Origin of the sequence: Mycobacterium scrofulaceum (assembly GCF_002086735.1) — a bacterium.
In the GTDB taxonomy this organism is placed as follows: Bacteria; Actinomycetota; Actinomycetes; order Mycobacteriales; family Mycobacteriaceae; genus Mycobacterium; species Mycobacterium scrofulaceum.
Genome location: NZ_MVIJ01000001.1, coordinates 230,686 through 345,506 on the forward strand (window position 1 = coordinate 230,686; position 114,821 = coordinate 345,506).

Below are 114,821 nucleotides of genomic sequence, written 5' to 3' on the forward strand. Positions count from 1 at the left end.
AGGACACCCCGCCCAGGTCTTTAAGGTCGGCCTTACCCTCGTCGCTCGTCAGGTGGCTGATGACCCCGCGCAGATCCTCCAGCGTCACCAGCGGCTTATCGTTCTCCTTGGCCCAGTGGAAGATCAGGCCTAGCGTCGACTCTTGAGTGGCGTTGAGCCCCAGCACCTTCGACAGCAGAACCGGACCGAAGCTGGCGACGGTGGCGCGCACCGGCACGCCCACTCCGCCGGTGCCGAGCGACAGGAACTCGACCGGGAATCCGGTCGCCGCCCAGTCGTCGCCCGTGTCCTTGACCCGCGCGGCCGTCTTGTCGCCGGCCTCCCCCGGGCGGGCCAGACCCGACAGGTCGCCCTTGACGTCGGCCATCATCACCGGAACGCCCGCCGCGCTGAGTTGTTCGGCGATCAGCTGCAGCGTCTTGGTTTTGCCGGTTCCGGTCGCGCCGGCCACCAGCCCGTGCCGGTTGATCGTGGCGAGCGGAATGCGAATCTGTGCCGTCGGGTCTGCGGCGCCGTCCACGACGACCGTGCCCAGTTCGAGTGCCCGCCCGTCGACGGCGTACCCGTTGGCGATCCGGCGTGCGGGTGTCTCCGCCGATTCTGTGCTCATCGTGCTGCGCCCCCCTGTTCTCCAGTGGTTCGGCGTGCGGTCCGGCAACGCTCACCCTACTTCTCCGGCCGACTTGGGGGCGACGGGCAACGTGCGCGCCACGTGGGCCTAGTCTGAGCGCTGTGCGCGACGAGTTGGTGTGGATCGATTGCGAGATGACCGGGCTGGACCTCGGCACGGACAAACTGATCGAGATCGCGGCCCTGGTCACCGACGCCGATTTGAACATTCTGGGCGACGGCGTCGACGTGGTGATCCACGCCGACGACGCGGCGCTGTCGTCGATGATTGATGTGGTCACCGAAATGCATTCGCGTTCAGGGCTGATCGACGAGGTGCGGGCCTCCACCGTCGACCTGGCGACCGCCGAGGCCATGGTGCTCGATTACGTCGGCAAGCACGTCAAGCAACCCAAGACGGCGCCGCTGGCGGGCAATTCCATCGCCACCGACCGCGCGTTCATCGCCCGCGACATGCCCGCACTCGATTCATTCCTGCACTACCGGATGATCGATGTGAGCTCGATCAAGGAGCTCTGCCGGCGCTGGTACCCGCGGATTTATTTCGGCCAGCCGGTCAAGGGGCTCGCGCACCGGGCGTTGGCCGACATCCACGAATCGATCCGCGAGCTGCGGTTTTACCGCCGCACCGCGTTCGTCCCCCCGCCGGGGCCCGCCACCAGCGAGATCGAGGCCGTGGTCGCCGACCTGGACGGCGGACCCGGCGCACCCGGGCCAATCGATTCGGTCCCCGAGCCACCGACCGGCTAGTATCGACGTCGCCGCTCGTTGGCCTCGTGGCCGGCCGGCGGCGATGGTGGCTGTAGTTCAGTTGGTAGAGCACCAGGTTGTGATCCTGGGTGTCGCGGGTTCGAGTCCCGTCAGCCACCCCAATGGGCGGGAGCGCGGCGCCGCTCCCCGACCGCCCCGGTCGGTGACGACCACGCAGCGCGATCGCTCCCGTCAACCGACGGGACGGCGGGCGCGCGGCATCAGGCCGACCGGCCGCGCGTCAGGTGTTGGCGTTGCCGGCCTTCCACTGCGCCCAGGGGATGTTCCAGTCGCCGAGCCCCTCGGTGCCGGGCAGCGTCGGCCCCACGGTGTTGATGACTTCGACGATGTCGCCGCTCTTGCTGTGGTCGTAGAACCACTCGGCGTTGCTCGGGCTGACGTTCAGGCACCCGTGGCTGGTGTTGGTGTGCCCCTGGGCACCGACCGACCACGGCGCGGAGTGCACGAAGACGCCGCTGTAGGACATCTGGGTGGCCCAGTCCACTTCGGTGCGATATCCGTTGGGCGAGTTGACCGGAACGCCGTAGGTCGACGAATCCATGATGATGTGCTTGAAGCGGCCGCCGACGATGTAGAAACCGTTGTCCGTCGGCGTGCTGTCCTTGCCCATCGACGTGGGCATCGTCTTGACCACCTCACCGTTGACGCGCACGGTCACCGTCTTGGTGGCGTCGTCGGCCGTCGAGATGACCTCGTCGCCAATGGTGAAGTGCGTCTTGACGTTGTCCTCCCCGAACATCCCGTCACCGAGGTCGACGCCGTAGGTGTTGACGGCCACATCGATGGCCGTCCCCGACTTCCAGAAATGTTCTGGGCGCCAACGCACTTCGCGGTCGTTGAGCCAGTAGAACGCGCCTTCGACGGGCGGGTTGGTGGTGATCTTGATGGCCTTCTGCGCGGCGGCGCGATCCGCGATGTTCTCGTCGAACCGGATCGCCACCGGCTCACCGATCCCGACGACCTCGCCGTCGCCGGGGGCGACGTAGGGCATGGTCAGGTGGGCGGGTGAGCTGGTCTGGAAGGTCATCTGCCGACTCGCCGCGCCGCCCATGCCCAGCGCCTTCGCGCTCAAGGTGTAGCGCCTGTTGTAGCCGAGTTGCTCGGTGGTCGACCAGCGCAGTCCGTCGGGACTGAGCTGGCCGCCGATCGACTTGCCGTTCTCGTTGACCATGGTGACCGATGCCAGAACGCCGTCGGCGACGCTGACGGTCACCGGTGCATCGACGGTGACGCCGACGGCGCCGTCGGTCACCGACGCGGTGAGCTTCGGTACGAGCAGGTCGGCAAACGGGGTGCCCTTGTCGAAAATGACCCTCGCCGGCGCCGCGGTGTGTCCGCCACCGCAGCCGACGCCCAACACAGCAACCGAAGCGATCGCGGCAGCCAGCCACGATCGTCCTCTGCGCAAAGGCGTCATCGAGTGACCTTCCAGGAAGCGTGATGTAGATGGTCACCGCTGACCAGAATCAGTGCAAGCATTGTAATGCGTGTTGTGGCGCTGGAATGCCGACCTTGACAGGACCGTAATCAGGTGTCATCCCCTTCCTCCGGGGCCGACGGAACGGCGCGTTCAGGCCGGTTGGCCGACCCTGTCGCGGTCTTCGGCCTCGACCCGATCGCGGGTCGAGGCGGCTTCGACACGCGCGAGCTTGACGATGGCCGCCGTCAGCACCAGGACGGCCACCGCCAGGGCGGCCGTCCCGGCGCGGCCCGCGTCCAGCGTCTCGTCGAGCACGACGACCCCGAGCACGGCCCCCACGACCGGCTGGGCCACCTGCAGCGTGGGCATCGACGCGGTCAGGGGTCCGGCCCGGAACGCCGCCTGGCTCCACACCACGCCCCCCACCGCGACCAGGACGGCGGCGTACAGCTCCGGGGCTTGCAGCACCGCCCATCCGCCGCCGCCGAGCCGGGCGACGACCTCCTTGGCGAGCACCGCGAACACGCCCCACAGTGAGCCGGAGACGAGGGCGAACATCACCGCGGCCGCCGGGCCGCCCCAGATTCGGCCCGCCGCCACGCAGGCAACGAGCACCGGGCCCAGCACGGCGGCCACCACGACCCAGATTCGCAGCGATGCGTAGGCACGCCCGGCCTGCGGATCGCCGACCACGACGACCACCGTCACCGCTGCGGTGAGCAGGCTGGCCCACATCCACTCGGTCCCGGTCACCTTGCGGTGGAATAACCGGGCGTTGATCGGCAGCGCGAACAGCAGCGAAGACATCAGCAGCGCCTGGACCAGCAGCACCGAGCCGTGGCCCAACGCGGCGGCCTGCAACGCGATGCTCGCCGCGAGCAGCAGCGCGCCCGCCCACCACCGTTTACTGCGCAGCAGGCCGGCGACCAGTTCCACGTTGCCGACCGACCGGTCCTCGATGCAGTGCGCCGCCCGTTGCTGCAGCACGTCGCCGATCGCAACGCAGAGCGCGGAACTCAGCGCGAGCGCAATGGCGATCTCCGTCTTGGGCATGAGCGTTCTCCGTCGATGTCAGACACCGGATTCGAGGCGGATACCGTTGGCCGGCAAGCAAAGCCGACGGTCTAGCCTCGGTACGTCGCCGTCTTGGTCGGCCACCTCCTGATCATGGGCCGCAGCGCCTTGGGCGCATCGGCCGCCCAGCGGCGCCGCCCCACCGCCGCGGCCGCGTTTTCACCGGTGACGGAACGATTCCGCAACCGCTCCAACGGTTTCGGCGCCCACCAGGTCCACCGGCCGAGCCAGTGGATGAAAGCGGGAACCAGGACCATCCGCACCAGGGTGGCGTCGGCCAGCACCGCAAGCGTCAGGCCGACGCCGAGCATCCGCATGAACGACACGTGCGCGGGGATCAACGCGGCGAATGAAATCGACATCACCAGCGCAGCCGTGGTGACCACGCGGCCGATGCCGGCGATGCCCAGGGCCGTGCTCTCGTCCGTGGCGGCGCGCGCCTCGGCGGCGGTCGGCGGGGTTTCCTCGATGGCCTGCGACGCCAGCCAGTACTCGTGGATGCGGGACACCAGGAACACCTCGTAGTCCATCGCCAGCCCGAAGGCGATGCAGAACAACAGCACCGGGATGTTGGCGTTCAGCGTGCCGTTGGGGGTGGTTCCCAGCGCGTGGAGGTGTCCGTCCTGGAAGATCCACACCATCGCGCCGAATGCGGCCGTCAGCGACAGCACATTGCACACCAGCGCCTGCAGCGGCAGCACCGCGCTGCCGGTGAGCAGGAACAGCAACGCGAACGTGACGAGGGCGATCAGCAGCAGCACCGTGGGCAGCCGCTGGGTGATCGCGTTCACGCTGTCGCGGTTGATCTGGGCCAGCCCCGTCATCTCCACCGACCGCCCCGCCGGCCCGCGGACCTCGTGCAATCGGTCGAGCTGGGCGTTCGAGGCCGATGAGTACAGAGGCGCGGTGCTGGCCACCGTGAGGAACGCGCCGCCGTTGGCGACGCCGGTGGCCGCGGCCGGCGGTCCCACCCGGTTCCCGGCGACGAAGGTCCCGGTCGGCGCGGTCACGGCGGACACCTCGGGCACGCGCGACAGGTTGGACGCGTAACGGTTTAGATCGCCCGGGGTGACGCCGCGGGCATCCGGGACGACGACGGTGACCCCCGTCCCCAGTCCGTTGGCGAAGTCGGTGTCCAACATGTCGGCGACTTGCCGCGCCGACGCCGACCGCGGCAGCACCCGCTCGTCGGGAAAGCCCCACTTCACCCCCAGGAACGGGACGCCCAGCAACAGCAGCAAGGCGACGACGCTCAGGCCGACCGGCAGGGCATGACGCAACACGTACCGGGTCGACCGGTACCAGAACTGCTCCTCGAGCGGCTTGTGCGCGTGATCGCGAAAAGACCGCTGGCCGTACAGGATCCGATGCAGGAGCGGGCGGGCGTCCAGCGCGTCCAGGCGGGGTCCCAGCAGCGCGATCGCCGCCGGCGTGATGACCACCGCGGCGACCGCGACGATGGCCGCGGTGGCCACGATGGTGTAGGCCGACGATTTCAGGAAGTACATCGGGAAGACCGCCATCACCGCCATCGACAGCCCCACGGTGGTGGCGGAGAAGAGCACCGTCCGTCCGGCGGTGGCCATGGTCCGCATCAGCGCGCGCTCGCGGTCGCCGCTGCGGGCCAGCTCCTCGCGGTATCGGCTGATGATCAGCAGGTTGTAGTCGATCGCCAGCGCGAGGCCCATCGCGATGCTCAGGTCCAGTGCATACGTCGACACGTCGGTGGCGAAACTGATCAGCCGCAACACCGACATGGTGCAGACGATGGCGAGGGTGCCGAGCACGATCGGCAGCGCCGCCGCCACCACGCCGCCCAGCACCCAGACCAGGACAGCGAAGCTCAGCGGAATCGCGATCGACTCCATCAGCAGCAGGTCGCGCTCGTTCTGGTCGTTGATCTGGGCGTACGCCACCGCCATGCCGCCGGCGCGCACCGTGACACCGTCGCGGTCGTGCACGAGTTGGTCGGTGAGGGTGCTGGCGTACTTCTGGGCGTCGTTCTCCCCGCCTTTCAGGCCGGCCACGATCATCCCGGACTTTTGGTCCTTGCTGACCAGCTGGGCGGCGGCCTGCGGGGGCGATGTCCACGCCGAGGACACATCCAAGACCCACGGCGAGGTCTTCAAATGGTCGACGATGTCGGTTCCGACGTCGCGCGCCTGCCGGCTCTGGGCGCCGGCCGGGGCGGTGACGACGATCATCATTTGCTGATCGGTCTGGTTGAACTTGTCGCGAAGCACGCTGGTCGCCCGGGCAGACTCCGAGGTCGGATCCTGAAAACCGCCGCCCGAAAGGTCGTTGATCACCGGCAACCCGAAAACCGTGGCACCGACCAGCAACAAAAACGCGGTCGCGATGATGCGCCGCGGCGCCGCGATGGCAAGACGGGTGAGCGCTTGCAGCATCTTTGGTCCCTCCATGGCTAGTCCCCGGCGATACCCCTATACCCGAACGAGGCCGCCTGACCACATCCCCGGGACGGGCCAAGGACGTTTGGCGATCTGGCACTCGGGTATCGGACGGGGAGGCGCCTTAGCACGCCATCGCTGCGCGGAGCGCCGGTTTGGCTGGGCTATCAGCGGATTGGATGGGCGATGAACTCGACGGACAACGCCATCGACATGAGGCACCCCACCGACGACGAACTGCAGGCGGTTTACCTGAATCAGGCCCGCACTTTTGGAGATCCGATCGACCCACGCGGCATCGAAGCCTGGAAACGCCGTGTCGACCTCGAAGACATCCTGGTGGCCGAGGACGTCTCGGACCCGCACAAGCCCTTCCTGGTGGGAACGTCCATCATCTACCCCACGCGGTTGACGGTGCCGGGTGCCGCCGGCCTGCGAGCCGCGTGGCTGACGATGATCGCGGTCGCGTCAACGCATCAAGGCAAAGGTGTATGGGGTCAGCTCAGCGCGAAGGGGCTGGGTATCCTCATCGACCGCGGCTACCCCATCGTCTTCGGGGTGCCGACCCAGACCGCGATGTACGACGGCTTCGGCGCGGGCGTGGCAACTTACCTCCGCAGCTACTCCATCGACCGACGCTTTGCGAAGCTGCGGTCCGGGCCGCGCGAGTTGCGTGCGCGCGAGGTCACCGCCGCCGAAGCCAAGCCGCTGTTGCCCGAAATCTACGAACGGTGGTGCGCCACAACGACTGGCGCGGTGACCCGCAACGACGCCTGGTGGGCAGACTATTTGGAAGACCGCCCCAGCCAGCGAGGCAGCGGGACCGCGCTCAATTACACGATCCACCCCGACGGGTTCCTGACCTACCGCGTCGTCGGGGAGTCGGATCACGGCTACCGGCCGCCGCTGGGCACCGTGGTGGTCGAGGACTTCTGCCCCGTTACGGACGAGGCGCACACCGAGCTCCTGCAGACGCTGTTGGCCTTGGAGATGTTCGACACCATCGAGATCGACGTGCCGGTCGACGACCCCCTGCCGCTCAAGCTCACCGACCTGCGGGCCGCCGAGACCACCGGCGTGAGCGATTTCCTCTGGGTACGGATCAACGACGTGCCCGAGGTGCTCGGCGCCCGCGCCTACGCCGCCGATATCGAGATCGCGCTGGACGTCACCGACCCACTGGGCCTCGCGGGCGGACGGTTCCTGCTACGGACCCGCGATGGCGTGGGGAAATGCACTCCGCACGACGGGAAGGTCGATGTGGAGATCGGCCTGGCCGACCTGGCCACGATCTACATGGGCGCGCACAGCGCCTCCGAACTGCAGCGGGCGGGCCGGCTCGCGGAAGAGCGACCGGGTGCGCTGGGCGGCCTCGATGCCGCCTTCGCCACCGACCGGGCACCGTACTGCGGGACGCTCTTCTGAGTCGCCTGCGCTGCAGCCCATTTCGTGAGTAGCAGCACCGATGGGAGCTGGGCGGGCCTGCCGTCCCGCCCGGTCGCTATCCTGGAGGGGATTCCGGGATTTCACTCCGCGGCAGGACGCCTGTTATTGTCGCGTACGCGGTCTCGGCCGTCGAAAGCGCCGTTAGCTCAGTTGGTAGAGCAGCTGACTCTTAATCAGCGGGTCCGGGGTTCGAAACCCTGACGGCGCACCACAGACGTCAATGTTGGCGCCCACACCGTCCCTGACCCGGGGCGACGTTTCCTTCTCGGCGCCCCTCTGGCAGGTATCGACCGCCTAGCCTCCTTCCGTCGCGGGAGGACGGCCGGCCGCGTTCGGCGCGGAGGCGGCCGGCTGAGCCCAGCTCAGCGGCAACGACTTGAGCGCAAAACTCTTCGAGGGGAACTTGATCTCCGGGACGTAATCGTGCGGCACGTCGAAGTCGGGGATCTGCTTGAGCCACTCTTCGACGATGAGCGTCAGTTCGATTCGCGCCAGGTGGGAGCCGATGCAGCGGTGAGGTCCACCGCCGAATCCCCAGTGCCGGTGCACCTTTCCGTCCATCACCAGGTCGTCGGTCGAGATCTCGTCGCTCCCGTCACGGTTGATCGCGGCCGTGCACAACCGTACCGGCGTGCCCGGCGGGAGGGTCATGCCGCCCACTTTGACGAAGTCCGTGGTGACCCGCGCCGCCAGCGGTGCGGCCGGCTCGAGCCGGACGATTTCTTCGATGAAGACCCTGATCTGCTCCGGGTCGTCGCGCAGGTCCCTGCGGAGCTGCGGCCTGCGCGCCAACTCGAACAGCGAGAACCCGATCGCCGCGGCCACGGTGTCCAGCCCGGACAACACCAGCAGGTGGCTCATGCCGAGGAGCTCGAGGTCAGTCAGATCCCCCGGCCCGGTCATCACCTCCGACAGCATGTCCGAGCCGGGGTTCTGCCGTCGTTGCAGGATCGCGTCGGTGAAATAACCCAGGAGGTCGTTGCCCTCGGGCCCGCCGTCCACCGCGGCGTCCTTCCAGGCGATCACGCGGTCGCGGTCTTCCAGCGGCAGACCGTAGAGGTCCATGAAGACCTGGTAGGGGTAAAGGCGCGCGAAGTCCGCCATCACCTCGCATGCGCCCCTACCGGCGAGGTCGGTGATCATGTCGACGGCGTGGCGCTCCATCACCGGCCGGGATTTGCTCAGGGCGTGCGGGCTGAAGTGCGGTTGCAGGATCTTGCGGTAGCGGGTGTGCTCGGGAGGGTCGAACGCCGACGGCAGCACCGGCACCGGGCTGCCCGGGGGCTGGAGCGCCAAATGCGCCGAGAAGAGATTCGGTTGGCATAGCGCCGTCAGCACGTCCTCACGACGGGTCAGGTAGTAGGCGCCGTTCATGAAGACGACCGGCCCGGCGTCCCGCAACGCCTTCCATCCGACGCCCCGGTCGGCGGCCAGCGGCAAGGTGGAATGCTCCAGGCGCGGTAGGTGAAAGTCTGCTGACCCGATCGCGCTGGAAGTACCCGCGTGAACGCGCCCTGAATTGGCGTGCTGTGTGCTCGAATTCATCGCCAAACCACCTGACACGCAAGGGCGGGATGGGCGGTACATGCAACCATGACTGTTCCTCGGGAAGGGGAGGGAGGGTGGTCTGCGCTCGCGCGTCGCAACGACCCAAGGGCGTGAGTCGCCGCTTATGGCCGCCTTTGCCGGGGCAAGGGAAGTCGGTGCACGCGTTGGCCCCACGGGTTTCGTCAGGCGAGCACGAAGGGCCGGCGGCCTCTCAGCAGCGGATTAGGCAGAGCTCCATCAAGATGTCCCGGCCGTCACAACCGGCCGGGGCCACCACCCGCCGGGCGTGGTCTGATGGATGACCTTGTGGGGCAAAGGAAGTCGGCAAAACAAGCCAGTCAGATTGCGGCGACAGGGAGGGCCAGCTGGTTGGCCGTTCCCGCGTCATCCACATGCTGTGGAATGGCTTTTTGTCCGTGGGCGTAGACCCCGGTCCCAGGCCATGACCCGGATGGCTGATGATCTGCACCGCGCCGGGGTGCTCCTGGCCGCCAGGTGTTTGCACGCTTTCCGTTTGGTGTGTCCACGCCGCCGGCTCGGGCAGTGCCCCGGCCGCGAATTGCGGGCGCAGGGAGGATCCCGCGATCAAGGCGACGAACAGGCTGAGCGCGGTGACGACAGCGACGATCGACTCCCGCGGAGTCATAGCGCTCTCACGGCCCACAATGGCAGGACTGTACAAGAAGATACTTGTGCGCTAGCCGCCAGTGAGCTGTGAAAACGATCAAAAGTGGAAGTGTGTCGCTTCTGCTTGGCCGGGCCGGTGGCCGACCCCTCTCGGGCCGAACGGCAAGCTGGTAGCCACCCTAGCCCCGGGCCCTTTGCCAGGCCTGCGCCCCCGGATGCGATAGGTTCAGCCGGGCTATCGACCGCACGATCGGAATCAGCCCGCACACTTCGGTATTCGGCCAGACCGACGTTGCCGACCGGGCTGCGCAAAAGACGTCCATGCCGTTGATACGGACTGCGCCGCAGCTTGTTTGGAAGGGCGTACGGGCCTGGGCCACGGCCCCGCTAGAGAAATCCACAACTTGTTGACGTCGTATCCGCCCGCGGTAGCTGTTCCTCCGGGTACTTTTTGCTGGCACCGGTTGGTGCCACGGGCGTCACCGGCGCCCCTGGAACGAGCTGCGTCGAAGGAGCCGCAATGGGGTTCATCCAGCCGAATCTGCCCGTCGTCGACGTGGCCGAATGGAGCAAGTTGAACCGCGCCGAACGGATCGTGCCGATGGTGCGCCACATCGCCGAGAACGGGTTCGGCACCCCGCTGGTGATGCATGTGATGTATGGCGTGAAGATCGCGCTGTACGTACTCGGCGGCTGGGTGTTCGGCTGGTGTACCACGGGCATCGGCAGCTTCACCGGCGTCGCGAGGTGGTGGTCGGAACCGATCGTGTTCGAGAAGGCCGTGCTGTACACGATGCTGTTCGAGGTCGTCGGCCTCGGTTGCTGCTTCGGACCGCTGGCCGGGCGTTACTTCCCCCCGATGGGCTCCATCCTGTACTGGCTGCGGCCCGGAACCATCCGGCTGCCGCCGTGGCCCGATCGGGTGCCGCTGACCAAGGGCAGCGTCCGCAGCCCGATCGATGCGGCGCTCTACGCCGCGCTGCTGGTGTTGCTCGCGATCGCGCTGGTGTCCGACGGCAGCGGGCCGATTCCCGCCCTCCACACCGAGATCGGTGTGCTGGCGCCCTGGCACACCGTCGCGATCCTGTCGGTTCTGGCGCTCGTCGGCCTGCGTGACAAAGTCATTTTCCTGGCTGCCCGCGGCGAGGTCTACGCGCCGCTGGCGCTGGTCTTTCTGTTCTCCGGAGCCGACTGCATCATCGGGGCCAAGGTGGTCTTCATGGTGATCTGGATCGGCGCCGCCACCTCAAAGCTGAACAGGCACTTCCCGTTCGTGATCTCCACGATGCTCGCGAACAACCCTTTCATCCCGTCGGGGGCGCTCAAAAGGTCCATGTTCAAGCGCTACCCGGATGACCTGCGGCCGAGCGCGCTGGCGGGTTTCATCGCACACTTCTCCACCGCCGTGGAAGGCCTGGTGCCGCTGGCGCTGCTGTTCTCCCACGGCGGCTGGCCGACGGCCATCGCCGCGTTCGTGATGGTCGTCTTCCACCTCAACATCCTGCTGGCCTTCCCGATGGGAGTCCCGCTGGAGTGGAACGTGTTCATGATCTTCGGGGTGCTGTCGTTGTTCGTCGCTCACGCGCCTCTCGGATTGTCCGATGTGGCCAATCCGTTGCCGGTGGCGATCCTGTTCGCCGTCATGGCCGGGGTCGTGGCCGTCGGGAATCTCTACCCGCGCAAGGTGTCCTTCCTGCCGGGCATGCGGTACTACGCGGGCAACTGGGACACCACGGTGTGGTGCGTCAAGCCGTCGGTCGACGAGAAGTTCCGCGCCGGCTCCCGCGCGCTGGGGCCGATGCAACACCTGCAGCTCGAGCGGCTCTACGGCTCCAGAGAGCAAACCTTGGTGCCGCTTCACCTCGCGATGGCGTTTCGGGGGATGAACACCCATGGCCGCGCGTTGTTCACGCTGGTGCACCGCGCGCTGGCCGGCTACGACGAGGACGACTACAACCTGTGCGAGGGCGAGGTGCTGTGCTCGATGGTGCTCGGCTGGAACTTCGGCGACGGACACATGCACAACGAATGCCTGATCGAGGCGCTGCAGCAGCGCTGCGAGTTCCAGCCCGGTGACGTGCGCGTGGTGATCCTGGACGCCCAGCCGATCCACATCCAGCGGCAGGAGTACCGGCTGGTCGACGCGGCGACCGGCGAATTCGAGCGCGGCTACGTCGACGTCGACGACATGGTCACATCGCAGCCGTGGGCCGACGACATCCCAGTGCACGTCCAGAGCGGCACGGGCGCCGGCATGACCTGAGCCCTCAGCGGTTCCTCACCCGGTGTACCACCACCACGACGACAAGCACACCAACGCCGGCCAGCGACACCGTCACAGCGGGCTTCTTGACGAACTCGATCGCCTTCGCTTTCAGGTCGTCGGCGAGGCGCCGCGGGTTGGCCCGCACGGCGAGCGAGTCGACGGTGGCCGCCAACTGGTCGCGGGCGACGTCGATGTCCCGCTTGATCGCCTCGGGGTCCCGGTCCGCCACGTGTCTGTCCTCCCAGTCGGCCTGATGCACCTGACGCACTACCCTAGATCAGCTGGTGACAACCCCAGCGCTCCGGTGAACAGAAAGGGGCCCGAAATTGGCCGAGACCACGCGGCTTGCGCCGGGCGACCAAGCCCCCGCCTTCAGCCTGCCCGACGCCGACGGCAAGAAGGTGTCGCTGGCCGACTACAAGGGGCGTCGCGTCATCGTCTACTTCTACCCGGCGGCCTCGACCCCAGGCTGCACCAAACAGGCCTGCGACTTCCGCGACAACCTGCACGAACTCGGCGACGCCGGCCTCGACGTCATCGGCGTCTCCCCCGACAAACCGGAGAAATTGGCCAAGTTCCGGGACGCCGAGAAGCTGACGTTCCCGCTGCTGTCGGACCCCGAGCGCACGGTGCTGACGGCCTGGGGCGCCTACGGCGAGAAGCAGATGTACGGCAAGACCGTGCAGGGCGTGATCCGCTCGACCTTCGTGGTCGACGAGAAGGGCAAGATCGCCCTGGCGCAGTACAACGTCAAGGCTGCACATACGGCAACAAAGATCAAGCAGATCATCGCCCAGCTAGCAACATCTGCCGAGTGAATCCACCGGCTACGGCTGGGAGCGTTTCCACCACTGCCGTGGCGACACGCAAGCGTTACTCTGACCATTCGACATTGAAGTCAGCCAACTGACCCTCCGGAGGACGTTGGTGCTCCCGCCGATGACGAAGAGGGATGACTCATGAGCATGGCGTACCTGGCGCAACCGGAGCAGCAGCAACAGCTGGAATGGCTCGACGGCGGCACACTGGCAATCCTGCTCGACGGCAAGGCCACAGATGGCCAGTTGATGATCGGGCGCTTCGATGTGAGCGAAGGCGAAGCCCCGCCGTACCACAAACACACGCGGGAAGACGAAGTGTTCATGTTGATCAAAGGTACCGCGCTAGTCTGGGTAGACGACCAGGAGACGGAGTTGGCGGAAGGCGGGATTGTGTTCTTGCCCAAGAACATTCCACACGCCTATCGCATCACGTCAAAGACGGCAGATCTACTGATGATCAACACACCGGCAGGAATTGAAGGAATGTTCCGCTACTCCGGTCGCGACAAGGCGATGCCACGTCCGGAGGGCTTTGAAATTTCGCCCTCGCGTTTGGTTGAGGGAGCGGATAAGTTCGGACAGGTCATTCTTGGCCCCCCGCGCTGACCGTACACTTATGGCGGTCGCCGTCGCTCAATACAACGTGAAGGCCACCGGCCACGTCGCCAAGCTGCGGCGCAACCTCTCGGTCTGACCGCCTCAGACGGCCAGATTCGCCAGCAGCAGCGCCTCGGCGATCGCCGCGCGTTCCAGCACACCCAGGTGCAGGCTCTCGTTGATGCTGTGCGCCTGCGTGCCGGGGTCCTCGACGCCGGTGACCAGGATCTTCGCGCGCGGGAACGCATTGGCGAACTCGGCGATGAACGGGATGGAACCGCCCATGCCCATGTCGATCGGGTCGGTGCCCCACGCCTGCCGGAAGGCCGCCCGGGCGGCGTCGTACACCGGGCCGCTGGCATCGATGGCGTAGGGCTCGCCGATGTCGCCCCGGGTGACGGTGACGTGAGCGCCCCACGGCGCATGCTGGTGCAGATGAGCGGTCAACGCGTCCAGGTGTGCCGCCGCATCACCGCCGGGCGCGACCCGCATGCTGATCTTGGCGCGGGCCCGCGGGATCAGCGTGTTCGACGCCTTGTCGATCGCCGTGGTGTCGATGCCGATCACGGTGATCGCGGGCTTGGCCCACAGTCGCTGCGGTGCCGAACCCGAACCGATCTCGGACACCCCGTCCAGCAGCCCCGAGTCGGCGCGCACCCGCTCGGGCGGGTAATCCACAGCGGCGGCGGCACTTTCGTGCAACCCGGCCACGGCCACGTTCCCCTCGTCGTCGTGCAGGCTCGCCAGCAGCCGCACCAGCACGCTCAGAGCATCCGGTACCACGCCGCCCCAGATGCCGGAGTGCAGCCCGTGGTCCAGCGTGGCGACCTCCACCACGCAGTCCACCAGGCCCCGCAGCGAAACGGTCAGCGCCGGAACGTCGGTGCTCCAGTTGTCGGAGTCGGCGATGACGATCACGTCGGCCGCCAGGGCGTCGCGGTGGGCTGCCAACAACCGGCCCAGCGACGGCGAGCCCGATTCCTCCTCGCCCTCGACGAAGACCGTCACGCCAACCGGCGGCTTGCCGCCGTGCGCCCTGAACGCCGCCAAATGCGTTGCAATACCGGCCTTGTCGTCGGCGCTGCCGCGCCCGTAGAGCCGCCCGCCGCGTTCGGTGGGCTCGAAGGGCGGCGAGGTCCACTGGTCGGCGTCGCCTTCTGGCTGCACGTCGTGGTGAGCATAGAGCAGCACGGTCGGCGCGCCCGGGGGCGCGGGATGGCGCGCGATGACCGCCGGCGCACCGCCCTCGCTAACGATCTGCACGTCACCGAAACCAACCTGCGACAACAGGTCTGACACGGCTTGGGCGCTGCGGTGCACCTGGTCGCGCCGGTCCGGGTCGGCCCACACCGATTGGATGCGCACCAGGTCCTCGAGGTCGCGGCGCACCGACGGCAACACGTCGCGGACGCGCTGAACGAGATCGCTCATGGCCTCGAGGCTAGTCGGCCAATTTTTTGGCGCGAGCAGACGCAAAGTCGCATGAACGCCCGCGCCGAGATGCGATTTTGTGTCTGCTCGCGCTCAAGGCGTCTCCAGGATCGCCACCGCGGCGGCGGTATCCCCCTCATGCGTCAGCGACACATGAATCGTCACGTCGGCCAGGTGTTTGGCGATCTCGCCGCTCAGCCGCACCCGGGGCCGCCCCCACATGTCGGTGACCACCTCGATGTCGCGGTGAATGTCTTCGGGCAGCACCGGACGTTGCGCGAACCGGGACCCCGACCAGGCCTTGATCACCGCCTCCTTCGCCGCCCACCGGGCGGCCAGGTGGCGCGCAGCCGAGGAGCTCTTGTCCGAGGCGTCGCGGCGCTCACCCGGTGTGAACGTCTCGGAGAAGACGGTTCCCGGCTGGTCGACCTGCTCGGCGAAATCAGGGATGGAGACGACGTCGATCCCCACACCGACAATTCCCATGGGTGGCCAGGCTAACGGACGGTCTCGCCCGGCGACGATGCGGTCCGCGCGGCGGAGCGAGGTGGAGCCGGGCGATGAACCGACGTCATCCGGCCGGGACCTCGTAGGCCTCGCCCTCGCCCAGCCGCGACGCCGGGTTCAGCAGCATCGCCGCCTCTTGGCGCTTCTCCGGCACGTCGTGGTCGAAGCGGCGATCCGGTGGCCGCTCGTACATCGGTGCGCCGCCGGCGATGGCCGACACCAACCGGCGCTGACCGGCCAGCAGCCGCGCCTCCGCGCGCCGTTGGTAGTCCGCGCGCTGCTCGGGGTCCAGCGCGGCAATGAACGCCTGCGGGTGCACCAGCGCCACCAGACCGGACACGTGGCCGAAACCGAGGCTGGTCAGCATGCCGGCCTTCAGCGGGAACTTCTCCCCCAGCCGCAGCGTCTCGCGCACCCACACGAAGTGCGCCGAGGAGGCCAGTTCGTCGTCGACGCAGTCGAGGCTGCGGTTGGGCGGGATGACGCCGTCGCGCAGCATCTGGCACAGGCCCATCATCTGGAAGACCGCCGCGCCGCCCTTGGCGTGCCCGGTCAGGCTCTTCTGCGACACCACGAACAGCGGGGCGCCCTCGGAGCGGCCCAAAGAGTCCGCCAGCCGCTCGTGCAGCTCGGTCTCGTTGGGATCGTTCGCCAGCGTGGAGGTGTCGTGCTTGGAGATGACCGCGATGTCGTCGGCGCCGACGCCCAGCCTGGCCAGCGAACGCGCCAACGCCGAATCCTTGCCGCCGCGGCCGGCGCCCAGCGCGCCCAGCCCGGGGGCGGGGATCGAGGAGTGCACGCCGTCGGCGAACGACTGCGCGTAGGCGACCACGGCCAGCACCGGCAGACCCATCTTGAGCGCCAGGTCGCCGCGCGCGAGCAGGATGGTGCCGCCGCCCTGTGCCTCGACGAACCCGAGTCGGCGCCGGTCGTTGGGCCGGGAGAACTTCGAGTCGTGGATGCCGCGGCCCCGCATCATGGACGTGTCGGCCGTGGCCGCCATGTCACCGAAGCCGATGATGGCTTCCAGCGTCAGGTCGTCGAACCCACCGGCCACCACGAGTTCGGCCTTGCCGAGCCGGATCTTGTCGACGCCCTCTTCGACCGACACCGCCGCGGTCGCGCACGCGCCGACCGGGTGGATCATCGCTCCGTAGCTGCCCACGTAGCTCTGAATGACGTGGGCGGCAACGACGTTCGGCAGCACTTCCTGCAGGATGTCGTTCGGCTTGCTGCGCCCGAGCAGGTTGCCGTGATACATCGTCTGCATCGACGTCATCCCGCCCATGCCGGTGCCCTGCGTGCTGGCCACCAGGCCCGGGTGCACCCACCGCATCAACTCGGTGGGGGTGAATCCCGAAGACAGGAACGCGTCGACGGTCGCGACGATGTTCCACAACGCCACCCGGTCGGTGGAGCTGGCCATGTCCTGGCTGATGCCGTACACGGTCGGATCGAATCCGGTGGGGATCTGCGCGCCGACGACCCGCGACAGCTTGGTCTTGCGCGGCACCCGGATCTCGGTGCCCGCCTTGCGCGTGACCTGCCAGTCGCCCGAATCGGGGACCGGGCGGATCACCGTGTGCTCGGGGTCGAATTCGACGAACCCGCGGGCGTCGGCCTCCGACGAGACGACGAAGGTGAAGTCCTTGTCCAGGAACACCGACACCAGCAGCGGCGACGCGTGATCGGGGTCGATGGCGCCGTCGTCGACGAACTCGCGAATGCCGACCCGCTCCACCACGGTGTCGTGGTAGCGCTCGACCAGCTCGGTCTCGTCGACGAGATCGCCGGATTTCGTGTCGTACCAACCCGGTTGGGGGTCGTCCTCCCACCGGATGAGTCCCGTGGTCCAGGCCAGCTCGAGCACACCCGCCGCCGACAGCTCGTTGTCGACCTCCATCTCGAAGCGGGTGCGCGACGAGCCGTACGGGCCGATCTCGGCGCCGCCGACGATCACCACCAGGTCGGCCGGGTCGACGTCCAAGTCGTCCCACTGCGGCGGCGGCGCCGGGGTGACGGGGCGCGGCGGCGCCGGCAGCGCGGCGATGGTGCCCTCGGCCGCGGCGTCTTCCATGGCATGCTCGCCCGAAGCGGCTTGCTCGCGCGCCTTGGCGGCCAGTTCCGCCATGTCGAGGTTGGCTTCGGCGAGGCCGCCGGTCAGGTCCGCCTTGATCGGGGTCAGAGCCGCCGCGACCTTGGACTCCACGTCGCAGAGGCCCAGCAGCATGGCCGCCATCTCGTCGGTGGAGTAGGTGGTGACACCGGCCTCCTCGACGGCGTCGACGATGGCGTCGTTGTGGCCCATCAGCCCGGTGCCGCGGGTCCAGCCGATCAGCGCGTGCGCAAGGCTGACCCGGGCGGCCCAAGAGGATTCGGCGTGCCAACGGCTCACCAACGCGTCCAGCGCCGACTTGGCCTCGCCGTACGCGCCGTCGCCACCGAACATTCCGCGGTTGGGTGAGCCGGGCAACACCACGTGCAACCGAGAGGCGATGTCGCGTTCGGCGCCGATCTTGGACAGCCCGCCGATCAACCGCTGCACCGCCCAGAGCAGAACCTTCATCTCCATCTCGGAACGTGAACCGGCCTCCGACAGGTCGCCGGCGACGCGGGGAGCCGCGAACGGGAACAGCAGCGTGGGGGTCTGCGCGTCCTTGATGTGAATGGATTGAGGCCCAAGGCTTTCGGTCTGCTCGGTACCGATCCATTCGCTCAATGCGTCGATGTCGGAGTAGGACGCCATGTTGGCGGCGACCACCCATAGCACCGCGCCGTACCGGGCGTGGTCGCGATACAGCCCGCGGTAGAACGCCAGCCGCTCGTCGTCGAGCTTCGACGTCGTGGCGATGACGGTGGCCCCGCCGTCGAGCATGCGTGCGACCACCGACGCCGCGATCGAACCCTTCGAAGCGCCCGTCACCACGGCGACCTCGTTGGTGTAGTTGCCGGGCTCGGGATTCTCGGCGCCGGCGGCGATGCGGCCGTAGAGCGACGCGTGAATCTGGCGACCCGCGGCCAGCGCCTTGCCCTGCCACCAGGTCGCCTGCGTGGCGACGACATGGCCTGCGCCCTCGAACCTTTCGGACAGGCTCGTCCACTGGGCGTCGATGTCACCCTCGTCGGTCAGCCAGAGCCTGACCAAGTCCTCCCGGGCGCTGGCCCAGCGGTCGTCGAACACGACGGCCTTCTTGGCATCGAAGACCGGCGCGACCAGGCGCGGCCAATCCGCGCCGAGTTCGGCGGTGACCAGGTCGATGAGCTCGGCGTCGGTGGCGGCCGGCGCCGAGCCGACCGGGTCGTCGTGGCCCAATTGATTCAGGATCAGGCGGGCCGCCGACGCGAGCACACCGTCGCGGCCGGTGATCTGGTCGGTGAATTCGCTGAGCGCGGCCGCGTCGACGGTCGCGCCGCCACCGCCGCCCGACGACGGCAGCGCGACCGCGATGCCGCGGCGCGCCGCGACGGACGTGACGGCGGCGTCGATGACCTTGTCGACCGAGGCGGCGTCGGCCAGCGCGCCCTCGTGCAGGTGGCCCATCGCGCCGCCGCGCACGCTGGTGCCCTCGCGGGTACCCAGCGCCACCTCGACCGTGACGTGCTTGGCCCAGCCCTCGCCCAGCTCCCACGTCTTCTTGACGCGCTCGGCGATCGCGCCGGGCCGCTTGCCCGAGGGCCCCAGCACCGTGCGCAGCTGGTCGTTGATCGCGTCGGAAAGCACTGGGCCGAAAGGCTTGTAGGTGCGCGCCAGCTTGGTCACCTGCGACCGCAGCCCGGCCAGGTCGGCCTCGGCCGCGCCGTCGATGGCGCCCAGGTTCAACTCCGAACCCAGGTCGACCAGCAGCTGGTTGCGCCGCGACGAGGCGCCATCGGTGATGGACTCGATGGAGTCCAGTTCCTCGATCTGGTCGATGCGCATCTTGGCCGACAGCGCGATCAGGGCCAGGGTGGCGTCGGCGGCGTCGAACCCGATGTCGTCGGGACGGGGGCCGGTCGACGGGGCGGCCGACGGGGCGGGCGCCGGTGCGGCCGGCAGAGCGGTGGCACCCTCCGGTGCGGCTGGCTCGTCCGCGATCTCCTCGGGCTCCGGCTCGGGATCGGTATCGGTGGCGAACAGCACCGCCGCGTCGCGCTCGGCATTGAGCACTTCGACTGTGCTGTGGGCGTATTCGGGCAGCTTCAGGGTGTTGGTGGCCAGCCCGGCGACGGTCGGCGCCGACTTCACGCCGATCTCGACGAACCGCTCCACGCCCAGACCGCCCGCGGCCTGCTCGGTGAACAGCAGGTCCTGCGTTTCGATCCAGCGCACCGGGCTGGCGAACTGCCACGCCAGCAGCTCGATCAAGACGATGCGCGCCATCTCGTTGCGGCGCTCGGTGAGCCAGGTGTCGTAGTCGGCGAGGATCGCGTCGAGCGGTTCGGCCGGCACCAGGTCACGGATCTCCTGGATGAAGTCGCGGTCCAGGGTGAACGGGCGGGGCACCAGGTTGGGGATGTAGCGCCCGATGATGACGTCGGGATCTTTGTCGCGCGGCATGACGCGCTCCAGCGAGCGGCGGAATTCCGCCACCCCCACGCGCAGCACCCTCGAGTGGAACGGCACGTCGATGCCCGGCACCAGGATGAAGGAGCGCTTGCCGCCGGTGATCTCGCGGCGGCGCTCCACCTCGGCCTCCAGCTCTTCCAGGCCGCGGACCGTGCCGGCGATCGCGTACTGCGAACCGCGCAGGTTGAAGTTCACGATCTCCAGGAATTCCCCTGTGCGCTCGGCGATTTCGGCCACAAATCCGGGTACCTCGTCGTCCGGCAGGTCGATCTGCGACGGCCTGATGGCCGCCAGCCGGTAGTTGGAGCGGCCCAGCTCGTCGCGCGGCACGATGTCGTGCATCTTGGAGCCGCGGTGGAACACCGTCTCCAGCAACGCTTCCAGCTCGTAAATCCCGGTGACGCAGGCCAGCGCGGTGTACTCCCCGACGGAGTGGCCGCAGGCGATGGCGCCTTCGACGAACGCGCCCTGCTCACGCATCTCGGCGACCTGCGCCGCCGCGACCGTCGCCATCGCGACCTGGGTGAACTGCGTCAGGTACAGCACACCCTCGGGGTGGTTGTAGTGCACGCCGCTGGCGATGATGCTGGTCGGGTTGTCGCGCACCACGTGCAGCACCGAGAAGCCCAGCGTCTCGCGGGTGAACTTGTCCGCCTTGTCCCAGACCTTGCGGGCGGCCTTGGAGCGGGCGCGGACATCCATGCCCATGCCCTTGTGCTGGATTCCCTGCCCGGGGAACGCGTACACCGTGTGTGGGGCGGCCAGGCGCGCCGTCGCCGACATCACCAGGTCGGACCCGATGCGGGCGGCCACCTCCAAAACCTCTGCGCCCTGGTCGATTCCGACGCGCTCGACGCGGAAGTCGACCTCGTCGCCGGGACGCACCATGCCCAGGAACCGGGCGGTCCAACCGACCAGCCGGGCCGGGGGCCGCGCCTGTCCGTCGGTGGCGGTCACCGCGTGCTGCGCGGCGGCCGACAACCACATGCCGTGCACGATCGGCGAGTCCAGGCCGGCCAGCAGGGCGGCGGCCCGGTCGGTGTGGATCGGGTTGTGGTCGCCGGACACCACGGCGAACGGTCGCATGTCGACCGGTGCGGTCAGCCGGACGTCGCGCCGGCGCCGGCGCGGGGTGTCGGTCGCGTTCTCCGAGACCGCACCGCCTGCGCGCACCGGATCGCCGAGCTCGGCCGTGCCGGTGCGGCCGAGGATCGCGAATCGCTCATCGAGGCTGGCGAGCGTCGCGCCGTCGGCGTCGGCGATCGTCACCGACACCCGGACGACGCGGCCCAAGTCCGTGTCGATCGCCGGCGAAGCCGTTGCCGTGACTGCCAATTCGGCCGGAACCTTCGGCAGCACGCCGACGACGTGGGCGGCGTGGTCGAGGTGCACGAGGCTCAGCAGGCCCTCGACGACCGGGACGCCGGTGTCGGTGACCGCCGAGCCGATCGCCGCGAAAACCGCGGGCCAGCAAAGGCCGACGAGGGCGTCGGGCACAGTGGTGAGCCCCGGCGCCAGCGGCTCGCCGAAGGTGGCCGTGACACCGGTGTGGTCGGCGACCCGCTCGGGATCCCAGTTCACCGTCACGTTGGCGGTCCCGTCGACCACCGCGGGCAGCGATTCCGGCCCGTCGACTCCGGCGGCGATCGCCAGCACCGCGCGCATCGCGGTGGCGGCGTCTTCGGTGGACACCACCGGCGTACCACCGTCAATGGTGTTGGGGGGCAGGGTGAACGGGATGTCGATCCAGGTTGCCGACACCGGAACGCTCAACACCACCCGGTCGCCGTCGACTTCAAGCCGCGCCCCGGTGAACGAGTGCGTGGCGCGGCGGCTTTGGGGCCCTTCAGAGCCGTCGTGCACGAGCCAGTCCGCGGGGTCGGCGATCCGGTGGACCGGGTTTTTCGCGGTGCGGCCGGCCCACTGCACGTCGGGGGCGTCGAGCACGACAGCCAGGGGTCCGGTCACGTCGGGGCGGCCGAGCCGGCGCGCCGCCACCTCCCGCGGCTGCCCGTTGGACGACAGCACCTCGTCGACGGCGGCCTGCTCGAACCGGTCCAGCAGTTCACCGACGGGTTCGTCCATCCGGGTGATGCCGGCGACGGCCGCGGTGCCCGGGATGATGCACACCTGGTCGGCGTCGTACCGGGCATCGTGCGCCTGCCACAGCGAGTCGCTGCGCCACCAGCGGCGCACGTCCTTGTCGATGACCGGGACGAAGTTGACCGGCTTGCCCAGCGTCTTGCACAGCGTGACGAAGAACGGGACGTCGGCCGGGTGCAGCTGCACGGTCTCGGCGTCCGGGTACCGCGCGAGCAGCGCCGCGATGGCCCGCTCGGGGTCCTCCAGCGGGCCGGGGTCGTCGAACAATGTCTCGATCGGACCGAAATCCTGTGGGTGCAAACGCGCTTCGGCGCGCTGCAGCATCTGCTGGAACCGATCGCGCCAGGTGTCGGCCAGCCACGGGCTGCCCGGTGCGGCGGTGTCGGCGGTCGAGTTGCCGTCGCCGATGGCGAGTTCGACGTAGCGCCGCAGCCACTGCAGGTAGGTCATGTCGGCGACATCGCCGAAGTACGGCTTGGCGGTGTTGGCCATCGCGGCGATGATCTCGTCGCGACGCTCGGCGACGGCTTCCTCGTCGCCGGCGACCTCGTCGAGGAGCCGCCCGCAGCGCGACGCGCTGTTGTCGATCTCGTGGATGTCGGCGCCGAGCTGGCTGCGGCTGGACGCCATGCCGTTCACGGCTTTCCCGGCGCCGACCCACTGGTCGGTGCCTTGCGTCTCGACCAGCATCCGCTTGACCGACGGCGAGGTGGTGGCCTCCTTGGTGGCCATCGCCGCGGTGCCGACCAGGATGCCGTCGATCGGCATCAGCGGGAAGCCGTACGCCTGCGCCCAGCGCCCGGACAGGTACTCGGCGGCCCGCTCGGGCGTGCCGATGCCACCGCCCACGCAGACGGTGATGTTGGGGCGGGAGCGCAACTCCGAATACGTTGCCAGCAGCAGGTCGTCGAGGTCTTCCCACGAGTGGTGGCCGCCGGCGCGCCCACCCTCGATGTGCATGATGACCGGCTTGGTGGGCACCTCGGTCGCGATGCGGATGACCGAACGGATCTGCTCGACCGTGCCGGGCTTGAACACGACGTGGCTGATGCCGACGTCGCCCAGCTCCTCGATCAGCTCGACGGCGTCCTCCAGGTCGGGGATGCCGGCGCTGATCACCAGGCCGTCGATCGCCGCGCCGGACTGGCGCGCCTTCTGCACCAGCCGCTTCCCGCCGACCTGCAGCTTCCACAGATAGGGGTCGAGGAACAGCGCGTTGAACTGATAGGTGCGGCCGGGTTCGAGCAGCGTGGCGAGCTCCTCGATGCGGCCGGCGAAGATCTCCTCGGTGACCTGCCCGCCGCCGGCCAGCTCGGCCCAGTGTCCCGCGTTGGCCGCGGCGGCGACGATCTTGGCGTCGACGGTGGTCGGGGTCATGCCCGCGAGCAGGATCGGCGAGCGGCCGGTCAACCGGGTGAACTTCGTCGACAGCTTGACCCTGCCGTCGGGCAGGCGCACGACGGTCGGCGCGTAGGTCGACCACGCGCGCGCCACCTCGGGGACGGCGCCGACGGTGAAGAGGTTGCGCTGCCCCCCGCGGGTCGCGGCGGGCACGATGCCGATGCCCAGGCCGCGGATCACCGGGGCGGTCAGCCGGGTCAGGATGTCGCCGGGACCCAGGTCGAGGATCCAGCGCGCACCGGACGCGTGCACACTGCTGATCTCTTCGACCCAGTCGACACGTCGCACCAGGATGGCTTCGGTCAGCTCGCGGGCCAGCGCGACGTCGAGGCCGACCTTCTCGGCCCAGCCGCCGACGATGTCGATGCCGTCGGCCAGCCGCGGCGTGTGGAAACCGACCTCCACCTGCACCGGATCGAAGACCGGCGCGAAGACGTCGCCACCGCGAAGCTTGTTCTTGCGGTCGGCCTCTTCCTTCTCCGAGATCTGCCGGCAGTAGAGCTCGAACCGGGATAGCTGTTCGGGCGTTCCGGTGATGACGACCGAACGCCGGCCGTTGCGGATCGACAGCACCGGCGGCAGCACGGTCCGGACATCCTGCGCGAACTCGTCGAGCAGCCGGCTGATGCGCTCGGGGTCGGCGTTGGTCACCGACACCATCGGCGGCCGGTCGCCGAGCACGGAGATCCCGCGCCGGCGTGCCACCAGCGTCCCGGCCGCGCCGATCAGCTGCGCCATCGCCAGCAGTTCGGCGTCGCGGGCGCCCGCGGCCTTGAGCGCCTCGACGGCCAGCACCCCCTGCGAATGACCGGCGACGGCCACGGGCGGCGTGGCGCCCAGGTCCATGCCTTGGCGCGCCAGCGCCCGCACGGCCGCGATCTGGGTGAGCAGGACGCCGGGGATGGACACCGCGGCCGAGGTCAGGTGCTTGTCCGAGGGGACCGGATCCTCGGCCGCCAGCGCGCGCACCCACGCGAGCGGCTCGAAACCGATCGGACGGACCACCACCAGCTCCCTGGCCACCGGTTCGAGCAACAGCTCGACCTCACCGGCCAGCGTCGCCAGGTCGGATTCGATGCCGGCCGACGAGACCAGTTCCTCGAGGGTTTCCAGCCAGGCACTGCCCTGCCCGCCGAACGCAACGGCGTACGGCTCGCCGGCAGTCAGACGGTCGACCAGAGCGTGGGTTTCCCCGGCTGCCGCGTGGGGACTCTTTCCATCGCGATCGGCGGACAATTCCCCTCGCTTCGCTGGGGGATTCCAGTCGTGCCTCTCGTGGATCGTCACTCTCTATGTCTCCCTGTATGCGTCTTTACGTATCGGTTCGTTCGGCCGGTCACCACCGGCGGGCGGGTTCGGCGATTCCGCGTCGAATCAAAGCCGGGAAACTGCTCGCCGGTGTGTTCTCGGCGGGCCGGGGGTTGAGCGGCGCGGCGGACTGCATCGGCTGTACTAAGAGTGTCATAAGGATCAACCCCCGTTTTGCGTGGTGATCGGTTACTGATGAGTTCTACGCATGGGTAACCGTGTCGTGGGTAACACCGCGTTTCATCGGCGGCGCGGGCACGGCGAACAAACCTGCTGCATGCAGGTGGTTACGGTCGAGTAGCTATAACTGCGCAGATCAAAGCAGTTTTGTTATGTAATCGTTATGTAAAAATTTCGAGCCGTGGGGTCGCGCCGAGCGCGTTCTGCGCGCCTCCGCCACGCGGGGTTCGCGCCCGCCTCACCAAGAAATCAGCGAACGAGTGTTTGCTGGGATCTCTAAGAGTCGCGGGTGTCCGGCCGCCGTTCACCGAGCCGCCGGTCTAGGCCCACTGCCCGAATTGCGGCTTGAGAATTTCGTTGACGTCCACGCCGACCCCGCCGACACTGCGTTTGTCGATCTCGACCTGATGCAGATGGGCCGCCGGGTGGGTGTACCCCTTGGGCGAGCCCCAGTTGTGCTGCCAGAAATAGGAGCCCAAACCGTCGTGCAACGCCCAGTCGATGGTCCTGGAGTTGGCGTACACACCTGTGCGCTGATGGCCGATCACCGACTCCCAGGACCTCAGGTACGGCGCAACCTGCTGCTTGTACTGCTCATACGAGGGATCGTCGTCGATCGAGGCGTAGATCGGGGCGCCGGCGGGTCCGCCCGCCGCGGCGTGCAGCTGCATTCCGCGCTGCGCGTGCTGCAACCCGGCGTTGGCTCCGCCGAGCCAGTCGGAGGTGTTCCCCTTGCCGTACTGGTAGCAGGAAACGATCTTCAGCCCGTTGCTGTTGAGATCACGCGCCTCGGCGATCTGGATCGGCTTGCCCAGCATCCAGTTGCCGCCCGGGCGCCGGTCGGACACATACCTGATCGAGCCCACCGCGCCCGCAGCCCTGATCTGGCTCGCGGGGATCACCCCTGCCGCGTAGTCCAGCAGCGTGCCGAGCGACGCCGACGCCGGCGCCGGGCGCAACGAGGCACCCGCGAAGCCCAGGCCTAGAAAAGCGGGGGTCGCGGCCGCCAATTTGAGCACGTCGCGTCGCGAAACCGATGACACAAGCGACAGGGTACGACAGGAACACCATTTGGCACATTGACCACACTGGTCACATCTGCATCACAGTGCCGCATCGTTCGTTTGGGCGGGCGTCAGCGCGGGCAGCACGATGACGCTCACCGCCTCGAGGCCACGGCGAGCGGTTTGGCGGGCGACCTCGTCCAGGAAATGGGGCGCGGCCGGGTTGATCGATCCCGCCCACGTCCGGAATCCCTGGACGATCACCGGGTCACGTTCCAACGACGGCTGCACGCTCCGCAGCACGCCGACCACATCGTAGGGCAACGGGTCGGCCAGCTGGCGGTCGATCCAGCTGTGCGCGAGTTCGGTTGCCGCCGCGCGATCGTCACCCAACCCGACGACGTCGCCGGCCAGGCTGCGCAACCGATCGAACAGCACCTGCCGGCCTGGGGTCTCGGCAAGCTCCCCCAGCAGCGTGCTGGCGGCCGGCGGCAGCACCATCTGCCCGAACAGGACCGGAACCGGCAGGTCCCACGCGTCGAACAGGTCGGCGTACATGGCGGCGACGGGCTCGGAGAGCGGCGCGCTGAGCCGCCCGATGACACCGATACTGTCGCGGTGCGTGGTAGCCAGCCTCCGCAGGATGTCCTCGTTGACGTCGGCGTCGGCGCCATCGGTGGCAGCGCGCGATCGGTCGATCGCCGCGATCAACTGATCCAGCCGGTCGCGCTGCCGCACCAACAAAGTCCGGTGCTCGTCGAGAACACCGGCCAACGTGGTGCGGCCACCCGCGAGCAGGCGTTGAATGTCGTTGATGCCGAGGCCGAGACTTCTCATCAGGTCAATGCGCAGCAGATCGAGCACCTGCTCCGCGTCGAAGACCCGGTAGCCGTTGGACAGATGCTCGGCCCGCAGCAGGCCGATTTTCTCGTAGTGGCGAATGCGACCGGAGGCGATCCCCGTCAGGGCCGTGACGTCGCCGATCAGCAACTGCTCAGCCACTCCTTGACCTTACAACTGTGACAAGGTCTGTACTGGGCCGATGGAACGCGACCAGCTGATCGACCTCACCCGCCGCGCGTTGAAGCTGGCACGGGACAAGACGACCGATCTCGCCCCGACAGAACACCGGGTCGAGGCGCGGACCTACACGTCGGCCGAGAGCCATGACCGGGACCGGGCCATGGTGATGGCCAGCCCCCAACTGGTCGGCTACGTCTCGGAATTGCCCGCCCCCGGCGCGTACTGCACGAAGTCGGTGATGGGCCGTTCGATCCTGTTGACCCGGACGTCCGACGGGTCGGTCAGGGCATTCAACAACGTCTGCCTGCACCGCCAGTCGCAGGTCGCGACGGGCTGCGGCAGCGCGAAGAGGTTCACCTGCCCGTATCACGCGTGGACGTACGACAACGCCGGCCGGTTGGTCGGCTTGCCCGGCCGCGAGGGTTTTGCCGGCGCGGCGATCGCTAGGGCGGCGAAGCCGGTCGAAGCGGGTCGCCGCCAAACGGACGTGACCGTAGGGGCGGACGGCCTGACCGAACTTCCGGCCACCGAGTTCGCCGGATTCCTCTGGGTCGCATTGGATCCCGGGGCCGATCTGGACGTCGCCGCGCACCTCGGCCCCCTGGCCGACGAGCTCGATTCCTGGGGCATCGGGCGGTGGTCGCCGCTGGGCGAGAAGGTGCTCGACTGCCCGATCAATTGGAAGCTCGCGGTCGACACGTTCTCCGAGAACTACCATTTCGCCACCGTGCACCGGCAGACCTTCGCCACGATCGCCCGCAGCAACTGCACGGTCTTCGACGCGTTCGGACCGCACCACCGGTTGATCTTCCCGCTCAACACCATCCTCGCGCTCGACGACGTCCCGGAAGAGCAGTGGGATCCGTTCCAGAACATGGTCGTCATCTACGCGCTGTTCCCCAACATCGTCCTGTCGGTGACCATCGCCAACGGCGAGCTGTTCCGGATCTACCCCGGCGACCGGCCGGGGAGATCGGTCACGGTGCACCAGAACTCGACACCGCTGGACGTCTCCGACAACGCGGTGGCCGCCGGCGCGCAGGCCGTGTTCGAGTACGCCCACGCCACCGTTCGCGACGAGGACTACCGGCTGGTCGAGGCCCTGCAAGCCAACCTCGAGTCGGGCGTCAGCGACCACCTGCTGTTCGGTCGCAACGAACCCGGACTGCAGCATCGCCACAATGCCTGGGCCCGGGCGCTTGCCGCGGACGCCGCCTCGCCGACACGGTGAATTCGGGGCAAAAGGTCCAGCGGATTTCGGTCTCGGCGAGCCGCTCCGCCCTCAAACGGCCGCGGACAGCACGGCGATCAGGTCCTCGAAAATGGTTGCCAGCGAATCATTTTCGATTGGCTTAACCCCGGCCAACAGCTCGACCGCCTCACGTCGTCGACCGGCGGCCAACAGCTGGGCCAGCAGATCCGTCACAGATTGCAGGTCCCGGTCGGCCGGCTCCATGTCGGTGACGGTGGTCGCCAGCACCTCGACCAACTCCCAGTCCCGGTACAGGGCCAGCGAGCGCTCATTGAAGGCGAAGCCGGTCACGGGTTTACCCCACAGCGTTCCGCTGTAGCGGTACGGACCCTCCATGTATTCGATCGGCAGGCCGTGCGCCGGGGCCGGCACCAGCGGCTCCCCGACGATGTCGAGTTGCATGGTGCGGCAGGTGATCCGGTGCCGGTCCGGCATGTAGCGGGCGGGCGCTTGCGGCCGCATTAACGGTCGCACGGCTTCCGGCCATCGCACATAGCTGCTGACCGTCACCTCGACGTCCTCGGCGCATTCCGCCGGAACGGCCGGGTCGGGATGACTCATCGTCACGCCGGTAAACGGCTGCAGCGCATTGCCGTTGGCGCGGTCGAACTGCCGCCAGATGCTGAGGTCCACCCCGTTGTCGAAGTTGATGGTGCGCCATTCGTGGGACCGGGCGCGCGGGTCTCCCCCGGTTCCCCCGCCGCCGGCGTATTTCGGGAACCACTGCCGGTCGATGTGTCCGCTGCTGCCCGAGACCTGCTGAACCAGGTCGCCCCAGCGCAACGTGCCGGTCATCGCCATGCCGGTCTGGAAATACGAATAGGTCTCGTTCTGACCGAAACAGCAGATCTTCCCGTTGTACATCGACGCACCCACCGGCGTCGGTGCGCGCGTCGGGGTTACGGCCAGGTCCAGCCGCATGGGGCGACCCGCCTGGTCCTCGCCGACCAGGCTGACACGGTAGGTGTAGGGCAGCAGTCCCCCGTCGCCGTCGCGGCACGTGGTCCACGACGCGGTGCCGACCCCGCTGGAGTAGTGGATGTCGAGATACCCCGGAGCCAGCGTCAGCTTGCGCGGCGCCCCCGGCTCCAGGTTGGCCGGCGGCATGTCGTAATCGGTATAGGTGCCGTAATCGCCGGAATCCAGATCGAACAGCGCCATCGTGTAGAAGTCGGCGACGACCGTGCCACCGGGGCGGTTCTTGTTGAAGATGGCCAGGAACGCGAACGACCGGCCGGTCTCGGCGGCGTCCAGCTGTCCGGCGATGAACCAGGTGTCCGACTCCTGATCCGGATGCTCGCCCTCGGCGGCGGGAAAATCCAGCTGGCTGTCGCCGGGCACTAACTGGAAGGGGTAACTGCGCCAATCGCTGGTCATATCGGGCCCTCGCTGCTTTTTTCGCTATGTTAGCGTCAATAGCGAAATCCCGGTCACTGGCTTTCTACGCCCAACCCTTCGAGGAAGTGCCCGATGACGGACAACACCGGCCACCGGTATTACGACGAACTCTTCATTGGCGGTCAGTGGCGCAAGCCCGCCAACCCGCAACAGCTCGCCGTCATCTCCCCGCACTCCGAAGAACCGGTCGGCCATGTCCAAGTGGCCGGGCCCGAGGACGTCGACGCCGCCGTCGCCGCCGCGCGTGAGGCCTTCGACTGCGGCCCGTGGCCGCGGATGACCCACGCCGAGCGGATGGCCAAGGTCGAACAACTCGCCGCGATCTACGCCGGTCACATCGAGGAGATGGCCGACCTGATCACCGACGAGATGGGTTCGCCGCGCAGCTTCAGCCGAATGGGGCAGGGGGCGGCCGCGGCGTCGCTCATCCATCTGGCCCTGGCCGCCGCGCGCGAGTTTCCGTGGGAGGAGCGACGCCAGGGCGTGCTCGGCGAGGTGCACCTGCGCAGGGCCCCCGTCGGGGTGGTCGGCGCTATCGTGCCGTGGAATGTTCCGCAATTCCTGATCATGCCCAAGCTGATCCCGGCATTGATCGCCGGATGCACGGTCATCATCAAACCCGCGCCCGAAACACCGTTGGACGCTTTGTGGTTGGCCGAGATGATCGATCAGCTGGATCTGCCCGACGGGGTGGTTTCGGTGTTGCCCGGCGGGCCGGAGATCGGCGAGGCGCTGGTGCGCCATCCGGGGGTGGACAAGATCGCGTTCACCGGTTCGAGCGTCGTCGGGCGCCGCATCGCCGCGCTGTGCGGCGAGCAGCTCAAGCGGGTGAGCCTGGAACTGGGCGGCAAGTCCGCGGCGATCATCCTCGACGACGCCGACATCGGCAAGACCGTCGCCGGGTTGAAGACCGCGGGCCTGATGAACAACGGCCAGGCCTGCGTCGCCCAGACTCGCATCCTGGTCAGCGACCGCCGGCACGACGAAGTCGTCGACGCTCTCGCCGACATGATGTCTTCCCTCAACGTCGGCGATCCCGCCGACGACGCGACCGACATCGGACCCCTTGTCGCGCAACGGCAACAACGCCGCGTCCAGGACTACATCAAGTCCGGTCAGGCCGAAGGCGCCCGCGTCGTCCTCGGCGGCCAGGACAGCCCGTCGACGCGGGGCTGGTACGTGCGGCCGACGCTGTTCGCCGACGCCACCAACGACATGCGCATCGCCCGTGAGGAGATCTTCGGTCCGGTGCTGACCGTGCTGCGCTACCGCGACGAGGACGACGCGATTCGCATCGCCAACGAGAGCGACTACGGTCTGGCCGGATCGGTGTGGACCTCCGACATCGCGCACGGCTTGCAGATCGCGGCGGGCGTGCGCACCGGCACCTACGGGATCAACATGTACACGTTGGACATCGGCGCCCCGTTCGGCGGTTTCAAGCAGTCGGGCATCGGACGCGAATTCGGCCCAGAGGGCCTCCACGAGTACGTCGAGCTTCAGACGCTGGTGTGCAAAGGACAGCTACCGCCGCTGTCAGCGCAGTCATAACCGGTCAAATCGGCCACCCTGACCCTGGAGCGCGCAGCCTGCGCCGTGACGCCGTTGGCCTAGTCACCCGTCGTCGCTGCGCAAGCTTTTCGGCACCTGCAGCGTGAGCTCGACCGGGCAGCACAGCACGCCGTGCTGATTCGTCACCTGAATCTCGATGTCGACGAGGCAACGCGGCGGGTCGACCGAAGTGTCCTGCCGCTTGGCCACGGCGCGTCCCCGGCCGATCATGGTGTCACCGGCATACACCGAGCCCGTCAGCCGCAACGAGCGGCGCACCACGCGACTACTCGGCCCCGCCCAATCGGTAGCGACGCGGTCGGCGAAGCCGGCGAGGTGCATCGTGTTGACATAGATCGTCGGATTACCCTGTCGCCGAGCGTATTCCGGGTCGAAATGGCCCGGAAAGTAGTCCCACGTCGCTCCGGCGTTCTCCACCACACGCTGGTAACTGATCTCGTCGACGACCTCGGGCAGGTCGACCGGGACGGCGATCTGGCCGAAGTCCAGGCCACCGCCGCTCACGCGTCCGCTCCGGGCGTGAAGCGGAACAGGGTGTTCCGGGACGTGGCGACCACCGCCCCGTCCTGGCGGCGATAGGTCTCCAGCGTCTCGACGAAGTGCCCGACCCCGAGACGCGTGCGCTTCTCTGGTGACACCGAAACCAACTCCTCGACGACGGTGAGCACGTCGCCCTCCACGATGGGCCGGAGGAACTCAACGTCGTTGGCGGCGTTGATGAATGTGGTCCCCGGCAGCGGCACCCGCAGCACCAGGGAGGCCGCCGGCGGCCCGCCCCGCGGCTCCCATGGCGGTGGGATCAGCCATCCCATCAACAGGGCGGGCGGCGCCAGCAGACCGCCCCACGTCCGGCGGGCGAACTCGGCGTCCCAATAGGAACGATTGCCGTCGTGGACCATCGCAGCGAACAACTGGATGCGCGCCCCGCTCACCGCCGTGGCCGCGGTGCGCGGCTCGCTGCTCGCGCCGACCATCCGCAGCGCGTCTTCGTAGGTGCCGAAGGCCAACCGGTAACTGAGTTCCGGGTCCACGCCGCTCACATAACGAGCGGGTGCCGACTGGGCACCGAATCCCATTGCAGCGCACGGGAGGTGAAGTACCAGCCGCCGCGCTCGTAGATCAGCGTGTCCCTGAACACCCCAGTGGCGCGCAGCGTGGTGTCGCCGTACATGGCGGCGAAGAGCACGGCGACGCAACGCTGTGTCGCGTTCACGCCGTCGATGCGGATCTCGTGGTCGACGGTGACCAGTCGTTGCCCGTCGCCGCCGTCGAAGGCCGCCCGCAGATCGTCGAACGTCTCGCCGTCACGTTGGTAGGTGGCGCCGGAGTGCCGGAACGTGGCGATCCAGCGCTCGCGGTCGCCCTCGGAGTAGGCCCGGTTGTGCCGGGCGTTCAGGTTCAGGATGGCCCCACGACCCATGGCGGCCTGCAGCATTTGCTGTTCCTGATACGACATGGTCATTTTGGTCTCCAGCCTCTCCGGGATGGCCGCCAATCTGGGAAATGGTGCAACAGTAAATTGACTATCCAAAGATTACGTAACATTAACGTAACTCACCGGCTAACGGTATAGCCCTGAGCCTCTCGATCCCACGCCTCCCGAGTCACCCCCCGCTCGCGCAACAGGTCTTTACGTATCCGCCCGATGACATTCTTCGGCAGTTCGCTGACAACCTCCACGAACCGGGGCACGCAGAAGTACGGCATCCGGGCCGCACAAAAATCGAGCAGGTCGGCGTAATCCACTGTGGCCCCGGGATGCAACGTCACGACCATCAGGATGTCGTCTTCGCCCAAGGCGCTCGGCACCCCGACCGCGGCGGCCTCGGCCACGGCGGGATGGTCCATGACCACGGCCTCCACTTCGACCGAGGAGACGTTTTCCCCGCGGCGGCGCAGCGAATCCTTGCGGCGGTCGACGTAGCTCAGGTTTCCCTCGGCATCGAGCCGACCGAGGTCACCGGTGCGAAACCATTCCCGGTGCCGGGTCACCCGCATGTCCGCACCGACATAACCTTCGCTCATGACGTGCGGATGCCGGGGGCGGCAGGCGATCTCGCCGACGGCGCCGGCGGGCAGCGCGTCGCCGCCTTCGTCGACGATGCGGACGTCGAAGTGTGGATTCGGCCTGCCCGAGGCGCCGGGAACACCCTCGTCAGCCAGGCCCTTGACCGCGATCGGAAACGCCTCGGTCATCCCGTACATCGTCACAATGCGGCAGCCGTAACGGTTTTCGATGGCGCGATAGGATTTCGCGTCGATCGGCGCCGCGGAGATGAATCGCAGCGGAAGCTGCGCGTCGCGCGGATCCGCCGGCAGGTTCTGCAGCATCGACACCATCGCGCCGGCGCCGGCGAAGCCGATCGCGTTGCGGGCGCGGATGTCGTCCCACACCTTCCCGGGGTGAAATGCCTCCGCCAGCACTGTCGTCGCGCCCAGCAGCATCGGGGCCAGCACGCTGGGAGCCGCGCTCAGGTGAAACAGCGGCATCGCCGTCCACAGCACCTCCCCAGCGCGCAGCTCCCAGGCCGATGCGACCGTCGCGGCCACCGTGAACAGGTAATGCCAGGTCGTGGCAACCGCTTTCGACGGCCCGGTGGTGCCCGACGTGTAGAAGAGGCAGCCCACCTCGCCCGCCGCGGCGGCGCCGTCCACGACGAACCCGCCGGTGTTTCGGCTCAACTCCGCGTCGAGCGAATCACCCTGGCGCACAACGGTCGGCACGACGTCCAGCGCGCCGGTGACCTCGTCGACCCGGGGCCTGCGCTCGGCGTCGGTCAGGATCACTTTGGCCTGCGACAGCCGCAGGGCCTGCAGCAGAAAGTCCCCTTTGTTGGCCGCGTTGACGGCCGCGCTCACCGCGCCGATGCGCGCCGCACCCAGCCAGAAGTAGACCCATGCCGGGCAGGTACCGGTGAACAGGGCGACACCGTCACCGCGGCCAACACCCAAGTCCGCGAGCATTTTCGCCGCGGCGCAAGACCGCCGCCTCATCTGCTCGAAGGTCACGTCGATGCCGCCGATCGACATCATCACCCGGTCGGGATGCTGCTCGGCACGCCGATCGAGGACGGCCGGCACGGTGAAAGCCTCGACGCCGAAATCGGCGGGCCCGGGCGGTCCGCTCCGGTCGGGACACATCCTGCGGCCGATCAGGCTTTCGCGGCCGCGGGGTCGGGCTCGCCGTCGGCGGTGTAGCCGAAGTCGGCCGGCGAGGGCCGCGTGTCCGGGTAGAAGCGGTGCGCCCAGCGGCGCAGGGCGGCATAGTCGTGCGCCTCTTCGGGGGCCAGGTTCGGCTTCTCCAGGTACTTCATGTTCTCCCAGGTGAAGAAGTCCTGCTTGATCACTTCTTGTTGCAGCGCCAGGAATTTGGCGGCGCGGCCGGACGGCACGTCACCCGTGTCGCCCGGCTCGCGAACGGACGCCTGCGTATAGAAGTAATCGGTGTAGTCCTCGTCGACCGGTGTCTGCCCCGTGACCTGAACCGTGGCCACCAACTCGCTGGGGAACCGGACCACACCCAGCCCCAGCGAGTAGTTGTCGTAGATGATCTTGGCGTCGACCGGCCCGTTGGGAGTCAGCCAGGTCGATGCGCGGCCGCCGCCGAAATGGGCGTTGACGGTCGCGTGCAGGTGGTAGCCGGATACCTCGAACGACGCGGTCGTGGCGGGATTGGCGGCCTTGTGCACGTATTGCACGTGGTACGGGTCGGCGGCATTCTCGATGATCATCTGCGGGTGCACCTTGACCCGGTTGAGCATCTGGGTGTGCGGGTGCAGCGGGTAATACTCGCCTGTTTCGAGTTCAGGCAGCACCGGGGGCTGCCAGTAGGGCGCCCGGCCGTGACGCTCGTGCCACGCGAGGACGAAGCCGTACCACTCCATGCTCGGGTAGGTGCGGATGCGGACGTTGTTCTTGCACCCGATTTTGCTGTAGGGGATCAGCGCATTGGTGCCGTCGCCACGCCACCGCCAGCCGTGCCAGGGGCAGACGATGTTCTCGCCTTCCACGGTGCCACCGACGGCCAAGTTGGCGCCGAGGTGCTGGCAATAGGCGTCCATCACGTGCACCTGGCCCGACTCGGTGCGAAAGATGACGAGTTCCTCGCCGAAGTAGTGGGCGCGCTTGACCTGACCGGCGGCCAGGTCGGAGCCGAAGGCAACGATGAACCAGCCCGTCGGGTACCGGTAGGTCGACAGCGCGATGCCGGCCTGCCCGAACTCGCGTTCCGAGGGGTCTCCGGCCGAATCCGACGCCGGATCAGAAATTGTATGCGTCACGAGCTCTCCATATCCCGCCCAGACCAAGGCGAGCCGAGCAACTGGGCCGCCCTTAACTCACCGCGGTTCGACGACTAAGGTCTATTTTTACTATTTTAAGCATTGAACGTCAACGCGACACCAGACACGTCCGGACAGAGCGGGGTTACAGATGACGGCTGCGGCAGTGGACCTTTCCGACTTCGCGCTGTGGCGCAACGGGTTTCCCGACGAACTGTTCACGGAGCTGCGACGCAGCCGGCCCCTTTTCCGTCACGAGCTGACCCCCGGCATAGCCAAGACGGTCCAGCGCCAGTTCTGGGTGACCACCAAGCACCGGCATGCGGTGCGGCTGCACCGTGACGTCGAATCCTTCACAGCGGTCGACGGCCCGCTCATCCAACCGGTCGGGATGTTCTCGTCGTACCCCACCATCATCAACATGGATCCGCCCGCGCTGAACAAACGCCGCAAGCTCATCTCGAACGCGTTCAACCCGCGGGCGATCGCCAAGCTCGAGGACGGCATCCGGGCCAGGGCCGCGCGCATGATCGACCGCCTGCTGGCCGAGGGTGGCGGCGATTGGATCGAGGACGTCGCCGACGCCCTGCCGATGGCGGTAATCGGCGACATCATCGGCATACCGGAGGACGACCGGCCCCGTATCTTCGACGGCCTGGACCGCATATTGAAGGCCAATTCGCCGGAGGCTCAGCTGAGCCGCCAGGACGAAACCGACCTGTACGCCAACATCTTCGGGTACGCGATGGAACTCACCGCGCAGAAACGTCGCAACCCCACCGACGACATCTGGAGCACGCTGGCGACCGCGGTGATCACCGGGGAGGACGGTGATCACTTCAGCTTGCCCCCTCACGAACTCGAGTTCTTCTTTTTCGTGCTGGCGTTCGCCGGCAGCGACACCACCAAGAATGCGCTGGCCATCGGGCTGCAGGCATTCGTGGCGAATCCGGAGCAGATCGAACGCTATCGCGCCCACGAAGCGTTGCGGCCCAGCGCCGTCGAGGAGGTGTTGCGCTGGGCGTCACCGGTCGCGTATTGGACGCGCACCGCGAAAGTCGACGTGGAGATGGACGGGCAACGCATCGCGAAGGGCGAGCGGGTGGTGTCGATGCTGCGGTCGGCGAACCGCGACGAGGAGGTCTTCTCCTCGCCGTTCGTCTTCGACATCGGGCGCGAGCCGAACCCGCAGGTGGCGTTCGGGGGCGGCGGACCGCATCACTGCCTGGGCGCCATGCTGGCGCGCGCGGAACTGCGTGCGGCGTTCGACGAACTGTTGCTGCGCTGCGACGACATCGCCCTCGGCCCGGCCAAGGTGGCTCACCCGAACCTCACCACGAACATGTCGATCTACGACGACATGGCGATCTCGCTGACCGGGCGGCGCTGAGTCGTCGCCCGACTTGCCGGGCGTGTCAGTCGACCAGCCGCAACGCGGCCTTGGGGCACTGGTCCACCGCGGCCCGGACGTCAATCTCCAGCCGCGGCGGCACGGGACCGTCCGCGATCTGCACGACATCCTCGTCCCCCAGTTCGAAGACGTCCGGCGCCAGCGATTCGCAGAACCCGTTGGCTTCACAAAGGTTTCCGTCAACTGTCACGCGCATCAGATGCCCTCCACTTCTCTAGAGGCCCTTGGGCCGGGTCCCGATCACCCCGCTGGTTGCGAGGCGCGTCAGTTCGCCGTCGGTGAGCCCGCAGCGCTCGCGCAGTACGTCTTTATTGTGCTCCCCCAGCAACGGCGGTGGCCGCAGCAGCCACTTGTCCTGTCCGGCCAGCCGGGCGAACGGTGGGCAGGGATACAGGCCCGCGCCGGTGCTCGGGTGGTGCAGTGTCTCCAGGAACCCCCGGTGGCGCAGTTGGGGATTCTCGACGACCAGCGACGGCGAGACCACCGGAGCGGCGGGGACGCCGGCGGCCGCCAACCGCTCCACCGTCGCGTCACGGGGCTGGCGGGCGAACCATTCCGCGAGCCGGCGATCGACGTCGTCGGCCCCGTGCCGCCGTCCGGCCACCGTGGACAGCTCCTCGCCGCACCACGCGGGCCGGTCCATCAGCTCGACCAGGGCATACCACTGCCCGTCGTCGCGCACGGCGACCGCAATCCAGTCGTCGTCGCCGGCGCATCGGTAGATGTTCTGGATCGAATCGCCGTGACCGCGGTTGCCCCGCCGGGTCAGCGTGGTCCCGAAGACCTCGGACTCGATCGCCTGGATTGCGGTGGCGTTGAGCACCGTTTCGAGCATCGGCAGCTCGACCAGCTGCCCGGACCCGGTCCGTTCGGCGAAGCTCAGCGCCGCCAGCACGGCGAACGCGGCGTGGACGCCGGCCAGCGGATCACACGCCCCGCGTGGGGTGACCGGAGGAGTCTCCGGCAGCCCGGTCACCCAGGCCAGGCCGGCGATCTGCTCCATGGTGGGAGCGAATCCGACCCGGTCCCGCCACGGCCCGTCCAGCCCGAACGCGGGCATCCGTGCGACGACGAGCCTGGGATTGACCTCCAGTAACACGTCGGCGGTAAGGCCGAAATGGTCCATCACCCGGGGTGAGAAGTTTTCGATCACCACGTCGGCGCCCGCGGCCAGCCCGGTGAACAGGCGGCGCCCGTCTTCGGAGCCCAAATCCAGTGTGACGGAACGCTTATTGGTGTTCATGGCGTGAAAGACCCAGCCGTACTCCCACCAATCGTCGACGTCGGTGCGCATGCCGCCCGAGTACCGGATGCCGTCGGGCCGCTGGATCGACTCCACCTTGACCACGTCGGCACCGAAGGCGGCGAGCAGGTGGGTCGCCGCGGGGCCGGCCCAGAACGCGGTCAGGTCGACGATGCGCACACCGGCCAACGGCAGCCCGGGTGCCGGTGATCCCTGCCCGGATTGGCTTCGCGGCCATGGGTTCTCACCATTCGCCTCCCCGAGAGCGGGAGTGTCGCGCGGCGGGGCGGGCGCGCACGTCGACATCAGCCAGGGCGCCCGGGGCTGGTGGAAGCCGGCGGGGTTGCGGACGAACGCCCCACGCTCGCGCACGTACTCCATGTCCCGGATCGTGGAGCCGTTGCCCAGCGCCGCGATGGGCAACCGGAACAGCTGGCCGAGCTCGACGATCTCCTCGACGGTTCGCTCCGCCAGCCACGGGCCGACCTGCTCGCGGATCAGGTCACGGTAGGCCCACCGGCCGATCTGGAAGCGCAGCTGCTCGATCTCCCCGAGCTGCGGACACTCCACCATCGCGACGAAGTCGAGCCATTGCTGGCCGGTGACCATGGTGATGCCGACGTAGCCGTCCCTGGCCGGCTCGATCGACGGCACTTCCAGGGTGCGACGGATCGGCGGAACCCGCAGCAGCTGCGAGTGCAGCCATTCGCTGCTCTGCATCGCGGTCAGCGCCTCGAGCATGGACAGGTCGAGGTGCTCACCGTGGCCACCGCGTTCGACGCGGCGGCGCACGGCCAGCGCGCCGAACGCCGCGTACACGCCGCCCATGTACTCCCCCAGGTCGCCGCCGATGGAGATGGGCGGCCCGGCGGGGTCGCCGCGAAAGCCCGGCGAGCCCGCCCAGGCTTGCAGGGTGAATTCGCTGGCCGCGCGGTCGGCGTACGGACCGGTCCAGCCGAAGTCGGAGATGGTGACGATGACCGCGCCCGGAGAGGCGGCCAGCAGTCGCCGCGGGTCGACGCCCAGCGCCGCGGCCCGCGCGCGACCGGCGGTGATCACCACCACGTCGGCGGCGGCCAGTTCCGCGGAGAGGCCCTCGGCGCCCGGCTGGTAAGTCACGCTGCGCTTGCCGGCGTTGAGGTAGGCGAAAAACGGCGAGCTCTCTTCGTCCGGCACCGGTGATTGGGTCGCGGAGTATCCGCGAAGCCAATCCCCTTGTGGAGGCTCGATTTTGCGCACCCGGGCACCGGCGTCGACCAGCAGCTTGCCGCAATAGCTGCCGGCTATCCGGTCACTGATCTCGACGACGCGCAAGTCATCCAGCGGCGTGGGCCGGCTGTCGGACCGCTCGCTCACTCTTCCCGCCCTCCCGATCGACACGCGATCGAAGAAGCTATTTATACCATTACTGCTAAAATAGCTAAGCCAGCGAGTTGCTTCGTAACGAGGATCGGATGACCGCCTTGGGAATTGGGCGCGACGCCCGTCGCCGATTATCGGCGCCGCGGATCGCAGAAATCGTAGCCGACGAGTTGCGCCGTCAGATCATCAACGGCGAGCTCGCCGACGGCGATCTCTTGCCGCGCCAAGAGGTGCTCGTCGAACAGTTCAACGTGAGCTTGGTTTCCCTGCGCGAAGCGCTGCGGATTCTGGAGACCGAGGGGCTGGTTTCGGTCCGGCGGGGCAATCGCGGGGGCGCCGTCGTGCACGCGCCGGCCAAATCCAGCGCAGCGTACATGCTCGGGCTCCTGCTGCAGAGCGAGTCGGTGGCCGTTGCCGACCTCGGCATGGCGTTGCAGGAGCTCGAGCCCGCGTGTGCCGCGCTGGCCGCGCGGCGGCCCGACCGCGCGGACACCTTGGTTCCCGAACTCAACCGCGTCAACGACGCCATGGCCGAAAACATCGAGGACGGCGGGCTGTTCACCGAAATCGGCCGGGAATTCCATGATCTGGTGGTCCGCGGCTGTGGAAACCACACCATCATCGCGGTCGTCGGCAGCCTGGAAACGCTGTGGACCAGCCACGAACAACAGTGGGCGGACGAGAGCGCGGCGCGCGGCACCTATCCCTCGTTGGCCCAACGCCGCGCGGTGCTGAGCACCCACGTCAAGCTGACCGAGACCATCGCCGAGGGGGACGTCGATCGGGCGCGCCGCATCGCCGGCCGCCATCTCGCCGACACCCAGACCTACGTGCTCTCCGGCCGGCACGATCAACGAATCCACGCGCTGTCGCCGCAAGCCTTGTCGCGGACGCGGGATTTCCGGCAACCCTGAGAGGCAGACTTGAGAACCGCGTTGGTCACCGGCGGCAGCGGCGGGATCGGAAAAGCGTGCGGTCGCAAGCTGGTCGAGTTGGGCTACGACGTGGTGCTGGCGGCGCGGCGCGAGGCTCCGTTGCGCGCGGCCGCCGACGAGATCGGTGCGCGCCATGTGGTAGCCGATGCGTCCGATCCAAACGGATTCGCGCCCGCCGCAAGCGCATTGGCGAGCATCGACCTCGTCGTCCATGCCGCCGGCACGCTGGGCGGGACGTACGCGCGCAAGCAGACGTTCGAGCAATGGCGGACCATCATCTCGGCCAACCTGGACTCGTGCTTCGTGGTGACCGCCGCGGCGCTGCCGAGGATGCACCCGGGTTCGCGCTTCGTGTTCATCTCGTCGTCAGCGGCGCACGAGCCGATGATGGCCCGGACCGCCTACTCGGCGTCGAAGGCCGGCATGAACGCGTTCGCACGGGCCTTGGCGCTGGAAGTGGACCGAGACGGCATCAGCGTCCACATCGTCACGCCGGGGCCGGTCGAAACCGACATGCTTTCCGAGGTTCCCTTCGAGATGTACGCGATCCAGGTGGCCGACGTGGCGGAGGCGGTCGCCTGGCTCGACACCGTCGACCCGTCGGTCGACCTGCCGGAGATCCGACTCAGCGCGGTGCGGCGCGGCCCGTTCGCGCGGCCGCCGGTGGTGCCTACGGAAGCCCGGCGCCGGCGGCAGCGAACGCCTTGATCACCGTCTCGCCGAATTCGTGCAGGGACTCGGGGACGGCGAAGTCGGCGAACCACACATAGAACCGCTCGACGCGCTGGGCGGCCAGGCCGGCGAAGTGTGCGATCAGTTCGTCGGCATCGCCGCAGACCAGCCCCGAACCCAGGTTGCCGAACCGCCGCGTGCTCACCTCACGCACCTTGTCAGAGTCGCCGCACGCCCGGACGAAGCCGACCATCTGCTGAACAGAGAGCCGGGCCGTGCCGGCCCCCGGGGCCAGCTTGGGCAATTTGTCGAGATGGTTCGCCGGCAGATTCCACCAATCCGCGTAGCTGCGAACGAGTTCCATCATCTTCGGACCGGTGCCACCCAGAACCAGCGGTATCGGATGAGACCTTCGCGGCGCCTGCGCGGGCCCGCCGGTTCGCCCGTCGTCGCCCCAGTACTGCCTGATCAAGTCGAGGTGGCGCCCGAGTTGCTCGACCCTGGCCACCGGATCCTGCTGACCGACATCGAATCTGGTGAACTCCGCGGGCCAGGACCCGGCACCGAGACCGAGATCGAATCGGCCCTCCGACGCATCCGACAAGGTGACGGCCTGTTTGGCCAGCACGGCGGGGTGGCGAAAGGCGTCGCACAGCACCAGGTGGCCGATCCTCAGCCGCTCCGTCTTGGCCGCCACCCAGCTGGCAATGCCCATTGCCTCCCAGATGCTTTCATCGGGCAGGCCCGGTGCCTCGAGGTGATCGATGAACGCCATGCCGTCGAAGCCGCTGGCCTCGGCATGGCGCGCCCGGTCCACGATGTCGGCCGCCGACAGCCGCACCTGCGGCAGGAACAGATACCACTCGACCATGCATCCACCTATGCGTATGTTCCCTGCGATTGCGAACGAGGCCGCTAGTTTACTATTTTTATTATGTTAGGGGTCTTATGGATGTCGCACTGAATTCGGAGCAGCTGTCGCTGCGCGACACCGTGCGTGACATCCTGCGTACCGAGTGCCCGGCGGATTCGGCTCGCCAAGCGATGACCGACCCGGAGCGGTGGCGCACGCTGTGGAAGACGGTCGTCGATCTCGGCTGGACGGAGCTGGCCGCCCCCGGGGCCGGCGACTACGGACCGGTCGAGCTCGCTGTGGTGCTGGAAGAATCCGGCCTCGCAATAGCGCCGATCCCGCTGCTGAGCAGCATAGGGCTGGCCGCGGGCGCGTTGCGGGGCACGGGCCTCGACGCGGTGCTCGACGACATCGCGGGCGGTGTCGTCGCCACTTTGGCCGTGCACGCCAGGGGATCTCGACTGCCAGGGGTGCCGATGACGCTGCGCGGGGGACGGCTGCGCGGACGAGCGGTCGCGGTCCCCAACCTGTCCCGCTCGGAGCTACTCGTGACGCTGGCGCACTCCGATGACGGCACAGTGGTGGCGGTGGCGCGCTGCGGTGACGGCGTCACCGTGGTCGCGGGCGAATCGACCGATCCCGCGCATCCGCTGGCGGACGTCGAGGTCGACGCCGAACCGTTGGCCACCGCACCCGTCGAGGTCGAGACGGCGTTGACGGTGCCGCTGGTGGCCGTGGCCGCCGACCTGGTCGGCACGGCGAGCGCCGCCTTGCACCGCGCCGTCGAGCACGCGAAGACGCGTCGCCAGTTCGGCACGCCGATCGGCGCGTTCCAGGGGATCAAGCACGCGCTCGCCGACAACTACGTCGGATTGGAGCGCGCCCGCAGCCTCACCTACGCCGCGGCCGCCCGGCTGGGCGATCCGGCCACCGCGACCCCGGATGCCTGGACCACCGCGGCGCTCGCCAAAGCGGCGGCCGGCGAGGCGGCGGCCAATTGTGCGAGGACGGCGGTCCAGGTGCACGGCGCGCTCGGGCAGACCTGGGAGCACGACGCCCACCTCTACGTCCGCCACGCCTGGCAGGCCGCTGCGATGCTGGGAGACAGCCGCGCGCTCTACCACGAGGTGGGCCGCCGTTTCGCCGGAGGCGCGGCATGACTGCGGTGGTCGACGAATTCGGCGCGTGGCTGACGGAATTTCTGCCGAGGGACTATCACGAGAATTATCGCGAGTACCGCTGGGACCTGAAGCTGCGGCGCGACTACCAGCGAGCGGCCTTCGAGGCCGGATGGATACAGCCGACCTGGCCGCGCGAGCACGGCGGCCGATCGCTGGGTCTGCGCGATGCGATGGAGGTCCGGATCGAGGCGGCGCTGCGGTCGGCGCCCAAGCTGCCCAACATCGCCGGCCCCAACGTCGCCGCGCCCGGGATCCGCCAATTCGGCACCCCGGCCCAGATCGACCGCCTCCTGGCTCCCCTGCTGCGCGGTGACGAATGGTGGGCGCTGGGAATGTCCGAGCCGGAAGCCGGATCCGATTTCGCCGGCCTGCGCACGCGCGCCGAGCGCGACGGCGACGCGTTTCGGGTCAACGGTCACAAGATCTGGACCACCCAAGCCCACGAATCGCGGTGGTGCACCCTGTACGCCCGCACCGACCCGGAGGCGCCGAAACACCGCGGCATTTCCTGCCTCATCCTCGACCTGCACTCGCCGGGGGTGCGGATCGAGCCCATCCGCATGGCGTCGATCTCCGACGAGACGTTCTGTGAGGTCTTTCTCGACGACGTCGAGGTGCCCGCGGAAAACCTGCTGGGACCATTGCACGGCGGCTGGAACGTCGCCTTGTCCTCCCTGCATCACGAACGCCAGATGATCTGGATCATGAACTGGGTCGAGATCAAGCGTGGACTTGACTCGGTACGCGGGGCGCAGCCGACGGCGGATATCTGCACCGAGCTGGGTTCCCTGCTCGCGGACGCGGAAGCGCTGCGGGCCACCGGGTACCGCTCCCTGGGCAACGAACTGGCCGGACGACCGAGCCCCGAAGCAGACACCATGAAGCTACTCGGATCGGTCACCTTGCAGCGTGTTTGGGAGCTCGCCGCTGTCGCCGAGGGAACGCAGTCGGCAACTGACCCGGACCTGCTGTTCGAACGCCAGGATGCGCTGGCCGCGACCATCTACGGCGGGACCTCGGAGGTCCAGCGCAACATCATCGCCGAGCGGCTGCTCGGGCTGCCGAAGGGATGACGACGATGGATTACGACCTCGGCGACGACGCCGCGCAGCTGCGAAACCACCTGCGCGAGCTGGTGGCCCATCACATTCCCGCCGAGTTCCTCGGGGCCTGCACCGAGAACCCCCGTGATCTCGCCACCACCGAGACGTTCTGCAAACTGCTGGCCGCCGAGGGCCTGCTGGCGCTGGCCTGGCCGAAAGAGCATGGCGGCGGCGGCGGTTCGGTGTGGCAGCAGACGGTGCTGCGGGAGGAGATGTGGGCCCAGCACGAGCCCCGCGGTCCCCAGTACATGGGGATCAACTGGGTGGGCCCCGCGCTGATGCGATACGGAACGGCCGAACAGAAGGCCAAGCACCTGGCTGCCATCGCCGCCGGCGACGTCATCTGGTGTCAGGGCTTTTCCGAGCCCGAGGCCGGCACCGACCTGGCCTCGCTGCGCACCCGCGCCGTACCGGACGGGCACGGTTGGCGCATCACCGGGCAGAAGGTGTGGACGTCGTACGCGCTGATGGCGTCCTGGTGTGTGCTGGCGGCGTGCACCGACCCCGAGGCCCCGAAACCCAAGCGACTCACCCTTTTTCTGATTCCGATGGACCGGCCCGGCTTCACCGTCCGGCCGATCGGGTCGATGCTGGGACCGCACCACCTCAACGAGATGTTCCTGGACGACGTGCAGGCGTTCCCCGGCGACGTCCTCGGGGAGGTCGGCGACGGCTGGCGCGTCATGCGCGAAGCGCTGGCGTTCGAGCGGGTGGGCATCGCCCGGTACGCGCGGTGTGAGTCGCTGCTCGAGCGGATGCGCGCCCTGCTCGGCGACGACTGGGACGCGCTGCCGGAATCGCTTCGCTCGCGGTGGGTGCGGGCGCTCGTCGATCTGCGGGTGGCCCGGCTGCTGGCCTATCGGGCGGTATCGCTGCAGGACGACCCGGCGGCCGGCGCGGCCGCGAGCGCGGCCCGCATCGCCACCACCACATGCGACCAGCAGGTCGCCGAACTGCTTTTCGACGTGCTGGGCCCGGTCGCGCTGGACAGCGGCACCGGGGCGGCACTGCACGGGGCGATCGAAGACCATTGGCGTTACGCACAGGCGGCCACCGTGGCATCGGGCACCATCGAAGTGCAGAAGATGTTGGTGGCCCGGGACGTGTTGGGAGAACACCGGTGAAAACCGATTTGCCACAAGACATCAGCGATTTCGCCTCGGTCGCCGCCAAGCGGCTGGCCCGGCTGGGCGGGCCACAGGCGGCGTTGCGCGCCGAGACCGACGACGGCGTCCGGGACGCCGCGCGCACGGCGCTGAGTGAGGTCGGCGCGTTCGAGCTCGATGTCCGGTCGGCGCCCGATGACCTGCTGGCCGCCGCCGTGCTGTGCCGGGCCGCCGGCGCAACCGTGTTGCCCTATCCCCTCGTCGAAGAGTTGTTGGCGATCGACGGCGCCCGCCTGGCCCTGGTCAACCCCGAGGCACCCCGCATCGACCACGGCGACCTGCCCGGTGATTGGGTCGCCGCCGACGTGGACGGCACCCGGTACCACCCGCGGCCGGGGTCGCGGACCGCCGCCAAACTCGGGCCGTTCCTGGTGCCCGCTGCCCTCGGCGCACCCGATGGGAGCATTCCGGCCGGCGACGTTAGCCTTCACCTCGTGCTGGGATCATGGCGGATTCTGGGATCGGTGCAGCAGGCGCTGCAGGTGGTCACCGATCACGTGCGCGCCCGCATCCAGTTCGGTAAGCCGCTGGCGGATTTCCAGGCCGTCAGGTTCGCCGTCGCCGAGGCCGCCGTCGCGGTACGCGGGCTGCACGAATTGGCCAAATTCACCGTCTGCCGTCCGGAATCCCTGCCGACGGCGATTCGTTCGGCGGACGCACTCGTGTTGCGGCTCAAGGCATCCGACACCGCGCGGCAGGTGTTGCGCACCTCGCACCAACTGCTCGGCGCCCTGGGCTTCTGCGATGAGTCCGACGTCAGCGTGCTGGATCGGCACACCCAGCCGCTCATCCGCCTGCCGCTGGGTACCGAGGCGCTCGCGTTGCGCCTGATCCCCGGCGTCCCGGACGGCTCCTTCGAGACACTGTTCAGCGGGCCGGTATCGGCATGACGCGCGCCGTCGACGATGCAGAACAAAGTGATGGGGAGGAGCGGCGCTGATGAGCACCGAACCGATCGCGGCCGAGGGGACGGCCAACCCGTTAGCCGACGGGATCCCGTTCGGGGCCAAGCTTCAAGAGCTCGCCGAGCAGCGTCCCGGTGACGTCGGGGTGACCGTCGTCGCCCTGGACGGCACCGCGCAGTCTCTGACATTCGGTGAGCTCGACGCCCGCGCCAACCAATGGGGCCGCGCGTTGGCCGCGAACGGCGCCGAGATCGGTTCCCTTGTCGCGCTGGCGATCCCCAACTCGGTGCACCTGGTGCTGGCCACGCTGGGGTGCTGGAAGATCGGCGCGGTTCCCGTCCCCATGCACTGGGACCTGCCCGAGTGGGAACGCGACAGGGTACGCGAAGTGATCGATCCCGTCGTCGTCGTCAACGAGGCGAACCGGTGGCGGCTCGAGGAACAGGCGGCGGGCGAGCCCGCCGATGCCCTGCCGGAGGCCGTCTCCCCCAACGTCAACGGCATCTGCAGCAGCGGGTCGACCGGCGTGCCGAAGGTGATCCTCAGCCTGGCGCCGTCGCTGTGGACCCCCCAGCACGGCGAGCCGTTCCTGTCGAACTGGACGCCGGTCGCTCAGCCGCAGACCATCATGGTGCCCGCGCCGATGTACCACACCAACGGCTTCGCCACGCTCTTCTTCCTGCTGGCGGGCGACCATTTGGTGATACTCGAAAAGTTCGATTCCGCATTGGCTTTGGATGTCATCGAGCGCTTCCGGGTCACCAACTTCACGGCCACGCCCACGATGCTGGCGCGAATCGCCGCCCGGCCCGACGTCCGGCGGCGCGACCTGTCCAGCATCGTGTTCATCCTGCAGGGCGCCGCCGTGATGCCGCCGTCGCTCATGCACACCTGGTTCGAACTCTTGAGCCCCGAACAGGTCGTGTCGGCATACGGCATGACGGAGAACCTTGGGCTCACCGCCCTGCGCGGCGACGAGTGGCTCGCGCATCCGGGCAGTGTCGGCCGCGGCTTCCGGGAAACGGAGGTGCGGATTCTCGACGCCGGCGCGAGACAGCTTGGCCCCGGGGAGCACGGCGAGATCTACCTGCGCGCACCGATGAGCGCGGGATCCCGCTATGTCGGCGGCGCCGCGCCGCTGCCGACGACCGACGACGGCTTTCGCTCCGCCGGCGACATCGGCTACCTGGACGAGGACGGCTACCTCTACATCGTCGACCGCCGCGTCGACATGATCGTCACCGGCGGCGCGAACGTGTTTCCGGCGGAAGTGGAATCGGCCTTGGCCGGCCATCCCGGGATCGCCGATGTCGTCGTCATCGGCTTGGCCGACCCGCAATGGGGCCGCCGGGTGCACGCGGTGGTGCAGCTGGCCGACGGCGCGGCGCTCACCGAAGACGACGTGGTCGAGTACGCGAAAAACCGGCTGGCCCACTACAAGGCGCCCAAAACCGTCGAGTTCGTCGACGCGATTCCCCGCACCGCGGCGACCAAGGTCAATCGCTCGGCGATGATCGAGGCCCGGGGCGGCTGACGGGGCCGGACTTCTCAGCCGACGGCGGTGATTCCGCTGTTGGAGATCGTGAACCCCCGACCCGATACGACGGTGCACGTCACGCCGGCGGTCTCCGACCGGCAGGTGAACGGGCCGGCGCCCTTCGCCTCGCCATAGCCGAGAGTCGGGGTGCCCTCCGGCGGGTTGGCCAGGCAGCTTTCGCCGGCGCAGCGCGACAGCGCCCCTGCGGGATCCATAGTCACCGACTGCGGCGGCACGATGCTGAAGCAGAACGCCGAGTCGGGGATGCCCCTGCGCTGGTAATCGATCTCGCAGCTGATGTTGCGCGACGGCGACAGGAAGGCCACGTAGTTGTCCGGGCCCGCGGCGGCCGGCGGCACCAACAAGACGATCCCGACACCGAGCACGATTGCTGTGGCAGGCAGCGCTTTTCTCAACACATGCCAACCGTGCCACAGCGGGGCAATCGGCGGACCGATTTACCGGATCGGTTCGTCGCCGAGCACGGTCGTGCGCAGCATCTCCCGCTGCGAGTCGGGATCGTAGGGGGCCGCGCGGTGGAGCACTCCGCGGTTGTCCCAGATGACTGTGTCCCCAACCGACCATTTGTGGCTGTACACCTTGCCCGCACCCGTGGCCCGCTCGAGAAGTTCGTCGAGGAGCGCGCGGCCCTCGTCGAGGTCCATGCCCACTACGTAGTCGGCCGACGCGCCCAGCACCAGCGACTTGCGGCCGCTGCGGTGCGTCCACACCAACGGGTGTTCATGGGTGCTCCGGGACCGCCAGCGGGCCACCTGCTCCGGACCGGCGTCGGGGTGGGCGCGCCGCTGCGATGCCTCCAGGGAGTGCACCACGCGCAGCGAGTCGAAGCGGCGCTTCTCGTCGTCGGTCAGTCCCTCATAGGCGGCGTAGGAGTTAGCGAATTCTGTCTCGCCGCCCCAGTCGGCGACGTGCACGGCGGACAGCACGGTGGCCTTCTGCGGGCACGCGTCGTCGAGCGGCGTGCAGCCATCGATGTGCCAGTCGAACGTGGCCTTCAAGATTTCCGCCGAGGAGTTCTTGGCCGGGTTCAGCGAGATCGGATAGATGCCGGCGACCGGGTGATGGCCGTCGGCGGAGTGATCGACCTCGCCCAGCAGACGACAGAAACCGACCTGGACCTCCGGGTCGAGCCGCAGACCGCGGAACACCAGAACCCCGTTGTCCTCCAACGCATCCAGGACCGCCGCACCCATCGGGTCGTCGGGGCCCAGGCGCGCCGGGTCGAGGCCGGTGACTTCCGCGCCGACGGACGCGGTGAGCTTGGTGATGGTGAGCAGACTCATGGACCTGTCCTTCCTACTCAACGCCCGGGTTCCCTCAGGGCGTCGGCTCGACGGTGCGGGTCATGACCGCGTCAGCCGCGCTGACGGGCGCCGGTTGGTGCATGATCTCCACCGCCATCGCGACCATGATCACCGAATAGATCATCTGCAGCAGGTTGAGCGCGTCGTCGGGCAGGTCGTCGAGCGGGAACTTGTCGCAGTACTCGATGGCCTCCTCGAGCCGCGGGAAGAACGCATCGTAGAACTCGTGCATCTCGGGCATCGTGCTGGCGAGCCGGGCGTTCCATCGTTCGGTTTCGGTTGCCAGACACCACTTGTGGGCATAGCTCTCGAGTTCGGCGAACGCGGTGGGCAGCATGGCATCCGTCATCGGGTCACACTCCCGCCGAGGCGCGTTCGCGCCGGTAGGCGTCGACCCAGTCGACGACGACCTTGTGCAGGTGCCGTACCAGGATTTCCTGGTCGTTGAGTGGAAACCCATCGACGATGCCGTATTCGAGGGCTGCCTGCGTGCCACCGAGCATTCCCGCGTCCTGCAAGGCAAACTCCTTGAGCACCACCGACGCCACCTCGTGCTCGATCCGTTCGCGCACGTTGCGGGCGGGGTGAAAGTACGTATACGCCTCGAAGCGATGCGTGTTGTGCGAGGTGGGCCAATACCGGTAGAGCAGATACCAGCCGCCGTAGATCAATACCTCGATGTTGGGGAAGATCTGGAAATTGCTGATGCCCCAGGGCTCGATGCCGCCCGGGTTGACACCTGCCGGTAGCGCACCGATATCCGGTGTGCGCCACGGGCCGACCAGTCCGCTCTGCGTGGCGCGCTCGATCGGGTACATGTACTCCGGCGGCAGCAGCCAGCGCCGCCGCCCGGCGGTCGACACCAGCCGGTGTGGGCCGTCGAGCTGGAAGTGCCCACAGGTGAACCCGGCGTTCGCGTCGCGCACGTCCGGCGGCACCTGTTGCGGATGCAGGGAAGGTACGTGGTAGTACTCCTGAAACGCGTCGGCGAAGATCTTCCAGTTGCTGTTGTTGTGCGCCACCCACGCGTAGCGCTCGGTCAGTTTGTCGAAGGGGTAGCCGTCGAGACCGGTGACCATGGGCCCGAGGAATTCCCGCAGGCTCTGCCGGGGTTCAGCGTCGAGGTTGATGAAGACGAACCCGTTCCAGACGTCACAGTGCACGGGCCGCAGTCCGTACTCGGACGGGGCGAGGTCGAAGAATTCCGCCTCCTGCTGCACGAATGTCAAGGTGCCCTCGAGGTCATAGCGCCACCCGTGGTACTTGCAGGTGAACTGCCGGCAGGTGCCTCGGGTCTCTTCGGCGGGAAAGTCGTTCCACACCAGCTTGTTTCCCCGGTGACGGCAGACGTTGTAGAAGGCGCGGATGCGCTCGTCTCGACCCTTCACCAGAATGACCGAACTCCCGACCACCTCGATCTCTTTGGTGAGGTAGCTGCCGACGCGCGGCAATTCCTCGACCCTGGCGACGTTGAGCCAGGCGCGCTTGAAGATCGCCTCGCGTTCGAGTTCGTAGAACACCGGCGAGGTGGAATCGCCGAATGACACCGGGGCCGTGCCCAGTTCCGGATAGTGCTCGGTCCAGGAACCCTCCGCGGGCCTGCCCGACCGCGTCATCTCAACCTCCTGCCCGGCGTCACAGCACCGCACCGCCGTTGACGCCCAAGACCTGACCGGTGATGAACCTGGCCTCCTCCGAGCACAGGAATCCCACCGCCGCGGCGACGTCCGCACCGGTGCCCAGGTAGCCCAGCGGAATGTTGGCGGCGATCTGCTCGTTGGACGGCAGATATCCGGCGGCCTGACCCCGATGCTGCATCGGCGTCTCGATCCCCGACGGCGGAATGTTGTTGACCGTGATCCCGTGCGTCGCGTACTCGCGCGCGAGCGACTTGGTCAAGGTGATCACCCCGCCTTTGGATGCGGCATAGTGGGCGGCGAAGGGCGAACCGCGCTGAGCGCTCGATGACGAGATCATCACGATCCTGCCCCATTTCGCGTCGACCATGTCCGGGAGCGCGAGTTGGCAACAATGGAAGGTGCCGGTCAGGTTGACCTCGACGATACGGGCCCAGGATTCGGCGGTGATGTCGGCGAAAGCCGCGAAATCGAAGAGCCCGGCACTGGTCACCAACACCGTCACGGCGCCCAGTTCGCTGCGGACCTTGGCGAAACTCTGCTCGAGGGCCGGCCGGTCGGTCACATCGGCACTCACGCCGATCGCCGTGACGCCCTCGGCCCGCAGGTCCTCGGTGACACGTTGCGCCGCCGGCTCGTCGACGTCGAGAACCGCGACCTTGTGCCCGCGCCGCCCCAGCTCATGGCAGGTGGCTTCGCCCATGCCCGAGGCCCCACCCGTTACCACGGCGACCCGGCTCATCGAAGCTCCATTCACTCGTAGACCACACGCACCGCGCGGCTCGTCGGCAGCGCCTGGCAGGTCAGCACCCAGCCGTCGCCGACCTCGTCCTCGTCGAGCGCGTCGTTGTTGAGCATCCGGGCGCTTCCCTGTGTCAGCCTCGCCATACAGGTTGCGCAGGAGCCGGTTTCACAGGAAGACGGTGCGGCCAGACCCGCCATGCGGGCGGTCTGCAACAACGTGTCGCCGGCGTTATAGGACACCGTGATGGTGCGCCGGTCCAGTTCGATGGTCACTTCCTCCGTCACGTCCCCAACCTGCTCAGGCGACTCCGCCCCGGTGGTCGCGGTGGGTTCTGACATCTCCCGAAGAATATCAACTACTTGTCATTAATATCAAGTACTAGAGATCCGCCGGTCAGGTCTCCACGTGATCGTTGAAAAGCTCGTGGCCCGTGCCCTTTTCCACCACGCGGCCCAGCAGTTCACGCAGCGTCCGCTGCTCCTGCACGGTGAGGACGCCGAACACCTCCTCGTGCGCGGCGATCGCATCGTTGACGACCGTTGCGGCCACGTTGCGCCCCTCCCCCGTGAGGTAGGCTCGCAGAATCCGCCCATGCTGGGGGTCTCGCTTCCTTTCCACCAGGCCGCGACGTTCCAGGGCGGTGAGCGCGAGTTGAACCCCCTGCGGGCTGATCAGCAGTCGTCGGGCGAGTTCGGCACCGGAAAGGCCTGGCTCGTTCGCAAGTTGGCGTAACACGCCGATCTGGGCGGTGCTCACGCCGTGCACGCGCATCGCGTCGTTGATGGTGGTCAGCGAGTAATAGAACGCCTGCTTGAGCAGCCACAGAAGGTTATCGGTGAGTTCCATCGCGGCCTTCCTGCTTGAAGATTTCGCCGTTCTTCATGACGAACGGCACCGTGAGGGTGGCGTCGATGTCGCGCGAGGGATCACCCGGCACGGCGATGATGTCGGCGAGGTAGCCGGGCGCCAGCCGACCCAGCTCGGCGCCGGCGTCGATGAGCTCGGCGGCCACCACCGTCGCGGCCCGGATCGCTTGCATCGGTGTCATCCCACGCCGCACCAGCGCGCCGAGCTCCTTGGCGTTGTCCCCATGCGGGATCGCCGGCGCATCGGTGCCGCAGGCGATCCGTACCCCAGCGGCAATTGCCTTCGGCAGCATGGCTTTCGCCCGGGGAAACACCTCTTCGGCCTTCTTGCGCAGCTCCGGCGCGATCCGGTCCACCGCCATCGCCTCGGTCAGGTACGTGGTGGAGACCAGGAAGGTGCCGTGGTCGACCATCATCTGGATCGTGTCGTCGCTCGCCAGGAAGCCGTGTTCGATGCAGTCGATCCCGGCGCGGATGCACGCTTGGATCGCGCTGTCACCGACGGCGTGCGCGGCCACCCGCACCCCGGCGCGGTGGGCTTCGTCGGCGATCGCGGCGAACTCGGCGTCGGAGTATTGCTGGGCGCCCGGGGCGGTGCTGTGAGACATGACCCCGCCTGAGGCCGACACCTTGATCAGCTTGGCGCCGTGGCGGATCTGGTAACGGACACAGGCGATCACGTCCGGCACGCCGTTGGCGATGCCCTCCGCGACCGTCAGCGGCATGATGCCGGGCGCCAGCCGCTGGAACACCGTGGGATCCAGGTGCCCGCCGTAGGGGGTGACGGCATGACCGGCGGGGTGGATGCGGGGTCCGGCGTGCCAGCCCTGGTCGATGGCGCGCTGCAGCGCGACGTCGAGCAGGTACCCGCCCGTCTTGACCATCAGGCCCAGGTTGCGCACGGTGGTGAAGCCCGCGTCCAGGGTGGTGCGCGCATTGACCGCCCCGCGCAGCGTGCGGTAGGCCGGGTCGTCCTGGACGCCGTGCATCGGCGACGGGAGACCCTCGGGTCCGCCGGGCCCGCCGATCAGCAGGTTGAGTTCCATATCCATCAGTCCCGGCAACAGCGTCACGTCGCCCAGATCGACGACCATGGCCGAATCCGGAATGCCCCCTTTTGAATTGATCGCGGTGATGCGCTCACCCTCGACCACCACCACGGCCGGGGAGCGGACCCGGCCGTCGACCACGTCGCCCCAGCGCGCCGCCCGCAGAACGGTGGTTGTCATGGAACGGGCTCGGACACGCAATCCAGGGTGGACGCCCCCGAGTCGGGCACCCGGGGCTGCTTCCAGCACTCCACCGGAAACGACACCATGATCATCGAATACAGCAGGTGCATGAGATTCAGCACGTCGTCCGGCAAGTCGTCGAGGGAGAACTTGTCGCAGTACGCAAGGGCCTCTTCGGCCCGGGGCGTGATCGCGTCGTAGAAGGCCTTCATCTCCGCCATGGTGCTCGCCAGCCTCTTGGCGTAACGCTCCGGTTCAGTCGGCAGACACCAGTCGGCGAACTGCTCCAAGTCGGCGAATTCCCTTGGCAGCATGGACATCGTGGTCACACCCCCGCCGTGGAGTTGCGGCGATACCGGTCGATCCAAGCCGCCGTCTCCTTGTGCAGGTGTCGCAGCAGGATCTCCTGGTCGTTGAGGACGAACCGATCGATCACCCGCGACTCGATCATGCTCTGCGTTGCCTCGAGCGTATTGGCGTCCTGCAGGCCGTATTCCTTGAACGAGACGGCCGCGAGTTCCTGGGCGACGCGCTCGCGCGGAGTGCGCGGCCGCGGGAAGTACAGCGTTCCCTCGAAGATGTGGGAGTTGTAGGAGGTCGGCCAGTAATGGTAGGTCAGATACCAGCCCTGACCCCAGAACAGCATCACGAAGTTCGGGAACAGCTGAAACGAATCCAGGCCCCATGGATCGCATTTCGCCGGGTTGAGCCCGGGCGGCAACTCCCCCAATTCCGGCTTGTCCCAGGGACCGAACAACCCGCTCTGGCAGATGTCCTCGATCGGCTTGCGCATCTCGTCCGACATCTCCCACGCCCGCACACCCGACGTGCTGACCAACCGGTGCGGGCCTTCCAACCGGTAATGCGGGGCCTCGAAACCCGCCTCCGCGGCCGCCTTGGAGTACGCCGCCGGCGACTGGTTCGCGTGCAGCACCGGCGCGTGGTAGAACTCCTGGAACGCGTCCATGTAGAGCTTCCAGTTCGCCCTGACCTCCGAGCGATAGCACCACCGCGAGGTCATCTCGTCGAACGGATATCCCTCGAGCGCGGTGATCATCGGCCCCAGGAATTCTCGCAACGACTGTTCGGGCTGCTCGGCGAAGTTGACGAAGATGAACCCCTCCCACACATCGCAGTGCACCGGCACCAACCCGTAGCGGCCCTTGTCGAGGTCGAAGAACTCCTGCTCCTGCTGCACGAACGTCAGGTTGCCGTCCAAGTCGTACCGCCAGGCGTGGTACTTGCAGGTGAATTGCCGGCACACCCCGCTGGTCTCCTCGAGCGGCATGTCGTTCCACACCAGCTTGTTCCCGCGGTGACGGCAGACGTTGTGATACGCCTTGATCTCCCCGGATTTCGTGCGCGCCAGAATGATCGAGGTGTTGACAGCCTTGAGCTCCTTGGTGAAATAGCTGCCGGCACGCGGAAGTCGGTCCACACGGCCGACATTGAGCCAGGCGCGCTTGAAGATGGCCTCACGTTCCAGCTCGTGAATTTCCGGGCTGATGGAATCCTCGTACGAGACCGGGCCGGTTCCCAGCTCCGGGTAATGCTGGGTCCAGCTACCCTCCGGCGGCTTGGGGAATCGAGCCATGATCACTCCTGTCCGGTCTCACCGGGGCCAACGGCCGGCCGGCTGCGCGGAATTGCCGGGCGGCCACCGGTTTCACCGATTTCGTGGGGCTCCGTCGGGGCCGACGGTATATGCTCGACCGCATAATCGCAAGTAGTTGATATTGACGATGGGAGTCCTCGATGGATCGAGACCTTGGGGTGCGGATCGCTCCCGGGAGGTGCGTGCTGGCGCACGCAGACGCGTTCGACGTCATCTCCCCGCACACCGAGGAGCCCATCGCCGAGGTGGCCGCCGCGGGGCCGGCGGACGTCGAAGCGGCGGTCGGCGCCGCCCGCGCGGCCCTCGACCCGGGGCCGTGGGGCCGGACCGAACCCGCCGAACGGATCTCGGCCGTCCGGCGACTCGCCGACGTCTACGACCGGAGGCGCGCGGAGATGGCCGGCGTCATCACGGCCGAGATCGGCGCTCCGATCACCTTCGCCCAGCGCGCCCAGGTCGCCTTGCCCGCGATGATGATGCGCGCATTTTGCGACCTCGCCGAACGGCACACCTGGAAGGAGACCCGCGGCGGGTTCTTCGGCGCCGACGTGCACGTCCGCAAGGAACCCGTCGGGGTCGTCGCGGCGATCGTGCCGTGGAACATGCCCCAGTTCCTCATCGCCACCAAACTGGTGCCCGCGCTGCTCGCCGGCTGCACCGTGATACTCAAGCCCGCGCCCGAATCACCCTTGGACGCTTTGCTTTTAGCGGAGATGATCGACCAGATCGACCTTCCGCCGGGCGTGGTCAACGTGCTGCCCGGCGACAGCGCCGTCGGCGAGCTCCTGGTATCCCATCCCGGAGTGGACAAAGTCTCGTTCACGGGGTCGACGGCGGCCGGGCGCACGGTGGCGACCGCGTGCGCGGCCAACCTGACGAAGGTCAGCCTCGAACTCGGCGGCAAATCGGCCGCCATCGTCCTCGACGACGCGGGGCCCGAATCGGTTGCGGCCGGCGTGCGATCGGCGAGCCTGTCGAACAGCGGCCAGATCTGCAACGCGTTGACCCGCGTGCTGGTCCCCCAGCACCGCCACGAGGAGTACGTCGACGCTCTCGCCGCCGAGATGACGTCCCTGCGAGTCGGCGATCCCAGCGATCCCGGCACCCAGCTGGGTCCGCTGGTGTCCCGCCGACAACAGCATCGCGTTCGCGATTACATCCGAATAGGCCGGGACGAAGGCGCCCGGCTTGTCACTGGGGGGACCGAGATGCCCGACGGACTCGAGCGCGGCTGGTACGTGCGGCCCACCCTGTTCGCGTCCGCGGACAACGGCATGCGCATCGCGCGCGAAGAGATCTTCGGCCCCGTGCTCACCGTCATCCCGTACCGCGACGACGACGAGGCCGTGGCGATGGCCAACGACTCCGACTACGGCCTGGCCGGATCGGTGTGGACCGCTGACACCGATCGGGCCCTGTCGATCGCGGCGCGGGTTCGCAGCGGCACCCTCGGCATCAACCAGGGCTACACGATGGACCCGTTCGCGCCGTTCGGCGGCGTCAAGGGCAGCGGCTACGGCCGCGAGCTGGGCCCCGAAGGCATCGACAGCTACCTCGAAACCAAATCGATCGCGGTTTCGTCCTAACCCGTCACCCGCTCCCGGCGGTACTCGACAACCGCATCAGAATACCCAGTAAGGGTATCAGCCTTACACCGCGACACCACGGGACGTTCGCGCTATTCCTGAAACATACCTGGCAACATATTGATTCACGAATGAAATCGTCGTTCGTACAACTCAGCGCGCCTGCGTGGCATATACCCCCCGGGGGTGATAGCATCGCCACTGCTATGCGCCTGCAGACCGCCCAGACGATCCAGTGGCTGCGCTACACCACCGCAGTCCTGGCCCTTTTCTGGGCAGTCGGGGTCGCCGCGGGGTGCCATCTGCCCCACGTGGCCACATCGACACCCGGGTTGCCGTCCCACGCGGCGGCCGCCGCCGGCCGGGATTTTGCCACGCCGGCTCACCTTGCACCGGCCGGCGGCGACTCGTGCTCGCCGCTGGACCAGGTCTGCAAGCATGTGGCGCAGGCATGCTCCACAAGCGATCTGGTGGCGCTCGACATCGTCGTCGCGGTGATCGCGTTGGCCGGTGCACTGGCCGGCCCGGTGATTCGGGCACCGCGAGCCCCGCCGCGAACCGCCGGGTTCTCGTTTCGCTCGGGTCGAAATCTCCTGACCCGCTTCTGTATCGCTCGGATCTGATCGGTCAGCGTCAAGCCGTCGCGGGTTTTCCCGTCGGCCTGTTGCCGCTGCCCACATTCATCGCCGCAGGCGAAATCGCTACGGCGTTCACATCGAGAAACGAGAGATACATGAGTCTTGTCCTAGCTGCATATCGAATTAGTTCCGGCAGTGCCACTTTCGCGAGCCGACGGGAGGCGCGGTCATGACGGCGCACATGGACCGGCCGGGCGCGCTGGTGATCGGGGCGGGTGTCAGCGGGTGGACCACCGCGCTGGTGCTGGCCCGCCGGGGCTGGCGTGTCGTCGTGGCCGCCGACCGGTTCGGCGTCGACACGGTGTCGACCGTGGCCGGCGCGCTATGGGAATGGCCACCATCAGTGTGCGGCCGCCACCATGACCAATCCGTGCTGGGCCGTTCCGCGGAGTGGGCCCGGCACTCCTACATTCGCTTCGCCCGGCTCGCCGCCGACCCGCGAACCGGGGTGAGCCTGCGCCCGGCGGTGTTCTACTTCACCCGTCCGGTCGACGAGGACCCGGCCGAGCTGGCGAAGATGACCGAGGTCGGGCGGTTCGTACCCGGGTTCGTCCACGACCCCGAACTGATCGCCGCCCACGGCATCAGTCCCGACGCCGGGGTGGTGGACGCCTATTCCTACCTGGCGCCCACCATCGACACCGACTGGTACCTGGCATGGCTGGCCCGCCAGGCCGAGACGGCCGGCATCACCGTCGTCCGGCGCACCGTGCGCGGGGCGCTCGCCGAGCAAGAGGACGAGCTGCTGGCCGAGTTCGGGGTCGAGCTGATCGTCAACTGCTCGGGTCTGGGAGCGCGTGAGCTGGCCAACGACCCGACCGTGGTGCCGCACCGGGGCGCGCTCCTGAGGGCGGTCAACGACGGCAGTCACATGGCGCGCGTGACCGCAGCCCACGCGGTGGCCAACGATGCGAGCACCGCCAACCAGGACATGGTCTTCATCGTGCCCCGCGGGGCCAACCGGCTGTTGCTGGGCGGCCTGGTGGAGCCCGGGGAGTACGGCACCGACCTCAGCCTCGACGGCTATGCGCCGCTGCGGGAGATGCTGGACCGCTGCACGCGGTTCCTGCCGAGCCTGCACGAGGCCCGCCTGGACGCGGTGGACCCGGTTCGGGTCGGGTTGCGGCCATTCCGTGAAGGCGGCGTGCGGCTGCAGCTCGAACCGGGCAGCCGGATCGTGCACAACTACGGGCACGGCGGTGCGGGCGTCACCCTGTCGTGGGGCTGCGCTGACGAGGTTGCCCAACTGGCCGACGCCGTGCACGCGCGGCAGGGCGTCGCCTGAACTGACACGCGGACGGCGAAAGTCCGAAATTCCAGCATGACAACGGGATTCAGCCTCCCGTTGAAACCGAAAGGACCAAAACAATGATGACTATGCCCGCACCCGGGTGGGTGACGCTCTTGGCGTGGATTGCGACCGGACTCGGAGTGCTGTTGGCCGCAGCCATCCTCGCGGATATCTACGCGCGTGGTTATCGGCAGCCACTGCGCGCGATGGAGGCGGTCTGGCCGATCACCGCCATCTACGCCGGTCCGCTGGCGTGGTGGGCCTACCACCGCTGGGGCAGGCCGGCGACCCCGCGCTGGCAGCAACAATTCGGACGCGCGGGGGGACTGGGCCTGGCGGCGACGGCGGCCGTGCAGACGATTCCGGGTGGCGCGGTCTCCTTCGTCGGCCACATGATCGCCATGCCGTTGGTGATGTGGACCGGGATGACGATCGCCGGTCAGGGCGTCTGGCCGATGATGTTGCTGATTGCGGGTTTTGCGCTCCCGCTGCTGATCGCCTTCGAGTATCGCTCGCTGGCGCTGACCGGCCGGGACCAGTCCGTGGGCCGGCGACTGTGGGCGGCGTCGCGGATCTCGGTTCTCGCGATCGTCGCGTTCGACGTGGGCATGGGAGCCTCCATGCTGCTCGTCGCGTTCGTGTTGGGTTACTCCCCGGCGTCCATGGCGTTCTGGCTCGTCATGTGGGGCGGCATGTGGCTCGGGTTCGCCACCGCCTACCCGATGGTGTGGTGGCTGCTTTCCAAGGAGGCGACCACGGCGGAGTCCACGCCTGCAATCACCCGCACGCCACGGGTGGAGACGGCTCACTAGCCACCGGCGACCTCGAAAGCCGTTGAGGCCGCCGTTATTCCACACTCCGAGGACAGGCACCGGCGCCCGGCATCATCGTCAACCCGCCGATGGCGCCGAGGCCTGCTCCATTCCACGAGCGTGCCTGAGCATTGCTTTGGCCGCCCGCATCGACAACGCCGGCGATAGCCGCTCGAGGTACCAAAATGCCTTCCACCACGCGGGCACCACGATGATCGCGTCGCCACGCAACACGGCACGAAGCGCGCGCTCGGCAAATTTCTCGGGCGCCATCGGGTGTAGCCGCTCCCACATCTTGAGGATGTCCTCGTCGCTGATGCCTGCCAGGTCGGTCCGTCCGTACTTGCCGCCGGTGAGGATCGGGGTCCGGATGACGCCGGGGCAGAGCACCGAGACCCGCACCCCGTGGCGCTCGCCCTCCAGACGCAACGTCCTCGAGAGCGCAACCACGGCGTGTTTGGCCGCGGTATAGCTTGCCTGGCCGGCGGTTGTCATGAGGCCTGCCATGGAGGCGGTGTTCACGATATGCCCGCAGTGTTGCCGGATCATGATCGGATACGCCGCCTGGATACCGTGCACCACGCCGCGCAGGTTCACGTCGAAGACGTCGTTCCAGTCGTCGAGCGTGTATCTGTCAACCTCGCCGGCGACTCCGATGCCGGCATTGTTGAACAGGTAGTCGATCCGCCCGGAGTGCTGCACCGCCTCGGCGATGGCGCGCTCGAACGACGGGTAGTCGCGCACGTCGAGCTCGATCGCATGCGCCTTGCCGCCTCGGGTGTTGAGGCGTTGTGCGAACTCCCGCGCGGGGCCGATCTGCCGATCGGCGATCCAGACCTCGGCGCCCCGGTTGACCAGCTCGGCGACCAGAGCCGCGCCGATGCCGGACGCGCCGCCGGTGACGAATGCGACCTTTCCGGACACGCTCGCTGCCATTGCAGCAGCCTAAGCGCGGTAACCTCATTCTCATAGCGCGCGCCGCGCGGCGGAAGGGGACGAAGCGCTGATGACCGACCTTGGCGACGACGTCGAAGTGACGCGCGGCGACCGCTTCATCAAGACGGCCGTCGGGATCCTGGGGGAAACGGGGCGCACCGACTTCACCGTCCAAGAGGTAGTCACCCGCTCCAAGACGTCACTGCGTGCCTTTTATCAGCATTTCAGCAGCAAGGACGAATTGCTGCTGGCGCTGTTCGACCGGACTATCGCCCAATCGGTGCAGACCTGGCGCTCGGAGACCGACGGACTGGACAGCACCGCGGCACTGAAGCTGGTGATCGACCGCATCGGCCGGCAACCCGAGTCGAGCACCCAGGACAGCCTCAACCGCGCGTTGACGCTCTACAACCAGCATTTGGCCGAGACGCGTCCCCGCGACTACGCCCGGGTGCTCTCGCCGTTGCACCGGCTGCTTCGCGACATCGTGGGTCAGGGCATCACGGAGGGTGTCTTCAACCCGGGGCTGGACGTCGGGGCGGCCGCCGCCATCGTCATGCAGACCGTGATGGGTGCGCAGCGATTGCATTGGCTGGGAACGGAATTGAACGGAGCGCCGGTCGACGTCGGCCAACTCTACGACTTCTGCGGCCGCGCCCTGGGCATCCGTGACAGTGACGAACAACCGAGCCCGCCGTCGCTGGGCGAGCTGTTCGCCCAGATCGGCATGCGACCGGGAATGCGCGGCGGCGAATTCGCCATGACGATGCCGGTGAGCCCGGCCGTCGTCAACACCTCCGGCGCCCTACAGGGCGGCCTGATCGCAACCCTCGTCGACGTGGCGGGCGGGCAGTTCGGACTGGATCACCTGCGGCCGGGCACCACGATGACGACGGCGGACCTCTTCATCCGCTACCTGCGCCCGATCCGGCAAGGTTCGGCGTTCGCGGTCCCCCGGATGCTGCGGTCCGGGCGACGGGCGATGGTCATGCAGGTGGACATCTACGGCGAAGCCGACGACGAACTCGTGGCGACGGCGACCGTGAATTTCGCGGTCATCGACGGGCCGACGCCGAAGCTCCCTACCTGGCCGGGCGCGTAGGCGGCGACCACGAGCGTCGCGCCGGCGTGGCGGTCGCCACCGAACGCCACGCCGGCGTGCCGTTCGAGCGTCCGACCGAGGCCGCTGCGGCGCTACACGGGACCGGCGCCTAAGTGGTAACGTCATTACCACCCACCGAGAACCCCAGATTTCTCCCGAGGAGATCGCCATGCCGTCTCGCGAACTTTCCTTCCCCGTGTTCGACGCGGACAACCACATGTACGAACCGCAGGAGGCGCTGACCAAGTTCCTGCCGGAGAACCGCAAGCGCGTCATTGATTACGTGCAGGTGCGCGGCCGCACCAAGATCGTGGTGCGCGGCCACATCAGCGAGTACATCCCCAACCCCACGTTCGAGGTGGTGGCCCGCCCCGGCGCCCAGGAGGACTACTTCCGCAACGGCGCGCAGGGCAAGAGCTACCGCGAGATCCTCGGCGAGCCGATGAAGGCCATCCCCGCCTTCCGCGAACCGGGTGCGCGGCTGGAGGTCATGGACGAGCTCGGTATCGACTACGCCCTGATGTTCCCGACCCTGGCCAGCCTGGTCGAGGAGCGCATGAAGGACGACCCCGAGATGACGCACGACGTCATCCACGCGCTCAACGAGTGGATGTACGAGCAGTGGTCGTTCAACTACTCCGACCGCATCTTCGCCACCCCGGTGATCACCCTGCCGATCGTCGATCGCGCGCTCGAAGAACTCGAGTGGGTCCTGGAGCGCGGCGCCCGCACCGTGCTGGTCCGCCCGGCGCCGGTGCCCGGCTTCAAGGGCAGCCGGTCGTTCGGCCTCGAGGAATTCGACCCGTTCTGGCAGGCCTGCATCAAGGCCGAGATCCCGGTCTCGATGCACGCCTCGGACAGCGGTTACTCCGAGTTCGCGAACGTGTGGGAGCCCGGCGACGAGTTCCTGCCGTTCAAGCCGACCGCCTTCCGCAGCTTCGCGATGGGCCACCGGCCGATCCTGGACGCGATGGGGGCGCTGGTGTGCCACGGCGCGCTGTCGCGCAACCCGGAGCTGCGGATCCTGTCGATCGAGAACGGCGCCGACTGGGTGCCCGACCTGTTCAAGGGCCTCAAAGGCGTCTACAAGAAGATGCCCCAGTCGTTCAGCGAGGACCCCATCGAGGCGTTCAAGCGCTGCGTGTACATCACCCCGTTCTGGGAGGACCGGTTCACCGAGATCGTCAAGATGGTGGGCACCGACCGGGTGCTCTTTGGCTCCGACTGGCCGCACCCCGAGGGCTTGAAGGACCCGATTTCGTTCGTCGACGAACTCACCGACTTCGACGAGGAGGACGTCGCCAAGATCATGGGCGGCAACCTGATGAAGCTGATGAAGGTTTCCGCGCCGGCCAAGAAACCCGTCTCGGCCTAGCGGGACGAGGGGCACACGTCCGGCGGCTACATAGCCTCCTTGACGCCTCGGCGGATCAGCCAGACGTTCGCCGGCCACGCCGTCGCGAATCCGATGATCATTCCCACCTGCATCAGAAACCAGTAGGCGGCCGTGTTCGGGCGCAGCGGCGAGGACGGAAAGAGAACCAAGGACATCACGGCCATCCAGCCGAAGAGCCCGACTTCGAATGCCGTCAGGGACAAGACGTCGGCCTTGGCCGCCTCCACAAGGCCCTTGCGCAAGCCCAGACCCCGCATCGGGGCGATGGCGAAATACTGAAACAAGATGCCCAGCGTCAGCGCGGCGACATAGTCGCCGATGAACTCGGGCAACAGGGCGCGACCCAGCAGCTCCAATCCCAATGCGAACACGGCGAATTCGGCAACGATGTCGCCGAGCGTGCATCCCGCGCCGCAGTGACTGACCCCGATAGCCGTGGTGGCCCAGTTCGGCTTGTCCGGTGGCCGGTCGCGCTCGTGCTCGTGTAGCCATCGCTGGCTGTTCGGACGACCGTAGCGCCAGTACATCCACAACGCCAAGGGCCCGAAGTAGAGGGCGGTGACCGGCCAGACGGCCTCCATGATGCCCATCCGTTGCCGGTAGCCGCGGCCGTAGATGTCGAGGAGGATCACCAGTGCCGTGCCGAATTCCCAACGCCAAAGCGACCCATGAGATGACCGTCAACCACATTGGCGGGGCCATCAGAACGGGCCGTATGGGTCGACGGGCCGCCACCCGTGCGTACATGCGAGCATTAGTAAGTCTTCCTGCCGTTCAGCGGTTTTCGGGTCGGACGCCAACGAACCCCTCGGATCGTGCCCTACAGCAATTATTTACTACGTCATCTGTCGGGGCAAGGGCCGGTTGCGGAGTCAGGGAAGTTGGCAGCGAAGCTGGTTGGACGACGAGCTGCGTTCGCCGTGAATTCATTGGCGGGGTAACGAATCACGACCCGCCCGGCTGTGCGCAGAAGATGGTCGGCGCGCCTAGGCGGCCGGCCCATGGGGGTTGCCGCGATTGCCGAAGACCGAGACCACACCCTTGGTCTCGAAAAGCGCGAGCTGGACGTCGGCGGGCGTCCGGTGACCGTGCTGGCGCAAGATGGCATCCATGTCCTCGCGAGTCAGCCTGCACCGCAGCATATTTCGCTCGTCGAGTTGGCCGTCGCGGATGAGCACCCGCACCGGCGGATCGACTACTCTGCGCACCCACGGAATGAACCGCAGGCGCGCAACGATGTCGTGCGCGGCGATCAGCGTGATCAGCGCGGCGGCACCAGTCAGCCACGAGGTGCCCGCCGCCGTGGCGGTGCGACCGACGATGGCCCCGACCGCGACGGCCGTGATCCAATCGAATGGTGTGAATTCGGCGATGGTTCGCCGCAGCGTCAGCCGGAAAGCCGCTGCGGCGGTGAGGAACAGAGCCAGCGCCTTGACGGCCGCATACAGCGCCGGGCGCCACCCGTTGTACAACTCGAGTAACAGGCCGTTCATCACCCGAGTTTACTCTTTACTGGTGCGCACATAGGTCGCCCAGGTCAGCACCGCGAAGCCGATGTAGCACCCCAAGAAGATCCATAACGCCGGCGTCTCGGTGCGAGCGGTCAAGTAGGACTGCCGCAACGCGATGTCGATGGCGAAGCCACCGAACGCGCCGACCGAATCGGCGAACCCGACCATCGCTCCCCCAACGTTTTTCGACCACTGCCTGCGGTCGTCGTCGCTGAGGCCGAGCGACCGGCTGCGCGTCTCGAACACCGACGGGATCATCTTGTAGATCGACCCGTTGCCGACTCCGGAGAGAAGGAACAGACAGACGAAGCCGACGGCGTAACCGACTATGGATGTGGTGGTGAGGCGGCCGCCATTGTTGTCCTCCAGCGTGCTGGCGAAGACAAGCACACCCGCGGCCAGGCTCATGCCGCCGAAGACCGCCAGAGTCACCCGGCCACCACCGACGCGGTCGGCGAGCTTGCCCCCGTAAACGCGCGCCAGCGACCCCAACAGCGGTCCCACGAAGGCAATTTCGGCCGCATGTAGCGAAGCCTGCGCGGAGCTTTGCCCCGCCTCGGTGAACTTCATGTGCAGCACCTGGCTGAGTGCGAAGGAGAATCCGATGAAGGATCCGAAGGTGCCGACATAGAGCAGGGAGAGGAGCCAGGAGTCGCGCTCCTTGATCATCTTCCGCATGGCCGCGAAATTGACTTGATACCCCTTGATGTTGTCCATGAACATGAATGCGCCGATGCCGGTCGCCGTCAACAACACCATGTAGAGCCCCGACACCCAGTACGGCTGCCGGTGGCCGGCCACCGCTATCACCAGCAGGCCGACCAACTGGACCACCGGCACACCGATGTTGCCGCCGCCCGCGTTGAGCCCCAGCGCCCACCCTTTGAGCCGCTGGGGATAGAACGCGTTGACATTGGTCATCGACGCCGAGAAATTGCCGCCGCCCAGGCCGGTCAGCGCCGCACACACCAGGTATGGCCATAGCGGCAGACCCGGGTTGGCCAGCAGCGCGATCGTGCCGGCGGTCGGTATCAGCAACACCAGGGTGGACGCCACCGTGAAGTTGCGGCCGCCGAAGATGCCGATCGCGGCCGTGTAGGGAATGCGCATCAGCGCACCCACCAGGGTGTTGACGGCGACGAGCAGAAACTTGTCGCTTGCCGAGAACCCATAGACCGATTCGGGCATGAAAAGGACCAGCACCGACCACAACGACCAAACGCCGAAGGCCACGTGGTCGGTCGCGATCGACCACGTCATGTTCCGGCGTGCGACGGCTTTGTTGCCGTCCTCCCAAGCCTTGGTGTCTTCGGGGTTCCAGTCCAGAATGTCGTGGGAGCGAACCATGCTCACCGCGTGCCCGGGCGCGCCGGCCGGAAACCCCAATCGCCGGACGATTGGCTGTGATTTACCTAGCAAGCCGTTGTGAGGGCAAGTTCATCGGGTCGATCAAGCGAGCCGGCTCGTGCAGCGGGCCGCCGGCGTGCCGAAGAGGCGGTAGCCCTTGTCGGTGTCGATCTGTGGGTCCACGCCGTCCTGGAAAAGGAGGATGATGTCCGAGCCACCGAATTGGAAGTAGCCGAACTCTTCCCCCTTCGCCATCTGCGTGCCTTCCACCGCGGTCAGCACCACCGACGACACGTGCGCCATGCCCACGGGGATGACCGCGACGACGCCGATGTCGTCGGAATCCGAAGCCGACGTGTCGATCGTGATGACCCCGCGATTCTGAAAAAACTCGTAACCGGTGGTGGCGCTATCGCTGGACTTGAACTCGTGGCCATCGATGGACACCTGCATGAAGACCTGCCCACTGATCAGGAAGGTCTCCTTCACCAGGCCGGAGACCGGCATGTGGTAGCGGTGATACGAATTGGGCTTGAGCATGTAGTGCACAAAAGTTCCGCCACCGAAGCTCTCGCTGTACGCGCTGCCCTCGATGAGCTGCTTGACGTTCCCGAATGTGTTGACGCCCTTTACGGTTACCGGAGGAATGTTGGAGTCGGCGTCGATGTCGTAGGCGTGCTGGAAGACGCAGTCGGCGGGAGAGGTCACCACCACGTTGCTGGCGGGTTCGGCGATTGGGCGCAGGCCGCCGTTCAATTCGCGACCGAAGAACTGGTTGAACGTCAACCAACCGCTGGGCATATTGGGCTTCCCGTCGATCAGCGACTCATGCACCCGGTACTCGGGCGCGTAATCGATGAAGGACTGCAAGACCTCCGAACTGAACGAGTCGGTGGTGTCCAGGAAGCTGCCCCATTGCCGCGAGAACTCGGTCATCCAGTCGCGAAACGCCTTGGAGCCCTGCGGCGCGGCGCCGTCGAGCTGCTGATCGACGAGGAAGAAGAAGTGCGCGATCCTGTCGTTGACCTCTTGGGCCTGCCGTTCGTCGGGGTCCACCTTTCGCCATGCCGGCGCATCGGACTGGCGGGGTACCCACCGGACCAAGCGCTTCAGGTACTCCCCGTACTCATGCAGGTCGGTCGGCCAGTCCAGCGCCGCGAACAAGTCCGGCCGCAGCTCGGCATCCGCCGACTCGCGGGCCTGCTTCAGCGAGCGCTCGAGCAGCTCGGCCAGTCCCTGCTCCTTTTCGACGACGTCGTGCAGCTTACGGACAATCGCATCGGGATCGCTCATTCGACTTCTCTCGCGGGTGTTCGTGAACGTGGATGTCCACGGGAAGTTACCCACAAACGACCGCGGTAAGCGCGAAGGCTGTGGATCGGGGTTTCCTGGCCGGCAGTTCGTTTGGTCAAGCCGGCGTGCGCTAACGCCGATGACCACGGCGCATGAAAAGCGGCTCAAGGGAAACCCCTGATGTGCGGAGCGTCGGGACGCCCCAAGGAAGCGAACCTCCGTGCCCCGCGAACGGGAAGGAGTTCGCCGATATGTACTACCCCGACACCACCTCAGCGCTGCCGACGCAGGCGACTCACCCAGGGGCGCCATGACGATCCGGCTCAGTAACCTCAAGGTCTCCCCTGACGCGTTCGCATCGGTGATGGCGACCGGGATCTTGTCGACCGCCGCCAAGAATCATCACTACATGTCGATCAGCAACGCGCTCGGTCTGATCGCTGTGCTGGCGTGGGCGGTGCTCATCGCTCTCACGATCGTCAGCGCCGCGACCCAACGTCGGCCTCTGCCGTGGGATTTCACCAAGCTCGAGAACACCATGCCCCTGTTCACGTTCGTTGCGGCACGCGCCGTGTTGTGTAACCGGCTTTCGTCGGACCACCCACTGGTCCTTCCGATCCTCGGTGCCATGGCCGCCGCGGCATGGCTGGATTTGATGCTGGTCAGCATGCGCAACGTCGCGCGGCGACGCCTCGCGGGCCTGCGCGACCAGGTCCACGGCGCGTGGCTGCTGTCAAGCGTGGCCACGTCCGGCCTGGCGATCGTCGCGACCAAATTGGCGGGCAGCACCGGGCACCGTCAATGGTCCGCCGTGGCGGTGGTCGTGTGGGTGGCGGCGCTGGCCCTCTACCTTTTGGTGACCGCATTGATCGTGTGGCGCGCAGTCGACGAGCGCCTGGATCGCGACGGATTCGAGCCTGACACATGGATCCTGATGGGGGCATTGGCCATCGCCGTCGTGGCAGGCCACGGGATTCACCTCCAGACCCGAAATGGGTTGGGCGGAGCCGTCAATGCGACCACGTTGACGGCGTGGGTCGTGGCGACGTCGTGGATCCCCCCGCTGATCTACTTGGGATTGCACCGTGTCGAGCAGCGCCCCAGGCTGCTGCGGTTCACCGGTGCGTGGTGGACGCTGGTGTTCCCGCTCGGCATGTATTCGGTGGCTACCTACCTGGTCGCCGGGGAGACGCAGGTGAGGTCGCTGCAAACCGTTTCGCTGATCTTTTTCTGGGACGCGCTGCTGGCCTGGTCCATCGTGGTGATCGCGGGATTATTGCGCATCCCCCGGGCCGTTGCCGGCCGGCGGCGAGCATAAACCCCTGGCGCTATCGCGCTGCGGCGGTGCCGGTTTCGCGCGCCGCTACGTGATTACGCGCTCGGCAGCGTCAGCCTGGGCTTGCCGTTCTTGACATGTACCGCATGGGTGCCGGGTTTCTTGCGCAATTCGTCCAGCAACCCATCAAGGTGGTCGGGGTCGGTATGCCAGTGCTGGACGCTGCCCGGGTTTTCCGCCATGTCGGCCACTACCCGTTGCAGGTTTTCCGGCGAGTCACTGTCTTTCAGGCTCGCCCCGTCCTTGACGGGCTGATTGCGCCCCTTGACGCCGACGCCGGGCAGGGCGCGCGGGAGGGCGGCACCGAGCGCACCCCCGGCCATGCCCGCCACCGCCAGACCGCTCAAGAAGCTTCCCTCGCTCACGGTGGCCGCCGCGACGGCGCTCTCGGACGTGCCCGACAACACCGCGGCGACCGTCCTGATCGCCGGGGTCGCGACGGCCCAACTCGGCGGAACGGCCAATCCCCCCACCAGGCCGGCCTGGCCGACGGTGGCCGACACCGCCGATCCCAATGCCGGTGCGGCTGAGCCGAGTCCGGCCGCCAGACCTGGCGTGGCAGCCTTCACCGCGACCGTCAGGTCCCCCAGATGCCGCGCCCCGATCACCAATCCCATGATGGTGCTGATCAGCACGTCGTTGGCGGGCAGGACTGCCTTAGGTATCAGCTCGACGTTCCCGGCGAGCTTCGCCAATGGCGAGGAATTCAGGCTGCTGAGCAAACTTGCCAACGACGAGGACGACGGCGGATTCACCGCGGCGGGGGCGGCAAGACTGCGCAGCGCGCTCGGTGTGGCGGACGTCAACTGGGAGAGGGCGGCCTGGCTATTCGTGCCCGCCGACGTGCCGACAACTTGGCTCACGGCAGCGGTCTGCCCGGCGGTGCCGGCCGGGTTGGTATTTTGCGCGGGCGGATCGAACGGCGGCACCGCGGCGGCCGCTGCCGATTGACCGGCATAGCCGTACATCGCCGCCGCGTCCTGGGCCCACATGCGGGCGTATCGGGCTTCGTTCGCCGCGATCGCCGCGGTGTTCTGGCCGAAAGTGTTTGTGGCGATTAGCGACTCGAGCTCGGCGCGGTTCGTTTCGATCACAGGCGGCGGTACGGTGGCCGCGAAGGCGGCCTCGTAGGCCGCCGCCGCAGCCCTGGCTTGGCTTCCACTCTGTTCGGCTTGCGCTGCGGTCGCGTTCAACCATGCCGCGTACGGCGCGGCAGCGGCGGCCATCCTCGCCGAGGACGGACCCTGCCAGGCAGTGGTCAGCCCCGAGATCACTGAGGAATAGGAAGCCGCGACCGAACGCAGTTCCGCGGCAAGCTCATCCCACGCCGTGGCGGCGGTCAACATCGATCCCGATCCGGGACCCGCGTACATGCGCGCGGAATTGATCTCCGGTGGTAACACCCCGTAGTCCATTGCTGGCCTCCTCAATTCGCCCGGAGTGAGTGGACGGCTGCGGTCGCTGACAATGACATTGCACCGGTCGTCATCATTCGGCCGCCTCGTGGATCACGAAGATGTTGGCCGTGGTGGCCTCCGCGGCGGCCGGTGCGGCGCCGCCCATGCCGGCGGAACGGGCCGCGGCCCCGCCGGTACCGCCGATCGCCCGGCCGGCCAACCCGGACAAGGCCATGTTGCCGACCAGGCTCCCCTGCCCGTCGGCCGCGAGAGCCGCCGGTGCGGCGCTGAGGCTGCTCTGGGGCAATGTCGCGGCAATCGTCCGGATCTCGGGCGCGGCCGAGGCCCACCCTTGCGGCACGGAGAGTCCGCCGATCAGACCCGAGCGGCCGACTCCAGCCGATACCGGTGCGCTGACCATGCGCGGGACGCCCGCGGCATCCGCCTTGGCCAGGGCCTTGGAGTAATTCTCCGACGCCGTGGTCAGGTTGGCCCCGGCCTGCGACACCAGATAGCTCTGCGTGCCCAGGAGATACGGAACACCGGGGACGGTGAACAGCGAGGCCGGCGACAACGGGCCGGTGATGAAGCCGTCGAGCGCCGAAAACAGTGATGGCGGAGCAGCCGCCGGTGCCGCTGCCGGCGCCGCTGCCTGCATGGGTGCGGCGAGGCTCTGCAACGCCTGCGGCGCCGCCGACATCAGCTGCGGCAGGTGGGTCGCCTGAGCGCCGGCCGCCGTCGCGGTGGCCTGGCTGACCGATGCGGCCTGTCCCGATGCGCCGGCCGGGTTGCTGGGCTGGGGCGGTGGAGCGAAAGGGGTGACCTGCGCGGCAGTCGCCGAGGAGGCGGCGTAGCCGTACATCGCCGCCGCATCCTGCGCCCACATCTCGGCGTACTCCGCCTGGGTGGCCATGATCGCCGGGGTGTTCTGACCGAAAAAATTCGTCGCGACCAACGCCAGCAGCCGAGCACGGTTCGCCGCAACCGACGCCGGCGGCACCGTCGCCGCAAACGCGGCCTCGTAGGCGGCGGCCGCGGCCCTGGCCTGGCCAGCCGTCAGCTCTGCCCGGCCGGCCGCGGTGCTCATCCACGCCGTGTAGGGGGCGGCAGCGGCCGCCATGGTCTGCGACGTCGGACCGCGCCACTCCGCCGTCAAACCCGAGACAACCGAGGATTGGCTTGCCGCCGTGGCGTGTAGCTGCGCCGCTAGCTCATCCCACGCCGCGGCCGCCGCCAGCATCGGCCCGGCCCCGGGGCCCGTGTCCATGCGAGTGGAGTTGATCTCCGGCGGAAGCATTCCGAAATCTATTGCCATGCAACACCTCCTGCCTTTGGCCGCGGGCACACGCCAATCCACCGCAAGCGGTGCATTGCGCGCCATCAACGACTTCCCGGCGTCCACCGCTCGTACGCTGGGAACGGCCGTACCAGATGCTGTCGATACCCTGTAGACAGTTACCTCAAACAACAGTTGCATGAGGCGTCTTCAAATGGATGTTGGATGTTGCAGCGATCTGCACGGGGGTACACGGATAGGGATGCCGGGGTTGCGCGAAAGGAGAGCCGCATGAGCGTGGCACCGAAAAGTCAGGTGCAAGTCAGCATCGATGACGACATCGAGTTCCTCACAGAACAACTCGAACGGCTTCGGGCACTTGGCGAAGAGAAGAAGGCGCACGACGTCTTCGGTGACGAGGACATCTACGACCTCAGCGTGCGATGGGGAACGGCGCTCGCCGGGCGCCTGCCGCGCATCGCACACTACAGCTCCATCGGAGTGCTCGACGAGGCCGACGAGCGCAGGTTTCAGTCACTCTGTGACGAACTGCGCGCGGTCTCGCCCCTCATCGAACGATTCAAGCTGGCTCGTCCCGAACTCGGGGATTGCCCCGACGCCCGCGCGGGCGGCCGGCATCGCCGGGCTGACCGTGGGACGGGATGGCGACGCCGACCGCGCGCATGACCCGGGTCAGGCGATCGAGGACCTGAGCGACATCGCCTGAGCCCGTTGGTCCTCGGACAGAAAATCGTTGCCGCTCAACCTGATCGCGGTCCTGGGCTTGGGGCATTCGGGGTTACGACACGTCAGCGCCACCAGATAGGCGTCGGCATCCTCGTCGAGAAAGAGGAAGCCCATGATCAGGGCATCGCCGATCGCGAAATCCGTCCCGCCACAGGCCTCGCAATGTCCGCCCTTCACCGCAATCAGTTCCAGCGCCCGCTGATGCGCCGCGGCATCCAGATTGATCAGCTCGGGGCGTACCCCCACGTGTTCCCCGGCACCCTGGGTCATCTCAGATCTCCACATCCTTGTCGTAGAAGACGCGGTCCTCACGCCAGCCGCCCGTACCGAAGCCGATACCGGCGAAGTCCTCGACGAACTCAATCTGGTTGATCCATTTCGTCATCTTGAAGCCCACCTGCGTCTCCACCCGCAAACGCAACGGCGCGCCGTGCTTGATCGGCAGCGGCACCCCGTTCATCTCGTATGCCAGCAACGTCTGCGGCTTGTGCGCGAATTCCAAATCGATGACCTCGTAGAACTGGCCCCCGCCGTGTGACGCCGGTTCGTCGGTGCTGTTGTCCTGCATGCTCAGAAAGCAGACATATCTCGCCTGGGGAAGGGGTCGCACCAGCTCCACAAGTCGGCCCAAGTGCACCCCCTTCCATTCGGCAATGCTGGTCCAGCCCTGCACGCAGTTGTGCATGACACACTGCGCCTCCGGTTCGGCCAGCGACCGCAGTGCGGCGAGGTCCAAGATCACCGGGTTCTCCACGAGGCCACCCACCCGCAGCCGCCAGTCGACGAAGTTGTGGACGGCCATCACCTTGAAGTCGATGCTCGTCGGGGGCTTGCCGTTGACCCGATGCTGCGCCGAGATCTTGCTTGCGGGGTAGTTCTGCCGGGAATTCAGCGGCCGCAACAACACATGCCGAACGGAGGAGACCACCGCCCCCAGGATGCGCTGCACCGACCGTGGATTGCGGCTACTCCAGAGCGTGGCCGCAACGTGGATGGCGACGACCGCCGCGACGATCAGCAACGAAAGCGCCGTCGCCCAATAGATGTTGCGGACGGAGCCGAAGATCATCAAGGCGGTTAGCCTGCCCCAGCCCCAGAAGAAAATCATCGACAGGTGAATCACGATGAAGATCAGGAACGCGATCAGCCCCAGGAAATGCAGACTGCGCGCCCACTGGCGCCCACCCCACATCTGTACGAACCAGGGGAAGCGCGCCTCGATTGCCGGGGACTGAGCGGCTCCAGTCAAGATCTGGAACGGCGCTAGGAGAAAGATGACACCCGCATAGGTCAACTTCTGGACGGCATCCAGCGGCTGACCGGGCAGTACCGACGGAAGATTGAACGACATGTAGGTGACGATGTCGTTCCACGCGTCGGGAAAAATTGACCACGAGTAAGGCCAGTACCGGTGCCATTGACCGGTCGCGAACAGCAAGATGTAGTACGCCAACCCGACCAGGATCCAACCGATGACCGAGAAAAAGTGCCAATGTCGGCCGACGCCCAATTGGGCGTGGCCCGGCAACGAAATCAGCGGGTGATAATCCTCTTCTTCGTCGAGCGTGTCGTAGATGCGGTCGCGCGGCATCACCTTCCGGGTAAAGCGCGCCCATTCGGTGCCCGGTTTGCTGTCGTCGTGCCAGTACAGCTTCGGGTGGGTGGAGAGAATCTCGATGCCGCTGCGGATTATCAACGTCACGAACAGCAGGTTTAGCCAGTGCTCGACGCGTAGCCAGGCCGGGTAATCGAGCGTTGTCATGCCTGGGCTCCCATCAGTCGGGCCATTGCCGGCGTTGCGGGTACGCCACATTGATGCCCGACAACACCGTCGTGTGAACCGCGGGAAAGGCCGCGGCAAACGCCATCGCCAAGGTCCCGGGCGCGAAGTCCCATCTGCCCGTCAGGGCCTCCAGTCCCGGGAGGCTCACCCACCGAGTGACCAGATAGACACCCAGAAAGGCCAGGCACACCAGGCTGCCGCAATACCAACCCGATTGCGGCACAGCGGGATTCGGCGCAAACACCATGGCGCCAACCGCGATCATGCAGGCGATCGCCAGCACAGCCGTGTAGACGATGAGATACAGCGGTGGGTCCGGCTCGGTCAGGACAACGTAGACATGCACCGCCACGAGACCCATCAGCAGCGATATTCCTACGGCGGTCACCGCTCGCGGCACGTTGAAGGCGACCCAGCCATTCAGAGTAAGCAACGGCGACGACATGATGCGCCGCCAAATCGAGATCAACGGCCGGGGGACGACATTGACCATGGCGGCGAGGTACCCACGCTGATCCATTGCAAACAGAGGCGGCCAGATCGCAAGCCCGACCGCCGTCGCCGCACCACCGCACGCCACGCCAGGAAAACTGATGCATTGAGCATCCGGAGCCCATTGATACTCTTTAGGTCTGCGCCTGGCGCGTGCTCAGCGCTCAATGACCAGCTTGCGGGACTCGGTCCGAGAAAGGGTCCGTAGGAGGGACGGCCAATGGCGGCCGAGAGAAACTGGGACAAGACCGTGGGTGCGGCCGACGATGTCCGCCGCGTGTTCGACAATGTCCCCGCGCTGTTGGTCGGCCTCGAGGGGCCCGACCACCGCTTCGTCGCGGTCAACGCCGCCTACCGCGCCCTGAGCCCGCCGATCGACAGCATCGGGCTCTTCGTCCGCGAGGTCTATCCAGAGCTGGAGAGTCAGCAGATCCTGCAAATGTTCGACCGCGTCTACGAGACGGGCGAACCCCAGTCCGGTACCGAGTGGCGGGTGCAGGCCGATTTCGAGGGCTCGGGGCAGGCACAGGAGCACTTTTTCGATTTCATCGTCACGGCGCGGCAAGGAGACGACGGCTCGATCGAGGGCGTGCAGCTCGCGTTCGTCGATGTCACCGAGCGGGTGCGGGCGCGGCAGGCCGCCGAGGCTCGCATGGCGGAGTTGTCCGAGCGATACCGCAACGTGCGCGATTCGGCCACCGTCATGCAACAGGCGTTGCTGGCGCCGTCGGTGCCCGTCGTTCCCGGCGCCGACGTCGCGGCCGAGTACCTCGTTGCCGCGGAGGACACCGGCGCCGGCGGCGACTGGTTCGACGCGGTCCCCCTTGGGGATCGGCTGGTTCTCATCGTCGGCGACGTCGTCGGGCACGGCGTCGAGGCGGCCGCGGTGATGTCGCAATTGCGCACCGCCCTGCGGATGCAGATCGTGGCGGGATATCCGGTGGCCGAGGCGCTTGCGGCGGTCGACCGCTTCCACGAACATGTGCCCGGCTCGAGGTCCGCCACCGTGTGCGTGGGATCCCTCGACTTCACCACGGGCGAGTTCCAGTACTGCACCGCCGGGCATCCACCGCCGCTGCTGGTCGGGGCGGAGGGCTCGCGCTACCTCGAGCCGTCCGGGGCCGGCCCGCTGGGCAGCGGCACGGGTTTCCCGGTGCGCACCGAATTCATCGACGTCGGTGACGCGGTGATGCTCTATACCGACGGTCTGATCGAGCGCCCCGGACGGCCGCTGATGGCCAGCACCGCCGAATTCGCCGATCTGGCCGCGACCATCGCCGCCGGCCAGGGTGGGTTCGTGATCGAGTCCTCGGCACGCCCGATCGACCGTATCTGTTCGGAGACACTGGAATTGCTGCTTCGCTCGACGGGCTACAGCGACGACATCACTCTGCTTGCGGCGCAACGGCGGACGCCGCCGCCACCGCTGCAGATGACACTGGACGCCACGATTCACGCCGCCCGCGCGGTGCGCGTCCGCCTGCGTCAATGGCTCTCCGACGTCGGCGCCGCGTCCGACGACATTTCCGACATCGTGCACGCCGTCTCCGAATTCGTGGAAAACGCCGTCGAACACGGTTACGCCACAGAGGTTTCCGACGGTGTCGTCGTCGAGGCGTCGCTCGCCGGAGACGGCAACCTGTACGCGTCGGTCGTCGACCATGGACAGTGGAAGGATCACCGCGAAGGCGAGCAGGGCCGCGGCCGCGGGCTCGCCATGGCCGAAGCCCTGGTGTCCAGTGCGCACGTCGCCCATGGGCCCGGCGGCACCACCGCCAGCCTGACGCACCGCCTGTCACGGCCGGCCAATTTCGTCACCGACACGCTCGTCAGCCGGGCGGATCGGCAGCGATCGATGGACTCCGAATTCACCTCCGTGGTCACTGAACCCGGCCGCATCGTCGTCAGCGGCGACGTCGACTCCAACACCGCTTCCACGCTGGATCGCCAGATCGCGGTCGAAAGCCGTTCCGGGATAGCGCCGTTGACGATCGACCTCAGCGCAGTGACGCAGCTCGGTTCGGCCGGCGTCAGCGCGCTGGCCGCCGCACGCGACCGGGCACAGCGACAGGGCAGCGAGTATGTGCTGGTGGCCCCGCCGGGAAGCCCGGCGCACCATGTCTTGTCGCTGGTGCAGCTACCCGTCGCCGGTGGTCTTGCGGAGAATCTCGTCGCCGAGGGCTAGGAACGCTCGGAGCGCTTGCCGTGCCGCACCTGTTTGAACGGCACTCCGCGGTCTGCCGCGTATTCGCGCGGGAAACCCAGCACCCGCTCGCCGATGACGTTGCGCGCCATCTCGGTGGTGCCGCCGCCCATCGCCACGGTCTGGCGGGACAGGTAGCGCAGCCCGGTTTCCAGGCCTTCGCCGGGTTCCCCGACCACGCCCGCGCTTCCGGCGATCGCCATGGCGGTGTCGACGTCGAGGGTCACAGTCTCGGCGTGGAACAGCCTGATGAGCGTGCCGGCGGCAGGCGGCAGCGCCCCGTCTCGGACGCTGCGGTACACGTGACCGATCAACTGCTCGGCCACCGCCCGCTGGACCAGCACCCGACCGGCCATCTGCCGCGCGCGTTCGTTACCGGCCTGCCCCACCTTCTCGATAAGTCTCACGTAGTCAACGGGATTGGCGTTGCCGCCCTCGCTACCGCTGCCGCTGGCAAACTCGGAGCCCTGGCCCACCGCGCGGCGCTCGTGATACAGCTGCCTCGACGCCACCGCCCAGCCCCCGTCGACCTCCCCGACGACGGCGTCGTCGCCGACGTCCACCCCGTCGAGGAACTCTTCGCAGAACTCGGTGGAACCGCTCAGCATGGTGATTCGCCGCAGGGTGATTCCCGGATGGGTGATGGGCACCAGGAACATGGTCAGGCCCTCGTGCTTGGGCACGTCCCAGTTGGTGCGGGCCAGGCAAAGTCCGTAGTCGGCGGCGAACGCGCTCGTGCTCCACGTCTTGGCCCCGTCGAGCACCCAGCGATCGCCGCGGCGTTCGGCCCGCGTGAGCACGCCGGCCAGGTCGGAACCGCCGCTGGGCTCCGACAACAACTGCACCAGGACCTCCTCGCCGCGCAGCGCCGCGGCGATGTGTCGTTTCTTTTGCTCTTCACTGCCGGTGTCCAGCAGCGTGGCGCAGCAGATGGTGAACGTGGGGGTGTTGAGGATCAGCGGCATCTCGTAGGTGAGGGATTCCGCGTCGAACGCCTTTTGATACTCGTAGTCCAGGCCGAGGCCGCCGTACTCGCGGGGGAAGCAGATCCCGGCGAATCCTCCCTCGTGCAGTCGCTTCTGCAGTTCGCGGGCGCGTATCCAGGATCGTTCGTCGTCGCGCGGCGCGGGCGGCGGGGACTCGGGATCGATCGGCGGCATGTTGTCCGCGAGCCACGCCCTGGCCCGCGCGGCGAACTCGGCGACGGATTCGGTCGGCGTCATCTGTTCGACCGACCCGCCTTCTCGTATCCGTAGACGCGCAGGTTGTGTTCCTCGGGCGTCCCGAACATCGACCGGTACAACGTGACCCGCCGCAGATAGAGATGCAGGTCGTGCTCCCAGGTGACGCCGATGCCCCCGTGCATCTGCACGCAGGCCTGGACGATCTGGCCGGCCATTTCGCCGACGTAGGATTTGGCGACGCTGGCGGACAGGCCCGCCCCGGGTGAGTTGGCGGCAACGTCGGCGACCGCCGCGGCGGTGGTTGCGCGGCAGGCTTCCAGCCACAGCTTCATGTCGGCGAACTTGTGTTTGAGGGCCTGGTAGGACGCGAGCGGGCGCCCGAAGGTGTGCCGGTCCAGCGCCCACTGGACGGTCAGGTCGAAGACGGTCTGCAGGATGCCGACCACCTCGGCGCACTGCAGGGTCTGGGAGATGTGGCCCTGCCGCTCGACCAGTGCGGCGGTCTCGGCGGCGGTGCCGACGGCCGCGGACCGCTGCACCACCACCCCGTCGAAACGCACCCGGGCGTACTGCTTGACCAGGTCGACCGACTGCTGGGGCTCGACCGTGACGCCCGGGGCGTCGGTGGGGACCAGGAACTGGCGCAGACCGTCACCGCAGCGGGCCACCACCAGCAGCACGGCGCTCTGCGCGCCGGCCTCGACGCGGTCCTTGGTGCCGTCGATGCGGTAGCCGGAATCGGCGGGGGTGGCCGTCACCGCCGGGCTCAGCGGCGCCCAGCCCCGGCCCGGCTCCGAAACCGCCCACGACGCCACGGTTTCCCCGGACATCAGCCCCTCGATGGTCGCGATGTGCGGTTGCGGATCCGCGCACTCGACGAGCGCCGCGAGCACCACGCTGACCGGATACAACGGCCCCGGCGCCACCGTCTTCCCGAGCTGTTCGGCGACCATGGCGAGATCGGCCAGCCCGCTGTCGGAGACGCTGCCGCCACCCAACTCCTCCGGTACCAGCAGGCCGGTCCAGCCGAGCTCCGCGGCTCGCCGCCACCATGCCGGATCGAACGACAGCCCCGCGGAGTGCAACTCCCGCACGCGACGCAGCGGCACTTCCTTTTCCAGGAAGGCTTGCGTTGTCGAGGTGAACAGCGTCTTTTCGGGAGAGTCGAGTGTGGTCATGCTGCCTCTCGTCCGAATTCGCCGGCGTCTTCGATGGTAGCAACGACCACTACGGTAAGAGATACCGGAGTCCCGTCGATAGTGCCGCTCACCGCTACAAGGCGAACACACGGCGCAGCGACCGCGCGTGCAGGACCCGGTTCTCCCGAGAAACCACCCAATCGGGAACCAGCGAGTCGAACCCGTTGAATGCCGCTGCGATCACGTGCAATTCGGTGTGGACATAGGCGTGCAGCAGCCTGTTCGCGTAGTCGATGGCTTCGTCGCGGCACGGGTCGATCTCCGCGCAGCTGATGAACGTGGGCGGCAGGCCCTCCAGGTTGGCGCGATGCGCGGGGACGTGTTGGCCGGTGGCGCTTGCGTGCCCCAGGTAATGGCCCCACGCCCGGCTCACCGCCGGCCCGTTGAGGCCGGGGGTGCGCTGGAACTCACGCCGCGACTGCGTGGCGTCGGAGTCGAGCATCGGCTGGTGCAGAATCTGCACCAGGATCTGCGGGCCCTCGGCGTCGAACATGCGCTGACTGAGGCCCGCCACGAGCGCCGCCCCCGCGTCGCGGCCCATCACCGCGATGCGGTTGACGTCCACGTTCAGCTCGGCGCAGTTCCGGATGGCGTAGTAGAAGCCCGCCTCGACGTCGTCCAACGCCGCCGGGCACGGATGTTCGGGCGCGAGCCGGTAGTCGACCGATACCAGCAGGCAACCGCCCTCTCTGGCCAGCTCCACGCACGGCGCGTGGTCGGTGTCCAGGTTGCCGGTCACGAAGCCACCGCCGTGGGCGTACAGGACAAGGGGCGAGCCCGGCTCGGCCGGATCGAGGTCGGGACCCCGGTACAAACGAAGCTTGAGCTGATGGCCGCCCGGGCCGGCGATGCTGCGCGTTTCCACGGTCACACCGGCAGGGTCGACTGCCGCGGCGCGCTCGGCGGCGAGCCGGTTGGCGTGTTCCCGTTCGGACGGCAGTGTCTCCACGCGGAATTCGGCCACGCCCAGCGCGGTGGCCGCCTCACGCAGCACCGGGTCGATACGGGTAAGGCCCTGCGGCCGCGTCAGATTCGTTTGTGTCATGACTTCTCGTCTTCCGGGCTCATCGTGCGGGCACGTGGCCTCCGGGAGCGGGGCGCACCGGAAACCCTCTTCAAGGTAGACCTGCGATTGCCCGCGGTGACGGACCAGGTGCTCGACGCCGGGGCGAGGACCGGATTCACCGCTCCCCGGGGAGCGCCTTGACCGTCGCCGGCAACCCGTAAAGCTCGGTCGCGTTGCCGCGCATGATCCGCTCCCGCTGGTCGGCCGGGAATCGGTTGATGGCGTAGGCCGGCGAGTCGTAGCTCCAGTGCGGGTAGTCCGTCGAGAACATCAGGTTGTCGCCCAGGTCCATCATCTCCAGGTAGTCCCGGAACTGCACGGTGTCGGTGTCTTCCAGCGGCTGGGTGGTGAACCGAACGTGTTCGCGCACATAGTCCGACGGGCGCCGGCGCACGTGCGGCAGGTCGCCGCGGCGGGCCTCCCAGATGCGGTCCATCCGCGACATCACCGGCATCGCCCACGTGAACCCGCCTTCGACGAACACCACCCGCAGGTCCGGGTGACGGTAGAACGCGCCGTCGAACACCAGGCTCATCAGGTGCGAGACGTACAGCAGGGGCCAGGAGGCGAAGAAGTCGTGCCAATGTGCCGGATTGCCAACGGGATACAGCGGGATCAGCTCGAAGGGCGTCTGCCCCATCAGGTGCGTGGCCACCGGGAATCCGTTGCGGGCCGCGGCTTCGTAGAGCGGGTCGAAATGCGGGTTACCGAAGGGAATCCCGCGTGTCTGCGGCGTCATCAGCACCTGCGCCATGTAGGGGTGTCCCGCCCACCGTTCCACCTCGCGCGCCGCCTGGTCCGGGGTCTGCGCGCTGACGCTGATCGATCCGCGCCAGCGGCCGTGCTCGTTGTTGGTGTGGAGCCAGACGTCGGCGAGCCAGTCGTTGTAGGCGGACTTGAGGGCGTGTTCAGCCTGTGGCAGCTGGGCGTCGCACATCGGCTCGAGGGTTGCGATGCTGACGCCGGCGTCGAGCAGCAGCTGCTTGGCGGCGAACTCCGGGTCGCTGCCCGCGACCCCGCCGCCCGGCGGGGCGGCGTCCAGGCGCAGCGACATGGTCTTGTACGAATCCGGCGTGTCATAGAAATGCGGCACCGGCGTCACCGCGTTGCCGGTCGGCCAGATCTTGTCCACCCATTCGGGCGCCGCGTACGACTTCAGCACGTCGGTCGATACGGGCAACGGATGGACGTCGGTGTCGACGATGGTGACCGCAATTTCGTCGTCGTGGCCCGTCGGCGACTCGACCCGTTCGATGGTGGTCATCGGATACGCTCCTTCAGCCCGTAGAGCTCGGCGGCGTTTCGCCACAGCACCTTGTCGCGTTGCGCGGCATCGAGGCCCTCGGCAATGGTCTCCGGCTCGGAGGTGGACCAATGGGGATACGCCGACCCGTACATCAGCAGGTCGGACTTGCCGGTGAAGTCCATCCATCGGTGCATGTCGCCAGTCTCGGTGGGTCCGTCGAACGCCGACGAGCAGAACCTGGCGTGGCTTGGGAGGTACTCGCTCGGGTAGCGGTCGACCCATGGCGTCTGATCGCGCATCGACACCCAGAAGGTGTCCAGCCGCCAGATCAACGGCGTGAGGATGTCGTAACCGCCGTCGGCGAAGACGAATTTCAGGTCGGGGTTCCTGCCGAACGTCCCCTCGACGATGAGGGTGGCCAGGTGCACGAAGTAGTTCAGCGGCATGAACGCCGCGTATCCGGGATAGGTGTGGGCGTGCCCGGCGAAGGTGGGCGGATAGTCGACACCGTTGCCGCCGTTGATGTGCACCGCCACCGGCAGGCCGTGGGCGGCCGCGGCCTCCCAGATCGGCTCGAACATCGGTTTGCCGTAGGGCTCGCGGGACTGCAGCGGGACGCCGACCTGCACCAGTTTCGGGTGATCGGCCAGGCGTTCGATCTCCGCGACCGCGCCCTTGGGGTCTTCGGGGTTGACCCGGATGGTGCCACGGAATCGATCGGTCGAGTCCGGCTCGAGCCAGCGGTCGAGCAGCCAGTCGTTGACCGCGGCGCAGATCCTGCTGTTGAGCAGGTAGTCGGCGATGTTGCCGCGGGTCAGTGGATTCAGGACGGCGTAATTGACGCCCATGTCATCGAACAGGTGCCGGCTCACGGTCTCCGGGTCCGACCCGGGGTAGTGCTCCCCATAGAGGTCGTGGCGGTAGTCCCCGCCGGGCGCGGAGTACCACTGCTGTTCGACGTCGGGGATCGAGCGCAGCCTGTGCGCGGCGGGCAGGTAGCCCCGGATCTCCGCATTGGAGCGGAAATGCGGCTGCACGCATGCGTCGATGATCATGCGGTCAGGAACACCTCCCCGCCGGTGACGTCGACCGGGTAAGTACGGATACGCCGCGTCGGGTCCGCGACGTTCCGCCCGGTGGTGATGTCGAATTCCCAGTTGTGCCAAGGGCATCGGACGATCTGACCGTCATGGACACGCCGCAGGCCGCCGGGTTCGCCCGGGTCGTACTCGTTGGTGCCGCCGAGCAGACCCAGGCACAGCGGCGCACCTTCGTGCGAGCAGTAGTTCACGATCGCGTAGAACTCGCCCCGCACGTTGTAGACGCCGACACCGAACTTGCCGACGTCGACCAGCTTCATCCCGCCGGGCGGCAGGTCGTCCAGTGAGCACACCAGTCGCCGTTCCGGCACCTATATCACCGCCTCCGACGCCACCGCAGGATCAATACTGTGCCCGTTACGGTAACCACGACAGCCCCGTTGGGCTTAGTTGCTATTTATACTATGATAGCGATATTCCCGCGTACCAATCCACTACCGGCTGCCCAGGAGGAGCGCTGAATGACGCTCAGCACCGACCCCGCCAACCAGCCCGTCACACTCGACCTCACCGGTGAGACCAGTCCCTACCCGTTCTTCGAGTACATGAGGCGCACGGACCCGGTGTGGCACGGTGCACTGGCGGACCACTCACAGATGCCGGAAGAGCTGCGGCCGAACGACGAGTGGGTGCTGTTCGGGTACGACCCCCTGTTCCAGGCATTCCGGGACGACCGGATTTTCAGCTCCCACAAGTACGACGAGACGATCGGTCTGGTCATGGGCCACACCATCCTGGCGATGGGCGGCAAGGAGCACCATGACCACCGCAACCTGGTGGCCAAGGCCTTCCGGGCCACCGCGCTAGAACGCTGGGAACCGTCGGTCATCGGACCGGTGTGCGATCGACTGGTCGACGAGATCAAGAACGACGGCCACGCGGACCTGGTCAAGGCGGTGACCTTCGAGTTCCCCACCCGGATCATCTCCACGTTGCTCGGCCTTCCCCCGGAGGATCTCGACTTCTTCCGCCGGCTGTCGCTCGACCTCATTTCCATCCCGACCGACATCGTCGCCGGGCTCAACGCGGCGGCGGAGTTGCACGGCTACTTCCTCGAACAGGTCGAGCAGCGGCGGCGCAAACGCACCGACGACATCATCGGCGACCTGGTGGCGGCCGAGATCGACGGCGAGAAGCTCACCGACGAGGCGATCATCGCGTTCCTACGCCTGCTGCTGCCCGCCGGGCTGGAGACCACCTACCGGTCCTCGGGCAACCTGCTGTACCTGCTGCTGACCCACCCCGAACAACTGGCGCAGGTCTGCCAGGACCGGTCGCTGATACCGATGGCCATCGAAGAGGGGCTGCGCTTCGAAACCCCGCTGACGATGGTCATGCGGACCACGACCGAAGAGGTCGAAATCGGCGGCAAGACAATCCCCCCCGACGCACAGATCGACATGTGCATGGGGTCGGCCAACCGCGACGAGAGCCGCTGGACCGACCCCAACACCTTCGACATCCGTCGGCCGCGCCAGGCGCACATCGCGTTCGCCGGCGGCATCCACATGTGCCTCGGCATGCACCTGGCCCGGCTCGAGACGCGGGTCATGCTGAACAGCCTGTTCGATCGGGTCGAGGATCTGGCCTTCGTGGCCGACGACGGAACGGGCCAGGAGTCCAAGATCATCGGGCTGACCTTCCGTTCCCCCAACAAGCTTCCGGTCACCTTCTCCCCGGCCGCATGAGGAAGCCGCTTGAAAACTAGGGGAGCGCTCCTGCACGACGTCGGCGGGCCGTGGTCCGTCGAGGAGTTCGAGCTCGATCCGCCCCGCGCCGGCGAAGTCCTGGTCGAGATGGCGGCGGCGGGGCTGTGCCACTCCGACGACCACATCCTCATGGGCGACATGTCGGCGCCCAACGACGTGATGCGCTCGCTCGGCCTGCCGACGATGTTCCCGACGATCGGCGGCCACGAGGGCTCCGGCATCGTGCGGCAAGTCGGCGACGGCGTGACGGATTTCGCCCCGGGCGACCATGTGGTGCTCTCGTTCGTCGCGGTGTGTGGACAGTGCCGCTGGTGCGCGACGGGCATGGAATACATCTGTGACGTCGGCGCGTTCACCCTCACCCCGGGGATGCCGACGGACGGCACCTTCCGCCATCACACCGCGGACGGCCGGCCGCTGGGGCACCTGGCCAAGGTGGGCGCCTTCGCAGAGCACACCGTGGTGTCGACGAATTCACTGGTCAAAATCGAGCCGAACATACCGCTGGCTCCGAGCGCGCTGCTGTCATGCGCCATCCCGACCGGCTACGGCTCGGCGGCTAACCGTGCCGGGGTGCGCGGCGGTGACACCGTCGTCGTCGTCGGCGCGGGCGGGATCGGTACGGGCGCGATCCAGGGCGCGCGAATCAGCGGCGCCGCGCAGATCGTCGCGGTGGACCCCGTGGAATTCAAGCAGAAGTCGGCCATGCAGTTCGGCGCGACGCACAGCGCCGCCACGATCGCCGAGGCGCGGGACGTGGTGCGCGACTTGACCTACGGCGTCATGGCCGATGCGGTGGTGGTCTCCCCTTCGCTGATCACCCCTGGTGACGTCCGCGACGCGCTGCAGCTGACGCGCAAGGGCGGGACGTGTGTGCTCACCGGAATGACGTCGCAGCTCACCCGCTCGGTCAAGATCGACCTGCAGGACTTCATCCTGATGAACAAGACGCTGGCCGGAACGATCTTCGGCTCGTGCAACCCGCGGGCGGACATCTCCCGGCTGGCCAGGCTCTATCGAACCGGACAGCTGCAGCTCGACGAGATGATCACCCGGCGCTACAGCCTCGACGAGATCAACGACGCCTACGACGACCTCCGCAACGGCACGATCATCCGGGGCGTCATCGACTTCGGGATCAGCTGAGGCCCGTCCGGCCCATCACCCGTCGCAGTTGGCCGTAGGCGTCGATGGGGCTGTGCAACGCCAGCCCACCGTCGGCGTGCACCACTTGGCCTGTCACCCAAGGCAACTCGAGGACACCCACGATCGCCGCGGCCACGTCGACGGCATCCCCCAGGCCGCCCAGCGCCGTCCGCTCGGACAGCGCCTCCACCCAGCCGGGAAGCTGTTCCGGCTTCGCCAGCATGGGCGTGCGCGTGACGCCCGGCCCGACGGCGTTCACCCTTATGCCGTGCACCCCCCACTCCGCCGCGGCGACCTTCACCAGCATGTCCACCCCCGCCTTCGACACGCAATAGGCGCCCATGTCCCGGTCCGCGAGGGTGCCGCTGATGCTGGACACAGCGACGATCGAGCCGCCCAACCCGGCGTCGACCATGGCTCGCGCCCCGGCGCGGATGGTCAGCCAAGTCCCGGTGAGGTTGACTCCCAACACCCGATTCCATTCCGCGGGCGACTGTTCGAGCAGCAGGCCGGACGCGCCGACTCCGGCGCAAGTGACGACGCGGGCCGGCACGCCGTGCTCACGCACGGTCTGTTCCATGGCGGCCGACACCGCGCCGGGATCGCTGACGTCGCAGGCGATGTCGCCGCCGGAGAGGTCCCACACCACGACGTCGCGGCCCGCGGCGCGCAGCCGCTCGGCAACTTCGCGCCCGATGCCGGAGGCACCGCCGGTCACCAGCGCCGTCATTGCGCCGGTCCGATCAGCTCGACCAGTACCCCATCGGGTGCGGTGATGACGGCCATCGGCACCGTCTTTCCGCCGGGAGCCGGCATGCTGATTCGACGAACACCGTCGGCGAATCCTAATCCGGTGAGCCTCGCGAGCGTTTCGTCGACCTCACGCTGCAGGGAGAGCAGAAAAAAGCCGTGTCGCGGATGCTCAGGCGGCACAACCGCCTCCTCGGCGCCGTCGAAGACGACCAGTTCGACGATGCCGGCATCGGGTGCCTGGGGATCGCCGAGGAATATCGACCGCAACCTGTCGGTCGTGGCGCCAAACAGTTCTGGCCAATCCCCGGTGAAAGTGTGGTCGAACAGTTCGGCGAGTCCGAGGCCCTCGCGCCAGAACAGCTTCGAGCGCTCTACATCGGCGGTACAGATCGCGGCATGGTGAACACCCAACATCGGCTTCCTCTCGATCGCAGAGCCTGTCCACCATCATGCAACCTCGATCGGCGCCGCGGAACATTTGCCTACATCTTGATCGCGGGGATCAGCCTGCTGAGATTCCAGAGCCGGTCTCTTCGCGCGCAGAGGCAGGAGATCACCAGTGCGACAGCCGATATCCCGACCAGCACGCTGATCGCCTGCCATAACCGGGCGTCGATGCCGCCGAGTATGAGCTGCCGGAGTCCGTTGACGCCGTAGGTCATCGGGTCGAAGCGATGCAAGATCTGGAAAGGCCGCGACGTGGTTTCCACGGGATACATGCCGCCCGCGCTGACGAGCTGCAACATGAGCAGGGCCATGATCAGTACCCGGCCCACAGCAGGACCGACAAATGCGTTGATCGCCTGCGTCGCGGCCACGAACGCGCCGGAAATCAGCATCATGAACCCCAGCATCGCCACCGGGTGAACGGCGTGCACACCGAGAGCGAACCGGACCACGCAGTAAAGAATGATGGCTTGAAACACCGCGATCGCGGCGGCAGGCAGGTAGCTGGCGAGCACCACGCGCATCGCGAGCACCTCCGCGGCGATCGCGCGACTCTGCAAGGGCCGCAGCACCATCCATAGCACCAGGGCACCGAAGAACAAGGCGAGCGTGAGGAAGAACGGAGCCATCCCGGTGCCGAAGTTTGGCGCGGCGTTCTCATGTGAAGCCTTGAGTTGTACCGGACCACCAATGGTGTCGGCGACCGCGTCCTTTTGCTGGGTGGTCCAGTTGGGCACCTGCTTGGCCCCGTCGGCGAGTTTGGTCGCCAGCTCAGCCGATCCCGTCTTGAGTTGTCGTGCGCCGTCGTCGAGTTTAGCGATGCCGCCGGCCAATTCCGCATTGCCGGTGGCGACCTGCTGCGCTCCGTCGCGCAACTGGGTGAGCTTGTTCGTCAGCTCCTGGCCCTTGCTGCCGACCTGGTCGAGCGCCGAGCCGAGTGGACTGCCCGGGGTGCGCAACCCCGATGTCAAGGAAATCGCCGCGTTCTGCGCATCGGTGAGCTGCTGGCGGATCTGGGGCGTGAACTGGTGACCCCGGAGCTGATCTTGGATGCCGCGCAGGTTGTTTGCCAGCGGATCCTGTCTTGCGGAGAGCTGGTCGATCACCGATGAAAGCGAGTTAGCGGCGGCATCCTGCGCCGCGGCGATCGCACCGATCTGGTCGTTGGCCTGTGCAAGCGCGGTTGCGCCCTGTTGCAGTTGCTGCGTGCTGCCGCCGATCTGCGACACCGCTTTGGTCACCGCCAGCAGCGGGTCGGTGGCCTGGTTGATTCCGTCCGACAGCTGCTTGGCTCCGGCGGCAAGCGTTGCCGAGCCGGAACGGGCGCTGTCCAGACCGCCCACCAGCTGACCGGCGCCGTCGTCGAGTCGAGCGGCCCCGTCGGCGGCCTGCTTGATGCCCGCCCCCGACGAAACCACCACCGACAGCACCTGATTGACGGCTTGTCCCGAGATCCGGCTGGACACGGCGTTGAGTACTTGTCCGATGGCGGTGCGACCGATGCTGGTCGAGATGTAATTGTTGGCATCGTTGTAGACGGCGATCAGGTTGGCCTTCTTGGGTTGCCCGGTCACCGGTGACGCGATCGCCGCGCTGAAATCCGGTGGCAACTCGACCATGAAGTAGTACTTGCCGTGGTCGACTCCGTGGCGTGCCTCCGGCAGGTCCACGACGTGCCAGTCCAATCCGCCGTCGGCAGTCAGACTCTTGGCGATCTCCGCGCCGGCGTTGAACTGCTGCCCGGACACGACGGCGCCACGGTCGGAGTTGACCAGCGCGACCGGCATCTTGTTGGTGTGGCCGAAGGGATCCCAGAACGCCCACAGGTACAGCGCCCCGTACACCAGGGGCAGCAGCATCAGCACGACGATGGCAACGCGCGTCAATCGGCTGCGGCCGAAACGCCTGATCTCCGAGCCGAAGGCGAGTCCAGCCAGCATCTTCAGTCCTCCCCGGTCGGGATGCGGTGATCGTGTAGTTCGTGGTCGGGCGCGTCCGCGCCGAGCGGGTTGGTCACCCCGACGACGACGGTGCGCTGCGCGGCGATCACACCGAGCCGCTCGGCCGCGATCGCTCTCCGGGAATTGTCACGAACCTGTTCGAGGTCGCCGACCACCAAGATCGGACGATTCGACAGCAGCGCAAGCGTGATGCGCAGCAAGAACAGTTCCAGGTCCGACAATTCGACGATGTAGGTGTCGTGGGACGGTGGGGGTAGTTCGCCGAAGACCTCGGTCAGCTCGGCCGGACCCGATTGCGACGGCACCGACGAATACCACGGCGCCAACCACCGGCGTTGCTCGGCGATCACGGTCCCCACGGTCACCGATTCCTCGAGGTCGTCGATGTCGTCGAAGGCCGCGATCGAGCAGTGCCGGCGGATCGCGCGCGGCGTCGTTTCGCCGAGCACGCTCAGCGAGCCGTGACTGGCCTTGAATCGTCCCGCGAGCGTCAGCAACAGCGTTGTCTGACCCGGACCCCCGGGCATCTGAATGGCGTGAAACCCCGGCGTCAGCGCCAGGTCGACCCCCGAGAACAGCGGCCCGTGCTCACCGTCGACCCCCAACCCGGCGGCGGTGATCACCGGTGCGATGTCGTCCGGTTCGTCTTTGGCATCCATGGTGTGGCTTTCCCTCATCGCCTTCAAACCGGAATCGATTCCAGCAGTGCGGTGATCAGTTGCGCGAGCAGGTCGGGGTTGATGGTTCCCGGACGCAGCACCTCTTCCATCGCGACGCCCAGGTTGAGGGTGACGACGAGCTGGGCGACGTCGGTCAGCCGCCGGTCGCCCGGCACGGTGTCGGTCGATTCGACGATGTGCAGCGCCTGGTCGGCCGCGGCGCGACGGCGCTCGATCAGGCGTTTCCGAAGCTGCGGATCGCGCTGGGCGCGCAGCCAGTACTCGACGAGCAGCACGTAGTAGTCGGAATGGTCGCGGACCGAGTCGAGTACCGACCGGCTCACCTCACGCGCGGCCGCGGCGGTGTCACCGTCGCTGCGGTCCAGTGCGATCGCGATCTGTTCGCCGCGCAGCTCGAACTCGCGGTCGAGCAGGGCCAGGAACAGCTCGTCCTTGGATTCGAAGTTGGAATAGACCGCGCCCTTAGTGAAGCCCGCGGCCTGACCGATCGCGTCGATGGTGGCGCCGGCGAATCCCTCGGCCGCGAACACCTTCGACGCCGCATCCAGGATCCGGTCGCGAACCTCACCCCGGGTGGGGCGGGTGCGAAGCGGTTTGACGGGCGACATGTGCAGCAGCATACCCTCCAGTATCGGTTGGATACCAGCGAGTATTGAAAATCACCCGGGCGGGAGGCGTCAGCAGAGCCTGGCTGCGGTGCGCTCCCACAGTTCGGCGGCCAATCGCGGGTTGTCCGCCAGGCGACTGGTCTTGGCGATCTTGCGCTTGGCGTAGTACGCGCCGGGCGTCCACTCCGAAACGGGCGTGCTCGACGCCAGCCGCACCAACTGGTCGGCGCCCCGGTCCGGGGTCGAGATGAATAGCACCGCCGGGGTGTACCGCTGCATGAACACGAGAAAACGCGAACCCGAGGCAATGCCGATGTTGGAGTTGACGTTGCCCGGATGCACGGTAGCGACGGAAAGGCCGCCGGCATGGTAGCGCCGGTGTAATTCCTTGGTGAACAACATGATTGCGAGCTTCGAGAACGCATAGGCTGCGGCGGGCCGGCGGCTGGCGGTGTTCTCCAGGTCATCGACGGTGGCACGGAAGATCAGCTTGTGCGACGAGCTGGTCGTGTTGACGATCGTGGCGCGGGATTCCAGCAGCACATCCAGCAATTGGGTGGTCAACAGGAACGGCGCCAGGTAGTTCACCTGGTAGGTGCGTTCGTAACCGTCGGGCGTCAGTTCGATCTTGCTGGCCATCCTGCCCGCATTGTTGAGCAAAACGTCGATGCGCGGATATTGCGATCGCATCTTGTCCGCCAGCGCCCGCACCTGGGACAGGTCGGCGTAATCGACGACGAAGTAGTCCGCGGCCAATTCGGCGGCCACCGCGGCGGTCTTGGTTTGGGAGCGGCCCACCACGACGATCTGATCGCCGGTGCGGCTGAGGCGACGGGCCGCAGCCACACCGATGCCGTCGCTGGCACCCGTGATGACAATCGTCCTGCGCGTCATTGCGAGACCTCCACGGGGAGTGTAGCGATCACGCGGTAAGCGGGCCGCTCAACGACGCAAGAGCCATGCGGCGCACGAGTTCACTGGTCGGCCAGGACTCGACCGCAACTCCGCTCACCGCCGCATGACGGGGCCATGACGTCGCCGCAGCCGACCTCGCCGGAGTACCGGGCTAGAACCCCTACTCAGATCAGCGTGTAGCGCACGGGCAAGTGTTTGAGGCCGCCGACGAAGGTGGTGGCCACCAGCTCCGGATCACCGGTCAGTTCGATCGATTCGAGCCTGGGCAGTAGCTCGGTGAAGAAACTGTTGACCTCCATGCGGGCCAGTGCCGCGCCCATGCAGAAGTGCACGCCGTACCCGAAGGCGAGGTGTTTGTTGGGGTCGCGTCCGACGTCGAAGCGGAACGGGTCGGTGAAGACGTCCTCGTCGCGGTTGGCCGAGACGTAGGACAGGAGAAGTGAATCCCCCGCGGCGATGGGCACCCCGCGCACGGTGGTGTCTTCGGTGGCGGTGCGCATGAATTCCTTGACCGGGGTGACCCAGCGGATCATTTCCTCGGTGGCCAGCGGCATCAGGTTGAGGTTGTCGCGCAGGCGCTCGAGTTGGTCGGGGTTTTCGATGAGCGCCTGCAGGCCACCGGAAATGGTCGCACTGGTGGTGTCGTGGCCGGCGGTGGCGACGATGAGGTAGTACGACACGGTGTCGATGTCTGACAGCGGCTCGCCGTCGACGCGGGCGTTGGCGATGGCCGACGCCAGGTCCTCGGTCGGGTGTTCGCGGCGCGAGGCGGTCACCCCGTTGAAGTACTGGAACATGTCGAACAACGCGGGCAGCTGATCCTCGTTGGTGGCGCCCCGCTTGAATTCTGAGTCGTCGCTGCCGAACAATTCCTGGGTCAACTTGAGCATCCGGGGAAAGTCGGCCTCCGGCAGGCCCAGCAACGACATGATCACGAAGAGCGGGTATTTGACCGCCACCTCCTGAACGAAGTCACATTCGGGACTTACCGCCATCATCTTGTCGACATAGATCCTGGCGAGCTGGTCCACGCGAACCTTCAACGCCCGCATTGCCTTTGGCCTGAACCAGTCGGATCCGATCGCGCGCACCACCCGATGCTGCGGGTCGTCGAGGTGGATCAGCGTGCGCACCCCCGCGGCGGCCTGCATCTCGTCGCCTTCGGCCGTGGTCAGCACGGGCCGCGGCCAGTTGGTGAACAACGTGTTCTCCCGTTCGATGTCCAGGATGTCGGCGTACCTGGTGATCGCCCAGAAGGGCCGGTAGTTCGGCACCTCGACCCACGACACCGGTGCGTTGGCGCGCAGGTGGCTGAGCGCCGCATGCAATCGTCGTTCGTCGGTGTAGGCCAAGGGATCGGCCAGCAGGTTGGCGGACTCGTCTACGGTGGTGGTGCTCACTCGCGAAACTCCTTCAGTACGGCCGTGATACAGGACGGTGAGGCGTTCATGAAGATCGGCAGCACCCGGTCCACCGCACCGCGGCAGCGGTTCTTGAGGGCGTCGGCGACGGCGCCCACCGTGCCGACGACCGCGAAGGCGGCGAGCATCTCGTCGTCGATCAGCGCGGCCATGGCGTCCCACTCACCCGCGAGCGACAGGCGGTGCAGTTCGGTCTGCAAGTCACCCCAGCCGTGCAGCTCCAAAACCCTGCGGTACGCCGGCGTCGACCCGTAGAAGGCGATCTGCTTGCGCACGGCGGCCGTGGCGGCCGCCAGTTCGTCCTCGTTCTCTCCGGTGGCGATCATCACCTCGCCGGACACCTCAAACTCGCTGCGGGACCGGCCGGCTCGCTGCATGCCGCGCAGCAGCGCCGGCACGGTGACCTCGTCGAGATAGCGTTTGGACACCATCGGGTGGCCGAGGTGGCCGTCGGCGACCTCCCCGCACAGTTCGGTCATCGCCTCGCCCACCGCCGCGAGAAACACCTTCGGCGCGGAATAGGGCTGCGGCTCCGGGGTAAACATCGGGGTCATGATCTTGTGCGTGTAGAAATCGCCCTCGAAGCGCAGTTTTCCGCCGTCTCTCCACGCGGACCAGATCGCGTGCAGGGCGGCGACGAACTCGCGCATCCGGCGCGCCGGATGGCTCCACGGCATGCTGAACCGTTTTTCGATGTGGGGCTGGATCTGGGTGCCCAGCCCGAGGATGAACCGGCCCCTCGAGAACGCCTGCAGGTCCCAACCAATGTTGGCGACGATCATCGGGTTGCGGGCGAACGCCACGGCGATGTTGGTGCCGATTTCGAGCCGTGACGTGTGCTCGGCGGCCAGCAGCAGCGGCAGGAACGGGTCGTGGCTGGTCTCCGCCGTCCAGCCGCCGTCGTACCCGTCGCGTTCCAGGGCGACAGCCGCATCGGTCACCCGGGCGAGTTGATTCGGGATGCCCCCGTCGATCTTGATGCGGGCGGCGTCGGCCATGCGGGTGACTTTACAGTAAGCAATCCAGTATGTGACCCTGCACGTGGCGATCGCAAGCGCGGCGTAGCCGGGCGAAGCGGGTCGCCACCATCGGACCCGTGGCGATCACAAGCGCGGCGTAGCCGGGCGAAGCGGGTCGCCACCATCGGGCCCCTCGCCAGACGAAACTTCCATGAGGTAGGACAGAGGCATGCCGAAAGCCCAGGACTGGGGAGAAACGCTCGACGATCTCGGGCGGCGCCGTCAGCGCGCGCGGGAAATGGGCGGGCCGGAGCGGCTCGACAAGCACCGCGGCAAGGGCAAGCTCGACGCCCGGGCGCGCATCGAGCGCCTCCTCGACCCGGGCACCTTCCGCGAAATCGGCACGCTGGTCGGCGGCGACGTCGCGGCCGACGGGCTGGTCGTCGGCTCCGGGTTGATCAACGGTTCGCCGGTGATGCTGGGCTCCGAGGACTTCACCACCATGGCCGGCAGCATCGGACCCGGCGGCAACTCCAAGCGCTACCGCATCGCCGAACTCGCGCTGCGCGACAAGGTTCCCCTGGTGATGCTGCTCGAAGGCGCCGGCTTTCGTCCTGGCGGTGGACATTACGGCCGCGCCCCCACCGACCTGCTCGCCCAGGCGCAGTGCTCGGGCCGGGTACCGACCGTCGCCGCCGTGCTCGGCCCCTCGGCCGGACACGGCGCCCTCGTCGCCCCGGTCTGCGATTTCCGGATCATGAGCGCCCAGGGCGCGATCTTCACCGCCGGACCGCCGGTCGTCAAAGAGTCCACCGGAGAAGAGATCTCGAAGGAGGACCTCGGCGGGCCCGGCACCGCCGTGGCGAGCGGCGTTATCCACAACGTCGCCGAAGACGACGAGGCCGTGATCGCCGATATCCGGCGCTACCTGTCGTATTTCCCGCCGAGCGCGTGGTCATACCCGGCGCAGCTGCCGCCCGACGAGGACAGCGAGCCGCGCGCGACGCCCGAATTGCTCGACATCGTCTCGCGCGACAACCGCCGCGTCTACGACATGCGCGCCGTGCTCGACGTGGTCTTCGACCGGCCCGACTGGTTCGAGGTGCAGCCACGGTACGGCAAGGCGGTCATCTGCGCGCTGGCCCATCTCGGTGGCCACCCGGTCGCGGTTGTCGCCAATCAACCCAACGTGCTCGCGGGCTCCATCGACGCCGACGCGGCCGACAAGGCGGCACATTTCATCATGGTGGCCGACTCGTTCCACCTGCCGATCGTGTTCCTTGCCGACAACCCCGGCATGCTGCCCGGCAGCCGGTCCGAGCGCAGCGGCGTGCTGCGCGCCGGTGCGCGGATGTTCGCCGCGCAGACCGCGGCGACGACGGTCAAGTTGCACGTCACGCTGCGCAAGGCATATGGATTCGGCTCCATGGTCATGTCGCTGCTCGGTTTCGATCACCAGAGCGCGACCTTCGCTTACCCGGGCGCGACGATGGGCGCGATGAGCGCGGCAGCGCTGGGCCGGGCGACGCACGCCGGTGAGGACATCACCGCGAAGCTGCGTGACGCCGAGTTGCAGGCCTCCTATCGCTCGGCCGAACATCTGGGATTCGACGAACTCATCGATCCCCGCGAAACCCGCGATGCCTTACTCGGTTCGCTGCTACGCGGACTGTCCAGCCGGCAGGCTCAGGCGGAGCCGGTCAGTCGGACCGTCATCATGCCCTGACCTTCTCCCGACGGCCGCGAACGTGCGTGTCCGCACGCGACACACCGTTTGTGGCCGTACAACTGCCCACGCTCGCGCGCCTCAGCCGCCGGCTCGGTACGCCGTGATCACGGGCTCGAGCTCGTCCGGCGTCGCCCCGTGCATGATCACCGCGTCGGCGCCGTAGTCGAACTCCTTGCGGACGCGATCCGCGCATTGCCGCGCGGACCCGGTGGCCGCCGGCTCCAGCCACTCGTCCGGGATCAACGTGGCGATGTGCTCGATCTGCCCGGCGGTGGCCTTGTGGTCGATGCCGCCGGCGATCGACGTCACCACCGGATCTTCCCGGAAGCGTTGCAGCACAGCCGGATCCCAGTTGTTAGTGCGCACCATCAGGTCGCCGTAGCCCTGCAGGTAGGTGGCCAGGCGGGCGACCGTCTTCTTCAGCCGCAGCTCCTCCGGCAGGTGGTCACCGACGGTCGCGAAGCACGACCACACTCGCACGCTGGCCGGGTCGCGGCCGGCCTTCTCGGCCGCGGACTTGACGGTCGCCACGCAGCGCTGCAGCGTCTCGGGGGTGAAGTAGGTGTGCAGGATGACGTCGTCGAAAACCCGGCCCCCGAGTTCGAGGGTCTTGGGACCGAAAGCCACCAGCGCCAACCGGATGTCCTCGTCGAAGTCGGGGTCCAGGAACAGGATCGGGTATCTTCCCATCGGTCCGTCGTGGTTGAAGATCAGCTCGCCGTGCCACAGGCGGCGCATGACCTGGGCCCAGTCCTCCATCTGCGCGGTGGTGACCGCCGGTATGCCGAACGCCCCGTAGATCGCCGCGATGCCCCGGCCGATCCCCAGCGTGAAGCGCCCGCCGGAGAGCCGGTGCATGGTGGTGGCCCACGACCCGGTGATCAGCGGATGACGGGTGTTGTGATTGGTTGCGGCGGTGGCGATCTGCATCCTGGTCGTCACGGCGCACGCCGCGCCGGTGAGGGACGACGCCTCCTTGACGTTCCAGCGCTCGGAGATGAAGGCGGTGCCCATGCCCAGTTCTTCGCCGCGGCGGGCCTCGTCGACGAGTGCCGCCGGCCCCTCGCCGCCGGCACCGGCCAACAGGTAGTAACCCAATTCGTCAAGGGTGCGATCGTTCAACTCCAAACTCCTTGCTTGTAGCCGCAATTCCAGACCTCGGTGATCTTGCCGTCGACGACGCGGAACACCTCGATGCTGGCGACCTTGGTCTCGGTGCCGTCCTTGGACGTCATCGACGAGTCGTAGACGATCGCGACGTGCTCGTCCCCGGCGGCGATGACGTTCAGGTCGAAGCGCAGCGTGTCGAACATCGCCCAGACGTCTGCGATCCGGCTGACCGCCTGTTCCCTGGTGAGGGTGTGCGCCTCCCCCACCTCGTGGCGGGTCACGGTCTCGGCGACCAACTCCTCGGCCAGCGCCAGGTTCTGCTCGTTCCAGACGACGAGGTTGTAGAGCTCGACCACCTCGCGGGCCGTGCGCGTCGCCGCCATCAGCCGGCCACGCCGCGCAGGAATCGGTCGGTGATTTTCTGCACCCGCCGGGAGAAGACGTGCCCGACATGGCTGCCGTCATACCAGTACAGCTCGCCGCCCCAGCGCTCCTGCAACGCGACCGCGGGCTCGCGCATCGCCATCCGGTCGTGCCAGGCGCCGACGATGAGCCGGCGTTCCGGCGGCGGCGCCGGATCCACCCGCAGCGGATCGATCACCGAGGTCAGCTGCGCCACCTGCGGGGACGACAACAGGTCCCGGAACCCGTCCCGCGACGACCCCCAGCGCCCGAGATGCCGGGCGATCATCGCGTTGAGCCCCAGGATCGGGGTGTACAGCGCGACGGCGTCGACCCGCCTCTCCAGGTGGGAAACCAGTGCGGCCACCGGAGTTCCCATCGAAATCCCTGCCACCACAACCGCGCTGGCCTGCGGCTGCGCCCAACGCACCACCGCGCGGACCTCCGACACGGCGCGCATCATGCCGGCTACGTTGCCCAACGGGTCCATGTCCGGGTAGGCGGGCCATTCCCGGCGCCGGCAACCGTGACCGGGCTGCACGGGCAGCGCGACGTTGAACCCGAGCTGGTGATGGATTCGGCCGATGCGGCTCAGCAACAGGTCTTCGGTGCCGCCCTGACCGGCGCCGTGCACCCAGATAAGCCAGGGCCTCGGACCGTCGTCATGCCGGCACAGGTGCACCACCGCCCGGGCCGGCCCGCCCAGACCCTCGGCTTCCAGCGCTCCGGGCAACGCCGGATCGTGCTCGAACGCCATCCGCTCGTACGCGAGATTGCCGATGCGTCGCCGGCGCACCGAGGTCGCGCGTAGCGGCGCCGGGTCGGCGTGCGCGCGGTCGACGCCCAGAGCCGACAGTTCTTCGGCCGCGGCCGTGCAGCCAGCAAGCGGGCGCATCGCCGCGGGGCCGCTACCGAGCAGCGAAAATCCGCTCAGCACAAGCTCGTCCAGCAGGACCTCACCGAACTGCCGAACACCGCGCGGCGACACCGGCACCCAGCCGGTCGATTGGTTGAGCCCGGCCAACGTGCGGGGCAGCAGCATCCCGAGCTCGCGGGTCGCGTCCCGGGCCAGACCGAATCCTCGCGTCACCTTCGACATGCCTCACCCACGCCGGTGGGAAACCGGTGGATCCGCCGGCCGCGATGTCGCCGTGTCAGTCATTTCACTCCTTGCCGCACGCCGGCGGGACTGCTGAAATCTATACTGTAATGGACTTAGTATCAGACGGTCGGAGGCGGCGGCGTGAAAGTGCCTTTCACCTGGAAGGTCACCGGGTGGTTCATGGTCGGGTGGTCGCCCGAATTCCCGATCGGCGAGGTGCGGCCGCTGCACTACTTCGGCGAGGACCTGGTGGCCTATCGCGACGAGTCCGGGGAGTTGCACGTCCTGGAAGCGCACTGCAAACACCTCGGCGCCCACATCGGCCACGGCGGCAAAGTGCTCGGCGATTGTGTCGAGTGCCCGTTTCATGGCTGGCGCTGGGGACCGGACGGCACCAACCGGTACATCCCCTACCAACCGGACCGGCCGAACCGCGCGCTGCGGCTGCGGGTGTATCCGGTACGCGAGCAGTACGACTGCGTATTCGTCTGGCACCAGCCGGACGGCAAGGAGCCGCAGTGGGAGATGCCGGACATCTTCCGGAAGTTCCCGCAATTCGAGACCGACCCCGCGGCCTATTACCGCGCATACCCAGAGTTCTCCCGGCGCGCCGAGCGCGCGCCGGTGCATCCGCAGATTGTGGCGGAGAACGCACCCGACAGCGCGCATTTCGAATACGTGCATCACGCCACGGTCACCCCGCGGGTGCTGGACTGGAAGATCGTCGACCACGAGTGGCAGTTCGTCGCGGGGTGGCCGGACGCGCGCAGCGACAACCCCGAGGACCTCGCGTTGCGGTTCCACAGCCACCTGTTCGGACTGGGCGGAGCGATCAGTGTCTTCGAAGGGACGCAGAACCATCGGCTGATCTTCACCTGCACACCGGTCGACGACGAGTGTTCGGACCTGTTCTACTCGATCTGGTGGCCGCGGCTTGCCGGCGACGACTCCGACGTACCACAGGGCAAGCTGCGCGACGTCATCGAAAAGCAGTTCCTGTCGACCGTTTTCGACGACCTGCAGATCTGGCGCTACCAGAGGTACGTCGAGCATCCGCCGCTGTCCAAGGTGGACGCCAAAGGGTATCTGGCGCTGCGCAAATGGGCGGCCCAGTTCTACGAAGTGCCGGCATGACGGCACTGAACGACCTCGCGGCCCCCGGCCACACCGCGATCGTCACCCAGGAATGCCAGGGGGCGGTCATCGGCCCGAACGCCGGCTTGGGGATGCTGGCCACCGAGGCGCGCCGCGTCGCCCTGCCGAACATCGTGCGGCTGCTGCCGGCGGCGCGGGCGGCCGGGGTCCGTGTCGTGCACTGCTTGGTTAAACGACGGCCCGACGGGCTCGGCTCCAACCACAACGCCAAGATCTTCAGCTTGGGTCACGGGCAGGTCGACATCACCCCCGGCACTCCCGGGGCCGCCGTGCTGCCCGAATTGGGCCCCGAGCCAGACGATCTGGTGCTGAGCCGCTGGCACGGCGTCGGGCCGATGGGGGGCACGGACCTGGACGCGGTGCTGCGAAACCTCGGGGTGTCCACCATCGTCGTCGTGGGGGTGTCCCTCAACATCGCCATCCCCAACGTCGTCATGGACGCCGTCAACGCCGCCTATCGCGTGATCGTTCCCCGGGACGCCGTTGCCGGCATACCCACCGAGTATGGAGAGGCCATCATCGCCAACACCCTGTCGCTGCTTGCGACCATCACCACCACCGATGCGCTACTCGAAGCCTGGACGCGGCAATGACCGAGACCGCGCCCGGAGTCCGCGGCGGGTTCCCCGACATCAAGCCGGCCGACCACGCGCCGCCCGGCCTGGGCCGGTTCGTGGCGGCGATGCGCCGCCTGCAGGATCTGACCGTCGCGAGCAATCCGGACAGCGCGGCGTGGAGCGCCGCGGCACGGCACGTCGAAGAGGCCTGCGCCCTGTTGGACGGCCATCAGGTGCCCGAAGGCGTGGCGCCGGCCGGCCGCGTCATCGAGCTGCCCGGGCTGGGTCACCCGCTGCTGCCGCCGTGGACCGTCACCGATTCCGGTCCGGACGGTGTCACGATGGCCGGGCATTTCAGCCGATCCCATGTGGGCGGAAACAACGCCGTACATGGCGGCATGATCCCCCTGTTCTACGACTGGTTGTTCGGGATGGTGGTGTCCACAGCCGGGACGCCACCCACCCGCACGGCGTACCTGCACGTCGACTACCGCAACATCACCCCGATCGACGAGCCGTTGACCGCCCGCGGGCATATCACCGATATCGAGGGCAGGAAGGTCCTCATCTCGGCTACGATGACGGCCGCTGACGGCACGCTGCTCACCGAAGCCAACGGCCTGATGGTCCGATTGCTCCCCCACCAGCCTTGAGAGGCCTGATGTCCGACACAGCAACAGAATTCACTGTGCCCGCCGTCGCGGCGGCCGTCGCGGCCGCCATTCCCGATCGCGAGCTGCTGATCCAGGGCGGGCGGCGCTACAGCTACGAACAAGTGATCCACCGCTCACGCCGCCTCGCCGCCTACCTGCAATCGCGGGGGTTGGGATGCCACACCGAGCGCTCCGCTCTCCCCGGCCACGAGGCCGGACAGGACCTGCTCGGGATCTACGCCTACAACGGGAACGAATTCGTCGAGGCGTTGCTCGGCTCGTTTCAGGCCCGGGTCGCCCCGTTCAACGTCAACTTCCGCTACGTCAAAAGCGAGCTGCAGTATCTGCTCGCGGATTCGGGTGCGACCGCGCTCGTCTACCACGCCGCGTTCGCGCCGCGGGTGGCCGAAATCCTGCCGGACCTTCCCCAACTGCGGGTGCTGATTCAGATCGCCGACGACTCGGGGAACGAACTGATCTACGGCGCAGTGGATTACGAGAGCATTATCGCGTCCAGCGCACCCGAGCCAGCGCCGGTGCGGCATTCGCCTGACGACCTGTACGTCCTGTACACGGGCGGCACGACCGGAATGCCGAAAGGCGTGCTGTGGCGCCAGCACGACATCTTCATGACGTCCTTCGGCGGGCGCAACCTGATGACCGGTGAGCCGTTCGGGTCCGTCGAGGAGATCGCGGCGGGGGTGGCCGCCGGTCCCGGCACCAAGCTGATGGTCCTGCCGCCGCTGATGCACGGAGCGGCCCAGTGGAGTGTGATGACCGCGATGACGACCGGACAGTCCGTCGTCTTCCCGTCGGTCGTCGACCGGCTCGACGCCGACGAGGTCGTCCGGACCATCGAGCGGGAGCGGGTGACCGTGGTGACGGTGGTCGGTGACGCCATGGCCCGGCCGCTGGTCGCCGCCATCGAGAAAGGGATCGCGGATGTCTCGTCGCTGGCCGTGGTCGCCAACGGGGGCGCGTTGCTCACCCCGTACGTCAAGCAGCGATTGATCGAAGTCCTGCCGAACGCCGTCGTCGTCGACGGTGTCGGGTCCTCCGAGACCGGCGCGCAGATGCACCACCTGTCGACACCGGGGGCGGTGTCGACAGGAACCTTCAACGCGGGACCGGACACGTTCGTGGCGTCCGAGGATCTGAACACCATCCTGGAACCAGGTCACGACGGGATGGGCTGGCTGGCTCAGCGCGGCTACGTTCCCCTGGGCTATAAGGGCGATGCGGCCAAGACCGCCAAGACTTTTCCCGTCATCGACGGAGTGCGATACGCAATTCCGGGTGACCGGGCACGCCACCGTGCCGACGGCAGCATCGAATTGCTGGGCCGCGATTCGGTGACCATCAACTCCGGCGGGGAGAAGATCTTCGTCGAGGAGGTCGAGACCGCCATCGCGTCGCACCCGGCGGTGGCCGACGTGGTGGTCGCCGGGCGGCCCAGCGAGCGGTGGGGCCAGGAGGTGGTGGCCGTCGTCGCGCTGGCCGAGGACGCCCGCGCCGACGCCGAGGAGCTGGTCGCACACGCCGGGCAGTCGCTGGCGCGCTACAAGCTTCCGAAAGCGATCGTTTTCCGCGCGGCGATCGAGCGCAGCCCGTCGGGCAAGGCCGATTACCGCTGGGCGCGCGAGCAGGCGGTGAACGGCTGATCGGCTCGATCCGCGCCGATCGCTGACGCGGTTACGGCCGAGCGACTTCCGCCGCCCGCCCATGTTGTCTACTGTAAGAATTACAGTAGGATCTCACGCAAGGGCTTGCCGTTCACGCCGAAGATGCTGGAGATCGAAGGTGACGACCAACGTTCACGCCGCCGCCGGCCAGACCGTGAGCCAGCGTGATCCCTACCCGTTCTTCGCCCGCAAGCGCCGCGAATCCGGGGTGTTCCACGGGACGGTGATGGACTATTCCACGACGCCCGAGTCGCTGATGCCCAAGCGTGAGTACTCCGCGGTGTCCTTCGAGGCGGTCAACACGGTGTTCCGCGACGGCCGGGTGTTCAGCTCCGCGCCGTACGACAAGACGATCGGCCTGTTCATGGGACCGACCATTCTCGCGATGGAGGGAAAGAAGCATCGCGACCACCGCAACCTCGTGTCCGCGGCGTTCAAGTCGAAGGCGTTGGCCCGCTGGGAGAACACCATTGTGCGGCCGATCTGCAACGCGCTGATCGACGAGTTCATCGCGACCGGCGAAGCCGACCTGGTCCGCGATTTCACCTTCGAATTCCCCACCCGCGTCATCGCCCGGCTGTTGGGGCTGCCCGCCGACGACCTTTCGACGTTTCGCAAGCGCGCCGTGCAGTTGATCAGTTATCACGTCGACTACGAGCGCGCCTTCGAGGCGTCGGCGGCGCTCAAGGACTACTTCATCGAGCAGATCGAACAGCGCAAGTCAGAGCCGACCGAGGACATCATCGGGAATCTGGTCACTGCGGAGATCGACGGCGAAAAGCTAAGCGACGAAGCCATTTACTCCTTTTTGCGGCTGCTGTTGCCCGCGGGGCTGGAGACCACGTACCGGTCGTCGGGCAACCTGTTGTACCTGCTGCTCACCCACCCGGACCAGTTCGCCGCGGTGCAGTCCGACCGTGAGCTCTTGCCGCAGGCGATCGAGGAGGGGCTGCGCTACGAGACGCCGCTGACCACCGTGCAGCGGTTCACCACCGAGGACACCGAGCTTCAGGGGGTCGAGATTCCGGCGCGTTCGGTAGTCGGCGTGTGCATCGGGTCCGCGAACCGCGACGAGCGGCGCTGGGATCGCTCGGAGGAATTCGACATTTTCCGCAAGCACCTGCCGCACATCTCCTTCGCCGCCGGTGAGCACACGTGCCTGGGTCTGCACTTGGCGCGGCTGGAAAGCCGCGTGGCGGTCGAATGCCTGCTGGATCGGGTGACCAACGTCGGGCTGTGCACCGACGACGACCCGCACATCCATGGCCAGCCTTTCCGTTCACCGACGGCGCTTCCCGTGACGTTCGACGCGAAGTAGGGTCCGAAAATGGTAAAAGTCATGTCGGGCATCCGGGTCCTGGAACTTGCCCAATTCACCTTCGTCCCGGCGGCGGGCGCCATCCTGGCCGACTGGGGCGCGGATGTCATCAAGGTCGAACACCCGCTGCGCGGCGATACCCAACGCGGCTTCATCAACATGGGTGGCATCCAACTCGATCCGGAGCGGCATCCCCTGATGGAGCACCCCAACCGGGGCAAGCGCAGCGTCGGGATCGACGTCTCCACGCCGGGCGGTCAGCAAGTGATCTACGAGCTGGCCCGGACCGCCGACGTGTTCCTCACCAATTACATGCCGGCGCAGCGGCAGAAGCACAAGTTCGACGTCGAGCACATCCGCGCGGTGAACCCGAACATCGTCTACGCGCGCGGTTCGGCGTATGGCGACAAGGGCGCCGAGCGCGACACCGGCGGCTATGACGGAACGGCGTTCTGGACGCGCAGCGGCATCGGGTACGCGCTGACGCCGGAGGAGCTGGGCGGCGCACTGGGGCAAGGCATTCCCGCGTTCGGGGACTCCATCGGCGGCATGTTCATCGCCGGCGGCATCTCGGCGGCGTTGCTGCATCGCGAGCGCACCGGCGAAGCCCTCGAACTCGACGTGTCGTTGCTGAGCACGGCCTGGTGGGCGGCGGGTGCGAGCGTGACGCAGGGCATGGAGACCGGACAGGTGATGCGCACCCCGATGCCGGGCTCCGCCACCGCGATGTCGGTGAACCCCTTCATGGGCAACTACGAAACCTCCGACGGCGGCACCATCAACCTGTGCATCATCAGCCCGACCGGGTTGATCCGCGACACGTTCGAGCATCTCGGCATCCCCGAGGCGGCCGACGATCCCCGCTTCTCCGAGGTGCTTCCGCTGATCCAGAACGCCAACGCGGCCGCCGAACTGATCGCAAAGGCTCTCGCCGCCAAGCCTTTCGACTACTGGCGGCAACACCTGAAAACGATGAAGGGGCAATGGGCACCGTTCCAGAGCCTCCTCGACCTGGTCGACGACGAGCAGGCTCTCGCCAACGACATGGTCAGCGAGGTCGAGCTCGCCGGCGGTGGCAAGCCTTTCCGCGTCGTGCGCGGCCCGGTGCAGTTCAACCACGAGCCGCTGGTGACCACACGAGCCCCTCAGGCCTCCGAGCACACAGAGATCGTGCTGATGGAACTGGGCATGGACTGGGACCGCATCGAGGAACTGAAGGACTCGGGGGCTATCGCGTGACGGACGGCATGCTGCGCCCACGAATGGCGCGGCCGTCATCGGCGTGGGGTCCGTTCACGAATGTGTTCAACGCGTGCGCGACCGCGGCGATATGACGTCGGGATCGCCGTCGGCACGGACAAGCATCCGCCGGCGCCTTCACCGGGGACCGGGCCCTGGGGGTACGGCCACGCCGGTACTGCGCCAGCATCACAAACCGCGTCGCCAACTGCGCGGCGACGCGGCCGAGCGCCAGATTCCCGGCGGGCCGCGCGTAGGCTTCGCTCCGCTGTACGGCGCGCCCTGCACCGCCGCGGCAACCATCCTGACGACCTGAGTTATCGGGCTATCGGGCAACGCTATGGCCGCAGGTGCACCGTTGCTCGGCGGGCACCCGCTTCATCACGCTTTCGGCGTGCTGACCGCATCCCGCCCAGGTGATGTTGCCGCAGCGGCGGCAGCGTACGGGGTAGCACATGGTTGCTCGCTATTGCTCGGGAATCAGTTGGGCCACTATGCCTGCACGGCAGCTTTGCGCTCGGCGATCTTGGCGCGGACCTTCTCCATGTCCAGACCCTTGATCTGGCCGATCAGGTCGTCCAGCACAGCTGGTGACATCGCGCCCGGCTGGCTGTAGACGAGAACGCCATCGCGGAACGCCATGATCGTCGGCACCGAGCGGATGCCCACGGTCGCGGCGAGTTCGCGCTCGGCGTCGGTGTCCACCTTGGCGTACACGATGTCCGGGTGGTTCTGGGCGGAGCGTTCGAAGATCGGCGCGAAGGCCCGGCATGGCCCGCACCAAGGTGCCCAGAAGTCGACCAGCACGATTGGACTGTCAAGGATGGTCGACTCGAAATCGGTCGCGGTGAGCGATTTGACGGTCATGGGTGTTCCTTTCGGGGTTTGAAGGTTACGGCCGGACGAACGCCCGGCGACGCGTTGTCATCCGGTCCCGGGCGTGGCGTCCGGGGTCTGGTCGGCGAATTCGCAGAAGGCGTCATAGGCGCGCGCGCCGTAGATGGTCGCCGGGCCGCCGTGCATGAGAATGCTGACACCGATCGCCTCTGCGGCCTCTTCCTTGGACGCGCCGGCGCGGGCCGCGCCCTGGGCATGCGAGGCGATACAGCCGTCACACCCGGCCACGACGCCGATCGCCATCGCGATCAGCTCCTTGAACTTCTTGTCCAGAGCCCCCGAGGTCAGTGCGCCGTTGCTCATCTCGGCGAAACCCCGGTAGACGTCAGGGATCATCTTGCGCAAGGCGCGGTGCTGCGGATTGAGGTCGTCCAGCACCTGGTGGTAGTGGTTTTGTTCCGTCATGACTGATACAATACCTATACGGGTAGGGGTATTCCCGCCAACGGATTAATTTTTCCTTCGGTGCACATATGCCTCGGCCAATAGAGTCCATCGGCCCTAGAGATGCGTCGTCACGGGGCGCAATCTGGCCTCGAAGCGCTAGGTATTTCCCGCGGGGAGCGCTCTTCCGGGGGGGCATGCCGGCCTGCGGAACGAAGGAGCATCAATGGCACGAGTCGTAATCCTCGGCGCCGGTATCGCCGGGCATACCGCCGCGCTGCACCTGCGCCGATGGCTGGGCCGCAGTCACGAGGTGGTAGTGATTTCACCGAACGCCGACTGGAACTGGATCCCGTCGAACATCTGGGTCGGCGTCGGACGAATGGATCCGGCCAAGGTACTCATTCCACTGAGGCCGATCTACCGGCGCAAGGGCATCACGTTCCATCAAGCACTCGCCACCGCGATCCGTCCGGAGGGCACCGAAGACGTGCCGGCGCCGTCGGTGGACTTCGTATACACCGACGAGGAGCACGAGGGACAGACCGGTTCCATCACCTATGACTACCTGATCAATGCGACCGGCCCGCTGCTGAACTTCGCGGCCACGCCCGGGCTTGGCCCCGCGGGGCATTCATATTCGGTGTGCACGGCGGCCCACGCCGTCGAGGCGGCGAATGCGCTCGACGGGGTCGTGGCCAAGCTCAAGGCCGGCGAGAAGCAGCGGCTGGTCATCGGCGTCGGGCACGGAACCTGCACGTGCGAGGGCGCGGCGTTCGAATACACCTTCAACGTTGAGCACACGCTGCGCGCTGCAGGAGTGCGAGACCTCGCCGATATCGTCTACCTCACCAACGAGTACGAACTTGGCGACTTCGGCGTCGATGGAATGAGTTTCGTCGATAAGGGCTTCGTGCAGTCCAGCCGGCTGTGGACCGAATCGCTCTTCCGTGAGCGCGGCGTCAGGGCCATCACGCAGGCGGCGGTCCATGAAGTCATGGACGGCAAGCTGCGCTACGAGCAACTCGACGGCAGAGAACACGAACTGGACTTCGACTTCGCCATGCTGCTACCCCCGTTCCGGGGGGCGGCGCTGACGGCATACGACAAGCGCGGCAACGACATTACGTCCACCCTGTTCGCACCGTCAGGCTTTTTGAAGGTCGACGCGGACTACTCGGGCAAGCCCTATGACGAGTGGTCCGCCGAGGACTGGCCGCACACCTACGAGTCCCCCGCCTACCCGAATATCTTCGCGCCGGGCATCGCCTTCGCTCCCCCGCATCCGATCTCGCGGCCGCGCACGAGTCCCACCGGGACCGTCATCACGCCCAGCCCGCCGCGGACCGGCATGCCGTCGGGCATCATGGCGAAAACGGTCGCCGAGACCATCCGGGACCGAATCACCAAGGCAACGACCGCCGTTGCGCACCGCGCCTCGATGTCGACGATGGGCGCGGCGTGCGTTGCGTCGGCGGGCACCGGTCTGCGCGAGGGCTCGGCCGCCGCGATGACGATGTTCCCCGTCGTTCCCGACCCGGTGAAGTATCCGCAGACGGGCCGCGACATCGCCGGCACCTCCGGTGAGCTCGGCCTCGCCGGTCACTGGATCAAGCTGTTGTTGCACTATCTCTTCATCTATAAGGCGAAAGCCCGCCCATTCTGGTGGCTGATCCCTGAGTGAAAGGCACTCCGATGGACGACGAGAACGGTTATTCGGACGTGAACGCGCTGACGGCCGAACGCATTGCCGACGCACCGCTGCCCACCCCGACGACGCTGCGGATGCGTCAGAGCATCTTCGTTCAGTTCGGGCGTTTCATCCGTATCAATCTGAAGATGCTGCGGATCATCTACGGGGGGCACGGCTGACCACCCGCTGACCGGTCACGAGACCTTCGTGACCGGCGGCGCGTACGCCGGTTTGCCGAGACCCAGCATGTACTGGGCGATCATGTTGCGGAACACCTCGAGCGTCCCGCCGTAGATCCCCACCAGCGGGGCGAATCGATAGGCGTATTCGGCGCTGCCGTCGTCGGCCGCGGCCTCGGTCCCGTACGGCAGCGTGGACGCGGCCCCGAGGATGTCCATCAATTCGGGCGAGATGTCGCGCATTGTCTGCGCGATGGCGACCCGGCCGAAGATGCCCGGGGTGGCCAGCGCGGTCTCCAATCGGGCCACGCAGCGGCCCAGCCGGTAGGCGACCGACCCGTCGTCGATGGGTCGGCGCCCGTCGCCGTCGGGCCGTGTCACGCTCGCCGCCGCCTTGTCCACCGCCTGGGACAGGAACCCGGCCTGGTGCATCATGATCGAGGTGTCCTGCAGCCCGTCCGGGGCGGCGGCGACGGCGCCATGCTCGACGTTGAGCGGTTCGCGCAGCACCGTCCAGCCGCCGTTCACCTCCCCCAGCCGATACTTGTCGTCCACGCGGACGTCGCTGTAGTAGACGATGTTGGTCCGATCGCCGTCCACCGTCCGGATCCCCTGGATCTCGATGCCTGGCGTGTCCAGCGGCACCAGGAACATGGTCAGGCTCTTGTGCTTCGGCGCATCGGGGGCGGTGTTGGTGATCAGGAAGACGTACTGGCAGTTGTGGGCGCCGGTCGTGAACATCTTGGAGCCGTTGATGATCCAGCTCGATCCATCCGCCTCCCGCACCGCGCGGGTCTTGCAGGTGGCGACATCGGAGCCGCCTTCGGGCTCGGTGTAGCCGAGGCACAACCGCACCTCGCCGCTGAAGACTTTCGGCAGGACCTCGTCGCGCAGCTGCGGCGACCCGAACTTGTCGACCGAACGGGCCACCATCGCGGTCGTCCCCCATGTCACCCAGGGAACGTGCGCCCGCCGCTTCTCCAGCTCCCAGATGCGCCGCCGCACCCGGCTGAAACCGCCGTCGGACTCCGGTCTCCACTCGGCTTCCAGATACCCTGCGGCGCCGAACTTCCGGTGCAGCCCCTCGTCGAAGTTGTCGCCGGTTTCCCGGTCGCGGCGCCTGACCTCTTCGGTCATGTGCGTGGCCAGGAAGCTCCGCGTTTCCTCACGGAATGCCTTGTCGTCGTCGGACAGTTCGACGCGGGAGAAATCCATGACGTTGCCCCTTCCTAAGCCGGCTGCGCCGCGTCCTCGCGGGCGGCCACGATCTCCGCGATCCGTTGGGCGGTGGTGCCCGGATCGCCGGCGGCCAGTGGCCATCCCCGGGCGCGCACCAGATACGCCGTCGCCGCGGCCTCGGCCGAAACCCCGAGGCCGCCTTGGATGTGGACCGCCATGGTCGCCGCCCTGGCGGCCTCTTCGGCCATGAAAACGAAGGCGGAGAGCGCCAATTCGGGTCGCTCGTCGGGTTCGTTGTCCAGGAACCAGGCGGCGCGTCGAGCCAGGTTGCGTCCGCCCTGGACGGTGATCGCCATGTTGGCGAGGGGGTGCGAGATCGCCTGCAGCGTGGCGATGGGTACGCCCAGCGTGTAGCGCGTCTTGGCGAATTCGGCCGCGATGGTCATGGTCTCCTCCACCAGCCCGACGAGCGCCGCCGCGGTCAACAGCCGCCACTCGTCCAGCGCCGTCCGGTAGGCCGACAGCGCGTCGGGGCCTCGGCCGACGACCGTGCGGGTGTCGGCCGCCGCGGGGTCCACCCACGCCATCGGAAGCCGGCCGATGTTGTCGACCTTCGCCGGGCGGCTGGCGAAGCCCAGCCGCACGATTTCGTCGCCGTCGGGGACGACGATGTGGTCGGCGATCGACCCCGAGGGAATCAACCGCGGGCCGCGGCCGCCGTCGATGCGCGGGTCGAGCGCGGCCAGTTGCTCGCCGCCGGCGACCCCGGCGGCGCCCTCGCCCAGCGCGCCGAGCCGGCCCAGCAGTCGTGCGGTACATACGTGGTCGACCCACGGAACCGGCGCCAGCGACCGGCCGACCTCCTCGGCCACCAGGGTGAGGTCGACGAGTGTCGCGCCGTCACCGCCGCACGACTCCGGCAGCGCCATCGTGCTCGCTCCCATCCCGCACAACCGCTCCCAGAGGTTCTTGTCGAAACCCGATTGTTCCGCGGCGCGGACGGTTTCGATCGGGCAGTGCGTCTTGAAGAACTGCTTGTAGGCGTTCTGCAGCGCGACATGGTCATCGCCGAGGCTGTAGTCGAGCCTGCGTAACTCGAAGCGGTCCATCGTCACTCGTCCTTCCCGAAGAAGAAGTCCCGCGCGTTCTTGTAGAGATAGTTGTCCAGCACCTCGGCGGGCAGATCGAGGGCACGGGCTTCGGGGACGACCCGGCGCATGGGCAACACCGGCCAGTCCGACGCGTAGATCACCTTGTCGGGACCACGCGTGCGCATGTAGTGCAGCAGGGTCTCCGGCAGGCGCTTGGGTGACCACGCCGAGGTCATCAGCCGCAGGTTGGCGTACTTCAACAGCAGCCGGATCGCGACGTCCCACCACGGGTCGGCGCCGTGAATCATGCACAGCCGAAGCTCGGGAAATCGCACGCACACTCGGTCCAGGTGCATCGGGTGCTGGACCTCGCCGGGTATGGGCGGTCCCGGGATACCGGTGTTGACGCACAGCGGAAGGTCCAGTTCGGCGCACTTGGCGTAGAGCGGGTAGTACAGGGCATCGCTCGGCGGATACTGGCCGTCGCCCCAAAAGCTCGGGCCCACGACCGCATACGCGACGGGTAGCTCGGCCGCGACGGCGGCCAATTCGCGCAGCGACCGCACCGGGCGCAGCAGGTTGACCCCGCCCATGGCGAGCGCGAACCGGTCGGGCCTGGCTTCGACGAATTTGCGCGCGGTCGTGGAGGGATTGGCAAGCGAGTCCATCAGGATCGCCTTTCGCACGCCCTGCTCGTCCATCTCGGCGAGCAGTTCGGCGAGGTCGACCGGGGCGAACATCGACTCGGGGCCCTTGAAGTAGTCGTCCCGGACCTTGAGCATCCACGTCGGCTGCGATTCCGCTTCCCCGAAGTGGACGTTCACCAGGCAATCAATCGCTTCGGTGGTCATGGCTTCCTTGCGGGTCGGACGGGACCAGCCCGATCACCGGAACCTGTTGGCCGGCCTGCTCCCTGGCCCACCGGTAGTTGGGCTTGCCGTTGCCGAGGCGTTCGATCTGCTCGACGAAGAGGAAGGCCTTGGGCGCCTTGAAATGCGCCAGCTGTGTCGTGCACGCGTTGTGGAGGGTGTCGCGGCTGACGTGCGCGTCGGGGTGGGTCGCGACGAGCGCGACGACTTCCTGACCCCACCGCTCGCTTGCCCGCCCGACGACCAGGGCGTCGACGACGCCCGGCTGTGCGCGCACCACCTCCTCGACCTCTTCGACGAAAACCTTTTCGCCACCGGTGTTCACGACCAGCGAATCGCGGCCCAGCAGACGGATCGTGCCGTCCCGTTCCAGCGACGCCCGGTCGCCGGGGATCACCACCCGTCGCCCCTCGATCTCCGGGAAGGTTCGCTCGGTGGCTTCCGCGTCGCCGAAGTAGCCGAGCGGAATCCGGCCCGTGCGGGCGGCCCAGCCGACCTCCGGCTCGCCGAGCCGCAGGAACCGGCTCCGGTCGGCCGACACCACGGTGGCCCCGTCCCTGGGTTGAAAGGTGTCGCTGGCCTTCCCCTCGCGGCTGTGCCCGAACGCCATGTTGCCGCTCTCCGAAGACCCGTAGCCTTCGATGATGGTGACGTGGGGCAGGCATTCCATCAGTGCGCGTTTGTGTTTCGCGCTCGTCGCGGCCCCACCCGTGCCGATCGCGTGCAGCGACGAGAGGTCGTAGGAACGCGTCCGCAGCTCGGCGATCAACGGCCCGGCGTACGCGTCACCCACCATGGTCATCATTCCCACCTTCTCGCGCTCGGCGGTTTCCCACACCGACCGTACGTCCAGCCTGTTGCGGTCGTCGTAAAGCACCACGGGCAGCCCGGCGCACAGCGCGGAGAACGCCGTCCACATCCCGGCGGCGTGCATGAGCGGAGAGACGGCGAACCACGGCTGCCCGCCCCGGGCGACCTTGTCGTGGATCTCGGAGACGCCGGCGTGGTCGGCGCCCACCATGGACGACACGTACATGTCGCTCTGTCGCCACAGCACGCCCTTCGGACGTCCCGTCGTGCCGCCGGTGCACATCATGATGAGGTCGTCCGGCGACCCCGCGTCCTCGCGGTCCGGGCCGGAAGCCGCCAGGATAGCGTCGAGCGAGACGGCTTTCGGCAGTTCGGGAACCGCGCTGCCGTCGTCGATGGAGATCAGCAATTCGGTGCCGGCCGGGGGCAGCACGTCGGCGAAGCGGGCCCCGAGCGAGCGGTGATAGATGATTCCCCGGGGCCGGACGTAGTCGAGCAGGTCGCGGATCTCGCGGGGCGAGTAGTGGTGGTTCACGTTCACCGGCACGGTGCGCGCCTTGAGGCATCCGATCACCATGTCGGGATACAGGTCGTTGTACATCAACAGCGCGATGCGGTCCTGGCCGCACTCCCAGCGCCGCAATGCCTCGCGTGCCGCGTAGACGCCGAAACCCAAGCTGTCGAGGTAGTTAGCCAAGCGGTTGGTGCGGCGGGCGGACTCGGCGAAGGTGCTCTTGCGATCCGCACACACGGTCATCAGGCGGTCGGGCACGACATCGGCGATGGCGTCGAGGACCGCGCCCACTGTCCATTCACTCATGGCGCGCGGCTAGACAGCCGAGGCGACCGGAACGCCGAGGAGATCGAGGGCGTTGTCGCGCATGACCTTTCGGATGTCGGATGCGCTGAATCCGTCGAGCTCCCCGACAAACGACACGGGTGACTCGAGGCCCTCGCCGTGCGGCCAATCGGAACCGAACAGGATCTTGTCGATGCCGATGACGGCGGCCAGCTCGGCCAGATCGTCCTCGTAGTAGGGGGCGATCCACACGTGGTTGCGCAACTGCTCCACCGGGTCCTCGGGGAAATGTCGCGGGTAATTGTTGGCCACCTTCTTGAGTCGCTTGATCAACCGATGCACGAAGTATGACCCGTTTTCGATGCTCACCGCCCGAAGTTGGGGATGACGGGTGAACACGCCGTGCACGATCATCGAGGCCATCGTGTCGTGAATGGCGCGGTCGTCGAGGAGGACCTGATCGAGCGGGTCCTTCTCGCCGAACCCCTCGAAAGTGGCCTTGCCGCCCCACTGCGCCGCGATGTGCAGGTAGCCGCTGTCGCTGAGGTGAAAGCCCACCGGAACGCCCGCCTCGGCGAGCCGGGCCCACACCGGGTCATGGCTGGGATCGCCCAGCGATCTCGGCTTGACGACCCCGGGCACCGGCGCCGGTCGCACCAGTACCAGCCTGGCCCCCCGGGCCAGCACGAAGTCCACCTCTTCGCGGGCCTTGACCGGATCGGCCAGCGAAATGATCGGCGCCGCAATGATTCTGTGGTCCGACCGGTGAAACCCCCAGTCCTCGTCGAGCCACAGGTTGAATGCGTGCAGCGACGCCATCGTCGCCTCGATATCGTGTTTGAGCGCCTCCTCGACGCCGCACGCGAAGGTCGGCAGCATGAACACCGTCTCGATGTCCTGGGTGTCCATCACCGCGATCCGCGCATCCCGGTTCTGGTACTCGGGGTGGCTGGCCAGCCGCTCGACTTTCATCAGCGACGCCGGGTCGACGCCTTCGGGAATCTCACCGCGAAATAGCAGGTCGAGGCAGCCCGGGACGATGATCGGGTCGAACGTCGGATTCGGGATGAAGTGGTTGACGCGGTCGCCGATCACCGCCCAGGTGCGCTTGCCGTCGCTGAGCATCTGCACGCCACGGCGCTTGAACCTCTTGTCCAGGTGCCGAGTGAAGGCGTCCAGCGGCTCGTAATAGTGGTTGTCGACGTCGATCGCCCGGTAACCCAAATTGGCCATGATCATCCTTTCCGGCCTCGCCGGCGAACACTAAGCGTCGGTCGAATTGAGCGAGGGAAACTGCGGGGGGCGCTTCTCCAGGAAGCTGGTAATGCCTTCGATGACGTCCGGCCTTGGCATCGCCTCGTGCAGCAGGGCCTCCGCGCGCGACGTGGCGTCCACGACGTCACGGGTGGCGTCGCCGTACACCTGCCTCTTGATCACTTCCATGGACGCCGGTGAACAGTTGCGGGCGATGTCCTCCGCGTAGTCGAGCGCACGGGTCATCAGATCCCCGGGCGCGACCACTTCCTTGACGAGGCCGAGCTCGGCCGCCTCTTCGGCGAGAAAGGTGCGGCCGCTCAACAGCAGATCGAGGGCGACGCCCCACGTGGTGAGGCGGGGCAGTATCCAGGAGATGCCGAATTCCGCGATCAGTCCGCGGCGGGCGAATACCGCCGCGAACTTGGCGCCCGCGGCGGCGAACCGGACGTCGCACATGAGCGCCTGGGTCAGGCCGATGCCGACGCAGGCTCCGTTGATGGCCGCCACGACGGGCTTGCGCAGCCCGGTCACGAAATGTGGCGGGCGTTCCCCGACCAGGTCGGCAAGGTTGGTCTGACTCGCCTTCTCCATGGTGTCGCCGTAGGTGCGCGCGGAACCGGGCGCGCCGAGGTAGGCACCGGCGCAGAAACCCTTACCGCGGCCGGTCAGCACGACCACCCGGACGGCCGGGTCTTGTTCGGCGCGGTCGATCGCGGAGTAGAACCCGGCGGCGATGTCCGGGCCCCAGGCGTTGAGGCGGTCCGGGCGGTTGAAGGTCAGAATCGCGACCCCGCTGCCGGTGGCCTCGTAGAGCACCGCGTCTTCGGAAGTGCCGTCGCTGCCGGACATCTCCCCCGGACCCTCCTCACGATCGTCCACCGTTTCCGCGGTGTTTGTACGCATACTGTATACCTATCGGTACCGTTTTCCACAACCGCCGCCAGGCCCGCGCGGACCCCCGCCGAACAGCGAATTTCGCCGCGACGATTCGCACGGTCGGCTCCGCCCCGGGAGCCGGTTGGCCGGTGTCGTTTTGCGAGTGTGGCGAGCAACACGTCCGATCAGGTTTCTCACCACGGCCGAATAGGGAAAACGAACACAGATACCCACGAACAAGGAGGGGAAACGCGATGGTTGACATCAAGAGCGGACCGATCCAGGCGGTCCAGGGCGTCGTCGAGGCCGTCTTCGGCAAGGCCAAGGAGATCCTCGGCACGATCATCGGGCGCAACGATCTGGTCAACGAGGGCCAGGCGCAGCAGGACAAGGCCGACGCGCAGCGCAGCGCGGCGAAGAAGGAAGCCGCGGCCGAAAAGGCCCGGGGGAAGGCCAAAGCCGCGGAAGCGCGCGAAAAGGCCGAGCAGTAATTCGGCCACAGCTTGCGGCCCGGTCACTTCAGGTGACCGGGCCCTTGCTTCTGAGCGTGGCTGCAGCGCAGTCGGTTAGGGTCCGCTATGCGTCGATGAGTCCCAGGCGGAGGTACGCCTCTTTGATCTGCGACTTCGCCTCGGGCGGGAGCTCGGCTTGCGGAGGCCGGGAATGCGGATAGGCGCCGATCGGCAACCCCAGAAGCGACGCGGCGTATTTGAACGCCCCGCCCCAGTGGGTGAAGTAGTCCGGCCGGCCCGGGTAGCAGGTCCACCAGGACCCCACGTCGAGGTCGAACTGGTCCAGGCCCGAGTCCCGGCCGAAGTCCATCGCCTCGAGCAGCTTGTCGTTTTGCACCAAATCCCAGTATTGGGAGAACAATCGCCGTTTCGGCGTCTCGAACA

The 114,821-nt window shown here is 67.4% G+C and carries 100 protein-coding genes, 2 tRNA genes and 7 pseudogenes (2 of these 109 only partly in view); 41 read left to right on the top strand and 68 right to left on the bottom strand.

The window, feature by feature from the left end:
- Positions 1–610: the beginning of a helicase HerA-like domain-containing protein gene (locus tag BST44_RS00920; protein ID WP_083174412.1), read on the bottom strand. 956 nt of this gene lie to the left of the window's left edge; 610 of the gene's 1,566 nt are visible here — the first part of the coding sequence; it begins with the start codon at positions 608–610; its stop codon lies beyond the left edge, outside the window.
- 122 nt (positions 611–732) lie between these two features.
- On the opposite strand from BST44_RS00920, the gene orn reads away from it, so the two are divergent.
- Complete coding sequence (gene orn, locus BST44_RS00925; RefSeq protein ID WP_083174413.1) at positions 733–1,380, top strand: oligoribonuclease; 648 nt, start codon at positions 733–735, stop codon at positions 1,378–1,380.
- A gap of 46 nt (positions 1,381–1,426) precedes the next feature.
- Positions 1,427–1,502: transfer RNA gene (locus tag BST44_RS00930), tRNA-His, on the top strand.
- 119 nt (positions 1,503–1,621) lie between these two features.
- Here BST44_RS00930 and BST44_RS00935 read toward each other — a convergent pair.
- The 3 genes from BST44_RS00935 to BST44_RS00945 all read right to left on the bottom strand — a co-directional run bounded on the left by BST44_RS00935 (position 1,622) and on the right by BST44_RS00945 (position 6,303).
- On the bottom strand, positions 1,622–2,818 hold the full coding sequence (locus BST44_RS00935) for a L,D-transpeptidase (RefSeq protein WP_083174415.1): 1,197 nt from the start codon (positions 2,816–2,818) through the stop codon (positions 1,622–1,624).
- 153 nt (positions 2,819–2,971) lie between these two features.
- Positions 2,972–3,874 (bottom strand): DMT family transporter, encoded by a 903-nt coding sequence (locus BST44_RS00940; protein WP_083174416.1) that lies wholly within the window; start codon positions 3,872–3,874, stop codon positions 2,972–2,974.
- A 71-nt stretch (positions 3,875–3,945) separates the two neighbouring features.
- A complete protein-coding gene (locus tag BST44_RS00945) occupies positions 3,946–6,303 on the bottom strand; it encodes an MMPL family transporter (RefSeq protein ID WP_083174418.1) in 2,358 nt (785 codons plus the stop codon).
- A 189-nt stretch (positions 6,304–6,492) separates the two neighbouring features.
- Here BST44_RS00945 and BST44_RS00950 point away from each other — a divergent pair, with 189 nt between their 5' ends.
- A complete protein-coding gene (locus BST44_RS00950; RefSeq protein WP_083174420.1) occupies positions 6,493–7,731 on the top strand; it encodes a GNAT family N-acetyltransferase in 1,239 nt (412 codons plus the stop codon).
- 156 nt (positions 7,732–7,887) lie between these two features.
- A tRNA-Lys gene (locus BST44_RS00955) sits at positions 7,888–7,963 on the top strand.
- An 83-nt stretch (positions 7,964–8,046) separates the two neighbouring features.
- On the opposite strand, the gene BST44_RS00960 is transcribed toward BST44_RS00955, so the two are convergent.
- Entirely contained in the window at positions 8,047–9,297 is a 1,251-nt protein-coding gene (locus tag BST44_RS00960) for a cytochrome P450 (RefSeq protein ID WP_439330686.1), read from the bottom strand.
- 1,150 nt (positions 9,298–10,447) lie between these two features.
- Here BST44_RS00960 and BST44_RS00965 point away from each other — a divergent pair.
- Complete coding sequence (locus BST44_RS00965) at positions 10,448–12,190, top strand: DUF3556 domain-containing protein (RefSeq protein ID WP_083174421.1); 1,743 nt, start codon at positions 10,448–10,450, stop codon at positions 12,188–12,190.
- Positions 12,191–12,194: 4 nt separating this feature from the next.
- Here BST44_RS00965 and BST44_RS00970 read toward each other — a convergent pair whose 3' ends face one another.
- The gene (locus BST44_RS00970; RefSeq protein ID WP_040622880.1) at positions 12,195–12,422 is read right to left on the bottom strand and encodes a DUF3618 domain-containing protein; all 228 of its coding nucleotides are present in this window, start codon (positions 12,420–12,422) and stop codon (positions 12,195–12,197) included.
- Between the two features lie 97 nt (positions 12,423–12,519).
- On the opposite strand from BST44_RS00970, the gene bcp reads away from it, so the two are divergent.
- From bcp to BST44_RS29345, 3 genes and pseudogenes are all read left to right on the top strand, one after another.
- Complete coding sequence (bcp, locus tag BST44_RS00975) at positions 12,520–13,011, top strand: thioredoxin-dependent thiol peroxidase (RefSeq protein ID WP_083174423.1); 492 nt, start codon at positions 12,520–12,522, stop codon at positions 13,009–13,011.
- A 141-nt stretch (positions 13,012–13,152) separates the two neighbouring features.
- Positions 13,153–13,620 (top strand): cupin domain-containing protein, encoded by a 468-nt coding sequence (locus tag BST44_RS00980; protein ID WP_083174424.1) that lies wholly within the window; start codon positions 13,153–13,155, stop codon positions 13,618–13,620.
- A gap of 16 nt (positions 13,621–13,636) precedes the next feature.
- A pseudogene (locus tag BST44_RS29345) lies at positions 13,637–13,708 on the top strand (peroxiredoxin); the annotation flags it as partial.
- A gap of 5 nt (positions 13,709–13,713) precedes the next feature.
- Here BST44_RS29345 and BST44_RS00985 read toward each other — a convergent pair.
- From BST44_RS00985 to BST44_RS01010, 5 genes and pseudogenes are all read right to left on the bottom strand, one after another.
- Positions 13,714–15,139: pseudogene (locus BST44_RS00985) on the bottom strand (dipeptidase).
- Positions 15,136–15,528, bottom strand: a complete 393-nt coding sequence (gene acpS / locus BST44_RS00990; RefSeq protein ID WP_083174427.1) for a holo-ACP synthase AcpS — start codon at positions 15,526–15,528, stop codon at positions 15,136–15,138. Before acpS ends, BST44_RS00985 begins: the two are co-directional and overlap by 4 nt.
- Before the next feature lie 85 nt (positions 15,529–15,613).
- A complete protein-coding gene (locus BST44_RS00995) occupies positions 15,614–24,886 on the bottom strand; it encodes a type I polyketide synthase (protein ID WP_083174429.1) in 9,273 nt (3,090 codons plus the stop codon).
- 521 nt (positions 24,887–25,407) lie between these two features.
- Positions 25,408–26,130, bottom strand: coding sequence for a DUF1906 domain-containing protein (locus BST44_RS01005; RefSeq protein ID WP_083174430.1), 723 nt, complete (start codon positions 26,128–26,130; stop codon positions 25,408–25,410).
- Positions 26,131–26,190: 60 nt separating this feature from the next.
- Entirely contained in the window at positions 26,191–27,093 is a 903-nt protein-coding gene (locus BST44_RS01010) for a MerR family transcriptional regulator (RefSeq protein ID WP_083174432.1), read from the bottom strand.
- A gap of 40 nt (positions 27,094–27,133) precedes the next feature.
- On the opposite strand from BST44_RS01010, the gene BST44_RS01015 reads away from it, so the two are divergent.
- Positions 27,134–28,345: an aromatic ring-hydroxylating oxygenase subunit alpha gene (locus BST44_RS01015; RefSeq protein WP_083174433.1), complete on the top strand. Its 1,212-nt coding sequence runs from the start codon at positions 27,134–27,136 to the stop codon at positions 28,343–28,345.
- 51 nt (positions 28,346–28,396) lie between these two features.
- Here the strand turns inward: BST44_RS01015 and BST44_RS01020 are convergent, their stop codons facing one another.
- Positions 28,397–29,743 carry a lipocalin-like domain-containing protein gene (locus BST44_RS01020; protein ID WP_083174435.1) on the bottom strand — a complete coding sequence of 449 codons (1,347 nt, stop codon included), beginning with the start codon at positions 29,741–29,743 and terminating at the stop codon, positions 28,397–28,399.
- Positions 29,744–29,836: 93 nt separating this feature from the next.
- On the opposite strand from BST44_RS01020, the gene BST44_RS01025 reads away from it, so the two are divergent.
- Positions 29,837–31,315 (top strand): aldehyde dehydrogenase, encoded by a 1,479-nt coding sequence (locus BST44_RS01025; RefSeq protein ID WP_083174436.1) that lies wholly within the window; start codon positions 29,837–29,839, stop codon positions 31,313–31,315.
- 63 nt (positions 31,316–31,378) lie between these two features.
- On the opposite strand, the gene BST44_RS01030 is transcribed toward BST44_RS01025, so the two are convergent.
- The 5 genes from BST44_RS01030 to BST44_RS01050 form a co-directional block, all read right to left on the bottom strand.
- The gene (locus tag BST44_RS01030) at positions 31,379–31,840 is read right to left on the bottom strand and encodes a MaoC family dehydratase (protein WP_083174438.1); all 462 of its coding nucleotides are present in this window, start codon (positions 31,838–31,840) and stop codon (positions 31,379–31,381) included.
- Positions 31,837–32,310 carry an FAS1-like dehydratase domain-containing protein gene (locus BST44_RS01035; protein ID WP_208619710.1) on the bottom strand — a complete coding sequence of 158 codons (474 nt, stop codon included), beginning with the start codon at positions 32,308–32,310 and terminating at the stop codon, positions 31,837–31,839. Before BST44_RS01035 ends, BST44_RS01030 begins: the two co-directional genes overlap by 4 nt.
- 62 nt (positions 32,311–32,372) lie before the next feature.
- Positions 32,373–32,798, bottom strand: a complete 426-nt coding sequence (locus BST44_RS01040; RefSeq protein ID WP_083174439.1) for a nuclear transport factor 2 family protein — start codon at positions 32,796–32,798, stop codon at positions 32,373–32,375.
- A gap of 92 nt (positions 32,799–32,890) precedes the next feature.
- Positions 32,891–34,477: an AMP-binding protein gene (locus BST44_RS01045; RefSeq protein ID WP_083174441.1), complete on the bottom strand. Its 1,587-nt coding sequence runs from the start codon at positions 34,475–34,477 to the stop codon at positions 32,891–32,893.
- An 11-nt stretch (positions 34,478–34,488) separates the two neighbouring features.
- Positions 34,489–35,616, bottom strand: coding sequence for an aromatic ring-hydroxylating oxygenase subunit alpha (locus tag BST44_RS01050; protein ID WP_142274313.1), 1,128 nt, complete (start codon positions 35,614–35,616; stop codon positions 34,489–34,491).
- A 151-nt stretch (positions 35,617–35,767) separates the two neighbouring features.
- Between BST44_RS01050 and BST44_RS01055 the strand changes: the two genes are divergently transcribed.
- Positions 35,768–37,006: a cytochrome P450 gene (locus BST44_RS01055; RefSeq protein ID WP_083174444.1), complete on the top strand. Its 1,239-nt coding sequence runs from the start codon at positions 35,768–35,770 to the stop codon at positions 37,004–37,006.
- Between the two features lie 25 nt (positions 37,007–37,031).
- On the opposite strand, the gene BST44_RS01060 is transcribed toward BST44_RS01055, so the two are convergent.
- Positions 37,032–37,223, bottom strand: a complete 192-nt coding sequence (locus tag BST44_RS01060; RefSeq protein ID WP_083174446.1) for a ferredoxin — start codon at positions 37,221–37,223, stop codon at positions 37,032–37,034.
- 18 nt (positions 37,224–37,241) lie between these two features.
- Complete coding sequence (locus BST44_RS01065) at positions 37,242–39,626, bottom strand: CaiB/BaiF CoA-transferase family protein (protein ID WP_244184697.1); 2,385 nt, start codon at positions 39,624–39,626, stop codon at positions 37,242–37,244.
- 98 nt (positions 39,627–39,724) lie between these two features.
- Between BST44_RS01065 and BST44_RS01070 the strand changes: the two genes are divergently transcribed.
- A complete protein-coding gene (locus tag BST44_RS01070; RefSeq protein ID WP_083174447.1) occupies positions 39,725–40,546 on the top strand; it encodes a FadR/GntR family transcriptional regulator in 822 nt (273 codons plus the stop codon).
- Positions 40,547–40,555: 9 nt separating this feature from the next.
- On the top strand, positions 40,556–41,275 hold the full coding sequence (locus BST44_RS01075) for an SDR family oxidoreductase (protein ID WP_083174449.1): 720 nt from the start codon (positions 40,556–40,558) through the stop codon (positions 41,273–41,275).
- Here BST44_RS01075 and BST44_RS01080 read toward each other — a convergent pair.
- Positions 41,238–42,110 (bottom strand): LLM class flavin-dependent oxidoreductase, encoded by an 873-nt coding sequence (locus BST44_RS01080; RefSeq protein ID WP_083174451.1) that lies wholly within the window; start codon positions 42,108–42,110, stop codon positions 41,238–41,240. The genes BST44_RS01075 and BST44_RS01080 overlap by 38 nt on opposite strands.
- A 77-nt stretch (positions 42,111–42,187) precedes the next feature.
- On the opposite strand from BST44_RS01080, the gene BST44_RS01085 reads away from it, so the two are divergent.
- The 6 genes and pseudogenes from BST44_RS01085 (at position 42,188) to BST44_RS01105 (ending at position 47,981) form a co-directional block, all read left to right on the top strand.
- Positions 42,188–43,252 carry an acyl-CoA dehydrogenase family protein gene (locus tag BST44_RS01085; protein WP_083174452.1) on the top strand — a complete coding sequence of 355 codons (1,065 nt, stop codon included), beginning with the start codon at positions 42,188–42,190 and terminating at the stop codon, positions 43,250–43,252.
- Positions 43,249–43,872 (top strand): annotated as a pseudogene (locus BST44_RS31610) (acyl-CoA dehydrogenase family protein); the annotation flags it as partial. The gene BST44_RS01085 and the pseudogene BST44_RS31610, both read left to right, overlap by 4 nt.
- A 60-nt stretch (positions 43,873–43,932) precedes the next feature.
- Positions 43,933–44,346 (top strand): annotated as a pseudogene (locus tag BST44_RS31615) (acyl-CoA dehydrogenase family protein); the annotation flags it as partial.
- On the top strand, positions 44,343–45,500 hold the full coding sequence (locus tag BST44_RS01095; RefSeq protein WP_208619705.1) for an acyl-CoA dehydrogenase family protein: 1,158 nt from the start codon (positions 44,343–44,345) through the stop codon (positions 45,498–45,500). The pseudogene BST44_RS31615 and the gene BST44_RS01095, both read left to right, overlap by 4 nt.
- Positions 45,497–46,432 carry an acyl-CoA dehydrogenase family protein gene (locus BST44_RS01100; RefSeq protein ID WP_083174455.1) on the top strand — a complete coding sequence of 312 codons (936 nt, stop codon included), beginning with the start codon at positions 45,497–45,499 and terminating at the stop codon, positions 46,430–46,432. The genes BST44_RS01095 and BST44_RS01100 overlap by 4 nt, the downstream gene beginning before the upstream one ends.
- A 49-nt stretch (positions 46,433–46,481) precedes the next feature.
- A complete protein-coding gene (locus BST44_RS01105; RefSeq protein WP_083174457.1) occupies positions 46,482–47,981 on the top strand; it encodes a class I adenylate-forming enzyme family protein in 1,500 nt (499 codons plus the stop codon).
- Positions 47,982–47,995: 14 nt separating this feature from the next.
- Here BST44_RS01105 and BST44_RS01110 read toward each other — a convergent pair whose 3' ends face one another.
- The 10 genes and pseudogenes from BST44_RS01110 to BST44_RS01155 all read right to left on the bottom strand — a co-directional run bounded on the left by BST44_RS01110 (position 47,996) and on the right by BST44_RS01155 (position 55,383).
- Positions 47,996–48,403, bottom strand: coding sequence for a hypothetical protein (locus BST44_RS01110; protein ID WP_244184698.1), 408 nt, complete (start codon positions 48,401–48,403; stop codon positions 47,996–47,998).
- 39 nt (positions 48,404–48,442) lie between these two features.
- Positions 48,443–49,288: a TauD/TfdA dioxygenase family protein gene (locus tag BST44_RS01115; RefSeq protein ID WP_083174461.1), complete on the bottom strand. Its 846-nt coding sequence runs from the start codon at positions 49,286–49,288 to the stop codon at positions 48,443–48,445.
- 34 nt (positions 49,289–49,322) lie between these two features.
- Positions 49,323–49,658: a hypothetical protein gene (locus BST44_RS01120; protein WP_083174462.1), complete on the bottom strand. Its 336-nt coding sequence runs from the start codon at positions 49,656–49,658 to the stop codon at positions 49,323–49,325.
- A 4-nt stretch (positions 49,659–49,662) separates the two neighbouring features.
- A complete protein-coding gene (locus tag BST44_RS01125) occupies positions 49,663–50,925 on the bottom strand; it encodes an aromatic ring-hydroxylating oxygenase subunit alpha (protein ID WP_083174464.1) in 1,263 nt (420 codons plus the stop codon).
- A 19-nt stretch (positions 50,926–50,944) separates the two neighbouring features.
- Entirely contained in the window at positions 50,945–51,688 is a 744-nt protein-coding gene (locus BST44_RS01130; RefSeq protein ID WP_083174466.1) for an SDR family NAD(P)-dependent oxidoreductase, read from the bottom strand.
- A gap of 11 nt (positions 51,689–51,699) precedes the next feature.
- Positions 51,700–51,969, bottom strand: a pseudogene (locus BST44_RS01135) (2Fe-2S iron-sulfur cluster-binding protein); the annotation flags it as partial.
- A gap of 115 nt (positions 51,970–52,084) precedes the next feature.
- A complete protein-coding gene (locus tag BST44_RS01140; protein ID WP_083174470.1) occupies positions 52,085–52,537 on the bottom strand; it encodes a MarR family winged helix-turn-helix transcriptional regulator in 453 nt (150 codons plus the stop codon).
- Positions 52,521–53,786, bottom strand: coding sequence for a metal-dependent hydrolase family protein (locus BST44_RS01145; RefSeq protein ID WP_083174472.1), 1,266 nt, complete (start codon positions 53,784–53,786; stop codon positions 52,521–52,523). The genes BST44_RS01140 and BST44_RS01145 overlap by 17 nt, the downstream gene beginning before the upstream one ends.
- Positions 53,783–54,118, bottom strand: coding sequence for a hypothetical protein (locus BST44_RS01150; RefSeq protein WP_208619706.1), 336 nt, complete (start codon positions 54,116–54,118; stop codon positions 53,783–53,785). Before BST44_RS01150 ends, BST44_RS01145 begins: the two co-directional genes overlap by 4 nt.
- Entirely contained in the window at positions 54,115–55,383 is a 1,269-nt protein-coding gene (locus tag BST44_RS01155; RefSeq protein ID WP_083174747.1) for an aromatic ring-hydroxylating oxygenase subunit alpha, read from the bottom strand. Before BST44_RS01155 ends, BST44_RS01150 begins: the two co-directional genes overlap by 4 nt.
- A 161-nt stretch (positions 55,384–55,544) precedes the next feature.
- On the opposite strand from BST44_RS01155, the gene BST44_RS01160 reads away from it, so the two are divergent.
- The 4 genes from BST44_RS01160 (at position 55,545) to BST44_RS01175 (ending at position 59,731) form a co-directional block, all read left to right on the top strand.
- Entirely contained in the window at positions 55,545–56,990 is a 1,446-nt protein-coding gene (locus BST44_RS01160; RefSeq protein ID WP_244184699.1) for an aldehyde dehydrogenase, read from the top strand.
- A gap of 206 nt (positions 56,991–57,196) precedes the next feature.
- On the top strand, positions 57,197–57,613 hold the full coding sequence (gene lpqS, locus BST44_RS01165) for a putative copper homeostasis (lipo)protein LpqS (protein WP_083174476.1): 417 nt from the start codon (positions 57,197–57,199) through the stop codon (positions 57,611–57,613).
- Positions 57,614–57,797: 184 nt separating this feature from the next.
- Positions 57,798–58,913: an FAD-dependent oxidoreductase gene (locus BST44_RS01170; protein WP_083174478.1), complete on the top strand. Its 1,116-nt coding sequence runs from the start codon at positions 57,798–57,800 to the stop codon at positions 58,911–58,913.
- A gap of 92 nt (positions 58,914–59,005) precedes the next feature.
- Positions 59,006–59,731, top strand: coding sequence for a DUF4396 domain-containing protein (locus BST44_RS01175; RefSeq protein WP_244184700.1), 726 nt, complete (start codon positions 59,006–59,008; stop codon positions 59,729–59,731).
- A 78-nt stretch (positions 59,732–59,809) separates the two neighbouring features.
- Here the strand turns inward: BST44_RS01175 and BST44_RS01180 are convergent, their stop codons facing one another.
- Positions 59,810–60,667: an SDR family NAD(P)-dependent oxidoreductase gene (locus BST44_RS01180; protein WP_083174482.1), complete on the bottom strand. Its 858-nt coding sequence runs from the start codon at positions 60,665–60,667 to the stop codon at positions 59,810–59,812.
- Positions 60,668–60,737: 70 nt separating this feature from the next.
- Between BST44_RS01180 and BST44_RS01185 the strand changes: the two genes are divergently transcribed.
- Together BST44_RS01185 and BST44_RS01190 are read left to right on the top strand one after the other, a co-directional pair.
- The gene (locus BST44_RS01185) at positions 60,738–61,769 is read left to right on the top strand and encodes a hotdog fold thioesterase (RefSeq protein ID WP_083174484.1); all 1,032 of its coding nucleotides are present in this window, start codon (positions 60,738–60,740) and stop codon (positions 61,767–61,769) included.
- A gap of 169 nt (positions 61,770–61,938) precedes the next feature.
- Positions 61,939–63,144, top strand: a complete 1,206-nt coding sequence (locus BST44_RS01190; protein WP_083174486.1) for an amidohydrolase family protein — start codon at positions 61,939–61,941, stop codon at positions 63,142–63,144.
- A gap of 26 nt (positions 63,145–63,170) precedes the next feature.
- Here the strand turns inward: BST44_RS01190 and BST44_RS01195 are convergent, their stop codons facing one another.
- The 4 genes from BST44_RS01195 to BST44_RS01210 all read right to left on the bottom strand — a co-directional run bounded on the left by BST44_RS01195 (position 63,171) and on the right by BST44_RS01210 (position 67,316).
- Positions 63,171–63,797 carry a DUF4396 domain-containing protein gene (locus BST44_RS01195; protein WP_208619707.1) on the bottom strand — a complete coding sequence of 209 codons (627 nt, stop codon included), beginning with the start codon at positions 63,795–63,797 and terminating at the stop codon, positions 63,171–63,173.
- A gap of 354 nt (positions 63,798–64,151) precedes the next feature.
- Complete coding sequence (locus tag BST44_RS01200; protein ID WP_083174488.1) at positions 64,152–64,658, bottom strand: DUF421 domain-containing protein; 507 nt, start codon at positions 64,656–64,658, stop codon at positions 64,152–64,154.
- Between the two features lie 9 nt (positions 64,659–64,667).
- Positions 64,668–66,023 (bottom strand): nitrate/nitrite transporter, encoded by a 1,356-nt coding sequence (locus BST44_RS01205; RefSeq protein WP_083174748.1) that lies wholly within the window; start codon positions 66,021–66,023, stop codon positions 64,668–64,670.
- A gap of 102 nt (positions 66,024–66,125) precedes the next feature.
- The gene (locus BST44_RS01210; protein WP_083174490.1) at positions 66,126–67,316 is read right to left on the bottom strand and encodes a phosphatidylserine decarboxylase; all 1,191 of its coding nucleotides are present in this window, start codon (positions 67,314–67,316) and stop codon (positions 66,126–66,128) included.
- 310 nt (positions 67,317–67,626) lie between these two features.
- Here BST44_RS01210 and BST44_RS01215 point away from each other — a divergent pair, with 310 nt between their 5' ends.
- Complete coding sequence (locus BST44_RS01215; RefSeq protein WP_083174492.1) at positions 67,627–68,634, top strand: tellurite resistance/C4-dicarboxylate transporter family protein; 1,008 nt, start codon at positions 67,627–67,629, stop codon at positions 68,632–68,634.
- Between the two features lie 53 nt (positions 68,635–68,687).
- Here BST44_RS01215 and BST44_RS01220 read toward each other — a convergent pair whose 3' ends face one another.
- A complete protein-coding gene (locus tag BST44_RS01220; RefSeq protein ID WP_083174494.1) occupies positions 68,688–70,067 on the bottom strand; it encodes a PPE family protein in 1,380 nt (459 codons plus the stop codon).
- 73 nt (positions 70,068–70,140) lie between these two features.
- Positions 70,141–71,358 carry a PPE family protein gene (locus BST44_RS01225; RefSeq protein WP_083174750.1) on the bottom strand — a complete coding sequence of 406 codons (1,218 nt, stop codon included), beginning with the start codon at positions 71,356–71,358 and terminating at the stop codon, positions 70,141–70,143.
- A 264-nt stretch (positions 71,359–71,622) separates the two neighbouring features.
- On the opposite strand from BST44_RS01225, the gene BST44_RS01230 reads away from it, so the two are divergent.
- A complete protein-coding gene (locus BST44_RS01230) occupies positions 71,623–72,012 on the top strand; it encodes a hypothetical protein (protein WP_439330687.1) in 390 nt (129 codons plus the stop codon).
- 6 nt (positions 72,013–72,018) lie between these two features.
- On the opposite strand, the gene BST44_RS01235 is transcribed toward BST44_RS01230, so the two are convergent.
- Genes BST44_RS01235 through BST44_RS01245 form a run of 3 tightly spaced genes read right to left on the bottom strand, consistent with a single transcriptional unit; the run spans position 72,019 to position 74,348 of the window.
- Positions 72,019–72,342 carry a hypothetical protein gene (locus BST44_RS01235; protein ID WP_083174498.1) on the bottom strand — a complete coding sequence of 108 codons (324 nt, stop codon included), beginning with the start codon at positions 72,340–72,342 and terminating at the stop codon, positions 72,019–72,021.
- Position 72,343: 1 nt separating this feature from the next.
- Positions 72,344–73,834, bottom strand: coding sequence for a molybdopterin-dependent oxidoreductase (locus tag BST44_RS01240; protein ID WP_083174500.1), 1,491 nt, complete (start codon positions 73,832–73,834; stop codon positions 72,344–72,346).
- A gap of 13 nt (positions 73,835–73,847) precedes the next feature.
- Positions 73,848–74,348: an oxidoreductase gene (locus tag BST44_RS01245; protein ID WP_083174751.1), complete on the bottom strand. Its 501-nt coding sequence runs from the start codon at positions 74,346–74,348 to the stop codon at positions 73,848–73,850.
- A 219-nt stretch (positions 74,349–74,567) separates the two neighbouring features.
- On the opposite strand from BST44_RS01245, the gene BST44_RS01250 reads away from it, so the two are divergent.
- On the top strand, positions 74,568–76,532 hold the full coding sequence (locus tag BST44_RS01250) for a SpoIIE family protein phosphatase (protein ID WP_083174501.1): 1,965 nt from the start codon (positions 74,568–74,570) through the stop codon (positions 76,530–76,532).
- On the opposite strand, the gene BST44_RS01255 is transcribed toward BST44_RS01250, so the two are convergent.
- The 6 genes from BST44_RS01255 to BST44_RS01280 all read right to left on the bottom strand — a co-directional run bounded on the left by BST44_RS01255 (position 76,529) and on the right by BST44_RS01280 (position 82,656).
- The gene (locus tag BST44_RS01255) at positions 76,529–77,773 is read right to left on the bottom strand and encodes an acyl-CoA dehydrogenase family protein (protein WP_083174502.1); all 1,245 of its coding nucleotides are present in this window, start codon (positions 77,771–77,773) and stop codon (positions 76,529–76,531) included. The genes BST44_RS01250 and BST44_RS01255 overlap by 4 nt on opposite strands.
- The gene (locus BST44_RS01260) at positions 77,770–78,912 is read right to left on the bottom strand and encodes an acyl-CoA dehydrogenase family protein (protein WP_083174503.1); all 1,143 of its coding nucleotides are present in this window, start codon (positions 78,910–78,912) and stop codon (positions 77,770–77,772) included. The genes BST44_RS01255 and BST44_RS01260 overlap by 4 nt, the downstream gene beginning before the upstream one ends.
- Before the next feature lie 94 nt (positions 78,913–79,006).
- Positions 79,007–79,978: an alpha/beta hydrolase gene (locus BST44_RS01265; protein ID WP_083174504.1), complete on the bottom strand. Its 972-nt coding sequence runs from the start codon at positions 79,976–79,978 to the stop codon at positions 79,007–79,009.
- Between the two features lie 136 nt (positions 79,979–80,114).
- Positions 80,115–81,263 carry an amidohydrolase family protein gene (locus tag BST44_RS01270; RefSeq protein WP_083174505.1) on the bottom strand — a complete coding sequence of 383 codons (1,149 nt, stop codon included), beginning with the start codon at positions 81,261–81,263 and terminating at the stop codon, positions 80,115–80,117.
- The gene (locus BST44_RS01275; RefSeq protein WP_083174506.1) at positions 81,260–82,300 is read right to left on the bottom strand and encodes an amidohydrolase family protein; all 1,041 of its coding nucleotides are present in this window, start codon (positions 82,298–82,300) and stop codon (positions 81,260–81,262) included. Before BST44_RS01275 ends, BST44_RS01270 begins: the two co-directional genes overlap by 4 nt.
- A complete protein-coding gene (locus tag BST44_RS01280) occupies positions 82,297–82,656 on the bottom strand; it encodes a Rieske (2Fe-2S) protein (RefSeq protein WP_083174507.1) in 360 nt (119 codons plus the stop codon). Before BST44_RS01280 ends, BST44_RS01275 begins: the two co-directional genes overlap by 4 nt.
- A 150-nt stretch (positions 82,657–82,806) precedes the next feature.
- On the opposite strand from BST44_RS01280, the gene BST44_RS01285 reads away from it, so the two are divergent.
- Positions 82,807–84,033: a cytochrome P450 gene (locus BST44_RS01285; RefSeq protein ID WP_083174508.1), complete on the top strand. Its 1,227-nt coding sequence runs from the start codon at positions 82,807–82,809 to the stop codon at positions 84,031–84,033.
- A 9-nt stretch (positions 84,034–84,042) separates the two neighbouring features.
- Positions 84,043–85,200 carry a Zn-dependent alcohol dehydrogenase gene (locus BST44_RS01290; protein ID WP_083174509.1) on the top strand — a complete coding sequence of 386 codons (1,158 nt, stop codon included), beginning with the start codon at positions 84,043–84,045 and terminating at the stop codon, positions 85,198–85,200.
- Here the strand turns inward: BST44_RS01290 and BST44_RS01295 are convergent.
- The 9 genes and pseudogenes from BST44_RS01295 to BST44_RS31620 all read right to left on the bottom strand — a co-directional run.
- Positions 85,193–85,930 carry an SDR family NAD(P)-dependent oxidoreductase gene (locus tag BST44_RS01295; RefSeq protein ID WP_083174510.1) on the bottom strand — a complete coding sequence of 246 codons (738 nt, stop codon included), beginning with the start codon at positions 85,928–85,930 and terminating at the stop codon, positions 85,193–85,195. The two genes, BST44_RS01290 and BST44_RS01295, sit on opposite strands and share 8 nt — an antisense overlap.
- Complete coding sequence (locus BST44_RS01300; RefSeq protein ID WP_083174511.1) at positions 85,927–86,367, bottom strand: VOC family protein; 441 nt, start codon at positions 86,365–86,367, stop codon at positions 85,927–85,929. Before BST44_RS01300 ends, BST44_RS01295 begins: the two co-directional genes overlap by 4 nt.
- Before the next feature lie 68 nt (positions 86,368–86,435).
- The gene (locus BST44_RS01305; protein WP_083174513.1) at positions 86,436–88,340 is read right to left on the bottom strand and encodes a YhgE/Pip domain-containing protein; all 1,905 of its coding nucleotides are present in this window, start codon (positions 88,338–88,340) and stop codon (positions 86,436–86,438) included.
- Between the two features lie 2 nt (positions 88,341–88,342).
- Entirely contained in the window at positions 88,343–89,020 is a 678-nt protein-coding gene (locus tag BST44_RS01310) for a hypothetical protein (protein ID WP_083174515.1), read from the bottom strand.
- Positions 89,021–89,043: 23 nt separating this feature from the next.
- Positions 89,044–89,661, bottom strand: coding sequence for a TetR/AcrR family transcriptional regulator (locus BST44_RS01315; RefSeq protein WP_083174517.1), 618 nt, complete (start codon positions 89,659–89,661; stop codon positions 89,044–89,046).
- A gap of 57 nt (positions 89,662–89,718) precedes the next feature.
- The gene (locus BST44_RS01320) at positions 89,719–90,543 is read right to left on the bottom strand and encodes an SDR family NAD(P)-dependent oxidoreductase (protein ID WP_083174519.1); all 825 of its coding nucleotides are present in this window, start codon (positions 90,541–90,543) and stop codon (positions 89,719–89,721) included.
- 185 nt (positions 90,544–90,728) lie between these two features.
- Positions 90,729–91,964 (bottom strand): cytochrome P450, encoded by a 1,236-nt coding sequence (locus tag BST44_RS01325; RefSeq protein WP_083174521.1) that lies wholly within the window; start codon positions 91,962–91,964, stop codon positions 90,729–90,731.
- Complete coding sequence (locus tag BST44_RS01330) at positions 91,961–92,983, bottom strand: LLM class F420-dependent oxidoreductase (RefSeq protein WP_083174522.1); 1,023 nt, start codon at positions 92,981–92,983, stop codon at positions 91,961–91,963. The genes BST44_RS01325 and BST44_RS01330 overlap by 4 nt, the downstream gene beginning before the upstream one ends.
- Positions 92,971–93,175 (bottom strand): annotated as a pseudogene (locus BST44_RS31620) (hypothetical protein); the annotation flags it as partial. The pseudogene BST44_RS31620 and the gene BST44_RS01330, both read right to left, overlap by 13 nt.
- Here BST44_RS31620 and BST44_RS01335 point away from each other — a divergent pair.
- Positions 93,174–94,670, top strand: a complete 1,497-nt coding sequence (locus BST44_RS01335) for an acyl-CoA carboxylase subunit beta (protein WP_083174524.1) — start codon at positions 93,174–93,176, stop codon at positions 94,668–94,670. The pseudogene BST44_RS31620 and the gene BST44_RS01335 sit on opposite strands and share 2 nt — an antisense overlap.
- Before the next feature lie 81 nt (positions 94,671–94,751).
- Here the strand turns inward: BST44_RS01335 and BST44_RS01340 are convergent, their stop codons facing one another.
- The 3 genes from BST44_RS01340 to BST44_RS01350 are packed head-to-tail and all read right to left on the bottom strand — an operon-like array spanning position 94,752 to position 97,284.
- Positions 94,752–95,795 carry a TIGR03857 family LLM class F420-dependent oxidoreductase gene (locus tag BST44_RS01340; RefSeq protein ID WP_083174525.1) on the bottom strand — a complete coding sequence of 348 codons (1,044 nt, stop codon included), beginning with the start codon at positions 95,793–95,795 and terminating at the stop codon, positions 94,752–94,754.
- Entirely contained in the window at positions 95,792–96,166 is a 375-nt protein-coding gene (locus BST44_RS01345; RefSeq protein ID WP_083174527.1) for a nuclear transport factor 2 family protein, read from the bottom strand. The genes BST44_RS01340 and BST44_RS01345 overlap by 4 nt, the downstream gene beginning before the upstream one ends.
- Positions 96,166–97,284 (bottom strand): alpha/beta hydrolase family protein, encoded by a 1,119-nt coding sequence (locus BST44_RS01350; protein WP_083174529.1) that lies wholly within the window; start codon positions 97,282–97,284, stop codon positions 96,166–96,168. Before BST44_RS01350 ends, BST44_RS01345 begins: the two co-directional genes overlap by 1 nt.
- 144 nt (positions 97,285–97,428) lie before the next feature.
- Between BST44_RS01350 and BST44_RS01355 the strand changes: the two genes are divergently transcribed.
- From BST44_RS01355 to BST44_RS30300, 7 genes and pseudogenes are all read left to right on the top strand, one after another.
- Entirely contained in the window at positions 97,429–98,421 is a 993-nt protein-coding gene (locus BST44_RS01355; protein WP_083174531.1) for a Rieske 2Fe-2S domain-containing protein, read from the top strand.
- The gene (locus BST44_RS01360; RefSeq protein ID WP_083174532.1) at positions 98,418–99,035 is read left to right on the top strand and encodes a cysteine hydrolase family protein; all 618 of its coding nucleotides are present in this window, start codon (positions 98,418–98,420) and stop codon (positions 99,033–99,035) included. Before BST44_RS01355 ends, BST44_RS01360 begins: the two co-directional genes overlap by 4 nt.
- Positions 99,032–99,652, top strand: a complete 621-nt coding sequence (locus tag BST44_RS01365) for a PaaI family thioesterase (RefSeq protein WP_083174534.1) — start codon at positions 99,032–99,034, stop codon at positions 99,650–99,652. Before BST44_RS01360 ends, BST44_RS01365 begins: the two co-directional genes overlap by 4 nt.
- Positions 99,653–99,660: 8 nt before the next feature.
- Entirely contained in the window at positions 99,661–101,313 is a 1,653-nt protein-coding gene (locus tag BST44_RS01370) for an acyl-CoA synthetase (RefSeq protein WP_083174536.1), read from the top strand.
- 139 nt (positions 101,314–101,452) lie between these two features.
- On the top strand, positions 101,453–102,652 hold the full coding sequence (locus BST44_RS01375) for a cytochrome P450 (protein ID WP_083174538.1): 1,200 nt from the start codon (positions 101,453–101,455) through the stop codon (positions 102,650–102,652).
- Between the two features lie 21 nt (positions 102,653–102,673).
- Positions 102,674–103,891 carry a CaiB/BaiF CoA transferase family protein gene (locus BST44_RS01380; RefSeq protein WP_083174540.1) on the top strand — a complete coding sequence of 406 codons (1,218 nt, stop codon included), beginning with the start codon at positions 102,674–102,676 and terminating at the stop codon, positions 103,889–103,891.
- 178 nt (positions 103,892–104,069) lie between these two features.
- Positions 104,070–104,207: pseudogene (locus tag BST44_RS30300) on the top strand (thiolase family protein); the annotation flags it as partial.
- Positions 104,208–104,216: 9 nt separating this feature from the next.
- Here the strand turns inward: BST44_RS30300 and BST44_RS31780 are convergent.
- From BST44_RS31780 to BST44_RS01395, 3 genes are read right to left on the bottom strand one after another with little or no spacing between them, the layout of a single operon-like run.
- Positions 104,217–104,348, bottom strand: coding sequence for a DUF8730 family Cys-rich protein (locus tag BST44_RS31780; protein ID WP_500684506.1), 132 nt, complete (start codon positions 104,346–104,348; stop codon positions 104,217–104,219).
- 35 nt (positions 104,349–104,383) lie between these two features.
- A complete protein-coding gene (trxA, locus tag BST44_RS01390; RefSeq protein WP_083174544.1) occupies positions 104,384–104,758 on the bottom strand; it encodes a thioredoxin in 375 nt (124 codons plus the stop codon).
- Positions 104,759–104,815: 57 nt separating this feature from the next.
- Positions 104,816–105,193, bottom strand: a complete 378-nt coding sequence (locus tag BST44_RS01395) for a carboxymuconolactone decarboxylase family protein (RefSeq protein WP_083174546.1) — start codon at positions 105,191–105,193, stop codon at positions 104,816–104,818.
- A 205-nt stretch (positions 105,194–105,398) separates the two neighbouring features.
- Here BST44_RS01395 and BST44_RS01400 point away from each other — a divergent pair, with 205 nt between their 5' ends.
- Both BST44_RS01400 and BST44_RS30025 read left to right on the top strand, forming a co-directional pair.
- Positions 105,399–106,856: an NAD(P)/FAD-dependent oxidoreductase gene (locus BST44_RS01400; RefSeq protein ID WP_083174548.1), complete on the top strand. Its 1,458-nt coding sequence runs from the start codon at positions 105,399–105,401 to the stop codon at positions 106,854–106,856.
- A gap of 11 nt (positions 106,857–106,867) precedes the next feature.
- Positions 106,868–107,044, top strand: a complete 177-nt coding sequence (locus tag BST44_RS30025; protein WP_158086634.1) for a hypothetical protein — start codon at positions 106,868–106,870, stop codon at positions 107,042–107,044.
- Between the two features lie 15 nt (positions 107,045–107,059).
- On the opposite strand, the gene BST44_RS01405 is transcribed toward BST44_RS30025, so the two are convergent.
- From BST44_RS01405 to BST44_RS01430, 6 genes are read right to left on the bottom strand one after another with little or no spacing between them, the layout of a single operon-like run.
- Positions 107,060–108,259, bottom strand: coding sequence for an acyl-CoA dehydrogenase family protein (locus BST44_RS01405; protein ID WP_083174550.1), 1,200 nt, complete (start codon positions 108,257–108,259; stop codon positions 107,060–107,062).
- 14 nt (positions 108,260–108,273) lie between these two features.
- On the bottom strand, positions 108,274–109,332 hold the full coding sequence (locus tag BST44_RS01410; protein ID WP_083174552.1) for an acyl-CoA dehydrogenase family protein: 1,059 nt from the start codon (positions 109,330–109,332) through the stop codon (positions 108,274–108,276).
- 2 nt (positions 109,333–109,334) lie between these two features.
- Positions 109,335–110,165: an amidohydrolase family protein gene (locus BST44_RS01415; protein WP_083174553.1), complete on the bottom strand. Its 831-nt coding sequence runs from the start codon at positions 110,163–110,165 to the stop codon at positions 109,335–109,337.
- Complete coding sequence (locus BST44_RS01420; RefSeq protein WP_083174554.1) at positions 110,146–111,813, bottom strand: acyl-CoA synthetase; 1,668 nt, start codon at positions 111,811–111,813, stop codon at positions 110,146–110,148. The genes BST44_RS01415 and BST44_RS01420 overlap by 20 nt, the downstream gene beginning before the upstream one ends.
- A gap of 9 nt (positions 111,814–111,822) precedes the next feature.
- Complete coding sequence (locus BST44_RS01425; RefSeq protein ID WP_083174753.1) at positions 111,823–113,025, bottom strand: amidohydrolase family protein; 1,203 nt, start codon at positions 113,023–113,025, stop codon at positions 111,823–111,825.
- A gap of 30 nt (positions 113,026–113,055) precedes the next feature.
- Positions 113,056–113,898, bottom strand: coding sequence for an enoyl-CoA hydratase (locus BST44_RS01430; protein WP_083174754.1), 843 nt, complete (start codon positions 113,896–113,898; stop codon positions 113,056–113,058).
- Between the two features lie 281 nt (positions 113,899–114,179).
- Here BST44_RS01430 and mbp1 point away from each other — a divergent pair, with 281 nt between their 5' ends.
- The gene (mbp1, locus tag BST44_RS01435; RefSeq protein ID WP_083174555.1) at positions 114,180–114,416 is read left to right on the top strand and encodes a microaggregate-binding protein 1; all 237 of its coding nucleotides are present in this window, start codon (positions 114,180–114,182) and stop codon (positions 114,414–114,416) included.
- Between the two features lie 85 nt (positions 114,417–114,501).
- Here mbp1 and BST44_RS01440 read toward each other — a convergent pair whose 3' ends face one another.
- A protein-coding gene (locus BST44_RS01440; RefSeq protein WP_083174557.1) for a dihydrodipicolinate synthase family protein crosses the window boundary here: on the bottom strand, positions 114,502–114,821 show its 3' end. 688 nt of this gene lie beyond the right edge of the window; the window shows 320 of its 1,008 coding nt (coding positions 689–1,008); its start codon lies off the right edge, out of view; its stop codon occupies positions 114,502–114,504.

Bases quoted from the DNA above. Each gene is read 5' to 3' on its own strand.
- BST44_RS01105 (WP_083174457.1), top strand. From the start codon at position 46,482: ATGAGCACCGAACCGATCGCGGCCGAGGGGACGGCCAACCCGTTAGCC.
- BST44_RS01175 (WP_244184700.1), top strand. From the start codon at position 59,006: ATGCCCGCACCCGGGTGGGTGACGCTCTTGGCGTGGATTGCGACCGGA.
- BST44_RS01020 (WP_083174435.1), bottom strand. From the start codon at position 29,743: ATGACCAGCGATTGGCGCAGTTACCCCTTCCAGTTAGTGCCCGGCGAC.
- BST44_RS01260 (WP_083174503.1), bottom strand. From the start codon at position 78,912: ATGACCACACTCGACTCTCCCGAAAAGACGCTGTTCACCTCGACAACG.
- BST44_RS01420 (WP_083174554.1), bottom strand. From the start codon at position 111,813: ATGAGTGAATGGACAGTGGGCGCGGTCCTCGACGCCATCGCCGATGTC.
- BST44_RS00960 (WP_439330686.1), bottom strand. From the start codon at position 9,297: ATGAATTCGAGCACACAGCACGCCAATTCAGGGCGCGTTCACGCGGGT.
- BST44_RS01285 (WP_083174508.1), top strand. From the start codon at position 82,807: ATGACGCTCAGCACCGACCCCGCCAACCAGCCCGTCACACTCGACCTC.
- BST44_RS00935 (WP_083174415.1), bottom strand. From the start codon at position 2,818: ATGACGCCTTTGCGCAGAGGACGATCGTGGCTGGCTGCCGCGATCGCT.
- BST44_RS01185 (WP_083174484.1), top strand. From the start codon at position 60,738: ATGACCGACCTTGGCGACGACGTCGAAGTGACGCGCGGCGACCGCTTC.
- BST44_RS01190 (WP_083174486.1), top strand. From the start codon at position 61,939: ATGCCGTCTCGCGAACTTTCCTTCCCCGTGTTCGACGCGGACAACCAC.
- BST44_RS01425 (WP_083174753.1), bottom strand. From the start codon at position 113,025: ATGGCCAATTTGGGTTACCGGGCGATCGACGTCGACAACCACTATTAC.
- BST44_RS01335 (WP_083174524.1), top strand. From the start codon at position 93,174: ATGCCGAAAGCCCAGGACTGGGGAGAAACGCTCGACGATCTCGGGCGG.
- BST44_RS01055 (WP_083174444.1), top strand. From the start codon at position 35,768: ATGACGGCTGCGGCAGTGGACCTTTCCGACTTCGCGCTGTGGCGCAAC.
- BST44_RS01245 (WP_083174751.1), bottom strand. From the start codon at position 74,348: ATGGTCAATGTCGTCCCCCGGCCGTTGATCTCGATTTGGCGGCGCATC.
- BST44_RS01095 (WP_208619705.1), top strand. From the start codon at position 44,343: ATGACGACGATGGATTACGACCTCGGCGACGACGCCGCGCAGCTGCGA.
- BST44_RS01085 (WP_083174452.1), top strand. From the start codon at position 42,188: ATGGATGTCGCACTGAATTCGGAGCAGCTGTCGCTGCGCGACACCGTG.
- BST44_RS01360 (WP_083174532.1), top strand. From the start codon at position 98,418: ATGACGGCACTGAACGACCTCGCGGCCCCCGGCCACACCGCGATCGTC.
- BST44_RS01330 (WP_083174522.1), bottom strand. From the start codon at position 92,983: ATGGCCGACGCCGCCCGCATCAAGATCGACGGGGGCATCCCGAATCAA.
- BST44_RS01060 (WP_083174446.1), bottom strand. From the start codon at position 37,223: ATGCGCGTGACAGTTGACGGAAACCTTTGTGAAGCCAACGGGTTCTGC.
- BST44_RS00945 (WP_083174418.1), bottom strand. From the start codon at position 6,303: ATGCTGCAAGCGCTCACCCGTCTTGCCATCGCGGCGCCGCGGCGCATC.
- BST44_RS01415 (WP_083174553.1), bottom strand. From the start codon at position 110,165: ATGACCACCGAAGCGATTGATTGCCTGGTGAACGTCCACTTCGGGGAA.
- BST44_RS01275 (WP_083174506.1), bottom strand. From the start codon at position 82,300: ATGATCATCGACGCATGCGTGCAGCCGCATTTCCGCTCCAATGCGGAG.
- BST44_RS01250 (WP_083174501.1), top strand. From the start codon at position 74,568: ATGGCGGCCGAGAGAAACTGGGACAAGACCGTGGGTGCGGCCGACGAT.
- BST44_RS00980 (WP_083174424.1), top strand. From the start codon at position 13,153: ATGAGCATGGCGTACCTGGCGCAACCGGAGCAGCAGCAACAGCTGGAA.
- BST44_RS01125 (WP_083174464.1), bottom strand. From the start codon at position 50,925: ATGACGCGGTCGGGCAGGCCCGCGGAGGGTTCCTGGACCGAGCACTAT.
- BST44_RS01200 (WP_083174488.1), bottom strand. From the start codon at position 64,658: ATGAACGGCCTGTTACTCGAGTTGTACAACGGGTGGCGCCCGGCGCTG.
- BST44_RS01400 (WP_083174548.1), top strand. From the start codon at position 105,399: ATGGCACGAGTCGTAATCCTCGGCGCCGGTATCGCCGGGCATACCGCC.
- lpqS (WP_083174476.1), top strand. From the start codon at position 57,197: ATGCGCCTGCAGACCGCCCAGACGATCCAGTGGCTGCGCTACACCACC.
- BST44_RS01155 (WP_083174747.1), bottom strand. From the start codon at position 55,383: ATGGCTCGATTCCCCAAGCCGCCGGAGGGTAGCTGGACCCAGCATTAC.
- BST44_RS01145 (WP_083174472.1), bottom strand. From the start codon at position 53,786: ATGACAACCACCGTTCTGCGGGCGGCGCGCTGGGGCGACGTGGTCGAC.
- BST44_RS01365 (WP_083174534.1), top strand. From the start codon at position 99,032: ATGACCGAGACCGCGCCCGGAGTCCGCGGCGGGTTCCCCGACATCAAG.
- BST44_RS01270 (WP_083174505.1), bottom strand. From the start codon at position 81,263: ATGACCACCATCGAACGGGTCGAGTCGCCGACGGGCCACGACGACGAA.
- BST44_RS01210 (WP_083174490.1), bottom strand. From the start codon at position 67,316: ATGAGCGATCCCGATGCGATTGTCCGTAAGCTGCACGACGTCGTCGAA.
- BST44_RS01115 (WP_083174461.1), bottom strand. From the start codon at position 49,288: ATGAGTCTGCTCACCATCACCAAGCTCACCGCGTCCGTCGGCGCGGAA.
- BST44_RS01300 (WP_083174511.1), bottom strand. From the start codon at position 86,367: ATGTTGGGTGTTCACCATGCCGCGATCTGTACCGCCGATGTAGAGCGC.
- BST44_RS01345 (WP_083174527.1), bottom strand. From the start codon at position 96,166: ATGGCGGCGACGCGCACGGCCCGCGAGGTGGTCGAGCTCTACAACCTC.
- acpS (WP_083174427.1), bottom strand. From the start codon at position 15,528: ATGGGAATTGTCGGTGTGGGGATCGACGTCGTCTCCATCCCTGATTTC.
- BST44_RS01430 (WP_083174754.1), bottom strand. From the start codon at position 113,898: ATGTCCGGCAGCGACGGCACTTCCGAAGACGCGGTGCTCTACGAGGCC.
- BST44_RS01320 (WP_083174519.1), bottom strand. From the start codon at position 90,543: ATGACGCGCAGGACGATTGTCATCACGGGTGCCAGCGACGGCATCGGT.
- mbp1 (WP_083174555.1), top strand. From the start codon at position 114,180: ATGGTTGACATCAAGAGCGGACCGATCCAGGCGGTCCAGGGCGTCGTC.
- BST44_RS01130 (WP_083174466.1), bottom strand. From the start codon at position 51,688: ATGAGCCGGGTCGCCGTGGTAACGGGTGGGGCCTCGGGCATGGGCGAA.
- BST44_RS01180 (WP_083174482.1), bottom strand. From the start codon at position 60,667: ATGGCAGCGAGCGTGTCCGGAAAGGTCGCATTCGTCACCGGCGGCGCG.
- BST44_RS01265 (WP_083174504.1), bottom strand. From the start codon at position 79,978: ATGACACAAACGAATCTGACGCGGCCGCAGGGCCTTACCCGTATCGAC.
- BST44_RS01255 (WP_083174502.1), bottom strand. From the start codon at position 77,773: ATGACGCCGACCGAATCCGTCGCCGAGTTCGCCGCGCGGGCCAGGGCG.
- BST44_RS01350 (WP_083174529.1), bottom strand. From the start codon at position 97,284: ATGTCGAAGGTGACGCGAGGATTCGGTCTGGCCCGGGACGCGACCCGC.
- BST44_RS01140 (WP_083174470.1), bottom strand. From the start codon at position 52,537: ATGGAACTCACCGATAACCTTCTGTGGCTGCTCAAGCAGGCGTTCTAT.
- BST44_RS01045 (WP_083174441.1), bottom strand. From the start codon at position 34,477: ATGTGTCCCGACCGGAGCGGACCGCCCGGGCCCGCCGATTTCGGCGTC.
- BST44_RS01380 (WP_083174540.1), top strand. From the start codon at position 102,674: ATGTCGGGCATCCGGGTCCTGGAACTTGCCCAATTCACCTTCGTCCCG.
- BST44_RS01215 (WP_083174492.1), top strand. From the start codon at position 67,627: ATGACGATCCGGCTCAGTAACCTCAAGGTCTCCCCTGACGCGTTCGCA.
- BST44_RS01305 (WP_083174513.1), bottom strand. From the start codon at position 88,340: ATGCTGGCTGGACTCGCCTTCGGCTCGGAGATCAGGCGTTTCGGCCGC.
- BST44_RS01395 (WP_083174546.1), bottom strand. From the start codon at position 105,193: ATGACGGAACAAAACCACTACCACCAGGTGCTGGACGACCTCAATCCG.
- BST44_RS01310 (WP_083174515.1), bottom strand. From the start codon at position 89,020: ATGGATGCCAAAGACGAACCGGACGACATCGCACCGGTGATCACCGCC.
- BST44_RS01160 (WP_244184699.1), top strand. From the start codon at position 55,545: ATGGATCGAGACCTTGGGGTGCGGATCGCTCCCGGGAGGTGCGTGCTG.
- BST44_RS01120 (WP_083174462.1), bottom strand. From the start codon at position 49,658: ATGACGGATGCCATGCTGCCCACCGCGTTCGCCGAACTCGAGAGCTAT.
- BST44_RS00965 (WP_083174421.1), top strand. From the start codon at position 10,448: ATGGGGTTCATCCAGCCGAATCTGCCCGTCGTCGACGTGGCCGAATGG.
- BST44_RS01025 (WP_083174436.1), top strand. From the start codon at position 29,837: ATGACGGACAACACCGGCCACCGGTATTACGACGAACTCTTCATTGGC.
- BST44_RS01070 (WP_083174447.1), top strand. From the start codon at position 39,725: ATGACCGCCTTGGGAATTGGGCGCGACGCCCGTCGCCGATTATCGGCG.
- BST44_RS01040 (WP_083174439.1), bottom strand. From the start codon at position 32,798: ATGACCATGTCGTATCAGGAACAGCAAATGCTGCAGGCCGCCATGGGT.
- BST44_RS01405 (WP_083174550.1), bottom strand. From the start codon at position 108,259: ATGGATTTCTCCCGCGTCGAACTGTCCGACGACGACAAGGCATTCCGT.
- BST44_RS01315 (WP_083174517.1), bottom strand. From the start codon at position 89,661: ATGCTGCTGCACATGTCGCCCGTCAAACCGCTTCGCACCCGCCCCACC.
- BST44_RS30025 (WP_158086634.1), top strand. From the start codon at position 106,868: ATGGACGACGAGAACGGTTATTCGGACGTGAACGCGCTGACGGCCGAA.
- BST44_RS01080 (WP_083174451.1), bottom strand. From the start codon at position 42,110: ATGGTCGAGTGGTATCTGTTCCTGCCGCAGGTGCGGCTGTCGGCGGCC.
- trxA (WP_083174544.1), bottom strand. From the start codon at position 104,758: ATGACCGTCAAATCGCTCACCGCGACCGATTTCGAGTCGACCATCCTT.
- BST44_RS01220 (WP_083174494.1), bottom strand. From the start codon at position 70,067: ATGGACTACGGGGTGTTACCACCGGAGATCAATTCCGCGCGCATGTAC.
- BST44_RS01035 (WP_208619710.1), bottom strand. From the start codon at position 32,310: ATGGTCGGCGCGAGCAGCGAGCCGCGCACCGCGGCCACGGCGGTGAGC.
- BST44_RS31780 (WP_500684506.1), bottom strand. From the start codon at position 104,348: ATGTGCTACCCCGTACGCTGCCGCCGCTGCGGCAACATCACCTGGGCG.
- BST44_RS00940 (WP_083174416.1), bottom strand. From the start codon at position 3,874: ATGCCCAAGACGGAGATCGCCATTGCGCTCGCGCTGAGTTCCGCGCTC.
- BST44_RS01240 (WP_083174500.1), bottom strand. From the start codon at position 73,834: ATGACAACGCTCGATTACCCGGCCTGGCTACGCGTCGAGCACTGGCTA.
- BST44_RS01295 (WP_083174510.1), bottom strand. From the start codon at position 85,930: ATGACGGCGCTGGTGACCGGCGGTGCCTCCGGCATCGGGCGCGAAGTT.
- BST44_RS01170 (WP_083174478.1), top strand. From the start codon at position 57,798: ATGACGGCGCACATGGACCGGCCGGGCGCGCTGGTGATCGGGGCGGGT.
- BST44_RS00950 (WP_083174420.1), top strand. From the start codon at position 6,493: ATGAACTCGACGGACAACGCCATCGACATGAGGCACCCCACCGACGAC.
- BST44_RS01370 (WP_083174536.1), top strand. From the start codon at position 99,661: ATGTCCGACACAGCAACAGAATTCACTGTGCCCGCCGTCGCGGCGGCC.
- BST44_RS01015 (WP_083174433.1), top strand. From the start codon at position 27,134: ATGGAACGCGACCAGCTGATCGACCTCACCCGCCGCGCGTTGAAGCTG.
- BST44_RS01410 (WP_083174552.1), bottom strand. From the start codon at position 109,332: ATGGACCGCTTCGAGTTACGCAGGCTCGACTACAGCCTCGGCGATGAC.
- BST44_RS01235 (WP_083174498.1), bottom strand. From the start codon at position 72,342: ATGACCCAGGGTGCCGGGGAACACGTGGGGGTACGCCCCGAGCTGATC.
- BST44_RS01205 (WP_083174748.1), bottom strand. From the start codon at position 66,023: ATGGTTCGCTCCCACGACATTCTGGACTGGAACCCCGAAGACACCAAG.